The organism is Streptosporangium sp. G12 (assembly GCF_052983175.1).
Genome location: NZ_JBRIQO010000016.1, coordinates 1 through 115,343, shown reverse-complemented (window position 1 = coordinate 115,343; position 115,343 = coordinate 1). Strand labels below are relative to the sequence as shown.

Here is a 115,343-nt window from a genome sequence, read left to right as displayed (position 1 = left end):
ACCACGATGGGGGCGATGAAGGCGCCGATGTTGATGCCGAGGTAGAAGATCGAGAAGCCCGCGTCCCTGCGCGCGTCGTCGTTCTGAGGGTAGAGCTTGCCGACCATCGTGGAGATGTTGGGCTTCAGCAGCCCGGTCCCGATGATGATGAGGAACAGGCCGAGCGCGACGAAGGCGCCGGTCCTGACGGGGATGGCCATGCTGATGTGGCCGCACATGATGACGAAGCCGCCGCACAGCACCGCCCTGCGGGCGCCGAGTATCCGGTCGGCGATCCAGCCGCCGGGCAGGGCGACGAGATAGATGAGGGCGCCGTAGATGCCGATGATCGCCTGGGCGGTCTGCTCGGTCAGCCCGAGGCCGCCCGTGGCGGGGGAGGCGGCCATGAAGGTGGCGAGGATGGCCCGCAGGCCGTACCAGCTGAAGCGCTCCCACATCTCGGTGCCGAACAGCGTGGCGAGGCCGCGCGGGTGCCCGAAGAAGGTCTTCTCGCGAGCTCGTCTTCCCGATGGCATGCGTCCCCCCGAACGTCATCGCGTGATCAGAGGCTAACTCTATGTACGCCTTCCGGCGGGACGGGAAAGCCGGTTACGCGATGTGGTGTTTCTTCTCCCTTTCAGGGTCTTGTCCAAGGGGAACGGCGTGTGGTGCGATGCATGCCACTCGTGCAAGTGAGCACTTTCTGGAGGCGCGTCATGGCCGGTGTCCTTGAGGAGCGGGCGGCGATCGAGAGGGAGATCGCGGGCCGTACGGTCTGTGGTCAGCTGAAGGAGGCGGCGGAGAGCAATCCCGACGCGCCGGCGTACTCCGACCCGGTCGAGGGGGGCTGGTCCACCCTCACCTACTCCCAGGCCAGGCAGCGGGTCCTGGAGATCGCCGCCGGTTTCGCCGCCCTCGGGCTGGAGCCCGGCGAGGCGGTGGCGCTCATGATGGTCAACCGCAGCGAGCACGTGCTGGCGGATCTGGGCGCGGTGCACGCCGGCGCCGTGTCCTGCTCGGTCTACTCGACCTTCGCCCCCGAGCAGGTGGCGTTCGTGGCCGGTGACGTCGCGGCGAGGATCGCGGTGCTCGGCGGACCGGCCGACCTGGCCAGGTGGGAGCCGGTCCTGGACGACCTCCCCGAGCTTCGCAAGGTCATCGTGCTGGAGGGCGCCCCGGCCGGCGACCGGTTCGTCTCCTGGGACGACTTCCTGGCCCTCGGCCGCGAAAGACTCGCCGCCGACCCCGCCGCCGTCGACGCCCGCTGGCAGGCGGTGACCGCCGACGACGTCCTCACCGTCCTGTACACCTCCGGCACCACCGGCAACCCCAAGGGCGTGCCGCTGACCCACTCCAACGTGTTCTTCGAGGTCGTGGCCACCAACCGGATGGCCGACCTGCCCGGCAACGGCACCCAGATCTCCTACCTCACCTACGCGCACATCGCCGAGCGGGTGCTCAGCCTCTACCTGCCGCTCTTCAAGTTCTCCCACACCCATTTCTGCACCGACCTCGCCCAGCTCGGCGCCACCCTCGGCCAGGTCAAGCCGGTGCTGTTCTTCGGGGTGCCGCGCGTGTGGGAGAAGATGATGGCCCGCCTGCAGGCGCTGCTCGCCACCCAGCCGGAGGAGCAGCAGGAGAGCGTGCGCCAGGCGATGGCCGCCGGGCTCGCCTACATCGAGGCCAACCAGTACGGGCGCACCCCCTCGCCCGAGGTCCTGGCCGCCTACGAGCAGGCCGACGCCGCCCTGCTGTCGATCATCCGGTCGATGATCGGCTTCGACAACGCGGGCTGGCTCGCCACCGCCGCCGCGCCGATGCCGCTGGAGGTCCAGCGCTTCTTCGCCGGCCTCGGCCTGCGGGTCCTCGACGTGTACGGCATGACCGAGACGACCGGCGCGTTCACCGCCAACGCCCCCGACCGCTACAAGCTCGGCACGGTCGGCCAGGCGGGTCCGGGCGTCGAGGTCAGGATCGCCGACGACGGCGAGATCATCACCCGCAGCCCGGCCAACACCCGCGGCTACCTCGGACGGCCCGAGGCCACCGCCGAGCTGCTCGACGAGGACGGCTGGCTGCACACCGGGGACGTGGGCTCCATCGACGAGGACGGCTTCGTCAGCATCGTCGACCGCAAGAAGGAGATCATCATCACCTCCGGGGGCGAGAACATCTCCCCGGCCAACATCGAGAGCCATCTCAAGGAGCACCCGCTCATCGGCCAGGCCCTCGCCTACGGCGACGGCAGGCCGTACCCGGTGGCGATCCTCACCCTCGACGGCGAGGTGGCCCCCGGCTGGGCGCAGGCCAACGGCGTCTCGTTCACCACCCTGGCCGACCTCGCCGAGCACCCCGACGTCCTGAAGGCCGTCGAGGGCGCGATCGCCGTCGCCAACGAGAAGCTGGCCCGCGTCCAGCAGATCAAGCGCTGGCGGCTGCTGCCGGTGGAGTGGACGGCCGAGAGCACGGAGCTCACCCCGAGCCTGAAGCTCAAGCGCCGCGTCATCCACGCCAAGTACGCGGAGATCATCGACGGCATGTACGAGGGCTGATCACACGGCACGAACGAGAGCCGACCACGAGGAGGCCGCGAGCCGCCCACGAGCCGCCCGGCGCCCGCCGTCGCCGGGCGCCGGGTTCCCCTTTTCCCCTTTCCGGCGTTCCCCGGCTTCCCGTTGCCCCGGGTTCCCCGGCGTGCGTCGCCCGGGAGGCCGCTCACGAAAGGCGGCCCGCCGACCCTCCCGGTCCGGCGCCGGGCCGCGATGAGCGGGCCGCAGGACCGGCACGGGCGAGGGGCACCGTCCCGGCACGGGCGAGGAACGCTGTTCCGGCACCGTGAGCCGAAACCTTTCGCCGCCGGATGACAGGGACGCTGGCTGCACATCGGCTCCGAAACATTTCGAGTAAATAAGTGCGCCGAGTTCGCACGACGTTGAGCTGCGAGTGAGAACGAGGAAGACCTTCCTCGTCATAAGTCTGTTGACACCTCCCTTGACTCACCTCTACCAGCCGCTTATATTTCCGCAATATTAATAAACCGCATTGAAAGTTTCAGCCTCACAACTCCGATTGATTCACGGCCGACGGCCTCGGGTGACGCCGTCGCCGGTCGAAGGGATGGCATGAGCGAACAGGCGGTCCACCGGCGACGCCCGCGGCCGCCGGCACGCGTTCACCGGCCGGCACCGGAGACGCGGGGATGAGCGCGACCGGGACGGTCGAGGTGTCATCCGGCACTCCTGATCCGGGTGAGGTGACGTCCGATCCCGTCCGGGGGAGGCGCGCTCCGGGTCGTACCTGGCGTCAGGCGCTGCGCCGCGACTGGCAGCTGTACTCGCTGGCGGTTCTCCCGCTGCTGTTCTTCGCGATATTCCGGTACCTGCCGATGATCGGCAACGTGATCGCCTTCCGGAAGTTCGAGCCCGGCGGCAGCGTGCTGGGCGAGGAGTGGGCGGGCCTGCGCTACGTGCGGATGTTTTTGAACGACCCGACGTTCTGGCAGGTGTTCACCAACACGCTGGTGCTGGGGGCGCTGACCCTGCTGTTCTGCTTTCCCATGCCGATCGTGCTCGCACTGCTGATCAACGAGGTGCGGCAGCGGCGCCTCAGGCGGTTCGTCCAGTCGATCTCCTACCTGCCGCACTTCCTGTCGATCGTGGTCGTGGCCGGCCTGGTCATCGAGTTGTTGTCGGTGGACGGGCCGGTGAACCAGATCCTGCGCGTGGCGGGTGACGACCCCATCTCGTTCCTGCAGCAGCCGGAGTGGTTTCGGACGATCTACGTCTCCTCGGAGATGTGGCAGACCGTCGGGTGGGGGACGATCCTCTATCTCGCCGCGCTGACCACCATCGACGACCAGCTGTACGAGGCGGCCAGGATCGACGGCGCGGGCCGGTGGCGGCAGACCTGGCACGTGACGCTGCCCGGCATCCGGCCGACCGCGGTCACCCTGCTGATCCTGAACATCGGGGCGTTCATGGCGGTCGGGTTCGAGAAGGTCTTGTTGCTGTACAACCCGCTGACGTACCCGACCGCGGACGTGATCTCCACGTACCTGTACCGGATGGGCGTGGTGTCCAACAACTTCAGCTACGCCACGGCGATCGGCCTGTTCGAGGCGTTGATCGGGCTGATCCTGGTGTTGTCGGCGAACCTGATCTCCCGGCGCACGGTGGGGACGAGCCTGTGGTGAGCGTGGACGTGAGCAGGGGCCATCGGGTGTTCCAGGCGGTCAACGCCGTCGTTCTGGCCGGCGTCGTGATCGTGACCCTGTACCCCTTCGTCAACGTGGTCGCCCGCTCGCTGAGCGACGAGACCGCCATCCGCTCGGGTCAGGTCAACCTCATACCCCGCGGCTTCACCCTGTCGACGTACGAGTACGTGATCTCTGACCCGACGTTCTGGACGAACTACCGCAACACCGTGGTGTACACGGTCGTGGCCACGGCGATCGCGATGTTCATGACCACCTGCTACGCCTACGTGTTGTCCAAGAGGCATCTCAAGGGCCGCAGGCTCCTGATCGGGATCGCCGTCTTCACCATGTTCTTCTCCGGCGGCATCATCCCCAACTACGTGCTGATCACCAGCCTCGGGATGAAGGACAGCATCTGGGCCATCGTGTTGCCGAACGCCATCAGCGTCTTCAACCTCCTGATCATGAAGGCGTTCTTCGAGGGGCTGCCGGTCGAGCTGGAGGAGGCCGCCGCGATCGACGGCATGAACACCTACGGCATCCTGCTGCGGATCGTGCTGCCGCTGTCGAAGGCGGTGATCGCCACGATGGTGCTCTTCTACGCCGTCGCGTTCTGGAACTCGTGGTTCGCCGCGTTCCTCTACATGAGCCAGTCCGATCTCTTCCCGGTGACCGTCTTCCTGCGCAACCTGATCGCCGGCGCCACCGGCGCGTCGTCGGTGGGCGCCGACGCGATGAACATGACGGTGGCCGCCAACATCAAGGCGGTGACGACGGTGCTCACCATCTTGCCCATCCTGGGGATCTACCCCTTCGTCCAGCGCTACTTCGTCACCGGGGTCACGCTCGGCGCGGTCAAGGGATAGCCGTACTCCCGCCGGCCTCTGTCACCCCGGTCGCCCTCCCACCCGTTTCCGAGAAATCCGAGAAAAAGGACTTCCATGTACCAGATGAACCGGCGTCAGGCGATGGTCGCGATGGGTACCTTCGCCGTCCTGGCCGGCTGCGGCAGTGACGACACCAAGAAGCAGGCCGACAACCTGGCGGCGAACCGGGAGGGCGCGATGCCCGGCTACGGGGCCGGCGCCCAGTTCAAGGCCGCCGCGCCGCTGTCGTTCACCGTGCTGTACAACAACCACCCGTTCTACCCGATCAAGAACGACTGGCTGTTCTGGTCCGAGCTCGGCAAGCGGACCAACGTGACCCTCCAGCCGAGCGTGGTGCCGCTCAGCGACTACGAGAACAAACGCAGCCTGGTGATCGGCGCGGGTGACGCCCCGCTCATCATCCCCAAGACCTATCCCGCCCAGGAGACCCCTTTCGTCGCCTCCGGCGCCATCCTGCCGGTCAGCGACTACCTGGACCTGATGCCGAACTTCAAGGAGAAGGTCGCCAAGTGGAACCTCCAGGCCGACCTGGACACGCTCCGGCAGGAGGACGGCCGCTTCTACCTCCTGCCCGGCCTCCACCAGGACCACTGGGTGGATTACTCCCTGGCGGTTCGCGCGGACATCCTGGAGAAGCACGGGCTCGAGATCCCGGAGACCTGGGAGGAGTTACGCACCATGCTGAAGGCGCTGAAGGCGGAGTATCCCGACTCCTACCCGTTCTCCGACCGCTGGGGAACCCTCACGCCTGGTGCCAACCTGCTGAACATCGTCGGCGTCTCCTACGGCGCCCCCGGCGGCTGGGGCTACGGGGAAGGGGTGGTGTGGGACCCCAACATCCAGAAGTTCGCCTTCACCGGCGCCACGGAGCAGTACCGGCAGATGCTGGAGTATCTCCACACGCTGGTGAAGGAGAAGCTGCTCGACCCGGAGAGCTTCACCCAGACCGACGACCTGGCGATCCAGAAGCTGGTGTCCGGCAAGTCCTTCGTGATCGGCACGAACGCCCAGACGCTGGTCAACGAGTACCGGCCGCCGCTGGAGAAGGCGAACCCGGAGGCCAGGCTCGTCAAGATCCCGCTGCCCGTCGGCCCGCTCGGACCCATCAAGTACGGCGCGGGCAACACCCGCCTGGAGAACGGCGTCATGATCTCCAAGAAGGCCCGTGACAGCAAGAACTTCGTCGCCATGATGCAGTTCGTCGACTGGCTCTGGTACTCCGACGCGGGCCAGGCGTTCGCCAAGTGGGGGGTCGAGGGGGTCACCCACACCAAGGACGCGTCCGGGAAGTACAAGCTCGCCTCCGACGTCGACTTCGTCGGGCTCAACCCCAAGGCGCCCAAGCACCTGCAGAAGGACTTCGGGTTCTCCAACGGCGTCTTCGCCTACGGCGGGCCCACCGAGCTGCTGCAGTCGACCTTCTCCGAGGAGGAGATCGCGTTCCAGAAGGAGATGAACTCCCGCAAGCCGCTGCCGGTGCCGCCCCCGCACCCGCTCACCGACGAGGAGCGCGAGCAGGTGACGCTGTGGCAGACACCGCTGAAGGACCACGTCACCCAGAACACGCTCAAGTTCATCCTCGGCAAACGCGACTTCGGCGAGTGGGGCGCCTACGTCAAGGAACTCGAGGCCAACAACATGACCTCCTTCGTCAACATGATGAACGGCGCCTACGAGCGGTTCAAGCAGAAGCACGGTTGACCCCCTGCGGGCCGGTGGCGCTCGTACCACCGACGGGCGCCCCGGCCTCCCCTGCACGACCGACCCGTCCAACGGCACGTCCGACCCGTCCGACCCGTCCGAGCGACCCATCCGACGGCACGACCGACGCGGAGTTCCCCTGATGACCGACACGACGGCCGGGCACCGGTTCGGCGAAGGGCCCCTCGCCCGCGCCTCCGCGCTCGTCTACACCCTGCTGGTGGTCGAGCTGCTGTTCCTGCTCACCACCGTGCCCGGCCTGATCGGGCTCGTCCTGCTCGGCCGTGACGCCACCAACATCCCGCTGGCCGCGCTCTGCCTGATCCCGGCCGGCCCGGCGCTCTCGGCCGCGCTTTACGCGCTGCACCACCGCCGCCTGGACCTCACCGACCTCCATCCCGGGGCGGCATTCTGGCGCGGCTACCGGGCCAACCTGCGCGGGGTCGTGAAGCTCTGGATCCCGTGGCTGCTGTGGCTGGCCGTCATCGGGTCGAACCTCGCCACCGCCGGCGTCCAGGGATGGTGGGCCGTGCCGTCGGTCCTCATCGCCGTGGCGGCGACCCTCTGGATCGCCAACGTGCTGGTGATCACCTCCCTGTTCGCGTTCCGCGCTCGGGACGTCGCCCGCCTGGCCGTGTACTTCCTCACCCGTTCCCCCCGGGCCTCGCTGGGCAACGCCTGCCTGCTGGTCCTGGCGGCGGGTCTCACGCTGATCGCCTCCGAGGCGCTGCCTGTGCTGCTGGCCTCGGTGTTCGCGTCGATGCTCCTGCTGAACAGCCGCACGGTGATCACCGAGGTGCGGGAGAGGTTCACGGCCTGAGACCCGCGGACGCCCGTCGCCGGAGACCCACCTGTTCGGATCGGTCACCCCGATGGCCCCGCACGCCGGCCGGAGGAGCCCTACGACCGGGCTCGAACCGGCCGGCGCGGCGGCGTCGGCACGGGGGCGCTCACCGGCGTCCGGCCGGCGACGGCGATCCCACCGGCGTGCCGGTCTCGCGGCCGGGGAGCGGCCGGGCCTCGGGGGCCCCGGGGGCTTTCCCCGGCGGGCGGCTCTCGCTTTGCCCAACGGGGCGTGTGTCCTCTACCTGCTTGTTACCGGTGGCCTCATAGCGTCTTGATCATGACGATGAGAGTTCTTCTCGCATCCCTGGCGGCCGGGGCAGTGACCCTGCCGGCACCGGCCGGAGCCCCGGCCGCCGCCGCTGTCGAGGACCTGACGATCCGCTCGGTGACCCTGCACCCCACGACCCCCGTGGTCGGGCCCGCCGACTCCGTACGCATGGTGATAGAGGTGGTGGCCCGGGGCGTCACCGGCCCCGAGGGGGTGAGGATCAAGGTCGAGCCCGGCGCGCCTCCCGCCTCGGCGGGCACGTCCTTCCCCGTCACCGCGCCCCGCCGCGGGACGCCCGCCCGGCCGGGACCCGGACGGGGGCCCGCCCTCGCGCCCGGCCTGGCGCCCGGCCCGGTCGTGGCCGCCCGCCTCGCTCCCGGCTCGGCCGTGGCGACGGCGGGGAAGATCGTCTCCAGGCCGGGGGAGGGCTGGGTGACCTGGCGGTTCGCCCCGGAGAAGAGCCTGAGCCGCTGGTACCCCGCAGGACCCTGGACGGTCTCCGTGACCGCCAGGGGCGCGGACGGCGCCGAGGTCACCGGGCACACGGGCTTCCTGCTGAAGCGCCTGACCAGGTTCGGCGGGGTGGAGGCGGTCCGGGGGAACTCGGGTGTGCGGGTGACGGGGGTGCTGAACCGGGTCGACCCGCAGGGAGCCCTCGACTACGCGCCCTTCCCCGGCCAGCCCGTCGAGATCCTGCACCGGCCGGGGGAGAAGGCCGGATGGACGAGGGTGGCCGGCGCCACGACCGACTCCCGGGGACGTTTCGCCCGGACCGTGGGCGATCGCACGGGCGGTGAGTGGCGGATCCGCTTCCAGGGCACGAACCATTACGCCCCCAGGCTGGGCATCGTTCACAAGGTCTCGCGCTAGGCCGGCCGGGTCGAGACGGAGGGCCGGGCGGCCGGCGAGATCGGGCCGGGCCGGGCCAGAGACGTGCCGGGCCATGCCATGCCGGGCCATGCCATGCCGGGCCATGCCAGGGCGTTCCAGGTCAGGCCAGGGCGTGCACCGCCGCGCCGAACAGGGAGGGCATCCGCCGGGCGGCCGGGACGATCAGCCGCCCCGCCGTCCGGTACCGGCGGGTGCCCACCAGCGCCCCGGTGAGCAGCCGGTGCCGCCGGGACAGCCGAAGCCAGGCGGCCTCGTACGACCCGGGGGCACCGGCCCGCAGGCAGTCCACCAGCAACCGCGCGGACGTCAGCGCGAGCGACACCCCCTCCCCGGTGAGCGCGTCGACGTAGCCGGCCGCGTCACCGACCAGCAGCACCCGCCCGGCCACCCGGGCGCGTACCCGCTGGCGCAGCGGTCCCGCCCCGCGCACCGGGGTCGCCGCCGGTCCCTCCAGCCGCTCCAGGAGCGCGGGAAAGTCCGCCAGGTGCTCCGGGTAGCCGCGCCGCCGCGAGCTCAGCACGGCGACGCCCACCAGGTTCTCGCCCACCGGCGTCACGTACGCCTCGCCGTCCGCCGCCCAGTGGACCTCGACGAAGTCCGTCCACGGCGCGACCGGGTAGTGCCGCCGCAGCCCGTACCTGCGCGGCCCGCGCCCCGGCAGCTCCAGCCCGAGCAGGGCGCGCAGCGGGGAGTGCAGGCCGTCAGCGGCCACCAGCCAGCGGGCACGCAGCCCCGCCGCCTCGACCCCGCCGCCGTCCTGCCGCACGCCGTCCACCTTGCCGGGCACGACCTTCACGCCCAGTTCCCGCGCCCGCCGGGCCAGCGCGGCGTGCAGCGCGGTCCGCCGCACGCCCAGGCCCGGCCCGTCGCGGAACGCCGCCTCCACCGCGTACCGGCGGTCCAGGTAGCGGATGCCGCGCAGCGGCCTGCCCTCGACCCGCACCCCCAGCGACCCCAGGGCAGCGGTGCCGCTGGGCATCAGCCCCTCGCCGCACGCCTTGTCCACCGGTACGGCCCTGGGCTCGACGACGACCGCCTCCATCCCGGCCAGCGCGGCGTGGATGGCGGTGGCCAGACCCGCCGGCCCACCGCCCGCGATCAGGACGTCGATCACGCCGGGGCCCTGCCGGAGGACGGCGGCACGTCGGAGGGCGGCAGGTCCTCCGGCGGCGCGGTGGAGGGTGGCACGTCCTGCGGCGGCGCGGCTCCCGCCGCCCCGGTGGCGGGAGCCGTGGCGAGCGAGGCCAGGGCGTCCTCCTCGCAGCGGATCCGCACCACCATCAGCGCGGCGTTGAGCACGGTGAACACCAGCGCGGTGACCCACGCGGTGTGCACCAGGGGCAGCGCCGCCCCCTCGACGGCCACCGCGACGTAGTTGGGGTGGCGCAGCCACCGCAGCCGGTAGGGGCCGCGCTCCACCAGCGGCAGACCGGGCACCACGATGACCTGGGTGTTCCACTGCGGGCCCAGCGCGGTGATGCACCACCAGCGCAGGCCCTGCGCGGCGACCACCAGGACGAGCATCGGCCAGCCGAGCGCGGGCACGAAGGGCCGGTCGGCCAGGCCCGCCTCGAACAGGCATCCGGCGAGCAGGCCGGTGTGCAGGGCGACCATCCACGGGTAGTGGCCCTGCCCGGACAGCACCCCGCCGCGCGCCATGCTCCAGCGCGCGTTGCGGCGCGCGACGACCAGCTCGGCGACGCGCTCCAAGCCGACGAGCAGCACGAGCAGCAGGTACCAGGACGACAGATGCCAGGACATCGGGCTCCTACCAGCGCAGCAGTACGAGTTCGGAGCAGAAGCCCGGCCCCATCGCGAGGAGGAGTCCCGGCGTGCCCGGCGGTGGTGGCCGCAGGGCGAGCGTATCCCGCAGGACGTGCAGGACTGAGGACGAGGACAGGTTCCCGATCGCGGCGAGCGAGCGCCAGGTGAGGTCCAGCGCGCCCTCGGGAAGCCGCAGCGTCTCCGCCACCGCCTCCAGGACCTTCGGGCCGCCCGGGTGGCAGACCCACGCCGTCACGTCCTCGACCCTCAGGCCGTGGTCACCGAGGAAGCCGTGCACGTCGTCCGCCAGATAGGTGCGCACCACCTCGGGGACGCTCGCGTCGAGCACCACGCGGAAGCCGGTGTCGCCGACGTGCCAGCCCATCACGTGCTCGGACTCCGGATACAGGTGGCTGCGCGAGGCCACCACCGTCGGCCCGGTCATCGTGACCGGCGGCTCCGGGAGCTCGTACGTTCCCGCCGGTTCGGAGGGCGGCCGGTGCGTCACGGGCGCGCCGGTCGCGGGGGAGGACCTCGCGAACCCCGAGGGCGCCGGGGACGAGGAGGACGCGGAGGCTCCGGAGAGGGGGAACCGGTGATGCGCGGCGGGCGCGCTGTTCGGCGGGGAGGAGCCCGCGGGTCCCGCGGGCCGCGTGGTCGCGGACGCGCCGTTCGCCCCGGCGGCGGCACGGGAGGTCGCGGAGGATCCGGTACGCCGTGGCCGCCACTCGTCGCCGCAGGCCACCACGGCCGTCGCCCCGTCGCCGAACAGGGCGCTCGCGACCATGTTGGCGATGGAGGCGTCACCGCGCTGCAGGGTGAGGGAGCACAGCTCGACCGAGAGCAGCACCGCGAGATGGTCCGGCCAGCCGCGCAGGTAGTCGTGGAGGCGGGCGATCCCGGCCGCCCCCGCGACACAGCCCAGGCCGAAGACCGGTACCCGCTTGACGTCCGGGCGCAGCCCGAGCCGCCCGGCCAGCCTGGCGTCCACCGAGGGCGCCGCGACACCGGTCACCGAGGTGAAGAGGATCATGTCCACGTCCTCGGGGAGGACCCCCGCGTCCCGCAGCGCACCGCCCACCGCCTCGGCGCCCAGCTCCACGGCCGTCTCCACGAAGGCGTCGTTGGCCGCGCCGAAGCCGTCCAGCTTGGCGTACCGTTCGAGCGGCAGTGTCAGGTGCCGTGACTCCACCCGCGCGGAGGCGTGCAGCCTGTCGAGCAACAGGCGGCTGGCACCCTTGGGAAGGCACGCTCGTGCGAACGCGTCGGTGATCTCTGCCTGGGAGTGGCGGTTCGGCGGGAGTGCGCCGCGGACAGCGACGATTCGCGTCATCTGGTAACTCCCGGCTCGCGAACAGCGGACAACTCCCTTTTGCCCACCTGCGCGTGTGGCATGCGTCACGAAGCCCTCCGCGCCCGCCTTCCGCGGGGTTCCGGTCCGCGGGGGAGCCGCGCTCCGCCTTCGGCTCTCGCCCCGGCCCCGCCCGTCTCCGGCCCGCCCGTCTCCGGCCCCGGCTCCGCGAGGTGGCGGGCCGGGACGTGAGGGCGGGAACGGCCCGAGAGGGTGCCCGCGCTTTGTGAGGTTCCCGCCTACGATCGACCCGTGACGAGGAGTCGGCCATCGCGCCTGGGCCCCGGGCCGTCGCTCCGGGCCGTACGGGGATTACTGCTGGCCTGTCACCCGGGACCGACCGTGGCGGTCACCGCCCTGGTGACCGCGCTGGCCGTCGCGAGCGGGCGCGACGCGGCCGGGTGCGCCCTGGTGGCCGCGGCCGTGCTGGCGGGACAGCTCTCGATCGGCTGGTGCAACGACGCGGTGGACGCCGCGCGGGACGCCGCCGCGGGCCGCACCGGCAAGCCCGTCGCCTCCGGAGCGGTGGGCGTCCGCACGGTGTGGGTCGCCGCTCTCGCGGCCCTGGCGCTGTGCGTGCCGCTCTCGCTGGCCTCCGGTCCCGCCGCCGGTGCCGTCCACCTGGCCGGCGTCGCCGCGGCGTGGGCCTACGACCTCGGGCTCAAGGCGACCGCGCTGTCCTGGCTGCCGTACGCGGTGGGGTTCGGCTCGCTGCCGGGGTTCGTGACCCTGGGCCTGCCGGGACACCCGTGGCCCGCCTGGTGGGCCGTGACGGCCGCGGCGCTGCTCGGCTGCGGGGCGCACCTGGCCAACGTGCTTCCCGACATCCCCGCGGACCTCGCGGGCGGGGTCCGCGGCTGGCCGCAGCGGCTCGGCACCGCCCGCGTCCGCCTCCTGATCCCGCTGCCCCTGCTGGCCGCGACGGCCCTGCTCGTCCTCGGGCCCCCGGAGCCGCCGGGCGCGGGAAGCTGGGCCGCCCTGGCGGCGGCGGGGGCCTTCACCGCCGGAGGACTGGCACTGGGCCGGGGCTCGTCGCGCGTCCCCTTCGCCGCGGCGATCGCCGTCGCCGCGGTCGACGTCGTCCTGCTCCTCGCCCGCGGCACCGCCATCACCGCGCCCTGACCGGCCGCCCGCGTCTCAGCGGGACGCCGCGGGTACCGGGTCGTCCCAGGAGATCCGGTGGTCGTGTATCCAGGCCAGCGCGTTCCTCCTGTCCACCTGCCGCATGATGGCGGGGAGCGTGAGGTCGCGCAGGAAGGCGCGGACGGCTCCGGGGGCCTTGCCGCTCCCGCTGCGCCTGCCGTGCGCCACGATCCGCTCCACCCGGTCTCGCCGCAGCCTCTCGAAGGCGGCGAACGCGTCGGGGGTGCCGGGGACGTCACGCAGGCACTTGGCCAGCACCACCGCGTCCTCGATCGCCATGGACGCCCCCTGGCCCGACGAGGGCGAGGTCGCGTGCGCGGCGTCGCCCAGGATCACCATGCGCTCGTCGAACCACTTCGGCACGGTCGGGAGGTCGTAGGTGTTCCATCCGGCCGGGATGTGGTCGGTCGCGCCGATGATGTCGAGCATCGGCCCGGTGTCGTCCCTGAACAGCTCCGTCAGCGTGGCGCGCCACCCCTCCGGGGTGACCGCCGCGAGCTCCTGCGGAGCCGGCTCCCTCGGACTCGGCGGGTTGGCGAACCACCACACCTGCCCGTCCGGATGGACCAGGTAGCCGAAGAAGGCCCTCTTGCCGAAGATGAAGTGGTACGTCCCCGGCTCGCCGGGAACCTCCACACCGTCCGCGAAACCGCCCGTGTTCAGCAGCCCGACATGCCGGGCACGGGGAGCGCCGGGGTCGATGATCGTGCGCGTGCGCGAGTGGAGCCCGTCGGCGCCGACCAGCAGGTCGCCCTCGGCCGTACCGCCGTCGGCGAAGACCGCCCGCACCCCGTCCGCGGTGGCCGAGGCGTCGGTGAGGCGCTTGCCGTAGTGGATCCGCACCCCGCGCCGTACGGCCTCGTCGCGCAGCGCCAGGTAGAGGTCGGCGCGCTTCAGGGTCCGGCTGGGCTGCCGGGTGGTGGCGAGCGGCCTGCCCCGGCCGTTGAGCATGAGCATCCGCGGGGAGTCCATGCCCAGGTCGCTGACGAGATCGTGCAGGTCGAGGAGGCGCAGGGCCTCGATCCCGTTGACCGCGAGCGTGAGGAAGACGCCCACGCCCTCCGAACCGCGGTCGTACGCCTCGAAGACCTCGCAGTCCACGCCCGCGCGCCGCAGGGCCATGGCCGTCACCGGACCGGCGATGCCTCCGCCGACGATCAATGCTTTTTTAGTCATAAAATGACTATACATAAAATGACCATTACGCGGCGAGCCCTACGATGTTCGCCATGTCGACGAGGCGATCTCCACTGGCCATGGCGTTGCTCTCGCTGGTCGCCGAGGCGCCGATGCACGCGTACCGGATGCAGCGGCTGATCAGGGAGCGGCACAAGGACGACGTGGTCAACGTCGCGCAGCGCAACAGCGTGTACCAGACCATCGACCGGCTGCTGCGCGACGGGCTCATCGCGGTCCGCGAGACCTCGCGCGAGGAGAACCGCCCGGAGCGGACCGTCTACGAGCCCACCGAGGCGGGCCGCGACACGCTGCGGCAGTGGATGCGGACGATGCTCTCCACGCGGGCCCGCGAGTTCCCCGAGTTCCCCGCCGCGCTCGCCTTCATGGTCGTGCTGCCGCCCGAGGAGGTCCGTGCCGCGCTCGAGGAGCGACTGACCTCGCTGGAGACGCGGCTGTCGGAGCTGGACACCGACCTGACCGAGGGCGGGAGATTCCTGTCCCGGGTCTTCCTGGTGGAGTCCGAGTACCAGCGGGCCGTGCTCAAGGCCGAGCTCGACTACGTCCGCGGCCTCGCCGGCGACCTGCGCGCGGGCATGCTCGGCTGGGATTACCGCCTCTGACGTCCACCGGCGTCCACGAGGCCGGGCCGCCGCGGGCGCGACCCGGCATCGTGACACTCACCGGACGGTCCGCCGGAGTCTGACCCGCCGCCCCCGCGGCACTCTTGGCCCCGTCCGTGAGACGTGAGCGTGGCCGGGTGACTCCGCCCGGATCTCGCGGACGCCCCTGTCCTGGCCACAAAAGGCCATCCCGTTGCCGCCGGGGAAACGCGGTGGAAGTGTCATGGTTCCTCCGGAAAAGTAATTGGGAGATCACCATGAGTCAGTCCACGCACGCGACCCCGAAGCAGGCACGGATGGCGGCCGTTCAGGCGGCGATCGCCAAGACGAAGATGACCACGGCCAAGCTGTGGAACCCCTGGCCGCAGTTGCTGGACGACGACGTCGTCATCAAGAAGCTGCAAATCGCGGCCGGTGGTGGGAACGTTCCAGAAATCATTCCCGACGGGCAGCAGTTCTCCGACCTCAAGCCCGTGCGCCTGCCGGCGATCGGCAAGGAGGCGGGGCTCGGCGGGCCGGTGACCCAGTCCACGTTCGCCGAGGCCCGCGAGAAGCTCAGGAGCGGGTACGTCGCGACCGGGCGGGCCAACTACCGCGGGCTCGCCAGCGCCAACTGCACGCTCTTCGCCTGTTGCGTCATCGGGATGCTGGCCGACCAGCCCAAGCTACTCGGTTCGGGCGTCAAGGTGGAGTTGGTCAACTTCCGCGACACCACCGGGGGCGCCGGGCACGCCTACGTCGTCGTGGGACGCGCCGAGGGCGATGTGGGCGACATCAGGACCTACGGTCCCGACTGCTTCTTCGTCGACCAGTGGTACGCCCGCCACAAGAGCGGCACGCCCGGCGTCCAGGGGGTCAAGGACGCCGTTCCGGGTGAGCCTCCCAACCCCTTCTGGGACCTCGATTTCTACGCCTTCATGAGCGACGAGACCTCTCCCGTCGTGAAGCTCACCTTTACCGGCGACGAACTGTCCAAGCTCGGGCTCTGAGCCCTCCCGGCGCGCCCGCCGTCTCCCTCACCGGTCACCGACGGCGGGCGCACCGGCACCCTTGCTTAGTCCAACTTACTAAGTTTTACTGAATAGATGGGACGTCGAACACAGGACCTCGGGCGCTTCACCGACGTGGCACTGCTCGTGCTCATCAGCCTCGCCGAGGGCGACAAACACGGTTACCGGATGATCCAGGACATCGAGGGGTTCTCCGGGACGGCTCTGGAGCCCGGCACCCTCTACGGGGCGCTCATGCGCCTGGAGAAGCGCGACTGGATCGAGCAGGTCGCCTCCGGCGAGCGACGCAAGCCGTACCGGCTCACGGAGGGCGGCAGGAGCGCGCTCACCGAGCAGCTCGCGACGCTGCGCCGCATCGAGCAGACGGGCGCCAGGCGCGCGGGGGTCGCCTGGGGGTCGTCATGATGCGGGCGCTGGCCGTCGGAGTGCTGCGGCTCTATCCCAGGGCGTGGCGCAGGCGCTACGAGGAGGAGGTCCGCGAGCTGGTCGAGGCGCGCCCGGTGCGGCTTCGCACGGTGGCCGATCTCCTCGCGGGCGCGTTCGACGCCCGGATCAACCGTGACCTGATCCCAGGAGGCTCCGCCGTGCGAACTCCGCGCGCCGCCGTGCTGATCGTCGGCGGCATCACGCTCACCTACCTCTGGAACCCCGGCATCCGGCAGGTGGCCAGCCTGGAGGCCACGTGGTCGCACGCTCTGGAGCACGGGCCGGTCGCGGAGCCGCTGGCCGTCGTGAGCACCACGGTGTTCACGACGGCACCGGTGATCGCCGTGCTCGCGATGCTCCCGCTGCTGGCGAACGCGGTGAGGGTGATCAGACGCAGCGAGCGTTCCGCCCCCTTCGAGGTGATCGCCTTCGCGCCCCTGTGCCTGGTTCCAGCGGCGCTGTTCGGCTGGCTGTACGTGAGCATGGTGTTCCTGGGCTCCGGGTTTCCGATGGGAGCCTTCGGCAACGCCATGACCGGCGGCTTCTTCGTGCCGATGATGCTCGCCTTCCTCCTGGCGCTGCCTTCGAAGGCGGCCGGGGACCCCATGCTCGCCCCCGGCGTCCGTGCCGCCGGCCGGTTGCTCGCCGTCGCCGCCGGGGCCACCGCCCTGGCCTGGCTGCCGATCGCCGTCCTGATGCTCATGGGTGCCGAGGGGGTCACGGCCTCCTTCGCGGCAGCGGTGGCGGCGAGCGCGGCGGTCAGCGTGGCGATGTCGGCTTTCATCGCCGGGCGGGCCCTCGGCCACGGCCGCCAGGCGGTCCGGCACCTCGCCCACGCCTGACGGGGAGGCGCGTCCGGCCGTCCCGGTGTCCCGCGTGACGCCGTGACTCGACGGTCGTCGAGTCACGAGGCGGCCGGCGGTTCCGGCCCTGCCGATCGCGTTCGGGACGTGACCGGGAGCGATCGCCTGCCACCACGACGTCGCTCCGGGCGACAGGTTCGCGCCGGCCGCTTGGGCCGGCCTCTCGACACCGTGATCTCAGCCATCGGGCCTAAGCGCCCTCGCGGAGGTCGGGGCATCTCTCGGCGACGATGCGAGCCAGCTCGGCACGGGACGCGATGTCGAGTTTGCCGAACATCCGGCGAAGGTGGGTGGACACCGTGTGGGGGGAGAGGAACATGCGCTCGGCGGCCTGGCGGTTGGTCATGCCTCGGGCGATGAGGCCGGCCACCGCGCGTTCCGTGTCGGTGAGGCTGTCCCATCCGAAAGACGGCCGCTGGGATCGAGCCCAGTGGCGGCGCCGTACGCCGAGTGTCCGCAGCCGGGCTCGCACGCGGGCCGCGTCCCGGAGCGCGCCGATGTGCTCGTAGCCGTCGAGCGCCTCGTCCAGGCTGCCGACGGCCTTCGCGAAGGCGTCGGCGCCGGAAACGCCGGCCCACAAGAGGCCCAGGTCTTCTGCGGCCGAGGCGCATGCCCACGGTTCAGGCTGATCGGTGGCGGAGGCCAACGCGCCGGGGTCCTGGTAGAAAATGCCGCGGACATGGGCGAACGTGACGGCGAAGACGGGGAAATCCGGGTTGTTCCGGGCCAGGTACTCGGCCGTGTCAACGATGACCTGCGCATACGGACGATTCGCCGTGGCCAGCGCCAGCCGGGTCATCCAGGCGGCGGTGAGAGGCGTCGTGATCAGTGCCCAGCGCCGCTCCTCCTCATCGGTGTAGATGGTGCGGAGGATGTCGATCGCCCGCCCGGGGTCACCTTGAGCCTCGGCCACCGCCGCCATCACCCACCTTTCCCACACCGTCCCGAACAACATCTCGGGCGCGGCGTGGATGGACCGGAAGCGCTCGATGTGCCCGGCCGCGGCGTCGATGTCACCCCGCCACATGGCGATGAACGCGAGGACGGACAGCCCGACGCGGATGAACCCGTGCGTGCCCAGCCCCTCGGCGATCATTCTCCCGGCCTGGGCCTCGGCGGCGGCGTCATCGTATTGACAGGCGGTCAGCTTCAGAACGGAGCGAAACAGCGCGGGTTGCGCGGCGAGCACGGTCAGCCCGAGGTCGTTGATCTCCTCCTCGGCGGCCTGGATGGCGATGTCGGCCTCGTCGAACTGACGTACGGCCCTGTAGTGGAGGCTCAGTATCAGGCGCGTGTACGGGCGCTGGATGGCTTCGGCGGTGCCGCTGTCGGTGATGTGCAGGGCTTCGCGAAGATGCGCGGACGAGTCGGCGATCCGCCCATCGACCACGGCGAACCGGGCGAGCAGCAGGAGAGCTCCGACGACGGCGGCATCGGCGTGCCGTTCGCGGTCGGCCAGAACGGCTTCCGCCTGTCGCCGTCCTTCCCTGAAGTCGTTCAGGCAGAAGAGCCCCCAGAGCATCGCCCATTCGGCGATGCCGCGAAGGTCGTCCGGGAGGTCCTGCCGGGCGAGCAGGGTTTCGGCCTCGGGTACCGCATCCTCCGGCCGGCCGCTCAGGACCAGGATGTGCGCCAGCGCGCATCGGAGGCGAGGGGCCTGGAGGGGCGGGGCCCTGCGGAGTGCGGCACGGGCGAGATCGGCCGCCTCGGACAGCCGTCCGATGACCGTCAGGGCGTCGACCGCCGTGGTGGCGCGGTCGAACCAGTCAGGGTCGGTGGAGTCGCTGAGTTCGAGCGCCCGCATGGCGAGGTCGGCGGCGGTCTGAGGTGAGGACCGCAGCACCTCCCGCGCCGCCTGGTCCAGTCCGAGGAGTGCGGACGCATCGTCGCGACCGGCACTGCGGATGAGATGCGCGGCGGCGGGAACAGCCGATCCGCCTCGGTTGAGCAGCATCTCCGCCACATCGCGGTGCAGGGCCAGGCGTACGGGGGCGGGGATGGCTCCGACCACCGCCTGCCACAGCAGATCGTGCCGGAAGGTGAGCTCATCCCCGGCGGGTTCGACGATGCCGGCCGACATCGCCTCCTCCAGCACCGGCAGCAGGGCGCCGGTCGATTCGCCGAGCATCTCGGTCAGATCCCTCACCAGGAACGAACGGCCCAGGATTCCGGCGCACTGAAGCGCATGCCTGGTCCGTGCGGACAACTCCTCCAGGCGTTCCTGCGTGACCGCCTGAGCACACGGCAGCCGTGCCGAGACCATCCGTGCGTGACCGTCGGTGATCTGGAAGGCGCCCTCGCTTCTGAGTTTCTCCAGGCGATCGACGAGCAGGAAGGGGTTGCCGCCCACCATGTCGGCCAGGGCCAGCACGTCCGGCTCGGGCGCTGCCCCGAGGACATCGGTGACGACGTCCGCCACTGCTCGCCTGTCCAGTGCCTCCAACGTGATCCGGTTCGCGCCGTCATGTTCCAGCACGTCGAACAGACAGTTGAGGCGGGGATCGTCGCCGCTGCCGCTGGTGCGGGTCAGCATCCAGACGAGCGGGTAGGAGGCGAGATCTGTGATCATCGATCGCAGCGCCAGCAGGGTTATCGGGTCGGCCCACTGCACGTCGTCCAAGGTGAGGAGCATCGGTTTTTGAGCCACCCGCTGTTCCAGGGGGCCTTGTAGTCGCTCCACCAGCAGCAATCGCTGATCGGCCGGACCGGAGACGGTCATGTGATCGTCTACGGGAAGCGCACGGCCGGATTGCCCGAGCGCCGATGTCAGCGGGGCCAGCGGTATCAGCTGGGTCAGTTCGTCCGCCGCGCCCCGGGCGATCTCCAACCCCGCCCTCGCCGCCGCGGTGACGGCCATGTCGAGCAGACGGCTCTTTCCGGCGCCCGACCGGCCCTCGATCAGTATGATCCCGCCCCGGCCGATCTTGGCCGCCTGCAGCAATCCGACGACAAGCTTCCACTCCCGCGCGCGGCCACGCCAACCAGGCCACGACGACTCATGGAGATCGGGCTCATCAGCAGTTTCACGGTCACGGCGGGATGAATGCCCCATAGGCCCATGAACCACCCAGATGTCAGCCGTGTCAAGTACGGGGCCGGAAGGGAAGGCCCGCGATGTTCCCCGGCGTTCCCCGGCCTCTGTGATGTGACTTTCGCGAAGAAAGCCGTTGCCCGCTCAAGCGTGCAAGGCCTTCGCCCGGCTTCGTCCTTCCCGCGCTTTTCGTCGTGCGACATGGCCGCGAGGGCGAACACCTGACCTCGGACGTCCGTAAAACCGGGACCAGGTCCACCCCAATCGAGCCCCAAACCGGTGGTCGCACGCGTGGAGCGCAGAGGTGCAAACATGCACAAATATGCGATACGGCGGCCTTTGGTCGCAGGCCAAGCTCATACCGTTCACTCATTCCCGGTGAAGTGGCGCGAAAAAGGATCTCCTCGGCTGAGGCGCGTGAGGGAGCGACAGCGGTGGAGGCCCGCCGGTAGCGGCCCCGGTCCCCTCGGAACTCCGGCATCCCCCTTGAGTCTGTTTTCTAGAAGGATGGCAATGGCGGACCCGTACGACAACTGGATGATACTCATGTGGCCCCTGATCACCCTGATCACGTGGATGGTGATCGCCACGGCCCTTGTGCGTCTGCTGACCGACAGATCATGGGAGCGGCGGGCCGATTTCCCGTCCTCGGAGACGTCGCTCTTCGGGAAGCCCGCGTGCGGGGAGATCGGTGATGACGGCTGCCGGTGTCACGGGGCGAAGGATCCGCCTCACCGTCTGTCGAAGCCCTGCCGTTCGCCTCGTGCGCTTCCTGCGATCGACCCCGCCGACCGGCCCCGCACCCGTTCCCCGCGAGTGGGTGACGGCCCTGTCCAGGGACGGTCGTCCGGTTCGACGGGTCGCACGAGTATCCGCAGGCGTCACCTGCGCCTGACGCGGACAGGCCGGAGGCGGGAGCCGGCCCTGACGAGGTCGCCGAGGCGGGCCGTCCGATGCAGGCCGGGATCCGTCCGGGGACAGATCACCCTGCTGACCACCGCCGTGGCCCTCCTCACCCTCCTCACCCTCCTCGTCGCGGGGGCGGGGATGTACTCGATGGACCACGCGCGCGCCGCCCGGCGGCAGGAAGCCCCGCGGCGGGTCGTGCCCGCCGCCCCCGAGATGCACTCCGGAACGGCACCCGGCCGGTTGCGATCGCGTGACGCCGACCTCGGCCGGACCCGGACCGCGGCGCGGGGCCACCATCCGGCCGCCACCACGGGATCGCTCCCCGGCCGGGCGAGCCGGCGGTCTCCGTGCCACCGCGAGCGGTACACGCGGACCTGTGAGCCGCGGTTGTCGGCGTCCGGATCCAGCGGCTCGGCTGCCTCGCCGGTTCGCGCCGCGGGGCCGCGGGCCGCGGGTTTCCCGTCGTCGGGCTCCCGTCACCTGATCCTGGTGATCGAGGCTGTCGCGCTGATCTCCCTGGCCACGTACGCCATCTGGAAGGTGACCGGCCGGGTGTTGCGCCCTGTGGACGTGGTGCGCTCCGAACTGGCAGTGATCGGCTTCGGCGACCTGCACACGCGCATCTCCGAACCGGCCAACGTGCGAGAGGTGGCCCGTCTGTGCCGGACGATCAACAATGCGCTGCAGCGCCTGGACGAGGGCAAGGAAGAGCTCCAGGGGTTGGAACGCTCCCATCGGCGGTTCGCCTCGGACGTCTCCCACGAACTGCGTACTCCCATAGCCGGACTGCGCGCGCAACTGGAGGAGGCGCAACAGGATCTCGGCGGGGTGCGGCTGCCTGACCTGGTCGAAACGATGCTGGGCCAGGTGGAGCGGCTCCAGGCGATCACCGACGACCTGCTGTTCCTGGCCCGCATGGGGACCGGCGCGGCCGCCGAACAACAGCGGCTGGATCTCGCGGCACTCGTCCGGACCGAGGTTTCCCGACGGTCGGATCAGCGTCCGGTACAGCTCCACCTCGCGCCCGGCAGCATCGTCAGCGCGGTGCCCACCCGGCTCAGCCGGCTGCTCGCCAACCTGCTGGACAACGCCCAAAGGCACTGCACGCACCGGGTATGCGTCGATGTGCACGCCGTTCACGCCGTGGTCGAGCTCGCGGTCAGCGACGACGGGCCGGGAATCGCGCTCGACGACAGGGAGCGTGTGTTCCACCGTCTCACCCGGCTGGACGACGCCCGCCGGCTCGACCACAACGGCACCGGTCTCGGCCTCGCCATCGCCCGTGCCATCGCCCACGCGCATCACGGAACCCTGAACGTCGAGGAGAGCACCATCGGCGGTGCGTGCTTCGTCCTCCGGCTGCCCCGGGTCCCATTTGTGGACGGGGGGCGTCATGAGGCGTGAACGCCGCACGATCAGAGGCCGCCTGGCGCTGTTCACCGGAGTGGCGGTGGGTTTGCTGTGCATCGTGTTCTCCACCGTCCTGTTGTTCGTCATCAACAGGACGGCCACCGGCGAACTCACCAAGGAGGTGACCGCTGTGGGGGAGCTGACCGCCTACTACGTCGACCGTGGAAAACTCGTCGATCCACTTCCGCCCATCCCGCAGAACCTGATCCGCCCCATCCAGGTGGTCGACCCCCAAGGAAGGGTGGTCGCGGCGACCAGAGATCTGCGGAACCAACCGGCCATGGCGCATTTCACCCCGAAGTCCCCTCACCGGGTGGCCAGTGCCGTCATCTGCCACTCCGTCTTCGCGTCAGGCCGTTGCCACATCGTCGTCGCGCAGCAGGTGTTCCGCAACGGGGACTGGACCATTTACAGTGCCGCGCCGACGCCGCCGTTCGCCGTCTATCCGGGTGTGACGGCCCTGTTGGCCGCGGGGACGGTCATCTTCACGATCGCGATGGCCTGCGGGGCGCGGCACACCGTCACCCGCTCGCTGAAACCCGTGGACGCCATCCGGGCCCAGCTCGACCACATCCAGAGCACCGACCTCGGCCGCCGGGTCCCGGTCCCCATGGCCAAGGACGAGATCTACCGGCTGGCCCGCAGCGTCAACCAGGCACTTGACCGGCTGGAGGGCGTGCTGGAGCAGCAACGACGGTTCTGCTCCGACGCCTCCCACGAGCTGCGCAGCCCGATCACCGCCATCCGCGCCCAAATGGAGGTCTCCCTCATGGCGCCGCAGGACGTCGACCCGGCCGAGTTGTGCAACGCCGTGCTCCCGAGCGTGGAACGGCTCCATTCGATCGCCGCCGACCTGCTGACGCTCACCCGCCTGGACGCGGGCGTACCGTATGAGCGGCGAATCGTGGATCTTGCCGAGCTCGTCACCACGGAACTGAAGGGCCGCAAGACGAGCAGGAAGATCGTCCAGCACCTGGCGGCGGGCGTGACGGTCAGCGGTGACCGGTTGCGGCTGGGCCAGTTGATCGGCAATCTGGTCCAGAACGCCCAGCGACACGCCTCCTCCACGGTCACGATCACTGTACGACGCGTGGACGGTGACCCACGATTCCCGGAGAAAGCCGCGGAACTGGAGGTGCTCGACGACGGCGCAGGAGTCGCCGCCGACCAGCGAGAGACGGTATTCCAGCGGTTCACCCGGCTGGACACCGCCCGCAGCAGGGACGCGGGAGGCGTCGGACTCGGTCTCCCCATCGCCCGGCAGATCGCCGAGAGCCACGGCGGCACGCTCACCATCCAGGACAGCGCCCAGGGCGCGCGCTTCGTCGTCCGCCTCCCGTTGTCCCCGTGACGCTCGTCCAGAGCCGTCGACGGCTCTGGACGAGCGTGGACACCGAGGCGGCTTCGGGGCACGGGGGGCGCGGGCTCAGCCCTTGTAGTTGAACACCTGGCGCAGCGTGTGCTGGATCGCGACCAGGTCCTTCTGGTCCGCCATCACCTGGTCGATCGGCTTGTAGGCCTGCGGGTGCTCGTCCACCAGGGCGGCGGCGCGGTCCGCGTTCCAGGTGCGGCCGCGCATCGCCTCGGTGAGGGACGTGGCGGTGAGCTCCCGCTTCGCCCGGGTGCGCGACATCCTGCGGCCGGCTCCGTGGGAGCAGGAGTTGTACGACATCGGGTTGCCGAGCCCGCGCACGATGTACGAGCGCGTGCCCATCGAGCCCGGGATCACGCCCTCGTCGCCCGTGTCGGCCTTGATGGCTCCCTTGCGAGTGATCCACAGCTCCTTGCCGTCGTGCGTCTCCCGCTGGGTGAAGTTGTGGTGGCAGTTGATCGTCCGGAGCCGCCGCCCCTTGCCGACGACCCGGAACAGGGCGTTGCTCAGCACCTTGTCCATCCGGGCGCGCGAGGCCATGGCATAGGCCTGCGACCACAGCATGTCCTCGATGTAGGCGGTGAACTCCGGAGTGTTCTGCACCAGGTAGGCCAGGTCCGGGTCCTCCAGGCCGATCGCCTGCCTCTTCATCATCTTCTTGGCGTCGACGATGTGCTTGGTGGCGAGCAGGTTGCCGATGCCGCGCGAGCCCGAGTGCAGCACCGTCCAGACCCGGTCACGCTCGTCGAGGCAGACCTCGACGAAGTGGTTGCCGGATCCGAGGGTGCCGAACTGCAGCGACACCTTCTTCTCCTGGTGAGGGGTGAGGTCGGTGTGCGGGCGGCCGAGGTCGCTGAGCGCGCGATCCATGGACGGGTCGTCGTGGCCCTTGCCGACGCCGGCCGGAATCCGCCTCTCCACCAGCGGCATCAGGGCCTCCAGGGTGTCCGGGAGGTCGGCGGCGGTGAGCGTGGTCTCGGTCGCGACCATGCCGCAGCCGATGTCGACTCCGACGGCGGCCGGGATGATGGCCCCTTCGGTCGGGATCACCGATCCGACCGTCGCGCCGATGCCGATGTGCGCGTCGGGCATGAGAGCGACGTGTCCGGAGACGAACGGCAGGCGGGCGGCGCGCGCGGCCTGCATGATCGTACTCTCGTCGATCTCGCTGGCCCACGACACCAGGTTCGGTGCGGGCTGGTTCGGCATCATGATCTCCTTGGTTGCGAGATCCAGTTTGCCCACGTTCCACGTGAGATCCCACTCATTTTATCGGGCGCCGTAGGTCGTGACCGCCCGGCGTATCTCGCGGGTACGAGGACATCCGGCCGGTCGTGGCGACGCGGGCCGGCCTGGCCGAGGCCGTCGCCATCTGCGGCAACCGATCTGTGTCGAGGGGCGGGCCGATCGGGCCGGGGCATACGAGGCCATCTCATCAGGAATCAACCATCTCGTGGTGATGTTGAAACGTTAAGGGCCTGCTTTAGGGCCGGGCGGGGGGCTGGCCGTAGGCTGGTCCCCTGTCCCAACAGGTGATCGACTGGGAGGTGGCGTCCCGTGTTGCAGGACTCGTTCGGTCGCGTTGCGACTGATCTGCGGGTGTCCCTCACCGATCGCTGCAACCTGCGCTGCTCCTACTGCATGCCACCCGAGGGCCTCGAATGGTTGCCGAAGCCCGAGCTGCTGACCGCCGACGAGATCGTCCGGCTGGTCACCATCGGGGTGGAGCGGCTCGGCATCACCGAGGTCCGCTACACCGGCGGCGAGCCCCTGCTCCGCCGCGAGCTCATCGACATCGTGACCCGCACCACCGCGCTCGACCCCGTCCCGCAGGTCTCGCTGACCACCAACGGGATCGGGCTGAGCCGGATGGCGGACGCCCTGGCCGCCGCCGGTCTGCACCGGGTCAACGTCTCCCTCGACACCCTCGATCGCGAGACCTTCAAGAGGCTCGCCCACCGCGACCGCCTGGCCGACGTCCTGGCCGGGCTGGAGGCGGCCGACGCCGCCGGGCTGCGCCCGGTCAAGGTCAACACGGTGCTGATGCGCGGGATCAACGACCACGAGGCCGTGCCGCTGCTCCGCTACTGCCTGGAGCGGGGCTACGAGCTCCGGTTCATCGAGCAGATGCCACTGGACGCCCAGCACGGCTGGCGCCGGGAGAACATGATCACGGCTGACGAGATCCTCGCCATGCTCAAGGCCGACTTCGACCTGGTCGACGCCGACTCGGCGGAGCGCGGCAGCGCCCCGGCGGAGCTGTTCCTCGTCGAGGGCGGCCCGGCCAGGGTGGGGGTCATCGGCTCGGTCACCCGGCCGTTCTGCGGCGCGTGCGACCGGGTACGGCTCACCGCCGACGGTCAGATCCGCAACTGCCTGTTCGCCACCGACGAGTCCGACCTGAGGGCCGCGATGCGCGCGGGCGCCGGGGACGACGAGATCGCCGAGCGCTGGCGATCCGCGGTCCGGATCAAGAAGGCCGGTCACGGCATCGACGACCCGACCTTCCTGCAGCCGTCCCGCCCGATGTCCGCCATCGGCGGCTGACGTCCCCGCCCGGAGACCCGGAGGTGTCCGATGACCGCCCGCCACGACGCCTGCATCCTGGCTGGCGGTCTCGCGCGAAGGCTCGGCGGGCGGGACAAGCCCGGCCTGCACGTCTCCGGCCGCCCGCTGGTCGAGTCGGTGGCCGCCGCCGTGCCCGGCGCGGCACGGCTGATCGTCGTCGGGCCGCCCCGCCCCGGGCTGCCGCGCGCGATCTTCCGGCGTGAGGACCCGCCGGGAGGCGGCCCCGTCCCGGCGCTTCGGGCGGGCCTGGCCGAGGTGACCGCGCCGTGGGTGGCGCTGCTCGCCGCCGATCTCCCGTTCCTGACCGCCGAGCACGTGAACGCGCTGCTGGACGCCGCCGGGGCGGGGGACGGGCAGGACACGGCGCCGTACGCGGGAACGGGGCCCTCTCCGGGCGGGGCCGGGACGCGCGCCGGAGAGGCGGGCGGGCCCCGGGCAGGGGCGGTGCTCCTCGACGACGGCGGGCGCGAGCAGTGGCTCGCCGGAGTGTGGCACGCGCGGAGCCTGGCGCGGGCGCTCGCCCGCTACGAGGGGCGGTCGCTGCACGGGCTGCTCGCCCCGCTCGCCCCGGTCACGCTTCGTCTCACCGGGCAGCCGTGGTTCGATTGCGACACCATGGACGATCTACAACGGGCCCGGACGGTGGAGCCGGGCTCCGACGGCGGAGGCGTGGGTTCCGGCGAGGGCCGCGAGAGCGGTGACGGCGCGGGACGGGCGCGACCGCGGACAAGGAGCGAGATGTGAACGTGCTGACGGAGTGGACCGCGCTGGTCTGCCGGGAGCTGGGCATCGATCCCGCGGTGATGGACCGCGACGAGGTGCTGGACCTGACCAAGGAGGTCGCGCACGGGGTGGCCAGGCCGGCCGCGCCGCTGACGGCCTATCTGCTCGGCCTGGCACAGGGGGCGGGCACGGCGCCGCCGGACGCCGTGGAAAGGCTGACCACGCTGGCGCGCAACTGGGAACAGGCGACGACCGAGACGCTGGGCGACAAATAATGCCAAAAGCCGAGGCGCTTTAATGTAAAAGTCTGAGAAAAGGGCGACGCCGGGTGGTTACGGGGGCAAACCACCCGGCGTCGCTTCATCGGCGTTCCGACGGGGGCCCGGAACGCCGGCAACAGTGCCCCGACGGGGGACCAGGGCACTTGGCTAAAGCGTACACCTACTACCCTTGGGGTGCGTCAAGACTTAGTCACGACCCGATCTCGCGTCGGTGGCGTGGAATCTCGCTTTGTCCGGAATCTTCCATGTCAGGGACATGCGGAACCCCGCGCGGTGGCGCGTTGGCCCCGATCACGGCAACGTATGGCAAAAAGATCGCTCCGGCGAAGAGTAGCAGCCGCACGGGCATCGGAGCGGGCACCGTGAAGGCGAGGACCAGGCAGATCAGCCGGATCCCCATCTTGATGAAGTAGCTCTTCTCGCGCTTGCCGATGTCGGCGCTCAGGGAGGGCTGGGCATCCGTCACCTGATGAACCACCGGGCGCCTGCGCCATCCCTTCACGATTCCCAATCTAGGCCTCATATCGGCTGGGTGCGAACGGTCATGTAATCGTGGCTTTCCGGGAAGAAGCAGGGGATGACAGATCGAACGTATCGGGTGACCGAGATAGTCGGCACTTCGGGGGAGAGCGTCGAGGCCGCCGTCCGCAACGGGGTCCGCCGCGCCTCCCAGACCCTGCGCCATCTCGACTGGTTCGAGGTGACCGAGATCAGAGGGCACATCGAGGAGGGGGAGATCGGCCACTTCCAGGTCGGCATGAAGATCGGATTCCGCCTGGAGGACGACTGAGCCTGTACGACGGGTGTCCGGTGCCGCAGACTACGGGGATGAAGGAGACCCGGGGTCCGAGGGCGGGAAGGCCGCCCGGCGCGGCGGCGGGGGCGGTGGCACGGGCCGCGCTGGCCGCGGCGGTGATCCTCCCGGCCGGCTGCGCCACCCCCGCGGGCGGCGCGCCCCCGGTGCCCGCCACAGTGCCCGCCGCCACCGGGGCCGTTTCGCGAACCACGCCCACCACCGTTCCCACGGCCGCCGCGCCGCGGGCCACGCCCGCCACGCCCGCCACGCCCGCCACCACCGCCACCGACACCGCCGACGCCGGGTCGCGAGCCGGAACGCGGGAGGAACCGCTGCTGCGCCAGAGCGCCGCCGACGTCGCGCGGACGACAGGCAGTCTCCGCAAGATCGACGACCTGCCGCTGTACGAGATGACCTACCACGGGTCGTACGACCTCGAGGCGCCCCTGGGGGAGGAGGAACTGGCGGGGCGCGCCGACGGCTGGGCCTGCTCCCTGTTCGCCCTCGGCGGCGACCGGCCGCTGTTCGGCCGCAACTTCGACTGGGATCCCAACCCGGCGCTGATCGTGCACGCCGACCCGCCCGACGGCTACGCCTCGGTCTCCGTCGTCGACCTGTTCCACCTGATCGGAGGCTCCGCGCCGCCGGACCTGTCCGCCGCGCCCGACCGCCGCAGGATGGCCCACGCGGTGCTCGCCCCCTACGACGGGGTCAACGAGAAGGGCCTGGCGATCGGCATGGCCACGTCGCCCGAGGGCGGGCTGCCCGCCCGCTCTCCCGACCGCCCCGACATCACCAGCGTGCGCGTCATCCGGATGATGCTCGACAAGGCGGCGACCGTGGACGAGGCGTTGGCGATCATGCGCCGCTACGACGTCGACTTCACGATCGGGCCGCAGATCCACTACCTCATCGCCGACGCGGCGGGCGGGTCGGCCGTCGTGGAGTACGCCGGGGGCAGGCTCAACGTCATCGACGACCGCATGCTCACCAACTTCGGCATGACCGGCACGTCCGCCGCCCAGCGCCGGGCCGACCACCGCTACCGCACGCTCGCCGAGGGGCTGCCCGCCACCCGGGACTGGCGCGACGCGATGGGCCTGCTCCGGCGGGTCGCCCAGCCGCACACCCGCTGGTCGGTCGTCTACGACCTCACCGACGCCACCGCCCGCGTGGTGGCGGGCCAGCGCTGGGAGACGGTGCACACCATCCCGCTCGTCCAGCGCTGAACGGCCCGTATCGGCGAGGGCCTAGCTGGCCTGGCTCACCGTCGACATGTTGAAGTCGGGCACCCGGATCGGGGGCATGATCGCGCGGTTGAAGTAGTCGCTCCACTCGCGCGGCAGGGTCTGCTCGGAGGCGCCGATCTCGGTGAGGCGGCGCAACAGGTCCACCGGGCTCTCGTTGAAGCGGAAGTTGTTCACCTCGCCCACGACCTCGCCGTTCTCCACCAGGTAGACGCCGTCGCGGGTCAGCCCGGTCAGCAGCAGCGTCTGCGGGTCGACCTCGCGGATGTACCACAGGCAGGTGAGCAGCAGGCCGCGCTCGGTGGAGGCGATCATCTCCTCCAGCGACCGCCCGCCCTCGGGCCCCCGCATGATCAGGTTGTCGACGGCCGGGGTCACCGGCAGGCCGGTCAGCTCGGCCGAGTGCCGGGTCTGCAGCAGGTTGGCCAGCCTGCCGCCGGAGATCCAGTCGGTGGGCTCCAGCGGCAGCCCGTTGTCGAACACCGAGTTCTCCCGGCCGGAGGCGTGCGCCACCACGAACGGCGGGCACTCGACGCCCGGCGCCGAGGGGTCGCCGTACAGGCGGACCGGCAGCTCGGACAGGACGTCGCCGACGCGGGTGCCGCCACCGGGCCTGGAGAAGACCGTGCGCCCCTCCAGGGCGTCGCGCGCTCCGGCCGTCCAGTACAGGTACGTCATCAGGTCGGCCACGGCCGTCGGCGGCAGCAGCGTCTCGTACCGGCCCGCGGGCAGCTCGACGCGGTTCCTCGCCCACTCCAGGCGCCGGGCCAGCGAGGCGTCCAGGGCCGCCACGTCGACGTCGGAGAAGTCGCGGGTGGACACGCCGGTCCACGCCGAGCGCCTCATGTCGGGCGACTTGGCGTTCAGCTCCAGGCGGCCGGTGGGCTGGGTGTGCCGCAGCCGGGTGCCGGTCGAGGTGCCCACGAAGGTCGTCGTGACGATGTGCTCGGCGAACCCGTACAGCCTGCGCCCGCCGGCCTCGGCCGTGGCGAAGGTCTCGCCCAGGGCGGGGGCGAAGGCGCCGAACACCCCGATCGAGGTCGTCTCCGCGGGGGCGTCCCAGTCGTCCGAGCGGCTGCCCTCCAGCAGCGGCCGGGCGTCCTCGGACGGTCGCGCGTCCTCGGCGGCGTGGTCGGCGGCGGCCACGACGTCGTCGAGCTGGCCGGGGCGGACCGCCGCCCGCGACACCACGCCCACACCGCGGCCCACGATGGAGATCACGGTCAGCTGCGCGGAACGGGACACGCCGTTGGTGGTGAGGGTGTTGCCCGCGAAGCGCAGGTTGGCGCTCGAGGTCTCGTCCACGATCACGACGTTGTCGTCGGCCGTGGAGAGTTCGAGAACCCTCTCGATCATTTCCTGGGGGGTCATCCCGTTCCTCTCCCGCCGGACCTCCTGGCCGGCGCCTTCTCCCACCCGTTCGCCGTGCGTGCTCAACTGCCACTCTCCTGGACGGTGTTGAGGATGCGCACGCCGTGGAAGAGCGCCGACGGGCAGCCGTGGCTGACCGGCGCGACCTGGCCCGGCTGCCCCTTGCCGCAGTTGAACGCCCCGCCCAGCACGTACGTCTGCGGCCCGCCGACCGCCGCCATCGACCGCCAGAAGTCGGTCGTCGTGGCCTGGTAGGCGACGTCGCGCAGCTGCTCGGTGAGCCTGCCGTTCTCGATCAGATAGAACCGCTCACCGGTGAACTGGAAGTTGTACCTCTGCATGTCGATGGACCAGCTCTTGTCGCCGACCACGTAGATGCCCCGGTCGACGCCGGAGATCAGCTCCTCGGTGGTGGGGCCGTCGGGCGCCGGGCGCAGCGACACGTTGGCCATCCGCTGGATCGGGGTGTGGCCGGGGGAGTCGGCGAAGGCGCAGCCGTTGGAGGCGCCCAGGCCCTTCAGCAGCGCCATCCGCCGGTCGAGCTGGTAGCCGACCAGGACGCCGTCGGAGACGATGTCGAACTCCCTGGTCGCCACCCCCTCGTCGTCGTAGCCGATCGTGGACAGGCCGTGCTCGACGGTGCGGTCACCGGTCACGTTCATCGCCTGCGAGCCGTACACCAGCTTGCCCAGCTGGTCGAAGGTGGCGAAACTCGTCCCGGCGTACGCCGCCTCGTAGCCGAGGGCACGGTCGAGCTCGGTGGCGTGCCCGATCGACTCGTGGATCGTCAGCCACAGGTTCGACGGGTCGACCACCAGGTCGTACAGCCCCGCCTCGACGGAGGGGGCCCGGAGCTTCTCCTCCAGCAGCTCGGGGATGCGCGCCAGCTCCTTGGGGAAGTCCCAGCCGGTGCCGGTGAGGTATTCGTACCCCCGGCCGACGGGCGGGGCGAGCGTCCGCATCGAGTCGAAGCGGCCGTCCAGCACCCTCGTCGCGTTCAGCCGGGGATGGACGCGCACCCGCTGCTGCGTGGTGGTGGTCCCGGCCGTGTCGGCGTAGAACTTCTGCTCCTTGACCTGCATCAGCGACGCCTGGACGTGGTCCACCCCGGGATCCCTCAGCAGGTCGCCCGACCAGTCGGCGAGCAGCGCCGCCTTGTCGCGCATCGGCACCTCGAACGGGTCGACCTCGTAGGAGGAGATCCAGGTGACGTCGGAGTGCACCGCCTCGGGGGCCAGCTCGACGGGCTCGCGGTTGACCGCCGCGGAGACGACCGCCACCTCCACCGCCTGCTCGGCGACCCTGACGGCCGCCTCGGGGGTGAGCTCGATGCCCGCGGCGAAGCCCCAGGTGCCGTCCTTGACGACCCGTACGGCGTAACCGAGGGTGTCGGCGTCGATGGAACCTTCCAGCGCGGCGTCGGAGAGGCGCAGGGTCTCCCCGCGGATGCGCTCCAGCCGGAAGTCGGCGTGCTCGGCGCCCAGGTCCCGGGCGCGCTGCAGGGCCGCGTCCGCCAGCCGGCGCAGAGGCAGGGCGAGGAAGTCGGAGTCGATCTGGCGCATGTCAACGATCCTAGCCCTGTGATCTTGTCCCTCCCGGACAAGGTGGTTACCCCCCGGTAGCCGATACCGTCTGACCATGGCTCGATCTGTTCTCGTAACCGGCGGCAATCGCGGCATCGGCCTCGCGATCGCCCGCGAACTCGCTCAGGCAGGCGACGACGTCGCCGTCACCTACCGTTCCGGCCAGCCCCCAGAGGGCCTGTTCGGCGTGCGCTGCGACGTCACCAGCACGGCCGACGTGGACGCCGCCTTCGCGAAGGTCGAGGCCGAGTTCGGCCCGGTCGAGGTGCTCGTCGCCAACGCCGGCATCACCAGGGACACGCTGCTGCCGATGATGAAGGAGGAGACCTTCACCGACGTCATCGACGCCAACCTGACCGGCGCCTACCGGGTCGCCAAGCGCGCCACCCGCGGCATGCTGCGCCTCAAGCGCGGGCGCATCGTGCTGATCTCCTCGGTGGTCGCCATGCTCGGCTCGGCCGGGCAGAGCAACTACGCCGCCTCCAAGGCCGGGATGATCGGCTTCGCCCGGTCGGCCGCCAGGGAGCTGGGCTCGCGCAACATCACCGTCAACGTGGTCGCCCCCGGCTTCGTGGAGACCGACATGACGGCCGAGCTGGACGAGGTCTACCAGGAGCAGATCCGGAAGAGCATCCCGCTGGGCCGGTACGCCGCCCCGGAGGAGATCGCGCGCGTGGTCAGGTTCCTGGCCGGCGAGGACGCCGCCTACATCACGGGGGCCGTCATCCCCGTCGACGGCGGCCTGGGAATGGGGCACTGACATGGGAATTCTCGAAGGCAAGCGGCTCCTCGTCACCGGGGTGCTCACCGACGCCTCCATCGCCTTCTCGGTGGCCAAGCTGGCCCAGGAGGAGGGCGCGCAGATCGTGCTCACCGGATTCGGCCGGCTCAGCCTGGTCGAGCGCATCGCCAAGCGCCTGCCGGAGCCGCCCCCCGTGCTGGAGCTCGACGTCACCAACACCGAGCACCTCGACTCCCTGGCCGACCGGGTCGGCGAGCACCTCGGCGGCCTGGACGGGGTGGTGCACGCCATCGGCTTCGCGCCGCAGACCGCCCTGGGCGGCAACTTCCTGAACACCTCCTGGGAGGACGTGGCGACCGCCGTCCAGGTCTCCACGTACTCGTTCAAGTCGCTCGCGGTGGCCGCGCTCCCGCTCATGAAGGAGGGCGGCGCGATCGTCGGCCTCGACTTCGACGCCACGAAGGCCTGGCCGGTGTACGACTGGATGGGCGTGGCCAAGGCCGGCCTGGAGTCCTGCTCCCGCTACCTGGCCCGCGATCTCGGCAAGCAGGGCATCCGGGTCAACCTCGTCGCCGCGGGCCCGATCAGGACCATGGCCGCCAGGAGCATCCCCGGCTTCGTCGAGTTCGAGGAGAGCTGGCCCGCCAAGGCCCCGATCGGCTGGGACATCAACGACCCGATCCCGGCGGCCAAGGCGTGTGTCGCCCTGCTGTCCGACTGGTTCCCCGCCACGACCGGCGAGATCGTCCACGTCGACGGCGGCGTCCACGCCATCGGAGCCTGAGCCGTTCCCGGCCCGGCGGGCGGTGATCGGCCGGGCCGGTGTCGTGCCGAGGCGGCGAGGCCGCGGCGGCCGTGAAGAGGCCGGACCGGGGACCGCGGGCCGGGGCGGTGCGGTCAGGCCACCCGGTGGTGTCCCGGCGGAGCCGGCTCGAACGGTATCGACTCTCTGACCCTCCGCCTGCTGTACAGCAGGCGGACCGCGAGGATGGCCGAGACGAGCACCGTCGTGGTGAGCACGGTGCTCGCCGTGTCGGACGACCGGCTGGGGGTCACCGGGTGCCCGTCCGGCATCTGCCGCTGGAGCTTCTCCATCAGCGGGGCGGGCCACAGCAACTCCACCCGGGGCGCCTCGGCGTCGACCACGGGCGACGGCCTGGGGGCCGCCGGCTCGCCCACCTCGGTCGTGAGCGTCCTGGTGTCCGGGAGCGGCGTCCGGGGGAACGGCGGCCGGTCGGTCGGCACCGGAACCGGACTCTTTCTGGCCGGGGCGGCGTCCTGGTCCCGCGAGGGGCTCGCCGAGGGGGTCGCCGACGGGCTGGGGCTCGGGGACGCCCTGGCCCAGGGCGTCTCGGAGGTCCCGGGCTCCTGTGACTCCTCGAGGAGGGGGGCCACCGGCGAGTCGGCGCACTTGGCGGAGGCCGCGGCCCCGCAGGCGTCGGCGGGGGCCTGGGTCCGGGGCGCCTGCGTGCCACCGGAGGACCTCTCCTCCTCCTTCACGGTGGACGGCCGCCTGCCCGACGAGGTCCTGGTGGGCGAGGGGGCCGGTGCCGGGCTCTCCGTCTCGGCGGGCGTCTCGGCGTTGTTCTCCCTGCCGTTCTCGGGGTTGTTCTCGGCGTTGCCGCGGGTGGCGTCACCGCCGGAGGGCGCCGATGAGGGGGCGGGCGGGGAGATGCCCTCCGTGAGGCCGTCCACGACGCCGTCCACGGCCTGGCAGACCCGGCCCGTCACCGTGCCCAGCAGCCCTTCGTGATCGCAGTCGTCCAGCCACGCGACGGCACTCGCCCGGGCGGCGCTCACGGGCACGACGGCGACCGCCGGGATCCCACCCCCCAGCGCCAGCGCCAGAACGCCTGCCGCCATCGCAGTTCGCACTCGTCTCCTTCGCCCCGGCCGGACGCCGGCCATGAATCTCGCCGACGTCCAGGTGTCCCCCTGCCACCTGTTTGACAGTTTTGTAGGGAGGCCCGTTTTTTCCACGGAAAGTCGTCATTCGGTATCGACTAGTGATACGCGAGACGAATTCTCGTTCGGTTTCTCGTTCGTTCTCCTGTGACACCGTCCCTTTTCCCGGGAGGCCGTCCTTCCCGGGAGGCCGTCCGCACCGGAGCCTCTCCGGTGCCGCGCCTCAGTCCGCGGACACGTCGTCGAGCGCCTCCCTGATCTCCACGGGCAGCGCCAGGTCCTCGGCCTGGAGCACCCCGGACAGCTGCGCGTGGGTGCGGGCGCCGACGATGGCGGAGGCCACCCCCGGCTGGTCGCGTACCCATGACAGGGCCACCGACAGCGGTGAGACGCCCAGCCCCTCGGCGGCGGTCGTCACCGACTCCACGACCCGGCGGCACCGCTCGTCGAGGTAGGGGGTGACGAAGTCGGCGAAGTGCGGGGTCGCGGCCCGGGAGTCCGCGGGGATGCCCGTCCGGTACTTCCCGGTGAGGACCCCGCGCCCGAGCGGCGACCAGGCGAGCACTCCCGCGCCGACGTGCTCGGCGGCCGGGATCAACTCGCGCTCGGCCTCCCTGGCCAGGAGCGAGTACTCGACCTGGGCCGCGACGATCGGCACCCTGCCGGGGACCGCCCGCTGCCCCACGGCCGCGGTCGCCAGCTGCCAGCCCGCGTAGTCGCACACCCCGGCGTACGCGGCCCGCCCCGAGGACACGATGGCGTCCACGGCGGCCAGGGTCTCCTCCAGCGGGACGTCGGGGTCGAAGGCGTGCAACTGCCACAGGTCGACCTCGTTGACGCCCAGGCGGGTCAGGGAGGCGTCGATCGCGGCGACCAGGTGTTTCCTGGAGGCGTCGCGGGGCCTGCGCCCGGCAGGGGTGAGCACGGCCTTGGTGGACAGCACCAGCTCCGAACGCGGTACGGAGTCGCGCAGCAGCCGCCCGAGCAGCCGTTCGGCGTCGCCGCCGGTGTAGACGTCGGCGGTGTCGATGAGCGTGCCGCCGGCCTCGGCGAACGTGCGGAGCTGCGCCGCGGCCTCCTCGGCGCCGGTGTCACGTCCCCATGTCATCGTCCCCAGTCCCAGGCGGGACACCGACAAGCCGCTCCGGCCCACATAGCGCTGCTCCATGATCCGGCCAGGTTACCGCCCGGCCACTTAAAAGTAGTGGAGTGAAGGCTGCAAGACTTGCCCGCGTGACGACCTTGTTGCTGGCCAGACACGGCCTTACCCACCTCACCGGTCCGGTCCTCGCCGGCTGGACCCCGGATGTGCACCTCAGTGACGCGGGACGGGCCCAGGCGGAGGCGCTCGCCGCGCGGCTGACCACCCTGGAGCTCGACGCGATCGTCTCCAGCCCGCTGGAACGCTGCCAGGAGACCGCGCAGGCGGTCGCCGCTGGGCGGCGGGAGGCGGAGGTGCTGACCGACGAGCGCTTCGGCGAGTGCCGCTACGGCGACTGGACGGGCCGCCCGATCGCCGAGCTCGCCAAGGACCCTCTCTGGCCGGTCGTGCAGGCCCACCCGAGCGCGGTGACGTTCCCCGGGGGAGAATCCCTGTCCGCCGTGCAGCACCGCGCCGTGACGGCCGTCAGGGAGTGGAACGAGCGCCTGGGCCCGAAGGCGGTCTATCTCGTCTGCAGCCACGGAGATGTGATCAAGGCCATCGTGGCCGACGCCATGGGACTCCACCTGGACCAGTTCCAGCGGATAACGGCTGATCCGGCGTCGCTCACCGCCATTCGCTACACCCCCTTGCGTCCCTTCGTGCTCAGGCTCAACGACCTGGGCGGAGATGTGGCCGGATTGCGCCTCGGGGAGGGTTCGGAGGGCGAGGACGGGGGAGAAAATCCCACCGGGAGCGATGCCGCAGTCGGCGGCGGATCCGGAACCACGTAAGGTCGGGCTATGCCGGTCTTCGACTACGATCCACCCGAGAGGTTCGTGGCCGGTGCCGTGGGGCAACCGGGATCACGAACCTTCTTCCTGCAGGCGCGGGGCCAGGGCAGGCTGACCACCGTGGCCCTGGAGAAGTTCCAGGTCGCGGCGCTGGCCGACCGCCTCGACGAGCTGCTCGACGAGGTGTTGCGACGCGGTGAGGGCAACGTTCCCGTGCCCGCCGTCGCCCCGGCCGCGCTGGCGGACAACGCCCCCCTCGACATGCCGATCAGCGAGGACTTCCGCGTCGGCGTCATGGCCCTGGCCTGGGACCCCGAGGCCGCGCAGGTGGTCATCGAGGCCAAGGAGGCCGTCGCCGAGGACGAGGAGTTCGAGCCGTCCCCGCTCGTCGAGCCCACGGTGCTGCGGGTGCACATCAGTGCCGGCGCCGCGAGGGCCTTCACCAAGCGGGCCATGGCGCTCGTCGCGGCCGGCCGCCCGCCCTGCCCGCTCTGCGCCCAGCCTCTCGATCCCGAGGGGCATATTTGTGTGCGGCTCAACGGTTACCGGGGTAATAGCGCTTCATCTGCTGGAGGAGGCGAATGAGTGCTGAGAGCGAGCCGACGCTGAGTGCGGCGCCGGCCGCGGGGCTGGACGACGAGACCGCGACGCGTCTGCTCCGTGACGGCCAACTGGACGTGGCGGGCCGCCTGGTCGAGGCGACCAACATGACGCTCTACTGCTCGGTCCGGCTCGGCGGGCTCGCGGCGGCCTGCGTGTACAAGCCGGTACGGGGCGAACGCCCCCTCTGGGACTTCCCCGACGGCACCCTGGCGGCCCGCGAGGTCGCCGCCTACGAGGTCTCCGCGGCGACCGGCTGGCGGATCGTGCCGCCCACCGTCTACCGCGACGGCCCCTTCGGCCCGGGAATGTGCCAGCTGTGGATCGACACCGACCCCGAGACCGACCTGATGGTGCTGATCCGCAGCCGCCAGCCCTCGCTGCGGCGGATGGCCGTCTTCGACGCCATCGTCAACAACGCCGACCGCAAGGGCGGTCATCTGCTGCCGCTCGCCGACGGCCACGTCTACGGCGTCGACCACGGGGTCTCCTTCTCGGCCGAGGACAAGCTCCGCACCGTGCTGTGGCAGTGGCGCGGCAAGCCACTGTCCCGCGAGGCCATGAACGTCCTGACCCGCCTCGAGACCGACCTGGAGCAGGGCCGCCTCGGCCGCCGCCTCCGCGAGCTCCTCACCCTCCACGAGGTCGAGGCCACCTGGTCGCGGGTCCGCAGGCTGCTCGACACCGGCCTGCACCCCCTTCCCTCCAAGGACTGGCCCGCCATCCCCTGGCCGCCGATCTGAGGCCCTCGCGCGGTGGTCTCCCGCCCCGGGCGCCGGGCGTCCCGCGGGGAGCGGGACCGGCGAGCCGGGGGCGTCCTCGCCGTGGCTTCCGTGGCTTCCGTGACTTCGGCTGACCTCGTTCGACCTCGGTCTTCCTCCCGATGGAGGGCCCCGGTCCGCGCACGCCCCTCGCGGGGGCGTAGCCTCCGGGCATGTGCACGGTTGTCGTCAGCATCGATCCGAGCGCCGAGATCCCCCTGATCGTGGTCGGGGTGCGCGACGAGTTCACCGACCGCCCCTGGGTTCCCCCGGCCCGGCACTGGCCGGAGAGCCGGCCCGGCCTGATCGGCGGGCGTGACCTCCGGGGAGGCGGCACCTGGCTGGCCGTCGACCCCGAGGCCAGGCGGGTCGGAGCCCTCCTCAACGGCCTCGGCGTGCTCGCCCCCGAGGAGGCCCGCCGCTCGCGGGGCGGCCTGCCGCTCCTGGCGGCGGCCGGAGGCGGGCCCGTGGAGGGCGACCTCGGGCACTACGACCCCTTCCACCTGCTGCGGGCCGATCCCGCCGGGGCCCGCCTGTGGCACTGGGACGGGATCACCCTGGAGCGGGACGACCTTCCCCCGGGAACCCACATGATCGTCAACAGCGGCTGGGAGCGCGGTGCGGAGAACGAGCGGGTGGCGTTCTTCCGCCCCCTGTTCGCCAAGGCGGGCCGCCCCTCGGAGCTGGAGGGCCCCTGGGAGGAGTGGCGGGAGCTCGCCACCGGGGCGGGGATTCCCTCCGAGGACCCCCGCACGATGATCGTCCGTCACGAGCTGCCCGACGGGCGGACCTTCGGCTCCGGCTCCGTCACCCTGCTGGCCCTGGCGCCCGGCGGCGTCCGCTACGACTTCACCGCCGACCCTCGCGATCCGGGCGCCTTCCGCGAGGTCCGCCCGGAATGATCCGGCCGGCCACCGGAGTTGAGGTGAGTGCCCGTACATCCACCACCCCGAGCCGATCGGGGTGGTCTAACCGCTGGATAGGCTTCATTTTATGAGATCGTGGTCTGAGCCGAAGGTTCCTCGGCTTCCCGGTGCCGGTGTCCCGCTGCGGCTGTTCGACACCGCCGCGCGAGAGGTCGGCCCCACCAGGCCGGGCCGCACGGCGCGGATGTACGTCTGCGGCATCACACCCTACGACGCCACCCATCTGGGCCACGCCAACACCTATCTCGCCTTCGACCTGGTCAACCGGGCCTGGCGCGACGCCGGTCACGAGGTGCACTTCACCCAGAACGCCACGGACGTCGACGACCCCCTGCTGGAACGTGCCGGGCAGACCGGCGTCGACTGGCGCGACCTGGCCGAGCGTGAGATCGAGCTGTTCCGGACCGACATGGAGGCGCTGCGCATCCTGCCGCCGCGCGACTACGTCGCCGTGACCGAGGCGATCGACCAGGTCGCCGACCTGATCGTGTCGCTGCGCGACAAGGGCGCCACCTACGTCCTCGACGGCGACGTCTACTTCGACGTGGCCGCGGCCCCCAAGTTCGGGGCCGTCTCCGGTTACTCGGAGGAGCGCATGCTCGCCCTGTTCGGCGAGCGCGGGGGAGATCCGGACCGGCCGGGCAAGAAGCACCCGCTCGACTGGCTGCTCTGGCGCGCGGAGCGCCCGGGGGAGCCGTCCTGGCCCTCGCCGTTCGGCCAGGGCCGGCCCGGCTGGCACATCGAGTGCACCGCGATCGCCCTGGCGAGCCTGTCCAGCGGTTTCGACGTCGCCGGCGGGGGCTCTGACCTGATCTTCCCCCACCACGAGTGCGGCGCCCACGAGGGCCACGTGGCGTGCGGGGAGTGGCCCTTCGCGAAGGCCTACGTGCACGCGGGCATGGTCGCCCTGGACGGCGAGAAGATGTCCAAGTCGAAGGGCAACCTGGTCTTCGTCTCCCGCCTGCGCAAGGAGACCGACCCGATGGCCATCCGGCTCGCCCTGCTGGCGCACCACTACCGCTCCGACTGGGAGTGGACCTCCGGGCAGCTGGGCTCGGCGGAGGTACGGCTGGCGCGCTGGCGTTCGGCGGCGGGGCTGCAGACCGGCCCCGACGCCGGTGTCGTGCTCGAAAGGGTGCGCGCCCGGATGGCCGACGACCTGGACGCCCCGGGCGCCCTCGCGGTCGTCGACGACTGGGCCGAGCGAGCCCTGTCCGAGGGGGGCAGCGACCCGGACGCGCCGGTCCTCGTCAGGGAGACCGTGGACGCGCTGCTCGGGGTCGCGCTCTAGGGTCCCGGGTTCCGGGCGGTGCCGCCCCCGGGGGCGCGGCGGCGCCCGGAACCCGGGGGCACGGCGGCGTTCCCGGGGGCACGGCGGCGTTCCCGGGGGCACGGCGGCGCGGGAAACGGCCCTGAGAGACGACTGAGCCCGCACCGCTTGCGCGGTGCGGGCTCAGCCTGAAGCCTTTGAGGTCAAACCAGGTCAGATGACCTGAACCTGGTCGGCCTGCGGGCCCTTCTGGCCCTGCGTGGTGACGAAGCTGACACGCTGGTTCTCCTCCAGGCTGCGGTAGCCGCCGGAGTTGATAGCCGAGTAGTGCACGAAGACATCGGCGGTGCCGTCATCCGGTGCGATGAATCCGAAGCCCTTTTCGGCGTTGAACCACTTAACGGTGCCCTCAGACAAAACTACTTCTCCTCATTGGGAGCCTCACCGAACCACCAGGTCGGCGGCACGGGGCTGCGTTGCGGACCCTACCATGCACCCGCGGAAACCATCCGGAGAAACTGTGTAACGTCCGCTGTCGGCGGACTTCTCATAAGCACTTGAGATGATAAGGCTAAGCTGAGAACTACGACTGCAACCAGACGATGGTATCCGATGCCTCCGCGATGCGCAAGTCACGAGATCGAGGCGAGGAATCGCTCGCGCTCCTCCTCGGGGAGGTGGTCGACGAAGAGGGTGCCGTCGAGGTGGTCGGCCTCGTGTTGCAGGACGCGGGCGAGCACGCCCAGGGCGCGGACGGTGGCGGGCTTGCCGAACATGTCGCGACCACGGGCGGTGACCATGTAGGAGCGTTCCAGCGGCCACCAGCGGCCGGGCGCGGACAGGCATGCCTCGTCGGCCACGATCTTCCGTTCGGACAGCTCCAGGCGCGGGTTGACCAGGTGACCGGACTTGCCGTCCAGCTCGTAGACGACGACCCTCAGGGGGACGCCGATCTGCGGCGCGGCCAGTCCCGCGCGGCCCCTCCCGGCCCGCATCGTGGCCTGGAGCGATTTGACCAGGACGCGCAGCGCGCGGTCGAAGGTGGTCACCGGCTCGGACACCGTGCGAAGCACGGGATCGGTGAACGGTCGGATCGGCTGGACGGCCACGCGCACTCCCCGAAGCGAACGAATGGGCACCGGAGACGATTCCCATTGTCGCGCTGACTCAACCGTTACCCCCTCACCCCTCGTGTTTCCGGAATGTTGCCGCTGTGCGACGTGTGCATTGCGTATTTCCATGGTTAGTCACACGTAACCGGCGCACCATCACAGATAGTAAATGTGCGTAATGCCGCCCTCTTAGATTTCGGGATCGAAGCCCGCCCGAAACCGCAGGAGGAAAGATGGCCAAGCCCTGGATCAGCGACTGGCGGCCCGACGACCCCGACTTCTGGCAGGGACACGGCAGGAAGGTGGCCCGCAGGAACCTGATCTTCTCCATCTTCGCCGAGCACCTCGGATTCACGCTGTGGACCGTGTGGAGCATCGTGACCGTGCAGCTCGGCTCCTACGATTTCTCCACCGACCAGCTCTTCTGGATCGTCGCCCTGCCCAACCTGATCGGCTCGGCGCTGCGCATCCCGTACACCTTCGCCCCGGCCAGATTCGGCGGCCGGAACTTCACCGTGGTCAGCGCCCTGCTCCTGCTCGTGCCCGCGGTGCTGCTGGCCATCGCGGTCGGCAACCCGGCCACCCCCTACTGGGTCTTCCTGGTCATCGCGGCCACGGCGGGCCTGGGCGGCGGCAACTTCGCCTCCAGCATGGCCAACATCACCTACTTCTACCCCCAGGACAGGCAGGGGTCGGCGCTCGGGCTCAACGCGGCGGGCGGCAACATCGGGGTCAGCTCCGTACAGCTCGTCATGCCCCTGGTGATCGGGGCGTTCGGCCTGGCCGCCGCCGGGCTGTTCTGGATCCCGTTCATCCTGGCCGCCGCGATCGGCGCCTACTTCTTCATGGACAACCTGACCTCCGCCAAGGCCAGTCCCGCCGACCAGCTGAAGGTCGCCGGCCGGGCCCAGACCTGGATCATGTCCGTCCTGTACATCGGCACCTTCGGCTCCTTCATCGGCTACTCCACCGCGTTCCCGCTGCTCATCAAGAGCCAGTTCCCCGAGCAGGCCTCCCTGGTGGCGCTGGCCTTCATCGGCCCGCTGCTCGGCTCGCTGATCCGCCCGGTCGGGGGCTGGCTGTCGGACCGGCTCGGCGGGGCGCGGGTGACGCTCGTCAACTTCGCCGCGATGGCGGGCGCGGCGGCGCTGGTCTGGCAGGGCCTGTCCCAGCACGCCTTCGCGCTGTTCTTCTGCGCCTACATGCTCCTGGTCGCCACCACCGGCATCGGCAACGGCTCCACCTACCGGATGATTCCGGCGATCTTCCGGGCGAAGGCCGTGGCGGGCGTCGCCCCCGGTACGGACGCCCACGAGGCCGCCGTGGCCGTCGGGAAGCGGGACGCCTCCGCCGCGATCGGGATCATCTCCGCGATCGGCGCCTTCGGCGGGTTCTTCATCAACCGTGGATTCGGTAGCTCCATCGCCGCGACCGGGGGAGCGGGCGCAGCGCTGGCCTCCTTCGCCGCCTTCTACCTGGTGTGCGCGGCCATCACCTGGGCCTGCTACCTGCGGACCGCGGGATCCGTGCCGAGCCTGGCGGCGGCGCGCGTGTGATCCCGGCGTATCGGGCGCCCGTTCGGCTCACATCCGGCACCGTCCCGGCCGACGGACAACTCACATCCGCCTCATCGTGAATGTGAACGCGGTTAGCGGCTTGTAGCACATCGGTAACAGGGGAGACCTCAGGGTGAAACCGCCTGAAAGCACCATCGGATCCATGCCGGTCTCACTTCCCCCCCAGACACCTGTGAAGGCTGGGGCGGAGCGGACGAGAGGGGAAAAGCGACCCATGTCACGGCTCGTCGTGGTAGGACACGGACCGACATCGCATCGGCTGGTCGAGGCGCTGGTCGCCAAGGGCTTCGCGGGAAGGATCACGGTGCTGGGGGAGGAGCCCCGGCCGGCGTACGACCGGGTGGCGCTCACCTCCTACCTGGCGGGCAGGAGCGTCGAGGACCTCACCTATCCGACGCCGGACGGGGTCGTGCTGCGGCTGTCGTCCAGGGTCGTGGAGATCGACAGGCGGGCGCGCGAGGTCGTCACCGCCGACGGCCACCGCGAGCCGTACGACGTGCTGGTGCTGGCCACCGGCTCCAGCCCGTTCGTGCCGCCGGTGCCGGGCAGGGAGCTGGACGGCTGCTTCGTCTACCGCACGATCGACGACCTCGACGCGATCAGGGCGGCCGCCTCGGACGCCACGAGCGGCGTCGTGATCGGCGGCGGGCTGCTGGGGCTGGAGGCCGCCGACGCGCTGCGAGGCCTGGGGCTGGCGACCCACGTCGTGGAGATGGGCGGCTGGCTCATGCCCCGGCAGGTCGACGAGGGCGGCGGCGCCGTCCTGCGCGGCCACGTGGAGGCGCTCGGCCTGAACGTGCACACCGAGGCGGGGGCCAAGGAGATCGTCGCGGGCCCGGACGGGCGGGTGGCGGGCCTGGTCAAGCCGGACGGCGAGACCGTCGAGGCACAGATCGTGGTCTTCTCCGCGGGCGTCAGGCCCCGCGACGAGCTGGCCAGGCAGGCCGGTCTCGAGGTCGGCGGGCGCGGCGGGATCGCCGTGGACGACGGGATGCGCACCAGCGACCCGGCGATCTACGCGATCGGCGAGTGCGCCCTGCACGAGGGCATGGTCTACGGGCTGGTGGGGCCGTGCTTCACGATGGCCGAGGTCGCCGCCGACCGCATCCTCGGCGGCGAGGCGGTCTTCACCCGCGCCGACCTGTCGACCAAGCTCAAGCTGCTCGGCGTGGAGGTCGCCCAGTTCGGCGCGATGGAGGGCGCGCTGGACGTGACCTTCATGGACCCGGTGGGCGGGGTCTACCAGAAGCTGTTCGTCAGTGACGACGCCCGCACCCTGCTCGGCGGGATCTGCGTCGGCGACGCCACCCCGTACAACACCCTCAAGCCCTTCGTCGGCCGCGACCTGCCGGGTTCGCCGAGCGAGCTGTTGTTCACCGGCGGGCCGGCGAGCACGGACCTCCCCGACGACGCGCAGGTCTGCTCCTGCAACAACGTCACCAAGGGCCAGGTGTGCGCGGCCATCGCCGAGCACGGCCTCACCGACGTCCCCGGCATCAAGGCGTGCACCCGCGCGGGCACCACCTGCGGCAGCTGCGTCCCGACGCTCAAGCAGATCCTCGTCTCCTCGGGCGTCGAGGTCTCCAAGGCCCTGTGCGAGCACTTCGCGCAGAGCAGGGCGGAGCTGTTCGACATCGTCCGGGTGCGCGGCCTCACCACGTTCTCGCAGATCATCGCCGAGCACGGCACCGGGCGCGGCTGCGACGTGTGCAAGCCCGTCGTCGCCTCGATCCTCGCCTCGCTCGGCAACGGCCACATCCTCGACGGCGAGCAGGCCGCCCTGCAGGACACCAACGACCACTTCCTGGCCAACATCCAGCGCAACGGCACCTACTCGGTGGTGCCGCGCATCCCCGGCGGGGAGATCACTCCGGACAAGCTCATCGTGATCGGAGAGGTGGCCCGCGACTTCGGCCTCTACACCAAGATCACCGGCGGGCAGCGGATCGACCTGTTCGGGGCCCGGGTGGAGCAGCTCCCGCTGATCTGGAAGCGGCTGGTGGACGCGGGCTTCGAGTCCGGGCAGGCGTACGGCAAGGCGTTGCGCACGGTGAAGTCCTGCGTGGGCTCGACCTGGTGCCGGTACGGGGTGCAGGACGCCGTCGGCCTGGCCATCGCGCTGGAGCTGCGCTACCGGGGCCTGCGCTCGCCGCACAAGCTGAAGTCGGCCGTCTCCGGCTGCGCCCGCGAGTGCGCCGAGGCCCGCGGCAAGGACTTCGGCGTCATCGCCACCGAGCAGGGCTGGAACCTCTACGTGGGAGGCAACGGCGGCTTCACCCCGCGCCACGCCGACCTGTTCGCCTCCGACCTGAGCACCGAGGAGCTGGTCCGCGTCATCGACCGGTTCCTGATGTTCTACGTCCGTACCGCCGACCGCCTGCAGCGCACCTCCGCCTGGCTGGAGGCCCAGGGCCTGGCCTACGTCAAGGAGGTCGTGCTGGACGACTCCCTGGGGATCTGCGCCGACCTGGAGGCCCAGATGGAGCGGCACGTGGCCGGTTACACCGACGAGTGGCGGGCCGCGATCGAGGACCCGGAGAAGCTGCGGCGCTTCGTCTCCTTCGTCAACGCCCCAGGGACCCCGGACCCGTCGATCGCCTTCGAGCCCGAGCGCGACCAGGTGAAACCGGTCCTGATCCCGCTGGAGGTGGTCCGTTCCTGATCCGGCCCGATCCGTGTCCCGCGCCGGCCGTGCCGGAGCGCCACCGTCGTACCCCGAGGACCTGAGAACCCGAAGAGAGGAGGCCTTCACCGATGACCGCGCTGAGAGAAGACCTGGAGCTGAGAGAAGACCTGGAGACGATCGCCTGGACAGCGGTCTGTTCCTACGCCGATCTGCTGCCCGAGCGCGGAGCGTGCGCGCTCGTCGACGGCAGGCAGATCGCGCTGTTCCGCGCCTTCGACGGTTCCCTGTTCGCGATCGGCAACCGCGATCCGTTCAGCGGCGCCCACGTCATGTCCCGGGGGATCGTGGGAACCAGGGCGGGCGAGCCCGTGGTGGCCTCCCCGATGCACAAGCAGGTGTTCTCCCTCGCGACGGGGGTGTGCCTGGACGATCCCGCGGTGGCCGTGCCGACCTACCCGATCCGCCTCACCGGCGGAACGGTGGAGGTGGGCCCCGGGTGAGCACGGGTGGGCACGGGGTGGGGCCGCGGGCGGCCGGACACCCCGGATACCGAGGAAACATCGAGCGAGGAGTGGTGAACGACAGATGAGCATCGCCGTTCTGGACGGGCCCACCGGCTCTCCCGAGACCGCGCCCGACGCGCTGGCCGGGTTCACGATCGGGGTAACCGCCACCCGGCGGCGCGAGGAGTTCTGCGCGCTGCTGGAACGCAGGGGCGCCAGGGTGGTGAGCGCCCCGGCGATCCGGCTGGTGCCCCTGACGGAGGACGCCGACCTGCTGGCCGCGACCCGCGCCAGCCTGGCCGCCCCGATCGACGACGTGGTGGTCACCACCGGCGTCGGTTTTCGCGGCTGGATGGCGGCGGCCGAGGGCTGGGGACTCTCCGGCGACCTCGCCGAGCACCTGACCGCCGCCCGGCTGCTGACCCGCGGGCCCAAGGCGCGCGGCGCGGTCAGGGCGGCGGGCCTGACCGACCACTGGACCCCGCCCACGGAGTCGTGCGAGGAGGTCAAGCAGCACCTGCTCGCCCAGGACCTGCGCGGGCGCCGCATCGCCGTGCAGCTGCACGGGGAGCCGCTGACCGGTTTCGTGGCCGCGCTGCGCGAGGCGGGCGCGGAGGTCATCGAGGTGCCGGTCTACCGGTGGCTGCCCTACCGCGACGTGTCGCCGCTGCGGCGCCTGGTCAGCCAGGCGATCTCCGGCGGCGTGGACGCGGTCGCCTTCACCAGCGCCCCGGCCGTGCTGGCCATGCTCAACTCCGCCCGCGCGGAAGGTCTGGAGGACGCGCTGGTCTCGGCCTTCGCCGGGCCGGTCGTCGCCGCCTGCGTGGGACCGGTCACCGCCGCACCGCTGGAGGCGCGCGGGGTGCCCACCGTGCAGCCCGAGCGCTCCCGCCTGGGCACGCTGGCCCGTACCCTCGCCAGGCACCTGCCCGAGCACAGCGTCACCCGCCTGGTCGCGGGCGGCCACCGGCTGGAGATCCGCGGCCACGCCGTCGCGGTGGACGGCGAGCTGAAGCCGCTGCCACCGGCGCCGATGGCGGTCCTCAAGCGCCTGGCCGACAAGCCGGGACACGTGGTGGCCCGCTCCGACCTGCGGACCGTGCTCCCCGGCGGCCCGTCGCGCGACTCGGCCGAGCACGCGGTCGAGATGGCCATCACCCGCCTGCGCCGTGCCCTCGGTCCCGCGGGGATCGTCGAGACGGTCGTCAAGCGCGGCTACCGCCTGGCCTGCGACCGGGGCGAAGGCCTGTGACGACCCTGGTCCTGGCCGGGCACGGGACGCGCAGCGCGAGGGGCGAGGAGACCCTGGCCGGACTGCGGGACCTGGTGCGCGGGGGCCGCCGGGGGACGCGGGTGGAGCAGGCGTTCCTGGAGATCAGCTCGCCGCTGCTGGCCGACGTGCTGCCCGGCCTGCCCGGCCCCGTCGTGGTGGTCCCGCTGCTGCTGGCGGGCGGCTACCACGTCCACATCGACCTGCCCTCCGTGATCGCCGCGGCCAGGCCGGACGCCGTGCTGGCGGCCCCGCTGGGACCGCACCCGCTGCTCACCGCCGTCCTGGCCAGGCGGCTTTCCGCCGCGGGGCTGAGGGGCGCCGACTCGGTGGTCCTGGGAGCGGCGGGCTCGTCCGATCCGGCCGCGCTGGCCGACGTGCGGGCGGCGGCCCGGCTGCTGTCGGTCAGGCTCTCCCGCCCGGTCACCGCGGCCTTCGCCGCGACGGGCACCCCGTCGGTCGCCGAGGCTCTGGAGCGGCTGCGCTCGGGACCCGCGCCGCGGATCGCACTGGCCTCCTATCTCCTGGCCCCCGGTTTCTTCCAGGACCGTCTGGAGACGTCCGGCGCCGACCTGGTCGCAGCCCCCCTGGGGGTGGACGCCGACCTGGCCGCGCTGGTGTGGGCCCGGTTCGACCAGGCGCGCCTGGCGTCGACGGCCACGGCCGGCGGCCAGGCCCGTCCGGGACCGGTGGCGGCCGGACTCGACCGGGGCGTCCGGCCTCCGAGCGTCCGGACCCCGGCGTGGCCCGCCCGGCACCGTTGATCGCGGGGGGCGATCAGGCCGGCCGGGGCTCCAGCCTCAGCTCCCGGACGATCTCCTCGGCGACCTCGTCCCGCGACGGCAGGAAGTCGTCGGCGCCGAGAAGCGTCTCGTAGTAGGCGTGGCGGAAGCACCCGGCGAGCAGCAGCCGGGCGCTGGCGACCGGGACGACCCCGGGAGAGACGCGCCCCGCCCGCTGCTCGGCCGCCAGGTACGCGGTGAGCGGCACGATCTCCGACATCGGCCCGATGTCGCTGTCGCGCATCGCCTCGCGGAAGCGGACGGTGACCGAGGGGGAGGTGAAGGCGGGCAGCGCCGCCGCCTGGACCTCGCAGTAGTAGTCGATGCCCGCTCGCGCGATGGGCAGCAGGTTCTCGCTCACCCGGCCCTTGCCGACCAGGTACATCAGGTCGTCGAGGATGCGCCGCCAGACCGGGAGCCGGTCCTGCAGCAGGGCCAGGAACATGTCGACGGCGTGTCCGGACGCGGTGCCCCGCGAACGCGGGTGCGCGGCGTCGTCGGCCTCCTCGCGCTTCATGAACGCGGCCAGCTCGAGGACGCGGCGCCGCGCCTCCTGCGCGTTCCGGTGCGGGTCGACGGTCTGCTGATACGAATCGATCTGGTACGGGTCGATCTGGTACGGGTCGATATAGGGAGTCGCCATGGTCGCCCTAACGTGCGCAGTCACATGGACAGATGGTCGTAACGGTGATGCGTCGTTCACCGGCGTCCACGGGGCCGTGTGCTTCCTGGGTTCTTCCTGGCCGTGGAGTCGCCGACGTCCGGTTTTCCGCTCGGCGCGCCCCCGGAGAGGCGGGGCGTGCCCGATCAGTGCCTGTCGACCCGGGCCCGACCCCAGGCTCAACCTGGTTTCAACCTAGGCGAAAAAGAGCGTCCGGTGGTAACCGCACGCCGTGAGTTCAGCCGTCGGAGTCACGGTCGCGCCGGCGCAGATAGCGCTCGAACTCGGCGGCGATGGCGTCGCCGCTCGCCTCGGGCAGCTCCGCGGCGTCCTTGCGCTCCTCGAGCTCCTTGACGTACTCGGCGACCTCGCTGTCCTGGGAGGCCAGCTCGTCGACGCCGTGCTCCCAGGCCCGGGACTCCTCGGCCAGCTCGCCCAGCGGCATCGGGATGTCGAGCAGGTCCTCCATCCGGCTGAGCAGCGCCATGGTGGCCTTCGGGTTGGGCGGCTGGGCCACGTAGTGCGGCACCGAGGCCCACAGCGACACGGCGTGCAGCCCGGCGGCGCCCAGGGAGTGCTGCAGGACGCCGACGATGCCGGTCGGCCCCTCGTAGCGGCTCAGCTCCAGGTTGATCGCCCTGGCCAGGCCCTCGTCGGTCGCCGACCCCACGATCGGCACCGGGCGGGTGTGCGGCGAGTCGTTGAGCAGCGCGCCGAGCAGGACCGCCAGCTCGACGCCCAGCTCGCGGCAGACCAGCACGATCTCCTCGCAGAACGCGCGCCAGCGCATGTTTGGCTCGATGCCGCGCAGCAGCACCACGTCGCGGTCGACGCCCGGGGGCCTGGCCACCGACAGCTTGGTGGTCGGCCAGGTGATGGACCGCGTCAGCCCCTCGCCCATCTCGACGATCGGGCGGGTCACCTGGAAGTCGTAGTATTCCTCCGGGTCCAGGGAGACCAGCGGGGTCGCCTTCCACTCGTCCTCGAGGTGCGCGATCACTCCGCTCGAGGCCTCACCCGCGTCGTTCCACCCCTCGAACGCGGCGATCATCACCGGGTCGACGAGCTCGGGCAGGCCTTCGATCTCGATCACGCGCCCCCTCCTTCTCACCTCTCGTCCTATCCGGCTAAGCCTATGCGGTGAGGGGGCCTTCACGTCACCTTCCCGACATGGTGCGAGCGATCAGGACGTCGCGACCTCCGCGCCGCCACACGCCGGGCGGCACCGCGTCTCGCGACCGCCCGCGGGGCCGGTGGGCTCCCGGCCCGGCGGCCACGGGAGGCCGCCCTCGCGCCCGCCGGTGGACCGGGGGATCGGGGGATCGCCGGTACCGGTGAGGACGGCGCGACCGGCCACCGGCGGTGTTCCGGCGTGTTCCGGCGCGGCGGCGGGGGGCGGCGACAGGGGTGATCGCCGGGCCGAGCGGGCGAAAGATCCGATCGCCGCCGAGTACGGGGGCGCCCGGACGGCTCCCAGTACTCTTGTCCCATGACAAGCACTCCGTCTTTCCGCGAAGTCCTGGCCGAGCGCGTGATGGTCGCCGACGGGGCAATGGGGACGATGCTTCAGGCCCACGACGTCACCATGGATGACTTCCAGGACCATGAGGGCTGCAACGAAGTGCTCAACGTCACCCGTCCGGACATCGTCCGCGCCGTGCACGAGGCCTATTTCGAGGTCGGGGTCGACTGCGTCGAGACCAACACCTTCGGGGCCAACCTTTCAGCTCTCGGCGAATACGACATCCCCGAGCGCGTCTTCGAGTACTCCGAGGCCGGTGCCCGCGTCGCCCGCGAGGCCGCCGACGCCTGGTCCACCCCCGACCGCCCGCGCTTCGTGCTCGGCTCCATCGGCCCCGGCACCAAGCTCCCCACCCTCGGGCACAAGCCGTACGCCGAGCTGCGCGACGCCTACTACGACAACGCCGCGGGCCTGATCGGCGGCGGCGCCGACGCGCTGATCATCGAGACCTCCCAGGACCTGCTCCAGGTCAAGGCGGCGGTGATCGGCGCCCGCCGGGCCATCGCCGACTCCGGCCGCGACGTGCCGGTGATCGCCCAGGTGACCATCGAGACCAACGGCGCGATGCTGCTGGGCTCGGAGATCGGCGCGGCCCTGACCGCGATCGAGCCGCTCGGCGTCGACGTGATCGGCCTCAACTGCGCGACCGGCCCCGCCGAGATGAGCGAGCACCTGCGCTACCTGGCCCGCCACGCCCGGGTCCGCCTGTCGTGCATGCCCAACGCCGGGCTGCCCGTGCTGACCTCCGACGGCGCCTACTACCCGCTGAGCCCCGAGGAGCTGGCCTCGGCGCACGAGAACTTCACCCGCGACTACGGGCTCTCCCTGGTCGGCGGCTGCTGCGGCACCACCCCCGAGCACCTGCGCCAGGTCGTCGAGCGGGTCCGTGGGCGGGAGACGGCCCCGCGCCGCCCCCGCCCCGAGGCCGGCGCCTCCTCCCTCTACCAGAGCGTCCCCTTCCGCCAGGACATCTCGTACCTGGCCATCGGCGAGCGCACCAACGCCGTCGGCTCCAAGGTCTTCCGCGAGGCGATGCTCGCCCAGGACTGGGAGGAGTGCGTGGAGATCGCGCGGGGGCAGGCCCGCGACGGCGCGCACATGCTCGACCTCTGCGTCGACTACGTGGGCCGCGACGGCGTGGCCGACATGAGGGAGCTGGCGTTCCGCTTCGCCACCGCCTCCACGCTGCCGGTCGTCCTCGACTCCACCGAGCCCGCCGTCCTCGAGGCCGGGCTGCAGATGCTCGGCGGGCGCGCGGTCGTCAACTCGGTCAACTACGAGGAGGGCGACGGCCCCGAGACGCGCTTCCACCGGAACATGACCCTGGTCCGCGAGTACGGCGCCGCCGTGGTCGCCCTCACCATCGACGAGCAGGGCCAGGCCCGCACCGCCGACTTGAAGGTTCAGATCGCGGTCCGCCTCATCGAGGACCTTACGGGCAACTGGGGCATGAACATCGAGGACATCCTCATCGACATGCTCACCTTCCCCATCGCCACCGGCCAGGAGGAGACCCGGCGCGACGCGCTGGAGACGATCGAGGCGATCAAGGAGATCAAGCGGCTCCACCCCGGCGTGCAGACGGTCCTGGGCCTGTCGAACGTGTCGTTCGGCCTCAACCCGGCCGCCCGCGTCGTGCTCAACTCGGTCTTCCTCAACGAGTGCGTCAACGCCGGCCTGGACGCGGCGATCGTGCACGCCTCCAAGATCCTGCCGATGGCGCGCATCCCCGAGGAGCAGCGCGAGGTCGCCCTGGACATGATCTACGACCGGCGCAGGGAGGGCTACGATCCGCTGCAGCGGTTCATGGAGCTGTTCGAGGGCGTCGACACCGCCGCCCTCAAGGAGAGCAAGGCCGAGGAGCTCGCCGCGCTGCCGCTGTGGGAGCGGCTCAAGCGCCGCATCGTCGACGGCGAGCGCAAGGGCCTGGAGGCCGACCTCGACGAGGGCCTCGCCCGGCGCCCCGCCCTGGAGATCGTCAACGACGTGCTGCTGGACGGCATGAAGACCGTCGGCGAGCTGTTCGGCTCCGGCCAGATGCAGCTGCCGTTCGTGCTCCAGTCGGCCGAGGTGATGAAGACCTCGGTCGCCTACCTGGAGCCGCACATGGAGCGGGTCGAGGGCGAGATCAAGGGCCGCATCGTGCTCGCCACCGTCAAGGGCGACGTGCACGACATCGGCAAGAACCTGGTCGACATCATCCTCTCCAACAACGGCTACGAGGTCGTCAACCTCGGCATCAAGCAGCCGGTGTCGGTCATCCTGGAGGCCGCCGAGGAGAAGAAGGCCGACGTCATCGGCATGTCCGGGCTGCTGGTGAAGTCCACGGTCATCATGAAGGAGAACCTGGAGGAGATGAACTCCCGGGGCATCTCCGAGAAGTTCCCCGTGCTGCTCGGCGGGGCGGCGCTGACCCGCGCCTACGTCGAGCAGGACCTCGCGGAGCTCTTCCAGGGCCAGGTCCGCTACGCCCGCGACGCCTTCGAGGGACTGCGCCTGATGGACGCCTTCATGGCGGTCAAGCGCGGGGAGAAGGGCGCGAGCCTGCCGCCGCTGCGCGAGCGCCGGGTCAAGGGCGGCGCCACGCTGGTCAGGACCCCGGTGGAGGAGCTGCCCGCCCGCTCCGACGTGGCCACCGGCAACCCGGTGCCGACGGCGCCCTTCCTCGGCGAGCGCGTCATCAAGGGCGTGCCGCTCGCCGAGTACGCCGCGTTCCTGGACGAGCGGGCGACGTTCATGGGCCAGTGGGGCCTCAAGGCCGCGCGCGGCGGCGACGGGCCCTCGTACGAGGAGCTGGTCGAGACCGAGGGCCGCCCGCGCCTGCGGATGTGGCTGGAGCGGATGCAGACCGACGGGCTGCTGGAGGCGGCGGTCGTCTACGGCTACTTCCCGTGCGTCAGCGACGGCGACTCGCTGATCATCCTGGACGAGGGGGGCAACGAGCGCACCCGCTTCACCTTCCCGCGCCAGCGGCGCGACCGGCACCTGTGCCTGTCCGACTTCTTCCGCTCCAAGGACTCCGGCGAGGTCGACGTCGTCGCCCTCCAGGTCGCGACGATGGGCAACCGGGTCTCCGAGGCCGCGGCCGAGCTGTTCGCCAAGGACGCCTACCGCGACTACCTGGAGCTGCACGGCCTGTCGGTGCAGCTGACCGAGGCCCTGGCCGAGTACTGGCACGCGCGGGTGCGCTCGGAGCTCGGCATCGGCGGCGACGAGTCCCTGGAGGACATGCTCAAGGTCAACGTCGCCGGCTGCCGCTACTCCTTCGGGTACCCGGCCTGCCCCAACCTGGAGGACCAGGTGCAACTGATGGAGCTGCTCGATCCGGCCAGGATCGGCGTCGAGCTGTCGGAGGAGTTCCAGCTCCACCCCGAGCAGTCGACGTCCGCACTGATCGTCCATCACCCCGAGGCCAACTACTTCAACGTATGACCGGCGTGTGATCGGCAGGGGGTTCACCGGGAATGGAAGCGGTTCTCTTCGACATGGACGGTCTTCTCGTCGACAGCGAGAAGATCTGGTTTCAGGTCGAGACCGAGGTGATGGAACGGCTCGGCGGCGAGTGGGGGGAGGCCCACCAGGAGAATCTGGTGGGCGGCTCCATGCCGGCCACCGTGGCCTACATGCTCAGGATCTCCGGCGGGGGCGCCACCCCCGCCGAGGTGGAGACCTGGATGCTGGAGGGCATGACCGCCAGGCTCGCGGGCGGGGTGGAGATGATGCCCGGCGCCGCCGAGCTGCTGGCGGAGGTGCGCGGGCACGGCCTGGCCACCTCCCTGGTCACCTCGTCGGTCCGGCCGATCGCCGAGGCGTGCCTGCGGAGCATCGGCGACCACAACTTCGACCACGTGGTCACCGGTGACCACGTCACCAGGACCAAGCCCCATCCCGAGCCCTACCTGACGGCCGCCCGGCTGCTGGGGGTCGATCCGGCCCGCTGCGTCGCCCTGGAGGACTCCCCGAATGGGGTGACGTCGGCCACCGCCGCGGGCTGCCGGGTGGTGGCGGTGCCGAGCGTGCTGCCGATTCCCGCCGCGCCCGGCCGCCTCGTCGTCGACTCGCTGCTGGAGGTCGACGTGGCGATCCTGCGTTCGCTGTCCTCCGGCGAGCCGTTCGAAGTCGGGGATCGCCCCTGATCTTTCCCGCGAACCGCCCCGTATCCCCTAAGGGGTGATCCCTCCTCAGGAAGGAGGGCCCGTCCCGGTTCCACGTGCCAGGATGGAGATCGGGTAAGCCGATACGAGGGGCGGTCCGCTATGTCGTTCGAACAGATCGCGTGGTTGCCGCTCTGCGCCGGGGTCACCGGCGTGGGGCTGGTGCTGAGTTTCCTGCTGATGCGGCGCCGGGGGGCCGCGGCGGGGTTGCGCGCCGCGGCCTGGTCGCTGCTGCCCGTGGCCGCCTACCTGACCGGCGCGCTGCCGACCCTGTGGCAGATCGGCACGGCGATCGGCGGGTTCGTCACCGGCCTGGCGTTCAATCCCGTGGTGTGGGCCGGGGTGGGGGTGGCAGGGCTCTCCGCGCTGCTCTTCCTGGTCTCCGGCTTCCTGCGCGGACGCCGCCTCAGGGCCGCCGCGTCCTCGGGGTCCTCGGGGTCCGGGGCCTCCCCGGCGCCCGTCGCGAGCGCCCCGGCCGCCTCGGGGCGGCGCGGGGCCGTGACACCGGGGGCACCGGCGGCACCGGGCGCGACGGCCGTCACGCAGCCGCTGCCCAAGCGCACGCCCGCGCCCTCGCCCGTTTCCAAGGCCGCCGGGTCCAGGCCCGCGGCGAAGCCGGCGGCCGACGACGACTTCTCCGATATCGAGGACATCCTGAAGCGCCGGGGGATCGGGTGACGCTACGTCATCGCCTCGTTTCCATGTCACGAATCCGAGACAGAAGCGGAACGGCTTCCGGACATTACCTTCAAGATCAAAACGAATGAATTTCACGTGAATCACAGTTGAGCCACATAGCGCCTCAGGGGACTGGTCAGCGCAGTTCAGCCCATAGATTCTGCGCACGGGACCACTAATAGCGGCCCGTAGACTTACGGCGCGCTACCCCGACCCGGGGGACGCGTTGACGGACGACGTCGTCTGGGATCCAGGGGGCCAACTGTATGACCGCACCGCTCGACGCCCCCGGTAAGACCACCGAGGTCTCGCCGGAGGCAGTGCTCGCGGGAGCGGGCGTGAAAGCCATCCAAGGCCGATCGCTCGGGCAGATCGCGTGGATGCATCTGAAGCGCGACAAGGTCGCGCTCATCGGTGCCGGCGTGGTCGTCCTGCTGATCCTCACGGCGGTCTTCGCTCCGCTGATCGTGGACGTGTTCGGTCATCCGCCGAACGAGTTCCACCAGGAGATGATCGATCCCTCCACCATGGCGCCCCAGGGCGGCACGGGCATCAGCGGGGACTTCCTGTTCGGGGTGGAGCCGCTCAACGGCCGTGACCTTTTCAGCAGGGTGGTCTACGGAGCACGGATCTCGCTGCTGATCGCGGTCCTCGCCACCGTGCTCTCGGTGGTCCTCGGCACCGTCATGGGAGTGATGGCCGGTTACTTCGGTGGCTGGGTCGACACCCTGATCAGCCGCACGATGGACGTCTTCCTCGCCTTCCCCCTCCTCGTCTTCGCCATGGCCCTGGTCGGTGTCCTCGGCCAGTTCGAGCAGAGCCTCGGGGTGCAGGGCGACACGCTGCGCATCGGTCTGCTGATCTTCGTGATCGGCTTCTTCAACTGGCCCTACATCGGCAGGATCATCAGGGGCCAGACGCTGTCACTACGGGAACGCGAGTTCGTCGACGCCGCCCGTAGCCTGGGCGCCCGCGGACCGTACATCCTGTTCCGGGAGATCCTGCCGAACCTGATCGCGCCGATCCTCATCTACGCGACGCTGCTCATCCCCACGAATGTCCTGTTCGAAGCCGCGCTCTCGTTCCTGGGAGTCGGTATCCAGGCGCCCACGGCGACCTGGGGAGGCATGCTCTCGCAGGCGGTGAAGTACTACAACGTGCCGCATTTCATGTTCTTCCCCGGTATGGCGATCTTCATTACGGTGCTGGCTTTCAACCTCTTCGGTGACGGGCTGCGCGACGCCCTCGACCCGAAGGCGTCCCGTTGACCCTCAACCTCCCGTTCTCCCGGATTAACAAGGGGTGCAAGTAAATGAACAAGAGATCCGCGCTGGCCTTCGCGGCCGCGGGTGCCGCTCTCTCCCTGGGGCTCTCGGCCTGTGGCGGTGGCGGCGGTGAGACGAAACCGGCCGATGGTTCGTCGGCCGCGCCGGCGGCCGCGGACGCGTTCAACGCGGGCCTCGACAAGGTGTTCAACCCTTCTGACAAGAAGGGTGGCGTCCTGAAGATGGCCATCTCCGAGGACTGGGACTCGGTGGACCCCGGTGACACCTACTACGCGCTCTCCTGGAACCTGGTCCGTATCTACGGCCGTTCGCTGGTGACCTACACCCCGGCCCCCGGCGCCGAGGGCCGCAAGCTCTCCCCCGACCTGGCCGAGAGCCTGGGCGAGTCGAGCGACGACGGCAAGACCTGGACCTACAAGCTTCGCGCCGGCGTGAAGTTCGAGGACGGCACGCCGATCACGTCCAAGGACGTCAAGTACGCGGTCCTGCGGTCCATGGACAAGGAGACCTTCGTCAACGGCCCGACGTACTTCAACGACTGGCTGGACCTGCCGAAGGACTTCAAGACCGTCTACAAGACCCCGGACGTCAACACCGACTCCGCGATCGAGACGCCGGACGACCAGACGATCGTCTTCCACCTGAAGAAGGCCTACGCGGGCTTCGACAACTTCGCGGCGCTGCCCGGCACGATCCCGGTCCCCCAGGCCAAGGACACCGGCGTCAAGTACCGCGAGCACGTGATCGCCTCCGGCCCCTACAAGTTCGACAAGGTCGAGCCCGGCAAGCAGTACACCCTGGTCCGCAACGAGAACTGGGACCCGGCGACCGACCCGATCCGCAAGGCGCTGCCCGACAGCTACGAGATCTCCCTCGGCGTCAACGCCGACGACCTGGACAACCGGATCATCTCCGGCGACCTGCACATCGACCTCGCCGGCTCGGGCGTCCAGCCCGCCGCGCTCGGCCGCGTGCTGGGCGACCCGGCGCTGAAGGCCCGGGCCGACAACCCCACCGGCGCCCGCACCTGGTACACCTCGATCATCCCCGACGTGGCCCCGCTGGACAACGTGGAGTGCCGCAAGGCGATCATCTACGGCGCCGACCGGGTGGGCCTGCAGAACGCCTACGGCGGCGAGTTCGCCGGCGGTGAGATCGCGACCGGCCTGATGCCGCCGTCGATCGGGGGCTGGAAGAAGCTCGACCTCTACCCGACCGGCACCGGCGACGTGGAGAAGGCCAAGGCCGCGCTGGCCGCGTGTGGCAAGCCCGAGGGTTTCGAGACCATCATGGCCTACCGCGCCGACCGTCCCAAGGAGAAGGCGACCGCCGAGTCGCTCCAGCAGGCGCTGGCCAAGGTCGGCATCAAGCTGACCCTCAAGGGTTACCCCACCGGTGACTACTTCTCGCTCTACGCCGGCAAGCCGGACTTCGTGAAGAAGAACGGCATCGGCCTGGCCACCAACGGCTGGGGCGCCGACTGGAACGACGGCTTCGGCTTCATGTCGCAGATCGTCGACAGCCGCACCATCCGTGAGTCGGGCGGTAACTACAACCTCAGCGTCAAGGACAAGGAAATCGACGCGAAGATCGACCAGGTCTTCACCGAGGCCGACGTCGCCAAGCGTGACGCGCTCTGGGGCGAGATCGACCAGCGGGTCATGGAGCAGGCCTACGTGCTTCCCGCGGTCTGGTCCAAGGGCGTCATGGTCCGTCCCATCGGCGCGACGAACATCTTCGTCACCGGTGCGTTCGACATGTACGACTACCTGAACATCGGTGTCCAGTAACCGTCGGAAATCCTGTTCAGTTAGTCGAGTTCGGTTAGTCGAGGCTTGAAGGGGCCGGCCCGCGCGGTCGGCCCCTGGAGCCGGGGGGACTGTGGTCACTTACATCATCCGCCGTTTGATCGGCGCGGCGCTCATGCTCGTCATCGTGAGCATGGTCACGTTCTCGATCTTCTTTGTGATTCCCCGTGTCGCGGGGGCCACAGCCGAGGACTTCGCCAGCCGTTACATGGGCAGAGCCGCCAACACGGAGATGATCGCGGTCACGGCGGAGAAACTCGGGTTCAACGACCCGGTTCCCGTGCAGTACGGCCGCTGGATCTCGGGTGTCTTCGTCGGCTCGACGTACGACACCGGCGCCTCCATCGAGGAGTGCCCCGCCCCCTGTTTCGGCTACTCCTTCATCAGGAGGCAGCCGGTCTGGCCCGACCTGGTGGAACGCATCCCGGTGACCCTCTCGCTCGCCCTGGGCGCGTCGGTCATCTGGTTGCTCGGCGGCGTCGCGACGGGCGTGCTGTCCGCGCTGCGAAAAGGCACGATCTTCGATCGGGCGGCGATGAGCATCGCGCTCGCCGGGGTCTCTCTGCCGATCTTCTTCACCGGCATCGTCTCCCTCGTCGTCTTCAGCTACGGGCTGGGTATCACCGCGCCGGGCGGCAGTTTCACGCCGTTCCTGGAGAATCCAGCGCAATGGGCCTACAACCTCCTCCTGCCATGGATCACCCTCGCATTCCTCTATGCCGCGTCCTACGCGCGCCTGACCAGGGCGGGAATGCTGGAGACCATGGGTGAGGACTACATTCGCACGGCCAGGGCCAAGGGCATGCACGAGTCCAGAGTGGTCGTCAAGCACGGGCTGCGCGCCGCGCTGACCCCCATCCTGACGATCTTCGGTCTGGACCTCGGCCTGCTGCTCGGCGGCGCGGTGCTCACCGAGAGCACGTTCTCGCTGAAGGGCATCGGCGACTATGCCGTCCAGGCCATCGTGACGAACGACCTTCCGAAGATCATGGGTGTCACCATGGTCGCGGCGCTCTTCGTCGTGCTGGCCAGTCTGATCGTCGACCTGCTGTACGCGGTGGTCGACCCGAGGGTGAGGCTGGGATGAGCGCTCCGTCGAGCTTTCTCGAACTGAGGGATCTGCGGATCCACTTCCCGACGGACGACGGCCTGGTCAAGTCCGTCGACGGGCTCTCCTTCCAGCTGGAGCGCGGCAAGACGCTCGGTATCGTGGGAGAGTCCGGATCCGGCAAGAGCGTCACCTCGCTGGGCATCCTCGGACTGCACAAGGGTGGCCGGGCGAGGATCTCCGGTGAGATCTGGCTGGACGGCGAGGAACTCGTCGCCGCCTCGGCCGACCACGTCCGGACGTTGCGCGGCAAGAAGATGGCGATGATCTTCCAGGATCCGCTCTCGGCGATGCACCCCTTCTACACGGTGGGCGCGCAGATCGTGGAGGCGTACCGGATCCACAACCAGGTCAGCAAGAAGGTCGCGCGCAAGCACGCCATCGACATGCTGGGCCGGGTGGGCATCCCACAGCCGGACAGGCGCGTCGACAGCTACCCGCACGAGTTCTCCGGCGGTATGCGCCAGCGCGCGATGATCGCCATGGCGCTCTCCTGCGACCCGGAGCTGCTGATCGCGGACGAGCCGACCACGGCTCTCGACGTCACGGTACAGGCGCAGATCCTGGACCTGATGCGCGACCTGCAGCGTGACTTCAACGCCGCGCTGATCGTCATCACCCACGACCTGGGTGTCGTCGCGGAGCTGGCGGACGACATCCTGGTGATGTACGGCGGGAAGGGCATCGAGTACGGCACGGCGGAAAGCATCTTCGACCGGCCGGAGCATCCCTACACCTGGGGTTTGCTGGGATCGATGCCACGCCTGGACCGGGAGCGGACCGAACGGCTGCTGCCGATCAAGGGCAGTCCTCCCTCCCTGATCAACGTGCCCGCCGGGTGCGCCTTCAACCCGCGCTGCGACTACGCCGACCGTACCGGCGGAAGGGCGAACACCGAGGTGCCCGAGCTGCTCGAGAGCGACGGCGGTCATCTGGTCCGGTGTCACCTGCCCCGTGAGGTCAGGCGGGACATCTGGGAGAACGAGATCAAAGCGAACCTGGGGTCCTCGTGAGCGAGCGAGCCGACAAGCCCGTTGCCCCGGCCGCGCGTTCGACGAACGGAAAGTCTGTGACCGAGCCAATTCTGTCAGTGCAAGGGCTGAAGAAGCACTTCCCGGTAACCAAGGGTCTGTTCAAACGCCAGGTCGGTGCGGTCAAAGCGGTCGACGGGATCAGCTTCGACGTCCGCAAGGGTGAGACCCTCGGCCTGGTGGGCGAGTCCGGCTGTGGCAAGACCACGACCGGTCGCATGATCACCAGGCTCATCGAGCCGACCGGCGGGAAGATCATCTTCGAGGGACACGACATCACTCACATGTCGCAGTCCAAGATCCGGCCCCTCCGGCGCGACGTGCAGATCATCTTCCAGGATCCCTACTCCTCGCTCAACCCCCGCCACACGGTCGGCGCCATCGTCGGCGCCCCGTACCGCATCCAGGGGATCCAGACCGAGCAGGGCACCAAGAAGGCGGTCCAGGAGATCCTGGAGCTGGTCGGGCTCAACCCCGAGCACTACAACCGCTACCCGCACGAGTTCTCCGGCGGCCAGCGCCAGCGCATCGGCATCGCCCGCACGCTCGCCCTCAAGCCCAAGCTCATCATCGCCGACGAGCCGGTCTCCGCGCTGGACGTGTCGATCCAGGCCCAGGTGGTCAACCTCCTGGAGGACCTCCAGGACGAGCTCGACCTGACCTATGTGGTCATCGCGCACGACCTGTCGGTGGTCCGGCACATCAGCGACCGGGTCGCGGTCATGTATCTCGGCAAGATCGTCGAGTTGGCCGACCGCAAGGACCTGTACGAGTCGCCCATGCACCCGTACACCACCGCGCTGATGTCCGCGGTGCCCGTTCCCGACCCGGCCCGGCGCAAGGACCGCGAGCGCATCCGCCTCCAGGGCGACGTGCCCAGCCCGCTCAACCCGCCGCCCGCCTGCCGGTTCCACACCCGGTGCTGGAAGGCCCAGGAGATCTGCAAGACGGTGGAGCCGCCGCTGGCGACGCTGGCCCCGGGGCATCAGGTCGCCTGTCACTTCCCGGAGAACGCCCCCACCGAGCAGGCGCCCCCGCAGCTCGTCTCCGGCTGACCACTCGCCGCACCCCGCCCGCACGGAGTCCCCGTGCGGGCGGATCGCGTTCGGGGGTCAGGGCAGCGCGCCCGGCGTGATCAGGCCGGTCTCGTACGCGAGGACGACGGCCTGGACGCGGTCGCGCAGGCCCAGCTTGGTGAGCACGTTGCCGACGTGGGTCTTGACCGTCGTCTCGCTCACCACCAGCTGGGCGGCGATCTCCGCGTTGGACATGCCCTTGGCGATCAGCCGGAGCACCTCCAGCTCGCGCTCGGTCAGCCGATCCAGGCGCGCGGGGGTCGACTGCTGGTGCGCCGAGGGCAGGTGCGCGCCGAACTTGTCCAGCAGCCGCCTGGTGACGCTCGGCGCGACGATGGCGTCGCCCGCCGCCACCACCCGGATGGCCTGCACCAGTTCCTCGGGCGGCACGTCCTTCAGCAGGAACCCGCTCGCCCCGGCGCGCAGCGCCTCCACGATGTACTCGTCGAGGTCGAAGGTCGTCAGCACCAGCACCCGCGGCACGTGCGCGCCCACGGTGGCCTCCCGCACGATCCTGCGGGTCGCCTCGATGCCGTCCACACCCGGCATCCGGATGTCCATCAGCACCACGTCGGGCAGCAGCGCCCGCGACTGGTCCTGCGCGGCCTTGCCGTCCCCCGCCTCGCCGACCACCGTGAGATCGGGCTCGGCCTCCAGGATCAGGCGGAAGCCCGTGCGCAGCAGCGGCTGGTCGTCCACCAGCAGCACTCTGATCGTCATCACGTGTCCTTGAGGGGGAACCGGGCATTGACCTCGAACCCGCCCCCGTCGCGCGGGCCGATCCTCAGAAGTCCACCATAGAGGGCGACACGTTCCCGGATGCCCGCCAATCCGTGCCCGGTCACCTCCTCGTCCGCGTCGCGCGCCGCCGGGCCGAGGCCGTCGTCCTCGACCTGGACGGCCAGCTCGCCCGGCTCGTGCCGTACCGTCACCCAGGCCCGCGCCTGCGGCCCCGCGTGCCGCAGGCTGTTGGTCAGGGCCTCCTGGACCAGTCTGTACGCGGCCAGGTCGACACCGGGGGGCAGTTTTCTCCTCGTTCCCCGCGTTCCCCGCGTTCCCCGCGTTCCCTCCGTTCCCTCCGTCCCCTCCGTCCCCTCCGTCCCTGACGTTCCTGTCGCGCCTGGGGTGTCCCGCTCGCCGTCGATCCACAGCTGCGTCCGCAACCCCGCCTCGCGCATCTGGTCGACCAGGGCCGGGATCTCGCGCACCCCCGGCTGCGGGTTGCGCTCGGCGGGTGTCCCGTCGGTCCTGAGCACGCCCACCATGCTGCGCATCTCCGACATCGCGGTCCGGCCGAGCTTCTCGATCGCCGACAGGGCCTCTCTCGCCCCGTCGGGGTTGCTGGCCAGCACCCGTCGCGCCGCCGCGGCCTGCACGGTCATCACGCTCACGTGGTGGGCGACCACGTCGTGCAGCTCACGGGCGATGCGGGAACGCTCCTCGGCCCTGGCCGCCCGGGTGTCGGCCTCCCGGGCGCGTTCCATGCGCCGTGCCCGGTCGCGCAGCTCCGCCTGGTAGGCGCGGCGCAACCGCACGCTCCGGCCGGCGATCCACAGGGAGGCGGTGAACACGGCCATCAGCAGGTGACCGCTCCACCCGCCGAGCCCGGCGAACCCGCCGCCCGCCGCCGACGACAGGAGGTGACCGGTGAGGGCCAGCGCCGGGGCGCACAGGCTGAGCGCCAGACCGCGCCCGGCGGCGATCGTGTAGACCAGCACCAGGGTGACGAGCCAGAGCAGGGAGGGGCTACGTCCCGTGGAGGCCAGCGTGACCTCGGCCACGCAGACCAGGAAGAGCACCAGGAACGGCCGGTGACGGCGCAGCGCCACCGACAGGCAGCCCGCCACGATCAGGCCGAGGCCCATCGCGTCGGGCGTCCTGAGGCGGTCGGGGTCGCCGAGGACGTGGGCCGCGTGGGCGAAGGGAACCGAGGCGGCGGCCAGCGCTCCACCGAAGATCGCGTCGGGAATCAGCGGGTGCCCGCGGAACCACGTCCGAAGGCTGCCGATGGTGTTGCGCACACAATCAATTTAGGCGCCCTTCCTCCGGCGCCACCCTGCCAGAGGCGGATATCGCCCTCATCCCCGCGAAGGATCCCCCCCGCGGAACACCTGACGGCCGCGCCGCGGACGGGTTCGTGGAGCACCTGACGGCCGCGCCGGGGACCGGCTCGTGGAACGCCGTGAGGCCGCGCCGGGGATCGGGCCGGAGAGAGCGCCGTGAGGCCGCGCGGGGAGTCCGGGCCGAGGAGCACGTCACAGCTCGTCGGTGGCCGCCCTCGAGGTCCTGGCGGGGCGCCGGTTGCTGCGGACGGTGTCGCCGGGCTGCCGCTCGGGAACGGGCGGGGGAGTGCCGCCGAACTCCGGGCACAGGTCCTGGTAGCTGCACCAGCCGCACAGCCTGCTGGGCCTGGAGCGCCACTCGCCCGTCTCCAGGGCCCGCTCGATGGCCTGCCACAGGGCCTGGACCTTGCGCTCGGTGGCCAGCAGGTCGGCCTCGTCGGGGACGTAGCGCAGGACCTCGCCGCCGCCGCCGAGATACATCAGCTGGAGCATGCGGGGCACCGAGCCGCGCAACCGCCACAGGACCAGCGCGTAGAACTTCATCTGGAACAGCGCCTTGGCCTCGAAGGCGGGCCCCGGGGCGCTGCCGGTCTTGTAGTCGACGACGCGGACCTCGCCGGTGGGCGCCACGTCCAGCCGGTCGATGTAGCCCCGCAGCATCAGGCCGCTGCCGAGCACCGCCTCGACGTAGAGCTCCCGCTCGGCGGGCTCCAGGCAGGTGGGGTCCTCGAGGGTGAAGTAACGCTCCAGCATGGCACGGGCCTGGGCCAGCCACTCGGCGCGGTCGTCGTCGCCGGTGAACATGCCGGCGTACGACGGATCCTCCTCCTGGAGCCTGCGCCACTGCGGCTCCAGCAGGTCCTGGGCCGCGGAGACCGTGCGCTCCTGGGCGGGCAGGTCGTACAGGCGCTCCAGCACCGAGTGGACCATGGTGCCGCGCACCGCGGCGGGCGACGGCGGCTCGGGAAGCCGGTCGATCACCCGGAAGCGGTAGAGCAGCGGGCACGTCATGAAGTCACCCGCGCGCGACGGCGAGAGGGCTCCGACGATCGTGGGCTCGGTCAGCGACATGACCGCACTGTAGGTCACGGTGACGACAGTTTGTGCCCGAGGCGGCCTCGTGGCGTCTGCCGGGGGCCCGATGGCGCGTACCATCGAGGCCTGAGGGTGGAGGGGACGAGGAATGGTGAGCCAGCGGTGAGCAGCGACAGCCCACGCCAGGACAATCCAGGGCTGCGGATGGGCCGCCCGTTCGGCATTCCGATCTACGTCTCGCCGACCTGGTTCATCGTGGCGGCCTTCATCACCTACTCGTTCCAGAGCGTGGTGGCCTACCGGCTGCCCGACCTGAGCACCCCGCTCACGTACGTCGTCGCGTTCGTCTTCGCGGTGCTGCTGTACGTCTCGGTGCTTTTGCACGAGCTGGCGCACTGCGTGGTGGCCAGGATGTACGGCCTGCCGGTACGGCGCATCACGCTCTACCTGCTCGGCGGCGTCTCGGAGATCGAACGCGAGCCGGAGACCCCCGGCAGGGAGTTCATGGTCGCCTTCGCCGGGCCGCTGCTCTCGCTCGGGCTGGCCGCGCTCGGCTTCGCCGCCTCCTACGTCATCGACCCCGGCACGATCGTCGGCGTCCTGGTCTTCCAGCTCTGGCTCGCCAACCTGATGGTCGGGGTCTTCAACCTGCTGCCGGGACTGCCGCTCGACGGCGGGCGCATGCTGCGGGCGGGCGTCTGGAAGATCACTCGCAAGCCGGTCTCCGGCACGATCGCGGCGGCCTGGGCGGGCCGGGTGCTGGCCGTCGCCCTGGTCGTGCTGCCCGTCGGGCTGACGCTGGTGGCCGGGCAGGAGCCGGAGACGACCATGCTCATCTGGTCGATGCTGCTGGCCGCCTTCATCTGGTTCGGCGCCACCCAGGCGCTGCGCGGCGCCCGCGTGCGGGCCCGCATCCCCGAGGTCAACGCCCGCGCCCTGGCCAGGCGGGCCATCGCGGTGACCGGCGACGTGCCGCTGGCCGAGGCCCTGCGCCGGGCCGCGGAGGCACGGGCGGGGGCGATGGTGGTGGTCGACCACGAGGGCCATCCCACGGGCATCGTCAACGAGGTCGCGGTGGAGGCCACCCCGGAGAGCCGCCGCCCCTGGGTGACGGCGGGTTCGCTGGCGCGCAGCCTGGAGCCGTCGCTGGTGCTCGCCGCCGACCTGGAGGGGGAGCCGCTGATCGACGCGATGCGCGAGTCCCCGGCGGGGGAGTATCTCCTGGTGGAGCGCGGCGGCGAGATCTTCGGCGTGCTCGCGACCTCGGACGTGAACCGCGTATTCAGCGGGGTTTAAGCGAACCACATGTGGTTCACAGGCGTCTCACTGGATACTCGCCGATGACGGGGACGGCAGGAGAGGATCACGTGTTCGTCCCCTCGTTTTCGGCACATACCAGGATCAGGGTTTTGGTCGGCGAACGGGCCGGCCAAGTAGCTTAAGGGACGTCAATTGGCACCCCCCCGAACACCGGCTCCGGCCGGCGATCTGACGCCGGATCTCCTCGGCGCCCCCGAATGGACCGACCAGATGGTCGCGGCCGCGGGCATCCCCATGTACGACATCCCGTTCCTCACGGTCGGCGGCGGCATGGGGTCCTTCGTGACGCTCGACTACCTGAGGATCTACGGCGTTCCCACCTCGCAGATGCGGGTGGTGTCCAACATCGACCATCCGTGGCAGACCTACGAGTTCCTCACCAGGTGCTCGCAGATCCCCCGGGGGGAGCGGATCCGCTCCGACTCCTCCTCCCGCCCGGACAACCTGTGGGGATTCCCCTCCTACGCCCTGGAAGAGGCGTGGAAGGAGAAGAGGCCGTCGTACCTGTGGCAGATCCTCACCGAGCCGCTCCTGAACGACTACTGGACCCCGCGCGCCGGCACCGTCTTCGAGAACCTCGAACGCGAGGCCAGGCGCATCGGCTACTGGGACATGCTGGTCAAGGGCCAGGTGCGGATGATCCGCCGCAGGGCGGGCGGCGGCTACTTCACCGTGGTCACCCCGCCCGACGGCGCGGCGCCGACCAAGCGCATCATCTTCCGCTCGCGCTTCGTGCACGTCGCGATCGGCTACCCGGGCCTGAAGTTCCTGCCCGACCTGCAGGAGTTCCGCACCAAGCACGGTGACTACCAGCACGTCGTCAACGCCTACGAGCCGCACGAGCAGGTGTACGAGTTCCTGAAGACCCGGCCGGGCACCGTGGTCATCCGCGGCGGCGGCATCGTCGCCTCCCGGGTGCTCCAGCGGCTGTTCGACGACCGGGAGAAGTACAACCTGCAGACCCAGATCATCCACATCTTCCGCACGTTCGTCAGCGGCTCGCACGGCCCGCACGTCTGGTCGCGCCGCAAGGGCGGGGACGGCTGGGCCTACCAGGGCTTCAACTATCCAAAGTCGGTGTGGGGCGGCCAGCTCAAGGCGCAGATGCGCAAGCTGGAGGGCCCCGAGCGGGCGAAGAAGTACAAGGAGATGGGCGGCACCAACACCCCCTTCAGGCGGCGCTGGCAGGAGCAGATGCGGGCGGGCCGCAGCGGCGGCTACTACCACGCCGTGCAGGGCACCGTCGACCGTGTGGAGCAGAGCCGCGACGGGCGGCTCGTCAGCTACGTGCGCAGCGGCGACGGCATCGTCAGGGAGCCGGTGTCCGACTACATCATCGACTGCACGGGCCTCGAGGCCGACATCGCCGAGCACCGGATCTTCGCGGACCTGCTCCAGTACGGCGGGGCGGGCCGCAACCCGGTGGGCAGGCTGGACGTGGAGCGCCACTTCGAGGTGAAGGGGACGGCCAGCGGCGACGGCGCCCTCTACGCCTCGGGGTCGGCCACGCTCGGCGGCTACTTCCCCGGCGTCGACACCTTCCTCGGCCTGCAGATCGCGGCCCAGGAGATAGCCGACGACCTGGCGAGGCGGGGATTCGTCAAGAAGATGGGACCGCTGCGGTCGACCTCGCAGTGGTTCAAATGGGCCCGCAACTCGTCGGTATAAGGAGCGATTCCCGTGGTTCCGACCCTGCTGGGCCGTATTCAGACGCGCCTGTTCATGCTCGCCACCGTCGGTGTGGTCATCACCCTGCTGATCGTTCCGCTGCTTCCCGGTTCCGGGCCGCTCTCCGGCCGCTACGTCAACGGCCTCCTCGTCATCGCGGCGGTGGCCGTGCTGGGGGTCGTCTGGGAGCTGATATACCACTTCCTGATGCAGTTCAGATGGGAGAAGGACTGGCCGACCCTCTTCGGCCTGCTGACACTCGTGCCCGAAGGTCTTGTGCTGTACTTTTTGCTACGGTCCGGTGCAGTTGATTTCATCGATCCGGTCCCGCCTGCCGCCTTCTGGACGCACTTCACCGTCGTCTGGGTATGCATCTGGTTGGTGACGAACGGCCCCATGAGGGTGCCGTTCATCCGGTGGCGTTTCCGGGGAGGGAGAGTTCTGTGACCGACCAGGGCTTCGGGGTGGTGCGTCCGCTTCCGGGCAACGGGCTGGTGGCCCACGAGGGCGGCCTGCTGCTGGTGTGCGACGCGGCCGAGGCCGTCGTCGAGGATCTGCTGGGGGCGCTGCGGGAGACCGCGGCCTCCGGCGGCGACGGCCGGGCACTGGCCCGCCGGGTCGCCCAGATCCTCGCCGTCATGATGGGCGAGCCGGTGGCGTGCGCCGTCGCCGGTCCCGTCAGCGGGGGAGTGGCCGTCCTGGTCAGCGGCCCGGCGTTCGCGTCGGTGACCGGCGCGAACGGTGAGATCCAGCTCGCCGGCCGTGACGCGCTCACCTGGTCCGACCGGTTGGTCCCCGGCCCGGTAACCCGGGTGGAGCTGCGCCTGCCCGACGCCGGGGACGCGCACCCGCTGTCCCGGCTGGACGCCGGGGTGATCGTCGCGGGCGGGGTCCGGTGTGACCCGACCGAGGCGGGTGCCGCCCTGCGGGCCGTGCCGCGGGCCGTGCCGCGGACGGAGTCCGCCGCGCCCCAGGGGCAGCACGCCCAGCAGAACGTCCAGCACGCCGCGCCCCGGATGGAGCCCGCGACCCCCGCGCCCACCCCGATGCCCGCGCCGCCCGAGCGGTCGGCGCCCCCCGAGTGGTCGGCGCCCCCGGAGGCCGCCCCGCCCGCGCCCTACCCGATGGGCCCGGCCGAGCCCTACCCCCCGGTCGCCCCGCCCGTGGAGCCGCGGCGCGAGCCGCAGCCGCAGGGGTGGCACTCCGAGCCGATGCCCGCACAGGGCCCGCTCTCCTCTCCCGGCCAGCCGGGTGGCCATTCCGGCGGTCCCTCCACCGGGCCCGCCCCCGCGGTCGTCCACCACGAGGACATCGACACCGCCATGGCGAGCGGGATGGGCGGGGACCCCATCGACGTGCGCGACCAGCCGTTCGAGTACGAGCTGCTGACGCCCGGGGGGCCGCAGCAGGGGAACGAGCCCTCCGGTCCCGCGGCCGAGCCCGAGTCGCGGCCGCTGGTCTACGGGGTCGACTGCAAGAACGACCACTTCAACGACCCTCGCGTGCCCTACTGCGCGGTCTGCGGCATCGCGCTGGTCCAGCGCACCCTCGTCCCCTACAAGGGGCCGCGCCCGCCGCTGGGGGTGCTGCTCCTGGACGACGGCCTGACGCTGCGGCTCGACACCGACTACCTGGTGGGCCGCGACCCCGAGCGGGCTCCCGAGGTGGCCGACGGCTCGGTGCGCCCGGCCAAGGTCACCAGTCCCGACGGCTCGGTCTCCCGCCGTCACCTGCGGGTGGCGCTGGACGGCTGGGACGTCAACCTGGTCGACCTGGGGTCGGTCAACGGCACCCAGATCCAGCCGCCCGGCGACCCCAACTTCTACGACATCCCGCCGAACGAGCCGGTCGCGATCCTGCCCGGCACCACCGTGCGGATCGGCGTCTCGCGCACCATGCGCTACGAGTCGCACCGCAACCGCTGAGGACGCCTGCCGCTGGGAACGCCTACGGCTGGGAACGTCTCGCGCCTTCCGGGCGGCACGGCCACGGCCGTGCCGCCCGGCGTGTTCTCCGGGGTCCTCCAAGGGAGCCGCCGTTCCCGAGGCGCCGTTTCCCGGGCTTCCCGGTCTCCTCGGGCTTTTCCGGTGTCCCCGGGGCAGGGGGGCGGGACGGGCGGGCGGTCAGGGCCGCACGACCGGTGCGACCGGTACGACCGACGCGCGCAGGGCGGAGACGGCCTCGGCCCAGTCGACCGGGTCGGCGTCCTGCTCGGCGCGGACCAGCAGGTGGGCGCCTCCCGGGGCGTTCGCGGTGTCGGCGGCCACGACCAGCGCGCCTTCCGGCACCGGGCCCGAGGTGGCCTCCACCCCGAGCCTGACCAGCCGCTGGGCCAGTGCCGAGGCCCGGTTGCCCCCGACGAGGACCAGGGGACATCCCCGCAGCGCCGCGAGGGTGAGCGCCACGTGGGCGGCCGCGTCGCCTCCCGGGCCGTGGTGCACCGCCACCGGCCCCGGCACGGAGCCGGGCCCGGCCTGCCCGAGCGGGGACGGGGACGACGGGGACGACGGGAACGGCTCGGACGGTGAGCCGGTACCGGCCACGGTCACCACGCGGCAGGTGGCGCCGTCGCGCACACCGGCGTGGCCGGGGGCAACGGCGGGCAGCACCAGCAGGTCGGGACGGGCGCCGGAGGCCAGCCCCGGCAGCTCGCCCGCCACGTCCGCGCTGAACCGGCTCACCACCCTGCTGTCCGAGCCGCGCTCGCGGGCCGTGGCGGCCAGCGTCTCCAGCTCCTGAAGGGTCTCGGCCAGCTCGGCCAGTTCCGAGGAGAGGCCGCTGCCGACCTCCAGACGGCCCGCGGGGTAGGGGCGCAGGTGGCCAAGGACCACCTCGGACGGGGTTTTCGCCAGAGCCAGGGTGGTGGCCAGGCCGACCAGCGGTGCCTGCTCGGCGGGAGGTTCCGGCACGATCACCAGCACCCGGTGGGCGGCGGTCACCCCGAGGGCGGCGCGCTCGGCGTCGGCGACGTCGCGGGCCACCCGCCGGTCGGGGTAGAGCCGGCGCACCAGCGGGCCGGTCATCGCGGTCGTGACCAGGGCCATGACCACCATCAGCGAGTACAGCTCGTCGTCGAGCACGCCCTTCTGCAGGCCGACGGTGAGGATGACGATCTCGGTGAGCCCCCGCGTGTTGAGCAGGGCGGCCAGCGTCCAGGACTGCCGGGCGGGCAGCCGCTGCGTCCGGGCGGCGGCGTAGGAGCCGAGCACCTTGCCGCCGATCGCGACGGCGAGGATCGCGGCGAGGGTGCCGAGGCTGGACAGGTCGAGCTCGCGCAGGTTGACGTTGAGGCCCGCCACCACGAAGAACATCGGCAACAGCAGCAGCACGGCGAGCTGCTCCAGCCGCTCCAGGATCTCGTGGTTGAGCCGCTCGGCCCCCTCGCGGGGCATCACCGTGCCGAACACGAACGCCCCGAAGATGAAGTGGACGTGCATCCACTCGGTGGCCCAGGCCGACCCGATCAGGCCGATGAGCACCAGCGAGAGCAGTCCGGGCGTGAGCCGCCCCGCCCTCTCGTACGCGGGCACCAGGCGGGCCAGCAGCGGCTTGACCACCAGGAACATCACCAGCGCGTACGGCAGGGCGAGCAGGACCTTCCACTGTCCCTCGGCCTCTCCCGCCCCTGCGATGCCCACCACCACCGCCAGGACGGTCCAGGCGAGCACGTCGATGACGGCGGCCGAGGCCAGGGCGAGGCCGCCGAGGGTGATGCGCTGCATTCCCCGGTCGGTGAGGATCCTGGCCAGCACCGGGAACGCGGTGGCGGCCATCGCCGCGCCCATGAACAGCACGAACGGCAGGGTCCTGTCGCCGCCCACGTGCTCACCCGCGATGGCCAGCGCGAGCACGCACCCCAGGACGAACGGCACCACCGTCGAGCCGAGCGCCACGGTCACCGCGATCCGGCCCTTGCCCCTGACCAGCTTCTGGTCCAGCTCCAGGCCGACGACGAACATGAACAGCACGAGGCCGACGTTGGCCAGAGCCTGCAGCGGGGGCCGCATCTCGGGGCCGAACAGCTCGTCGCCGATCAGGGGCCCCAGCAGGGTGGGGCCGAGCAGGATGCCCGCCACGATCTCGCCGATGACCGGCGGCTGGCCGAGTCGCCTGGCCAGCGCTCCGAACAGCCGGGCCGCCGCGAGGACGATGACGAGGTCGAGCAGGAGCAGGTCCATATGGAGCACGTGACGGCACGCTTTCCGTAAGCAAAGAAAAGCCCCGAGAATGTCGAGGGCGACGTTACCGTGTGGGGAATGTCGCCGCGAACATCGCGCGGGCATGGAGGGAGACCGTTGGTGGAAGGCATCGCCGACTACGAGTTCGTCCGGTCACTGGGGGCGGGCAACCACGGCGAGTTCTACGTGGCGAAGCGGCCGGAACGGTTGCCCGTCGAGGCGGACCTGGTCGCGGTGAAGGTGGTGGGCGGCACCGGGAACGACGCGTTCCGGCGCGCCACGAGGGAGTTGAAGGCGTTCGCCGCGGTGCGCTCGCCCTATCTGGTGCGGCTCTACGACGCCGGGCAGCAGGGCGGGGTGTTCTACTACTCGATGGAGTACCTGCCGGGCGGCTCGCTGGCCCGTCCCGCGGAGCGCCCCTCGCGCGAGCGGGTGTTGCGCTCGATCGCCTGCGTCTCCCACGCGGCGCAGGCGCTGCACGAGGAGGGGATCGTCCACCGCGACATCCGTCCCGGCAACGTGCTGCTCACCGACGACGGCGGCAAGCTCTCGGACCTGGGCCTGTCGCAGGTGCTGACGCCGGGCGCGACGGTGACCGGGATGGGCGACATCGGGTCGGCGGAGTTCACCGATCCCCTGCTGCTGCAGGGGGAGACCCCCAGCCCCGCGGGAGACGTGTGGTCGCTGGGCGCGACGCTGCACTGGGCGGTGAGCGGCAACGGGCTCTACGGGGAGCTGCCCACCCACGACCCGCTGCTGACCCTGCGCAGGCTGAACAGCACGCCGCCGTCGATCGACCCGGGCCTGGAGCCCGAGCTGTCGGACCTGGTGCAGGCCTGCCTCGGCGACGCGGCCAAGCGGCCCACCGCCAGGGGGGTGGCCGACCGGCTCTACGCGCTGCTGTCCTGAGGGCCCTGCCCGGGCCCTACCCGCCGGTGGGGCGCAGGCGGTCCAGCTCGGCGTCGAGCATCCGTTCCAGGCGCGCGGCGCCGAGCCTGTCCGGATAGAGCAGGTGGTGCGCGCTCAGCCCGTCGACGAGGGCGAGCAGCCGCTCGGTGACGTCGTCGAGGTTGTCGGAGGTGGCGATCTCCCCGCCGCCGGCCGCCGCGCCGAGCAGGCTGCGTACCAAATAGCGCAGCTCCTCTGCCTCGGCGCGCTGCGCCTCCAGCATCGCCGGGCTGGTCATGCTGCGGCTCCAGAAGCCGATCTCCAGCCCGCTCTCCCCGGCGCGCTCGTCGTCCAGCGGAAGGTTGTCGAGGAGGAGCTCGCGCAGCGCGGCCAGCCCGGTGAGACCGGCCAGCTTGCCGCGCAGGCGTTCCACGATGCGCCGGTGCGAGGACCGCAGCGCCGACAGCATGATGTCGTCCTTGTCGGCGAAGTAGTGGGTCAGCACACCGTTGGAGTAGCCGGCCTCCCTGGCGATGGCCCTGGTCGTGGCGGCCTCGATCCCCTCGCGCAGGATGATGCGCCGTGCGGCCTCGACGACCTCCTCGCGGCGCTCGCGGTGATTGACGATCTTCGGCACCTTGCCCCTTTCGAATGGATTCGTTGACATTTTAGTCGGGCGCCCGTCTATTATCCGCTGAAGACACGAGGAGGACTCACTATGACCGTCGTCTCCCTCGGCGTGCACATCGTGGACGTGCTCGCCAGACCGGTGGAGTCGATCCCCGCCGGGCAGGACACCCACCTGCTGGAGCAGATCCGCGTCACCGCCGCGGGCGCCGCCGCCGCGACCGCCGTCGACCTGGCCGCGCTCGGCGTCCCGGTGGCCTCGGTGGGGGCGATCGGCGACGACGAGCTCGGAGACCTGCTCGTCATGATGATGAAGCGGCGCGGGGTGGACGTGACCGGGATCGTCCGCAGGCCGGGGGAGCAGACCGCGGCCTCGATCCTGCCGATCCGTCCCGACGGCGGCCGACCGTCCTTCCACGTCCCCGGCGCCAACCTGGGCCTGTCCACCGCCGACGTCGGCCGCGAGGCCGTCCTCGGCGCGCGGGTCGTGCACCTGGGCGGCATGGACGTCACCTGGGGCCTGTACGACCCCGCGTTCTACGCGCTGCTGGACGAGGCCCGGGCGGCGGGCACGATCGTGACCATGGACCTGCTGTCCAACATGCCCGATCTCATGCAGGGGGTGCGCAGCTTCCTGCCGCACGTCGACTACCTCCTGCCCAACGAGGAGCAGGCGCTGCTGATGAGCGGCGCGGGCGAGGGGGCCGACGTGGAGGAGGCCGCGCTGTCCCTGCTGTCCCTGCTGCCGGAGGGCCCCTCGGCCGTCCTGGTCACGCTCGGCGCGGACGGGAGCCTGATCGCCGACGCGCAGGGCCTCACCCGCGTGCCCGCCCTCGACGTGCCGGTGGTCGACACCACCGGGTGCGGCGACGCCTACTGCGCGGGGTTCATCGCCGGTCTGGTCGACGGCCGCGACGTGGCCGGCGCCGCCCGGCTCGGTACCGCGCTGGCCGCCCGCGTCGCCGGGGGCCTCGGCTCGGACGCGGGCCTGGACGGGGCGCGGGAGCTCCGAGACGAGAAGTGACCCCGCCCGCGACCTCCGGGCCGGAAAAGGGCGGCGGGGGCGGTGTCGAACCGCCCGAACGCATCCAGACGTGAACCCAGACGTGAAAGGACGACGCATGTCCATCGACGCCAAACTCAGGGAGCGGGCCGCCAAGGTCGTCCCCGGCGGCATGTACGGCCATCTCAACGCGGCCCTGCACGGTCCCGCCTACCCGCAGTTCTTCGTCGGGGGCGAGGGGTGCCGCCAGCGTGACGCCGACGGGCGCGAGTACGTCGATCTCATGTGTTCCTGGGGGCCCGTGGTGCTCGGCCACCGCCATCCCGCCGTCGAGAGCGCCGTCGCGGCCCAGCTCGCCGCGGGCGACTGTCTCAACGGCCCCGGTCCCGTCTACGTGGAGCTCGCCGAGCTGCTGGTGGAGACCGTCCCGCAGGCCGACTGGGTGATGTTCTCCAAGAACGGCACCGACGCCACCACCCAGGCGCTGATGGTCGCCCGCGCCGCCACCGGCAGGACCAAGGTCCTCATGGCGCACGGCGCCTACCACGGGGCCGACCCGTGGTGCACGCCCAGCACGGCGGGGACCACCCCCAACGAGCGCGCGGACCTGGTCGAGTTCACCTACAACGACCTCGCCGGCGTCGAAGCCGCCGCGGCTCAGGTGGAGGGCGACGTCGCCGCGATCATCGTGACGCCGTTCAAGCACGACTCGTTCGAGGACCAGGAGCTCGTCGCCGCGGAGTTCGCCCGGGGGGTGCGGGCCCTGGCCGACCGGATCGGCGCCGCGCTGGTGATCGACGACGTGCGCGGGGGCTGGCGGATCGACCTGGGCGGCTCCTGGGAGCCGCTGGGCGTGCGCCCCGACCTGTACGCCTTCAGCAAGGCGATGGCCAACGGCCACCCGATCGCCGCCGTCACCGGGGTGGACTCCCTGCGCGGGCCGGCCCAGACGCTCTACTCCACCGGCTCCTTCTGGTTCAACGCCGCCCCGATGGCCGCGGCCAAGGCCACGATCGAGACGCTGCGCGCCGTCGACGGCATCGCGCTGATGGAGCGCGCGGGCACCCGCCTGCGGGAGGGGCTCGCCGCCCAGGCCGCCTCCCACGGTTTCACGGTCAACCAGACGGGGCCGGTCCAGATCCCGTGGCTCTCCTTCGAGGGCGACGCGACGCTGGACAAGGGCATGTTCTGGGCCGCGGCCTGCCTGGAGGAGGGGGTCTACCTCCACCCCTGGCACAACTGGTTCCTGTCGGCCGCCCACACCGACGCCGACATCGACCGGGCACTGCAGGGCACCGACGCCGCCTACGCCAAGCTCAGGGCCCGCTTCGGCGCCGACTGAGTCCCGGCCCGGCGTCGTGGGACGCCGGGCCGGGACGGCGGTGTACGGCTAGCGCCGGGCGTCGCTCCGCAGGCGGCACCACTGCAGGTCGTCCAGGCGCGTGCCGTCGGGGCCGGGCAGCAGCCCGCGCAGCAGGGCCTCCCGGGTGAAGCCCGCCCGCTCCAGCACGCGCTGCGAGGCGATGTTGCCGGGCGAGGTGCCCGCGATGATCCGGGCCAGGGGAGTGTGCTCGAAGACCCAGCCGGCCAGCAGGTCCACCGCCCTGGCGGCGAAGCCCCTGCCGCGGAACTCCGGCAGCATGCTGTAGCCCACCATGGCCTGCCCCAGTGGAGGGGTCACCCCGCTGAGCTGGATCTCCCCGGCGAACGCGCCGGTCGCGGCGTCCAGGATCGCGATCTCGGCCCCCGTACCGGCCAGCCAGTTCGCGCCCGCGGTGCGGCACCGCTCCTCGGCCTCCTCGAAGGTGGAGGGCTCGGGCGGGACGCAGTACCTCGTGACGTCGGGCAGGTTCCGCAGCGCCAGGTAGTCGGCGGTGTCGGCGAGGGTGAGCCGCCTGAGCCGGACGACCCCGTCGGTCAGCGAGCCACCGGGAAACTCCGGCAGGAGGGGCGTCACGCGCTCGCCGGAGTCGCCGGGCAGGCGCGCGAAGGCCACCAGGTCGTGGCGGGTGCCGTCCCGCTGCTCCTCGGCCCCGCGCCGTACGCCCTCGCGCCGGAAACCGGCGGCCAGGGCGACCCGCTGGCTGGCCAGGTTCTCCACGTTGGCGAGCAGTTCGACGCGCTTCGCGCCGTGCTCGAGCCCCCAGCGGGTCAGCGCGGCGGTGGCGTCCGTGGCCACCCCGCGGCCCCGCGCCCACGGCGCGACCAGGTAGCCGATCTCGGTGGTACCACGGGGACGGGCCATGAGGCCGATGTTGCCCAGCCACTCGTCCGTCCCCGCGTCCGCGATCGCGAACGGGGCCCCTCCGGCCTGCCACTCCTGCCGGGTCTGTTCCAGGTACCGGAGCGCGTCGTCCCGGGTGTACGGCACGGGGATGGGAGGGATGAACCGGATGATCTCCGGGTCGGCGCAGGCGCGGACGATCGCCTCGGCGTCGGAGGGGGCGAGCGGCCTCAGGACGACGGGGCCGGCCGGAATCACGTCATGGGAGAACACACCACAACAGCTACCAGGTGCCGTCCTGGGAGGGCGAATCGTTTTGCAGCATTTTGTGGCGATTTGTGAATCACCTCCGCTCGGCCCCCGCTCCCGGCCCCCTCCGCCGTCCCGTCCCCGTCCGGCGGGATTCCGCTCCCGCTTCCCCCGTTTTCCCCGCGCGACCGGGTCAGGAGCGTCCCCGGCCGTCCGAGGGCACCGCCGCGCGCCGATAACCTTGCGGTCATGGGTTTTCGCAGGCATGGGCCGTTTCAGGCCGGGGATCAGGTGCAGCTCACCGACCCCAAGAACAAGCGCCACACGGTGACGCTGAAGGAAGACGGCGTGTTCCACACGCACAAGGGCGGAATCCCGCACAGTGAGCTGATCGGCCAGCCCGAGGGCTCGGTGGTGCGCTCGTCCGGCGGCACCCAGTATCTGGCGTTCAGGCACCTCCTCCAGGACTACACGCTGTCCATGCCGCGCGGCGCGGCGGTGATCTATCCCAAGGACTCGGCCCAGATCGTGGCCATGGCCGACATCTTCCCCGGCGCCCGGGTGGTGGAGGCGGGCGTCGGCTCCGGCGCGCTCACCTGCTTCCTGCTGCGCGCCATCGGCTCCGAGGGCACCCTCACCTCGTACGAGCGGCGCCAGGACTTCGCCGAGATCGCCACCAAGAACGTGGAGAAGTTCTACGGCGGCCCGATGAAGCAGTGGCGCCTGGTGGTCGGCGACTTCGTCGACGATCTCGACGAGAGCGACGTCGACCGGATCATCCTGGACATGCTCGCCCCCTGGGAATGTGTGGACGCCGCGGCCCGCGCTCTCACCCCCGGCGGTGTGATCTGCTGTTATGTGGCGACCACAACCCAGCTCTCGCGTACGGTCGAAACTCTGCGGGAGCACGGGAGTTTCACCGAGCCCCATGCGTGGGAGACCCTGGTTCGTGACTGGCATGTCGAGGGACTCGCCGTACGGCCCGACCACAGGATGGTCGGCCACACCGGGTTCCTGGTCACGGCCCGTCGCATGGCTGACGGGGTGACGCCACCACCTCGACGTAGACGTCCGGCGAAGGGGGCCAATGGCGAGGAGTCCGCGACTTCCACGTCTTCCGCCACATGATGACGATTCGGCCACGACGGTCCGTGAGAGCGTGACACGGAAGCAGACCTTCGTGTTCTTATACTTCTAGGACTAAAAGCGCCAAAAAGGATTAATCATCACGCACTTAATGTAGTCATATGAACACTGCTCAGCCAGGTAAGGGACAGCCCTTAGATGGGTAGGGTTTTGAGTAGTCGGTCTCGACTGGGAAGGAGGTGACGCCGTGGCAGCTCGCGACGACGCTGAGGCTCGTGCCGCGCAGCGCGAACGGGAGGTCGCCGACCTCACAACACAGGTCTCCTTCCTGCAGGAGGAGATCACCGCGTTGCGTCGGAAGCTGACGGAGTCTCCCCGGCAGGCCAGGATTCTCGAAGAGCGTCTCCATGACGTGCAGGCGAACCTCGCGGCCGTAACCGGCCAGAACGAGCGTCTGGTGGCCACCCTCAAGGAGGCCAGGGACCAGATCGTCGCCTTGAAGGAGGAGGTAGACCGGCTGGCGCAACCGCCGTCCGGGTTCGGTGTGTTCCTCGAAACCAGGGAAGACGGCACGGTGGAGGTCTTCACCGGCGGCCGCAAACTCAGGGTGAACGTGAGTCCCGCGGTGGACGTCGAGTCGTTGAAGCGTGGCCAGGAGGTCATGCTCAACGAGGCGCTCAACGTGGTCGAGGCCCTCGGCTTCGAGGACCTGGGCGAGATCGTGATGCTCAAGGAGCTCCTCGAGGACGGTCAGCGCGCGCTGGTGATCTCGCACGCGGACGAGGAGCGGGTGGTGAAACTCGCCGAGTCGCTGATGGACCAGCCGATCCGGGCGGGCGACTCCCTGCTGCTCGAACCCCGCTCGGGCTACGTCTACGAGCGCATCCCCAAGTCCGAGGTCGAGGAGCTCGTCCTGGAGGAGGTGCCCGACATCTCCTACGAGGAGATCGGCGGGCTCATGCGGCAGATCGAGCAGATCCGGGACGCCATCGAGCTCCCGTACCTGCACGCCGACCTCTTCCGCGAGCACAAGCTCCGCCCGCCCAAGGGCGTCCTGCTCTACGGGCCGCCCGGCTGCGGCAAGACGCTCATCGCCAAGGCCGTCGCCAACTCCCTGGCCAAGCAGGTCGCGGAGAAGACCGGCCAGTCCGGCAAGAGCTTCTTCCTCAACATCAAGGGTCCCGAGCTTCTCAACAAGTACGTCGGCGAGACCGAGCGGCACATCCGCCTGGTCTTCCAGCGGGCTCGTGAGAAGGCCTCCGAGGGCACCCCGGTGATCGTGTTCTTCGACGAGATGGACTCGATCTTCCGGACCCGAGGCTCGGGCGTCTCCTCCGACGTCGAGAACACCATCGTTCCCCAGCTCCTGTCGGAGATCGACGGCGTCGAGGGCCTGGAGAACGTCATCGTGATCGGCGCCTCCAACCGCGAGGACATGATCGACCCGGCGATCCTGCGGCCCGGCCGCCTGGACGTCAAGATCAAGATCGAGCGGCCGGACGCCGAGGCGGCCAAGGACATCTTCTCCAAGTACCTCATCCCCGAGCTCCCGCTGCACGACGAGGACCTCTCCGAGCACGGCGCCAACCGCCAGGAGACCATCTCCGGCATGATCCAGCGGGTCGTCGAGCGGATGTACACCGAGAGCGAGGAGAACCGCTTCCTCGAGGTGACCTACGCCAACGGCGACAAGGAGGTCCTGTACTTCAAGGACTTCAACTCCGGCGCGATGATCCAGAACATCGTCGACCGCGGCAAGAAGATGGCGATCAAGCAGTTCCTGGAGACCGGGCAGAAGGGCCTGCGGATCCAGCACCTTCTGGCGGCCTGCGTGGACGAGTTCTCCGAGAACGAGGACCTGCCCAACACCACCAACCCCGACGACTGGGCCCGCATCTCCGGCAAGAAGGGCGAGCGGATCGTCTACATCCGCACCCTCGTGACGGGCAAGCAGGGCACCGAGGCCGGGCGCTCCATCGACACGGTGGCCAACACCGGTCAGTACCTGTAACCACGTGTGACCGGCGGCGCGGCCCCCTCCCGGGGGCCGCGCCGCCGGCGTCTTCCCGAAAACCCTCGTCGATGGCGCGGGCGTTCGGCAGTTGATAAACTTTGTCCGGTTTTATCCATTTTCGTCCTTGCGAGTCCGTATCTCCTTTCACACCCGTCCCTGAAGGGAACGGAAATAGACGGCCGTCACGGGGAACCCGAATGATCGAGACGCCGTCCAAGTGGCGTGCGTGAACATTCCGGCCCGGCCGCCCGGTGAACGGCGCGGGCCCCCGCGAGGCGCCTCGGGGAGGCGGCCGCCTCGCCGAGCTCGACCTCCTGCGCTTCCTCGCCGCCATGGCGGTGCTCGCCTTCCACTACTTCATCGCCTTCGCCTCGGTGTGGGGCGACCGCCCGGCCGAGCTGTTCCCGGCGATCTCCACCATCTCCGGGCTCGGCATCCTCGGCGTCGAGCTGTTCTTCATGATCAGCGGCTTCGTGATCCTGATGAGCATCTGGGGGCGGGGCCTGGGGGCGTTCGCCCTCTCCCGGCTGGTGCGGCTCTTTCCCGCCTACTGGGTCAGCGTGGCCGTCACCGCCGCGGTCTACGGGCTGACCGCCGCCACGGCCCTGGACCCCAAGCTCAGCCTCGGCGAGTACGGGATCAACCTCACGATGCTCCAGCGGGCCCTCGGCGTCTACGACGCCAACGGCGTCTACTGGTCGTTGTGGGTGGAGCTCCGCTTCTACGTGCTGATCTCGATCCTGGTGATCGCCGGGGTGACGCTCAACCGCTGCCTGGCCTTCATGGGCGTCTGGCTGCTGGCGGCCGGGTTCTTCGCCGGGAGCGAGGAGGCCTGGGTGGACCTGGTGGTCATGCCCAAGTACGCGGCGTACTTCGTCGGCGGCATGGCGTTCTTCCTGATGACGAAGTTCGGCCCCAGGCTCGTCCTGTGGTGCCTCGCCGGGATCAGCGGCGGCCTGGCGGTGAACGCGGCGATCGACCGGGTGGCCGGGCGGATCGAGAACGTCGGCTACGCCGCGATGCCCGTGCCCGAGTGGGCCGTGGTCGCCACCGTGATCGGCTTCTACGTGCTCATGGCGATGGTGGCGCTCGGCTGGCTGGGGTGGCTGCGCTGGCGCGGCCTGGTCGTCCTGGGCGCGCTCACCTACCCGCTCTACCTGTTCCACACCCCGGCCGCGGTCCTGATCGTCCCCGCCCTGCGGGACGTGCTGCCGCCCCCGCTGACCGCGCTGGTCACCGTGCTGGCCGCGATGGCGTTCTCCTACCTGGTGTACCGGTTGGCCGAGCGCCCGCTTCAGGAGTTCGTCAAGTCCAGGAGGCGGAGAAGGGCCGCATCCCCGTCCCCGTCACAGCTCCCCGCGCTCTCCTCGATCCCCCTCGCAACGGGCGAAAAGGCTTCGGTGCCATAACTGTCCGACCACCGGGCATAGTGAAGGGTCTAGGGTCGGGAATAGATACCACGGAGAGAATCAGTCCCTGACGAACAGAGGGTGCGCATGACGGTACGGCGGGTGATGGGCATCGAGACCGAGTACGGCATCTCCGTGCCCGGACAGCCGGGGGCCAACGCGATGGTGACCTCCTCTCAGGTCGTGAACGCCTATCTGGCGGCCTCGGCCGCGAGGGCTCGGCGCGCGCGATGGGACTTCGAGGAGGAGAACCCGCTGCGGGACGCACGGGGGTTCGACCTCGCGCGGGAGGTGGCCGACCAGAGCCAGCTGACCGACGAGGACCTCGGCCTGGCGAACGTGATCCTCACCAACGGGGCCCGGCTGTACGTCGACCACGCCCACCCCGAATACTCCACGCCCGAGTGCACCAATCCCAGGGCGGCGGTGATCTGGGACAAGGCGGGCGAGCGGGTGATGCACGACGCGGCGGTCCGCGCCTCGGCGATGCCGGCCAACGCCCCGATCCAGCTCTACAAGAACAACACCGACAACAAGGGCGCCTCCTACGGCTGCCATGAGAACTACCTCATGCGCCGGGCCACCTCGTTCGCCGACATCGTCAGGCACCTGACGCCGTTCTTCGTCTCCCGGCAGGTCGTCACCGGCGCGGGCAAGGTCGGCATCGGCCAGGACTCCCGGGGCGAGGGCTTCCAGATCAGCCAGCGGGCCGACTTCTTCGAGGTCGAGGTGGGCCTGGAGACGACGCTCAAGAGGCCGATCATCAACACCCGGGACGAGCCCCACGCCGACCCGGAGAAATACCGCCGCCTGCACGTCATCATCGGCGACGCCAACATGTCGGAGATCTCGACCTACCTGAAGCTGGGGTCGACCGCGCTCGTCCTGGCCATGATCGAGGACAACTACTTCACCCGCGACCTGGCCGTGGACAACCCCGTCCAGGCCCTGCGCGCGGTCTCGCACGACCCCACGCTCAAGTACGAGATCTCCATGCGCGACGGCCGCAAGCTGACCGCGGTGCAGTTGCAGATGGAATACCTGGAGCTCGCCCGCAAGTACGCCGAGGAGCGCAGCGCCAACGGCCTGGACGAGCCCACCAAGGACATCCTGGAGCGCTGGGAGTCGGTCCTCACCCGCCTGGCCGAGGACCCGATGCAGCTGTCCAGGGAGCTCGACTGGGTGGCCAAGCTGGAGCTCCTGGAGGGCTACCGCACCCGTGACGGCCTTCCCTGGTCGCACCCGCGCCTACAGCTCGTCGACCTCCAGTACTCCGACATCCGCCCCGACCGGGGGCTCTACAACCGGCTGGTCGCCCGGGGCCGCATGCAGCGCCTGGTCACCGAGGAAGAGGTCCAGCGGGCCATCGAGGTGCCGCCCAACGACACCCGGGCCTACTTCCGCGGCCGCTGCCTGAGCCAGTACAGCGAGTCGGTGGCCGCGGCCTCCTGGGACTCGGTCATCTTCGACATCCCCGGCCGTGAGTCGCTGCAGCGCGTCCCCACCCTTGAGCCGCTGCGCGGCACCAAGGCCCACGTGGGCGAGCTGTTCGACCGCTGCCGTACCGCCGCGGAGCTGGTGACGGCGCTGACCGGCGAGCAGTGACTCCCGCGAGGGGGGAGGTGGCCAGGCCTGGCCACCTCCCCCCTCGTCATGCCCGGACCCCGTGACGGCCCGAGCCCGTCAAACCGGACACCCGGATTGACGGGGGACGGAGAACCGGGATACGTTCCGGGTGTTTTGTGGCGGTGCGAGGGAAATCCGGTGAAACTCCGGTGCGGTCGCGCCACTGTAACCGGCTCTCAGAAGCCGGAAGCCAGGTCACACTCGGCCGCCACCGACCTACGAAAAGGGACGCGTCAATCCCGGAGGAGGTGGCCGTGAGCCAGATCTCGGCACCGCACACCCAGCCCATCCCATGGCCCTCGCTCACCCGCTGGCTGCTCGCCGTACCGGTGCTGCTGCTCCTCGCCTACCTGGTCACCTTCGACCAGGGAGCGATCTCACAGGCGGGGAACTACCTGCACGAACTCATGCACGACGGGCGTCACCTGCTCGGCGTGCCGTGCCACTGAGCCACAGGTGATCACCAAACTCATCGTCCGGGGCCTCGTCGTCGGACTGCTCGCAGGGCTGCTCGCGGCCGTCTTCGCCTACACCGTCGGCGAACCGCGCATCGACCAGGCCATCGCGCTGGAGGAGGCGGCCGCGGCCGCCTCCCCGGCCGGATCACACGACGACACCGGGGCAGCGGCCCACTCCCACGACGAGGAGGCCCTGGTCAGCAGGGGCGGGCAGCGCTTCGGGCTCTTCCTCGCCCTCGGCCTGTACGGCCTGGCGGTCGGGGGCCTGTTCTCCCTCGTCTACGCGGCCGTACGCGGCCGGGCGGGACCCCGATCGGAGCCGGTGCTCGCGGTCACCCTCGCAGCCGCGGCGTTCATCGCCATCGTCCTCATCCCGTTCATGAAATATCCCGCCAACCCGCCGGCCGTCGGTGACCCGGAGACCATCGGCCGGCGCACCGTGCTCTACCTGGTCGCGGTGGTCATCGGGATCCTCGCGGTCGCCGCCGGCACCGCCGCCCACCGCTACGCCTCGCGGAGCGAACCGTGGGTGCGCTGGCTGTCGGCGGGTGCCACCTTCCTGGTCCCCGTCGTCGCGGCCTGGATCCTCATGCCGAAGATCTCGGAGGTGCCCCGGGGCTTCCCCGCCGACCTCCTGTGGGACTTCCGGGTCGCCTCCATGGGGACCCAGGTGGTCTTCTGGGCCGGCGTCGGCGCGCTGTTCGCCTTCGCCGCCCGCAGGCGCGGCCCGGTGTGACGACCCCCTCGGGGGTCACCCGCCTGCTCCTGGTCTGCCACGCCTCCACCTCGGCGACGGTACGGGCCGCGTTCCCGGGTGACGAACCACTCGACGAACGCGGCCTGCGCCGGGCCGAGGGGATGGCGCGGGACCTCGGCCCGGGTCCCGCGGCCTGCCCCGCCGAACTGCGCTGCGTCCAGACGGCGGCGGCGCTCGGCCTGCGGGCCGAGCACGACCCGCTGCTGGCCGACTGCGACTACGGCCGCTGGAGCGGGATGACGCTCGGCGAGGTCGAGGCCGCGGAACCCGAGGCGCTCGCCTCCTGGCTCGGCGACCCCGGCGCGGCGCCGCACGGCGGGGAGCCGGTCACCGCGCTCCTGGCCAGGGTGTCCGGCTGGCTCGCCGTCCGCGCCCCCGGCAGGGCCGTCGCGGTCACCCACCCGGCGGTCATCCGCGCCGCGGTCGTCCACGCCCTCGGCGCCCCCGCCCAGGCCTTCTGGCGCGTCGACGTCGCGCCGCTGGCCCGCGTGACGCTCACCGGGCGCGGCGGGCGCTGGCGGCTCAGCTACCTCCCATGACGGTCAGAGCGCCCGGCGACCCTTTGATTCGACGAGACGGACAGGAGAACCCGAAGGTGCGTGACTCCCGCTATCCCTTCACCGCGATCGTGGGGCTGGAGGACCTGAAACTCGCGCTGATCCTCAACGCGGTCTCCCCCCGCGTCGGGGGAGTGCTGGTCAGGGGGGAGAAGGGCACCGCCAAGTCCACGGTCGTGCGGGCGCTGGCCGCGCTCCTGCCGCCCGTCGAGGTGGTGACCGGCTGCCGCTTCTCCTGCGACCCCGCCGCCCCCGACCCCGGCTGCCCGGACGGGCCGCACGATGGCCGTACCGAACCGGGCGACCGGCCCACCCCGCCCGCCACCGTTCAGCCCGGCGGAACCCGGTCCGGCACCGTGCGGCCCGGTGGAGCGCGGCCCGCCCGCCTCGTCGAACTGCCCGTCGGCGCCTCCGAGGACCGCCTCGTCGGCTCCCTCGACATCGAGCGAGCCCTCACCGAGGGCGTGAAAACCTTCGAACCCGGCCTCCTGGCGAGCGCCCACCGGGGCGTCCTGTACGTCGACGAGGTCAACCTCCTGCACGACCACCTGGTGGACCTGCTGCTCGACGCCGCCGCCCTCGGCACCTGCTACGTCGAGCGCGAGGGGGTGTCGGTACGGCACGCCGCCCGGTTCCTGCTGGTCGGGACGATGAACCCCGAGGAGGGGGAACTGCGCCCGCAGCTGCTCGACCGCTTCGGGCTGACCGTGGAGGTCCGGGCCTCGCGGGAACCGTCCCAGCGGGTGGACGTGGTCCGGCGCCGCCTGGCCTTCGAGGCCGATCCCGACGCCTTCGCCGCCGCCTGGGCGGGCGAGGAGCGGGCACTGGCCGCGCGCATCGCCGAGGCTCGTGCCAGGGTTCCCCAGGTCGTCCTGTCGGACGCGGCACTGCTCAGGATCGCCACCGTCTGCGCGGGGTTCGAGGTGGACGGGCTCCGGGCCGACCTGGTCACCGCCGGTGCGGCGATCGCGCACGCCGCCTGGCAGGGCCGCACCTCCGTCACCGCCGACGACGTACGGGAGGCGGCCAGGCTCGCGCTCCCGCACCGCCGCCGCCGCGACCCCTTCGACGCGCCGGGCCTGGACGAGTCCAGGCTCCAGGATCTCCTGGACCAGATCCCCGACGACCCCGGCGACCCCGGCGACCCCGAGGGCCCGGACGACTCCGGCGGCCCCGGGGGCACCGATCCGGACGGGCCCGCGCCCGACGGCGGCCCCGAGGCCGGGGACGCCACCCCGGACGAGGTGGGCGACTCGGGTGACCCGGGCGTTCCCGGCGGCCGCGACGACAGGGAGGCCTCCCGGCCCGCGGTCCCGGACGTCCCGGGCGGTCCCGGCCCCGGGACGCGGGAGCCCGCCCCCGCCGCGGATCCCGGTGAACCGCCGGAGACCGCCGGGGGAGCACCGGCCCGCGAGCGGACCTTCGACGCCGAGCCCGGGGGCAGGACCAGGTTGTTCACCGTCCCCGGGGTCGGCTCCGGAGCCCCGGGGCGCCGGTCGCGCGCCAGGACACCCCTGGGCCGTACCACGGGGGCCCGGGTCCCCGAGGGCCACACCGGCTCCCTCCACCTGCGGGCCACCGTCGGCGCCGCCGCCCCGCACCAGGTCGCGCGGGGCAGGAGCGGGCCGGGCCTGCTGCTGCGGCGCGGCGACCTCAGGGAGGCGGTCCGCGAGGGCCGTGAGGGCAACCTGGTGCTGTTCGTGGTGGACGCGAGCGGTTCCATGGCCGCCAGGCAGCGCATGCGGGCGGTCAAGACAGCGGTGCTCGGCCTGCTCCTCGACGCCTACCAGCGCCGCGACAAGGTGGGGCTCGTCACCTTCCGCGGCGCCCGCGCCGACCTGGTCCTGCCGCCGACCTCCTCCGTCGAGGCCGGCGCGGCCCGGCTGCGCGAGCTCCCCACCGGGGGGCGGACCCCGCTGGCCGCCGGTCTGCTGCGGGCCGCCGAGGTGCTGCGGGTCGAGCGTCTGCGCGACCCGTCCAGGCGCCCGCTGGTGGTCCTGGTCACCGACGGGCGGGCCACCTCGGGCACCGTCGAGGAGTCCCACCGCGCGGCGGGACTGCTGGCCGGGGTGGCGGGGGTGGTGGTCGACTGCGAAAGCGGCCACGTGCGCCTCGGCCTCGCCGCCTCGCTGGCGGCGCGGATGGGCGCGGAGACCGTACGCCTCGACGACCTCACCGACCTGGCAGGGATGGTCCGCGAGCGGCGCGGCGCCGCGTGACCGCGAGGAGCCGGCGAGGACGGTGAGGGCACCGCGCCGCGTGAGGGTGAACGGCCGGCGAGGACGCCGCGCCGCATGACAGTGAGCCGCATGACAGTGAAAAGGAGGGCGACGATGCCGCAGGGCAAACCCGTCAGCGTGCCCGAGGACGGCCTGACCACCAGGCAGCGCCGCACCCGGCCGCTGCTGATCGTCCACACGGGACCGGGCAAGGGCAAGTCCACCGCCGCCTTCGGCCTGGCCCTGCGCGCCTGGAACCAGGGCTGGCCGATCGGGGTCTTCCAGTTCGTGAAGTCCGCCAAGTGGCGCATCGGCGAGGAGCGGGCGCTGCGGGTGCTCGGCGACTCCGGTGAGGGCGGGCCGGTCTCCTGGCACAAGATGGGCGAGGGCTGGTCCTGGATCCAGCGCCCCGGCAGCGAGGAGGACCACGCCGCCGACGCCCGCGAGGGCTGGGAGCAGATCAAGCGCGACCTCGCCGCCGAGACGTTCCGGCTGTACGTGCTCGACGAGTTCACGTACCCGATGAAGTGGGGCTGGATCGACGTCGACGAGGTGGTCGACACCCTGCGCGGTCGCCCCGGAGGCCAGCACGTCGTCGTCACCGGCCGTGACGCCGATCCCCGGCTGCTCGACACCGCCGATCTCGTCACCGAGATGGGCAAGATCAAGCACCCCATGGACGCCGGGCAGAAGGGCCAGAAGGGCATCGAATGGTAGCCCGGCTGGTCATCGCGGCTCCCGCCTCCGGAGCGGGCAAGACGACCGTGGCGACCGGTCTGATGGCCGCCCTCGCCCGCCGGGGCATGGCGGTCTCCCCGCACAAGGTCGGGCCCGACTACATCGACCCCAGTTACCACGCCATGGCCACCGGCCGCCCCGGGCGCAACCTCGACCCCTGGCTGGTGGGGGAGGAACTCGTCGCCCCGCTGTTCCTGCACGGCGCGGCCGGGGCGGACATCGCGGTCGTGGAGGGGGTGATGGGCCTGTACGACGGCGCGGGCTCCACCGAGTTCGCCTCCACCGCGCACGTCGCCAGGCTGCTCGGCGCCCCGGTGGTCCTGGTCGTGGACGCAGCCAGGCAGAGCCGCTCCGTGGCGGCGCTGGTGCACGGGTTCGCCTCCTACGACACCCGGATCAGGCTCGGCGGGGTGATCCTCAACCGGATCGGCTCCGAGCGGCACGAGGCCGTCTGCCGCGAGGCGCTCGCCGAGAGCGGTGTCCCGGTGCTCGGCGCGATCCGCCGCAGCGACGCCGTCGCCACCCCCTCCAGGCACCTGGGCCTGGTGCCCGCGGCCGAGCGCCGCACCCAGGCCGTCAGGGCGATGGACGCCGTCGCGGATCTGGTCGCCGCCTCCTGCGACCTGGAGGAACTCCTGCGCCTGGCCCGTACCGCGCCGCCGCTGACCGCCGTCCCGTGGAGCCCGGGGCCGCCCGCCGCTCCCGTGACGAGGATCGCGGTCGCCGGGGGGCAGGCCTTCACCTTCGGCTACACCGAGCAGGCGGAGCTGCTGGCGGCGGCGGGCGCCGAGATCGTCCCCTTCGACCCGCTCGTCGACGAGACCCTCCCCGAGGGGGCTCGCGGGATCGTCATCGGAGGCGGCTTCCCCGAGGTCTACGCGGCCGAGCTGTCGGCCAACGAGCCGCTGCGCGAGCGGGTCGCCGCGTTCGACGGGCCGATCTCGGCCGAGTGCGCGGGCCTGCTGTATCTCGCCAGGAGGCTGGACGGCAGGCCGATGTGCGGGGTCCTCGACGTCGAGGCCAGGATGACCGGCACCCTCACCCTCGGCTACCGGGACGCGGTGGCCGTCCGCGACTCGCCGCTCACCAGGGACGGGGAGCGCTACCGAGGTCACGAGTTCCACCGCACCGCGGTCGAGCCCGCCCCCGACCGGCCGCTGTTCCGCTGGCGTGGCGGCGCCGACGGGTTCACCGACGGCCGGATCACCGCCTCCTACCTGCACCTGCACTGGGCCGGCAGTCCCCGGCTGGCCTCCAGGTTCGTCGAGGCCAGCCGCCGCGTCCCGGTCGTCTGAGCTCTCCCGGCCCCGACCGCCAGAACCGGCCCGGCCCGAGCCGGTCCGAAGTAGCCGGAAACGGCCCGAGGCTGGTTCGGGCTAATTTGTGATGATTGGCGAGGATTTGGGATGTGTTGAAAGCCGGGGATGTCGGCGCCTGGCCTTTTCGCGGTTTTTCGAACTCCGTTCTGATCAATTCTGCCCGGCCGGAAAACGCGTCCGGCCTGGCCGTCGCGGGACATCCCGCTCGTGCGGGAGGCGGGCCCACGTGGCGGGAGAAAGGAGGAAGACGGCCGTTCCCGTCCCGAATGCCCGTCTAAAGGCCGCGCGCGGTCCCGCCAGGTCTTAGAGGGCCAGGTCTTAGGGGAAGGCGTCCGGCGGCAGCCGGGCCGCGGGCAGCCGTGGCGGGGCCAGGGCCACCCCCTCCGTATGGAGGATCGCCGACAGCATGCGACCCGCCTGCCCCATGCTGATGCGGGCCGCCGGGTCGCGCCGGAGCAGCCCCTCCAGGACGGGCCACAGCACCCCCGCCCGCGCCACCGGCCCCTGGTGCCCGGCGCCCCCCGGTTCGCGCGGCGCCGGCGTACGGGACAGGGGACGCGGCGGCCGGCCCTCCACCGCGAAGTACAGGCTCGCCCCGAACGACCACAGATCGCCCGCAGGGGTCGGTGGCCCGCCCCGCAGCCGCTCCGGCGCGACGAAGGTGGGAACGTGGACGAGCGGCACGGTCGTGGAAGTGTCCGGGTCGCCGTGCAGCGCCGCGATGCCGAAGTCGGCCAGCACCACCCGATCACCGGTCAGCAGGATGTTGCGCGGGTTGATGTCCCGGTGCAGGACGCCCGCCCCGTGCGCGTGGCGCAGCCCGCCCAGCAGCTGGAAGCCGATCCACGCCACCCAGTGGATCGGCAGGTGGCCCAGGTGCCGTACGGTCTCCTTGAGCGTGAGGGCCTCCAGCAGCTCCATGACGATCCAGAGCCGCCCGTCCTCCTCGATCAGGTCGTGCACGGAGATCACCGCCGGGTGGTTCAGCCTCCCGGCCGAGCGCGCCTCGCGCAGCGCCCGTCGTCGCGCCTCGCGCATGTCCGCCCCGTCCTCGCCGAACCGGGGCTGGATCTCCTTGATCGCCACGTTCCGCCCGAGCAGGGAATCGTGGGCCCGCCACACCGTGCCCAGGCCGTCCTGCCCGATCGGCGAGGCCAAGTGATAACGATCACCTAGTAAGCGTGCCTTTCCTGCATCTGTTCCCATGAATCACCTGCTGCACATAGAAGCCGGGGCCCTCAGCTGATTCATATTTTCACCTGGAACAGTGCACTATGTGATTACCTACGGTGATTCTCGGTAACGATTCAGACGCATGGGTATGACGGACTTTTGTTCCATGTCCGTAAATCCTGATCGGGGGATCAGAAAAATGGCCCGGAGGTCGGCGAAGGCGTTTCGGAAACGCTCGTGAACGTTCTCAGGCCGCGCTGAAGCAGCGCACGTCCTCCAGCATCTTCGACGTCCGCTCGGCACTCAGCCGCGCCCGCGGATCCTTGCGCAGCAACCCCCGCAGCACCGGCTCCAGGGCGCCCGCCCGCTTCGGCGCGCGTGGCGGCTCGCGCAGCGCCTCCACCAGCGCCGCCATCGAGTTCACCGTACGGAACGGGGTCCTGCCCTCCACCGCCATGTACAGCGTCGCGCCGAACGACCACATGTCCGCCTCGCGGGTGCCGCCCCTGCCCTGCAGCGCCTCCGGCGCGATGAACGCCGGAGTGCCCCGCGTCGAGGTCGTCGCCGCGCCCTCCGGCGCGGCGAAGCCGAAGTCGGCCAGCACCACCCGGTCGCCGGTCAACATGATGTTGGCGGGCTTGATGTCGCGGTGGATCACCCCGCCGTCGTGCGCGTGCCGCAACGCCTCCAGCAGGCGGCATCCCATCGCCGCCACCAGGTCCACCGGGAGCGGGCCCGCCTGCACGAGCGTGTCGTGCAGCGTCAGCGCCTCCAGGAACTCCATGACGATCCAGAGGCGCTCGGCCTCCTCGGTGAGGTTGTGCACCGTCACGATGCCCCGGTGGCTCAGCCGCGCCGCCATGCGCGCCTCCCTGACCACCCGCCGCCGCTGCTCGGCCGCGGCGGCCCCCGGTGGCAGGAGTATCTCCTTGAGGGCCACCTCTCGCTCCAGAAGCAGGTCGTAAGCGCGCCAGACGACGCCGGTCGCCCCCTGGCCGACGCGTGAGACGAGCTTGTACCTGCGCGCGATGATGGTGCTCACCACCCAATGATCGCAGTTTCCAGCCCCGAAGGCCTACCTGGAACGTTCCTTATCTCTCCAGGAGTGTCGGACCTGCCCGGATCCCCGGGTGACGATGCTCACACGGGGGCGTACGGGCTCGCGGGGCACGTGCGAGACCGCACAGGTCATGCGGAGGCTCACACGAGGCCGATGCCGAGCAGCAGCGTGCCGGCGCCCAGTGACACCCCTCCCGCCGGGACCAGCCAGATCAACCTGTTCGGCTTCGTGTCGGAGGGGCGCACCACGGACAGGAAGAAGCCCAGCGGCATCAGGATGGGCGCCGCCACGATCAGGACCCGGGACAGGTCCTTCAGGCCGCCGGACAGGTCGGCCTGATCGATGTAGAGCAGCGCGACGAGCGCGAAGAGCACGAGGACGCCCGCGTGCGCGTGCCCGGCCCGCCACAGGCCGCGCCGCACCGGATTGTCCAGGTACCCGGGGACTCCGCGCATGATCTGCGAGAGCAGGGAGACCCCGCCGAAGGCCACGGCGGGCACGGTGATGAGGAGTATTCCCGCTGTGTTCAGCGACGACGGCGACATGGGGGGACCTCTCGTTGGATAGTGAAGCTAGCCAATTATTGGATAGGAGTGCTATCCAGTCAAGGGCGGGCGCATTCGCTTCGACGTCCCGGAGGGCTCCCTGTCCGGCGGGCCCGGCCGGTTCGGCCGGTCGCCGAGGGGGGTCAGGCGGCGTCGATGAGGACGGCGCTGGCGCGGGCGAAGGTGTGCCGGAACTCCTTGAGCGGCCTGTACTCGGCGGAGTTGTAGAAGTCCAGCACGCTCTGCTTGTCGGGGAACTCCAGGATGACCGCGATCGCGGGCTCGTGGTCGCTCTCCAGGGCGATCGGGGCGGTGTCGCGCCTGATCGGCCGGCCGCCGAAGCGCGCCACGACGGACAGGGTCTCCCTCTCGTATCGGGCCATCTTCTCCTCGTCGTCCGGCGTGACGGTTATGACCATGTAGGTGCTCATGTCGTTCCCTCTCCAAACTGTTTGCTAGTACGTGAACTATGAAACAGTCCGGCGGGGGAGAAGGCAAGCCGATCGGTTGTGAGGCTGCTCACAACGCTTCGTCACTTTGCGCAGACGCGTACAATCGAGATATGAAGGCGTTCGTTCACCCCGCCCGCGAAGACCTGCGCCTGGACGCCGTCCTGGAGGCTCTCGCCCACCCCCTGCGCCTGCGGATCGTCGGGCGCCTCGCCGACGGGGAGGAGCTGACCTGCTCCACCACCCTGCCCGACGTCAACGCCTCGACGGCCAGTCGTCACTGGCGGGTGCTGAGGGAGGGCGGCATCCTGTGGGCGCGGCGCGAAGGGCGCATCATCACCCACACCCTGCGGCGCGAGGACCTCGACGCCCGCTTCCCCGGTCTGATCGACACCGTCATCGCCGCCGTCGACGACGGTGAGATGGGAGCGCATCCATCGGATGGAGCCGCTGTCGGATGAAAGGCGCCCGGATTCGCCTCGATGCCTCGGGGAAGGTTTCCTGGCGGGCAGGACCTCGGCACGGCCCGTTCGGGCTCCCGTAAAGATCGCGGGACGATCCGCGCGCAATGTCGCCCGGTTCGGGGAAGATATGAATCAGATCCGTCCCCCAGGTGGAGGTGCCACACATGGCAAGCAAGGACACCGGCGGCCAGAAGCAGACCGGCCGTACCGACAAGGAGGTCGAGGAGACCGCCGCGGCGGAAACCTCCGACGTCCAGGAGCGTCACGAGAAGCTCTCCGATGACGTCGACGCGATCCTCGACGAGATCGACGAGGTCCTTGAGGAGAACGCCGAGGAGTTTGTGAGGAGTTACGTGCAGAAGGGCGGACAGTAGGTCCGTCCGGCCGAACCCAGGTCAGGGGTGAGGGCGGATCCGGCGAGGAGCCGGCAGACCCGTCCTGACCGCGGGCCCGGCCCGGCGCCCGCCGGGCCCGGCAGGCGGGTGACGTGCGGCCGTCCCCCGCCGGGAGCGCCTTTCCAGGTGCTCCGCCCGCGAACGCCGCGAACACGTTGAGCCGACAGGGGGGACCCCTCCGGGAATGGTTCCCGGAGGGAACGAGAACCGTCCGGGGTACGAAGCGGGAAGGCGCGGGCCGAATCCGGTCGCGATCGTTCCCGGCCCGGCGGGCCGGCCCTTTCCCGCCGGCCCCGCCACCTCCGTGGCGAGAGCCCGCGCGGCGAAGGGCCGCGAGCACCGGCACCCCGCGAAGTCCTTCCGCGAGCACCGCCCCGCCGCCCTCCGTGAGTGCCGTCCTGCCTTCCGTGAGCGCCGCCCCGCCGCCTTTCGTGGGGACGCCCCCGTTCCTTCCGCGAGGAAGGCCCTCGCGCCTTTCGCGGGCGCTGTCACGCGTCTTCCGCGAAGGAACTCCGCCTGCGCCCCCTCGGGCCGCTCAGGCCTCCCTCGGGCGCTCGCCCGCGCTTCCCCTCGGGAGCCGCCCCTGTCCTCCGGCAGGACCGGTCCCCGCCTCCTCCGCGGTCCGGGCGAGACGCCGCCTCCTCCGCCTCCGCCGCCCCTCGTCCTCGCCGCGTCCGGCGGGATCCGCGACGGTTCCGGCGACCGGGACCGATCACCCGTAAAGATTCAAAAGCCTGCTGCGGGGGGTTCGCGCTGAGCTGATCCAGGGAAGTGCAAGCAGCACGGCAAGATGAGTAAGGTCAGGCCTTAAAGGACTGCACCTTTGGAGGGAGTCGCGTGGGATCTCACAGGGACCTGCCCGCCGGCATGGTGAATCACATCTTTACCGACACCGGGAGCTCCTCGTTCACCGAGTTCGTCAGGTCCCATTCGCCGGACTTGCTGCCTGGCCGTAACGAGACCCTGGCAACCCCGGTGGGCGATCAGATCCCGCATGCCACCACGATCGTGGCGGCCATGTGCGCCGGTGGCGTGGTGATCGCGGGAGACCGCCGGGCGACCTCCGGCAACATCATCTCCCAGCGTGACATGGAAAAGGTGTTCCGCACCGACGACCACTCGGGCATGGGCATCGCCGGGGCGGCGAGCACCGGCATCGAGATGGCCCGCCTCTATCGGGTGGAGCTCGAACACTACGAGAAGCGCGAGGGCCGCACGCTCTCGGTGGCGGGCAAGGCCAACCGGCTCGCCACGATGATCCGCGGCAACCTGCCGATGGCGATGCAGGGGCTCGTGGTCGTCCCGCTCTTCGCCGCCTACGACCCCGACGTCGACGGCGGCCGCATCTTCAGCTACGACGTGGGCGGCGGTCCCTACGAGCAGCGTCACCACCACGCGATCGGATCCGGGTCGATCTTCGCGCGGGGCTCTCTGAAGAAGCTCTACCGCGAGGGCGCCTCACCCGAGGACACCGTGCTGACGCTGATCCAGGCCCTCTACGACGCGGCCGACGACGACTCGGCGACCGGCGGCCCGGACGTGATCCGCAAGATCTGGCCCGTCGTCGCGGTGATCACCGCCGACGGGTACCACCGGCTTCCCGACGAGGAGGTCGGAGAGCTCGTCCGGGTCGTGGTCGAATCCCGGGCGGAACGCCCCGACGGCCCCGCCGCCCCGCTGCGCTAACACGAGAGGATCACCCCAGGTGTCCATGCCTTTTGGATATGTCTCGCCCGAGCAGCAGATGCGGGACAAGGCGGACTACGCGCGCAAGGGGATCGCGCGGGGCCGTAGCGTCGTCGTCCTGCAGTACGAGGACGGCATCCTGTTCGTCGCGCCCAACCCGTCCCGTGCCCTGCACAAGATCAGCGAGATCTACGACAAGATCGGGTTCGCCGCGGTCGGCCGCTACAACGAGTTCGAGGCCCTGCGCCTCGGCGGCATCCGATACGCCGACATCAACGGCTACACCTACGCCCGCGACGACGTCACCGCCCGTGGTCTGGCCAACCTCTACGCGCAGAACCTCGGCCAGATCTTCACCGAGTCGCTGAAGCCGTTCGAGGTGGAGATCGTGGTCGCCGAGGTCGGCGACTCCTCCGACGAGGACCACATCTACCGGCTGACCTTCGACGGCTCGGTCTTCGACGAGGCGGGCCTGGTGGCCATGGGCGGCCAGGCCGAGACGGTCGCGGGCCGCCTCAAGGAGCGCTACCGCGACGGCCTGTCGCTGGCCGAGGCGCTGGAGGCGGCGCTGTTCGCGCTGACCGAGCCGGGAGGCGAGCGCTTCCCGGCGGGCCAGCTGGAGGTGGCGGTGCTCGACCGCAACCGGCCGCACCGCAAGTTCCTGCGGCTCAACGGCCCCAGGCTGGAGCGGCTGCTGGCCGACGGAGCCCCCGCCGCAGAGTCGGCCGCCCAGGCGGCCAGGGACGAGAGCCCCCTCTCCGCGCCCGAGACGCCCGGCGCCCCGCCGACCGCGCCCGACGGCGACATCGACACCGGATCCAGCGGCTGACCGCGTCCACCGGTGACACCGAGCGCCGCCCCCGCCAGGGGGGCGGCGCTCCGTTGTGTCCTGGATCACATCGCCTTCGGACAACCGATCCCGTCCCGCGGTGGTCACAGTCCGCGTGAAGAACAGTACATCCCGGGCCTGGGCCGGGCTCGTTCCCGTTTTGACCGCTCCCGCCGTCCCGCGACGACGCGGTGCGGCGCTCGCCCTGCTCGCGGCGGTGGCGCTGGCGCCCGGCTGCGCCGCCGAAACCGCCCCCGCCCCGTCCCCCGCCGCGGCCTCCTCCGCGTCCGTCCCCTCCGCGTCCGCTTCGACGGGCACGCAGGACCCCGCGGCGGAGCCCACCCCGGTCTCCACGCCCGCGGCCACCCCCGAGCTCTTCGGTACCGAGTTCCAGGCCGCTCCCGAGCACGACTGGAGCAGGGGGCGGCCGCCGCCCTTCGAGGGCGTCCTGCGGGGCTGGCTCACCGACGTGGACGACAACGGGGTGGCCGAGTACCGGCCCATCCGCTTCGTCCAGCGCGACGGCGAGGACGGCCACTTCGACGGTCCCGAGGAAGGCGACGTGGTCCGCTACCTGGCGCCCATCGCCGAGGACGTGCGGTTCCTCGCGGACAGCGGCTGCGACGGCGCGTCGCAGACCTACGACAAGGCCACCGGCCTCGGCACCGAGAGCTGCTCCCGCCAGACGCTGATCGACAACGTCAGGGAGGCCGCCTCCCTGACCGGGGTCGAGGGCCTCCACCGGCCGGCCCTGATCACCACCGAGAACGGCAGGATCACCAAGGTTGTCGAGATCTTCTGGCAGGGCGGAGGCTGACCGGGACCGCCGATCCCGGCGCCTCCGCGTCACCCGCGCCCGGCGGGAGCCGGGCGCGGGCCGTGTCCGCCCCTGTCCGCGCTTAGCCGCTCACAGCCCGGGGCATAAGCCGTACGACCGAAAACCCCATGATCCCTCCCGCGAGAGGGGTTCGGCGAATAGTGTGAGGCAATGGATCGTCGCATCTTCGGGCTTGAGAACGAGTACGGCGTCACCTGCACGTTCAGGGGGCAGCGGCGGCTGTCACCCGACGAGGTAGCGCGTTATCTATTCCGCCGTGTCGTCTCCTGGGGCCGATCGAGCAACGTCTTCCTGCGCAACGGGGCACGCCTGTATCTCGACGTGGGCAGCCACCCCGAGTACGCCACCCCCGAGTGTGACAACGTCGTGGAGCTCGTCACCCACGACAAGGCGGGCGAGCGCATCCTGGAGGGCCTCCTCGTCGACGCCGAGAAGCGTCTCCGCGAGGAGGGCATCGCCGGGGACATCTACCTGTTCAAGAACAACACCGACTCCGCGGGCAACTCCTACGGCTGCCACGAGAACTACCTGGTCGGCCGGCACGGCGAGTTCGGCCGCCTGGCCGACGTGCTGATCCCGTTCCTGGTCACCCGGCAGATCATCTGCGGGGCGGGCAAGGTGCTGCAGACCCCGCGGGGAGCGGTCTACTGCGTCTCCCAGCGGGCCGAGCACATCTGGGAGGGCGTCTCCAGCGCCACCACCCGGTCGCGCCCGATCATCAACACCCGCGACGAGCCGCACGCCGACGCCGAGCGGTTCCGCCGCCTGCACGTCATCGTCGGCGACTCCAACATGAGCGAGACGACCATGCTGCTCAAGGTCGGCGCGACCGACCTGGTGCTCCGCATGATCGAGGCGGGCACCGTGATGCGTGACCTGTCCCTGGAGAACCCGATAAGGGCCATCCGCGAGGTCTCCCACGACATGACCGGGCGGCGGCGGGTCCGGCTGGCCAACGGCCGCGAGGCGTCCTCGCTGGAGATCCAGGAGGAATACCTCTCCAAGGCCCGCGACTTCGTCGACCGCCGCGGTGGCGACGAGATCAGCCACCGGGTGCTGGAGCTGTGGGAGCGCACCCTCAACGCGGTCGAGACGGGCAACCTCGACAAGGTCGCCCGCGAGATCGACTGGGTGACCAAATACCAGCTGATCGAGCGCTACCGCAAGAAGTACGACCTGCCGCTGTCGAGCCCCAGGGTCGCCCAGCTCGACCTCGCCTACCACGACGTGCACCGCCGCCGTGGCCTGTTCTACCTGCTGCAGAAGCGCGGCGCGGTCGAGCGGGTGGCCTCCGATCTGAAGATCTTCGAGGCCAAGTCGGTGCCGCCGCAGACCACCCGGGCCCGGCTGCGCGGTGAGTTCATCCGCAAGGCGCAGGAGAAGCGGCGCGACTTCACCGTCGACTGGGTGCACCTGAAGCTCAACGACCAGGCGCAGCGCACCGTGCTGTGCAAGGACCCCTTCCGCAGCGTCGACGAGAGGGTGGACAAGCTCATCGCCGGAATGTGACGGTCATACTTCGGCAAGCTCGTCCCGGCCTTACCTCCTCCGTACGCCGGGACGGGTAGTGTGGCGCGAACCTGACGTCTGCTTGAGGGATACCTATGCGCCGCCGCAGCATGGCCGTACTGGCCGCAGTTCCCCTGATGTTCGCCGCAGCATGTGGCTCCGGCGGAGGCGTGGCCACCGGCGCCTCCAGTCCCGCCAGCAGCAGCGGGGTCACCGAGCTGCAGGTAACCGGGCAGGCCGGAGCCAAGCCGACCGTCGCCTTCCCGACCAAGGTCGTCGAGACCTCCTCCTACAAGGTGCTCACCCCCGGCACCACCGGCGAGGCCGCCAAGCTCGGCACCAGCGTGATCGCCAACTTCACCGTCTTCACCTGGGACGGCAAGGAGAACAAGATCGCCGGTTCGACCTACGACGAGGGCGGGCCGCAGGTCATCACGCTCAACGAGCAGGTCCCGGAGATCCTCCGCAAGGGCTTCGCCGAGACCAAGGGCGGCGGCAGGTTCATGTCGGTCGTCGCCAAGGACGCGCTGCCCGCCGAGCAGCAGGCGCAGGCCCCTCCGGGCCAGTCGCAGGTCTTCGTGGTCGACGTGGTGGGCGTCCCCCAGGCCAAGGCCGCCCAGGGCACCGCGACCGACCCCGGCGTCGACGGGATCAAGGTGGAGAACCCCGGTGGCGACGCCGCGCCGAAGCTCACCACCAAGACCAAGAAGAAGGCTCCCAAGGAGCTCGTCGCCAAGACCGTGATCAAGGGCACCGGCCCCGAGGTCAAGACCGGCCAGTCGATCCTGGTGCAGTACGCCGGGAAGATCTGGGGATCGGACGTCGAGTTCGACAGCAGCTGGTCCCGCGGCGCCCAGCCGATCATGTTCCCGATCGGCTCCGGCAAGGTCATCAAGGGCTGGGACCAGGGCCTGGTCGGCGTCCCGGTCGGCAGCCGGGTGCTGCTGAGCGTCCCGCCGGACCTCGGTTACGGCAAGGCGGGCAGCGGAGAGAAGATCAAGGGCACCGACACCCTCGTCTTCCTGGTCGACGTGCTGGGCGCCTACTGATCCCGCCAACCCGCTGATCCGGCGTTCCGTCTCCGGCGAGGCCCACCGGGCCGTCGCCGGGGCGACCCGCCCCATCCGGAGCCCGGCCGTGCGCGCACGGCCGGGCTCCGTGCTTTCCCCGTGCTTTCCCGGTGCTTTCCCGGCCGGGTGCCCGGTCCGCGCGATCGTGCCGCCCGGGTCCGCGCACGAGCCGGGCGGCCCGCCGGGCGAGGGCCGGCCTCCGGGGGCCGCGGCCTACAATCCGGGCTGTGAGCGGCGACGACCTTGACACGGTGGCGGTACTTCACGACCCGGTGCGCCGGGCCGTCTACGACTATGTGGCCTCCCGGGGCCAGGACGTGGGGCGCAACGAGGCGGCCGAGGCGGTGGGGGTCCAGCGGACCCTGGCCGCCTTCCACCTCGACCGGCTCGTCGAGGCGGGCCTGCTCGAGGCGGGGTTCCGGCGGCTGACGGAGCGGACGGGACCCGGCAGCGGCAGGCCGGCGAAGGTCTACCGCAGGGCGCCGGGGGAGTGGCAGGTCAGCGTGCCGGCCAGGGACTACCGCACCCTCGCCCTGGTGCTGGCCGAGGCGGTCGAGCTGCTCGGCGGGGACGAGCGGGCCGAGCAGGCCGCCCGGCGCGCGGGGGCCCGGTCCGCAGGGGAGGGCGAGGATCTCGCCGGGGTGCTGCGGCGGCGCGGATACGAGCCGTACGAGGAGGACGGCCGGATGCGGCTGCGCAACTGCCCGTTCCACGTGCCGGCCGAGGAGCATCCGCTGCTGGTCTGCTCGATGAACCTGGAGCTGTGCCGCGGGCTGCTCGACGCGCTCGGGCGGGACGCCTCGGCGGCCAGCATGGACCCGCGCCCCGGGGAGTGCTGCGTCACCTTTTCTAAAAACAATGAAGATTGACATAGAAGGATCGGGGATGATCTGCTGTGTCCATGCATCTGGCCCAGCTGAACGTCGCCCACCCGCGCGCGCCCAAGGACTCCCCGGAACTGGCCTCCTTCATCGCGGGCCTCGACCCCATGAACCGGCTGGCCGAGGCCGATCCCGGCTTCGTGTGGCGGCTCAAGGGGGGTGACGGACCCGAAGACCTGATCGAGCACGAGTACGGCGACCACCTGATGATCACCTTCTCCGTGTGGAGGTCGCGCGACGCGCTGTGGAACTACGTCTACCGCAGCGGCCACCTGGCGTTCCTGCAGCGGCGCAGGGAGTGGTTCCTGCGCATCGCGGAGCCGTACTCGGTGATGTGGTGGATCCCCGAGGGGCACGAGCCGACGCTCGCCGAGGGGATGGAACGCCTGGAGAGGCTGAAGGCCGAGGGCCCCACGCCGGAGGCCTTCACCTTCAAGGAGTTCTACGACAGCAGCGAGGCCGCGTGGCGCCCGGCGGCGGCCGAGGCCAGGAAGTAGGCCAGGTCCTCCTCCAGCCCCCGGCCCATCGTCGACAGCCGCACCGGAGACCCCCGCAGCGCCTCGTGCAGCCCGTCCACCGGCACCTCGACCAGCTCGTGCCGCGCGGCGAGCGGGCGCGACTGCTCGGCCACCCGCCTGCCGAAGTCGCCGGGCAGCACGGGCACGGCGATCTGGGCCGGGGCGAGCGCCACCCGGCCGTAGGCGGTCAGCGAATGGTGCGACACGCCGATGTGGCGCTCGCGCAGATCGCCCTCGCTGACCCGCAGCGCCGCGACCGGGCGGCCTCCCAGGACGGCGGCGGCGTTGACCGCCTCGCCGGCCGAGACGCCGGAGAAACCCCAGCGGGTGCCGCTGCCCAGGTTGCCCGGCCCCTGCGTGACGATCGCGACGTCGGCCTCCAGGACGTGCCTGGCCGCCAGCAGGCCGGTGTGCGGGGTCACCACCTCCACGTCGCCGCCGAAGGCCTGGCCCGCCGTGACGACCCCGCACAGCCAGCCGGTCTCCCGCAGCCGCGCGCACGACATGGAGAACCAGGCGGGCAGCGCGCCCCCGTCGAGCATCACGTAGGCGACCCTGACGGGCTTTCCGCGCTCCCGGCCGCCGGATCCGCCCGCGGTCTCCCCGGCCTCGGACGGGTTCCGGCCGCCGGATCCGCCCGCGGATTTCCCGGACCCGGGCGGGGTGGTGCCGTACAGGCCGCAGAGGATCGCGGGCAGGGCCGAGTGCAGGTCAGCGACGATCACCGGCATGCCGTCCACGGAGTCGGCGTCGCGCAGGACCTCGTGGAAGGGCGAATCCTGCTCGTCCGCGCCGAGGACGGTGGCCTGCAACGGGGTGTAGCGTGCCTTCACCAGGTGTCCGGGGCCTTGAGGATCTTGTGGCAAACGGTCGGGAACAGCCACCACCATGGCGTAGCCTCCCGTACCGAGACCCATCGCGAGCGCGGTCGTGTTGAGCAGCACCACGTCACCGGGCTCCGGGCGTCCCACCAGGGCCGGGTAGGCGAGCGCGCGCGCCTCACCGTCCTCGGTGGTCACGTCGAGTTCCACCGCCCCCGGCCACTCGCGCCGGACCCGTACGACCTCGCCCCTGCGCCATCTGATCACGGGGGAAGGGTAGCGTCACTCGAACAGGGAGGAGGCCGGATGTCGCGCCGGAAGACCGAGCGGCTGCTCAATCTCGTGATCTGCCTGCTGGCCACGCGGCGGCCGCTCAGTGCCGAGCACATCCGCCAGGCGGTGCCGGGCTACGACGCCGACAACGACGAGGCCTTCCAGCGGATGTTCGAGCGGGACAAGAACGAGCTGCGGGAGATCGGCATCCCGATCGAGGTCCACAAGGACCCGTGGGAGGAGGATCCGGGCTACCGGATCGTCCGGTCGGCGTACGAGCTGCCGGAGATCACCCTGGAGCCCGACGAGGCCGCCGTGGTGGGCCTGGCGGCCCAGGTGTGGCAGCGGGCCAGCCTGGCCGAGGCGGCCAGCGGGGCGCTGCTGAAGCTGCGCGCCGGGGGCGTGCAGACCGACGAGGCCCACGGGGTGCTCGGCGGGGCGCTGGAGCTGCGCGTCGACACCCAGGACCCGTCCTTCCCCGCCCTGTGGGAGGCCGTGCGCGACCGGCGCGCGGTCCGGTTCGCCTACCGGGCGGCGGCCAGCCAGAACGTGCTGACCCGCACGGTGGAGCCGTGGGGCGTCGTCAGCCGCCGGGGCCGCTGGTACATGGTCGGCCACGACCGCGACCGGGACGCGCCGAGGGTCTTCCGGCTCAGCCGGATCAGCGGCACGGTCACCACCGTCGGCCGCCCCGGCGCCGTGGTGGTGCCCGAGGGCGTCGACATCAAGTCCATGGTCGGCTTCAGTGACGCCGCCGTCCGCGAGCGTACCGCCCTCATCCGGGTCAGGCGGGACACCTGCCAGGGGCTGCGCCAGGTGGCGAAGGCGGTGCGGCCCGCCGGCGACGGCTGGGACGAGCTGGACGTCGACTTCACCGACGCCGGCCGGCTGGCCGGGTGGATCGTGGGCTTCGCCGCGGACGCCGAGGTGGTCGGCCCGCCGGACGCCCGCGACGCGGTCATCTGCCGCCTGAAGGGAGCACTCGCGTGAGCACGGCCGATCGCCTGCCCAGGCTGCTGGCACTGGTCCCCTACCTGATGTCGCACCCCGGGGCCCAGGTGCCCGAGGTCGCGAAGATCTTCGGGCTGAGCGAGAAGCAGCTCATCGACGACCTGCAGCTGGTGTGGATGTGCGGGCTGCCCGGCCACACCCCCGGCGACCTGATCGACGTGTCGTGGGACGGCGGGGAGATCGTCATCGACAACGCCGAGACCATCGCCCGCCCGCTGCGGCTGGGCGTTGACGAGGCCAGCGCCCTGCTGGTCGCGCTGCGCCTGCTCGCCGAGATGCCGGAGTTCGGGGAGCGCGACGCGCTGGCCCGGGTCATCGCCAAGTTCGAGCAGGCCTCGGGCGAGGGCGCCGCGGCGGTCAGCAGCCAGGTCGCGGTGGAGGTCGACGCCGCGCCCGACGCGCTGCCCGTCGTCAACGAGGCGCTGCGGAGCCGCAGGCGGCTGTCGCTGCGCTACTACGTGCCGGGACGCGACGAGATCACCCCGCGCGAGGTCGATCCGATGCGCCTGGTCGTCGTGGACGGCCGCCCCTACCTGTCGGGCTGGTGCTACCGGGCCGAGGCGGTCCGGCTGTTCCGGCTGGACCGGATGCTCTCCGTCGACGTGCTCGACGTGCCCGCCGACCCGCCGGAGGACGCCGTGGCCGACGAGGTGACGCCCGGGGTGTTCCGGCCCTCGCCGACCGACGAGCTGGTGGAGCTGGAGCTGACCGCCGCGGGCCGCTGGGTCGCCGAGTACTACCCGTGCGAGCGGGTCGAGGAGCTCGGCGAGGGCCGCGTGCGGGTGGCCCTGCGGGCCAGGGACCAGGGCTGGCTGGTACGCCTGGCGCTGCGCCTCGGCGACACCGGCAGGGTGGTCTCGCCCGCCTCGCTGGACGCGAGCGTCCGGGCCGCGGCCACCGCCGCGCTGAATCGTTACGAGTCGGTTTCCTGACGTGTCTCCTGACGCACGGAGCTGGAGTCTCCCGACATGAGCTGGATCATCGCCGCGATCACGCTGACCCTCGCCGGGCTCGCCGTCCTGGCCTTCCTCGCCGTCCGCGTGCTGCGCGCGGCCGCCGAGCTGGGCCGCGAGGTAGACCGCACGCAGGGGAGGCTGGAACCCGTTCGCGTTCTGTTCGGCGAGCGTACGGCGATCGTACGGAGGCAAAGGGATGAGTCTGTCTCCAAGGGAGCGTACGATCGGGACCAAGAGACTGCACGTCGCCCGGCGTAAGGATGTGTAATGCCCAACCTCGGACCCACTGAGCTGATCATCATCGGCCTGATCCTGGTGCTGCTCTTCGGCGCCAAGAAGCTGCCGGAAGCCGCCCGCGGGCTCGGCCGGTCGCTGCGCATCTTCAAGTCGGAGACCGCCAAGCTCCGCGACGAGGACGAGCCGCAGACCACGACCGCCACGGTCGTCCAGGCGCAGCCCCAGCCCCCGGCCCCGGCTCCGCAGCCGATCCCGGCCGCGACCCAGGCACCGGCGCCGAGCGCCGAGGAGGAGGCCCGCCGCCTCGAGGAGCAGGCCGCCCGGCTGCGCGCCCAGGCCGGAGCGCCCAAGTCGCAGTGATCGGCGGTAGCCTGAAGATCTACCCTGATCATCCGACTCGTCACCCCAGGATTCGCGAATGGCGCTGCTGAAGTGGCCCAAACCGGGCCGGAACGGGGCGGCACCACCGCCCGCCGAGGCGGGCGACGGCCGCATGCCGCTCATGGAGCACCTGCGCGAGCTGCGTAACCGGCTGGTCATCGCCCTGCTCGGTCTGGTCGCCGGCATCATCGTCGGTTTCATCTTCTTCGACCCGATCTGGTCTTTCGTGTCGGCCCCCTACTGCGGGCTTCCCCAGGCGCAGGAGCTGCGGCCGGGTCAGTGCACGATGCTGATCCTCGGCGTCTTCGACTCCTTCTTCGTGAACCTCAAGGTCGCGGCGATGTTCGGCCTCGTGGTCTCGTCGCCGGTCTGGCTGTGGCAGATCTGGGGCTTCGTCACCCCGGGCCTGTACCGCAACGAGAAGCGCTACTCGATCCTGTTCATCATGCTGGCCGTGCCGCTGTTCCTCGCGGGCGCGGCGCTGGCCTACTTCGTGATGGACACGGGCCTGTCGATCCTGCTGGGCTTCGCCCCTCCGGGAACGCTGACCGGCATCACGATCGACGAGTATCTCGGCTATGCGCTGATCATGCTCATCGTGTTCGGCATCTCCTTCGAGCTGCCGCTGCTCATGGTGTTCCTGAACATCATCGGGGTGCTGCCGCACGCGCTGGTGGCCAAGCACCGCCGCATGGTCATCTTCATCATGTTCGTCTTCGGCGCGGTCGCCACCCCCGGTGGCGACCCGTTCACGATGATCGCGCTCGCCCTGCCGATGGTGGTGCTGTTCGCCCTGGCCGAGGGGTTCATGTACCTCAGGGAGAGAAGGCAGTCCAAGGGTGAGGACTTCTCCCACCTGTCCGACGACGAGGCCTCCTCGCTCGACGACGACCTCTCGCCCCTGGGCGACGTGGCCCCCGTCGGCGACCCGGCTCCTATCGATTCGAGAACGACCGACACCGATCCCGGCAGATAGGGGATAAGTTCCGGTCTGTGCCCGCAGAGATCGCAGTCCTCGTCAACCCCGCCGCCCGCGGCGGCCGTTCACGGGGACTGCTCTCCCCGGTGCTCGACCGCCTGAGGCAGGGCGGGCGCGAGGTCTCGGTGATCCTCGGAGACTCCGCCTCCGACGCCCTGGAACGCGCCTGCACGGCCGTGGCCGAGCAGCCGGAGGCGCTGGTGGCCTTCGGCGGCGACGGCCTGGTCCACCTGGCTCTCCAAGCGGTCGCGGGCAGCGGCGTGCCGCTGGGCGTCATCCCGGTGGGCACCGGCAACGACATCGCCGCCGCGCTCGGCATCCCCCTGAAGGCGCCGCTGGCCGCCGCCGACACCGTGCTGCGCGGGCGGGTGCGCACGGTCGATGCCGCGAAGGTGGGCGAGGACGAGTGGTTCGCCGGGGTGCTGGCCTGCGGTTTCGACTCCCGGGTCAACGAGCGGGCCAACACGATGACCTGGCCGCCCGGCATGGCCAGGTACCTGGTGGCCCTCGCCGAGGAGCTGCGCTCCTTCCGGCCCATCCCGTTCAGGATCGACCTGGACGGCGAGATCGTCGAGCGTGAGGCGATGCTGGTCGCGGTCGGCAACACCTCCTCCTACGGCGCCGGCATGCGCGTGTGCCCCGGTGCCGTCCCCGACGACGGCCTGCTGGACGTGACGATCCTCGGCGCCATCCCCAAGGGGGAGTTCCTGCGCGTCTTCCCCCGCGTCTACCGGGGCTCCCACGGCGCCCACCCCGCCGTCACCATGCGCCGCGCCCGCCGGGTGACCCTGGAGGCGCCGGGAGTGATCGCCTACGCCGACGGCGAGCGGGTCGGTCCCACCCCGCTGACGTGTGAGGTCGTCCCCGGCGCGCTGTCGGTCCTCGTCTAGGGGCCGCCCGGCGTCCGCCGGCGCCGTCCGAGCCCGTCCAGGACGGCGGAGCCCGGCAGAAAAGGGGGGACGGACCGGAATCCCGATATCGGTAGGCTGGACACATGACGACCCCAGCGGAACGATACGCTGCCTTCCGTCAGAGCCAGGCCGAGAGCGGGCCGGCGCTGACCTCGTTCCGCGGTCTGTACGACTTCGAGCTGGACGACTTCCAGCTCGACGCCTGCCGGGCGCTGGAGGCGGGAGACGGGGTCCTCGTGGCGGCCCCCACCGGTTCGGGCAAGACCGTCGTGGGTGAGTTCGCGGTGCACGTGGCCCTGGAGGAGGGCCGCAAGTGCTTCTACACCACCCCGATCAAGGCGCTGTCCAACCAGAAGTACAACGACCTGGTCAAGCGGTACGGCACGGACAAGGTGGGCCTGCTCACCGGTGACAACAGCGTCAACGGGGAGGCCCCGATCGTCGTCATGACGACCGAGGTGCTGCGCAACATGCTCTACGCCGGATCCTCCACCCTGGCGGGGCTCGGCTTCGTCGTCATGGACGAGGTCCACTACCTCGCCGACCGGTTTCGCGGCGCGGTCTGGGAAGAAGTGATCATCCACCTGCCCGAGTCGGTGCGCCTGGTCGCCCTGTCGGCCACGGTCAGCAATGCCGAGGAGTTCGGCGAGTGGATGGGCGAGGTCCGCGGCGACACCAGCGTCATCGTCGACGAGCACCGCCCGGTCCCGCTCTGGCAGCACATGCTCGTCGGCAGCCGCATCTACGACCTGTTCGTCACCGGCGACGAGGACCGGCGCCCCCAGATCAACCCGAACCTCCTGCGCATCGCCAGGGACGAGGAGCGGCAGGCGTACGGCAGGGGGCGGCGCGGCTACTCGCGGCCCCGCAGGAACGGCCCGCCGGACCGGGCCGCGGCCATCGAGCGCCTGGACGCCGACGCCCTGCTGCCCGCGATCACCTTCATCTTCTCCAGGGCCGGCTGCGACGCCGCCGTCATGCAGTGCCTGCACGACGGCATCCGGCTCACCACCGACGCCGAGCGCCACGAGATCCGGCAGATCGTCGACGAGCGCACCGCGCACCTGCCCGACGAGGACCTGGGCGTGCTCGGCTACCTGGAGTGGCGCGACGCCCTGGAGCGCGGCCTGGCCGCCCACCACGCGGGCATGCTCCCGGCCTTCAAGGAGGTCGTCGAGGAGCTGTTCACCCGGGGCCTGGTCAAGGCCGTGTTCGCCACCGAGACCCTCGCGCTGGGCATCAACATGCCCGCCCGCTCCGTGGTGATCGAGAAACTCGACAAGTGGAACGGCGAGACCCACGCCGACCTCACGCCCGGCGAGTACACCCAGCTCACCGGACGGGCCGGGCGCCGCGGCATCGACGTGGAGGGCCACGCGGTCGTCCACTGGCAGCCGGGCACCGACCCGCTCCAGGTCGCCGGCCTGGCCAGCACCCGCACCTACCCGCTGCGCTCCAGCTTCCGACCCTCGTACAACATGGCGGTCAACCTGGTCGGCCAGGTGGGCAGGGAGCGGGCCAGGACCCTCCTGGAGTCCTCGTTCGCGCAGTTCCAGGCCGACCGGGCCGTGGTCGGCATCGCCAAGCAGGTGCGCCGCGCCGAGGAGGCCCTGGAGGGCTACCGCCAGGCGATGACCTGCCACCTGGGCGACTTCGAGGAGTACGCCGCGATGCGCAGGGCCCTGTCCGACCGGGAGGCCGAGCTGTCGCGCCAGCGCGGCGCGGCCCGCAGGACGCAGGCGCTGCGCTCGCTGGAGGCCCTCAAACCCGGCGACATCATCAGGGTCCCCGGCGGGCGCCGCGCGGGTCTCGCCGTCGTCCTCGACCCCGGCCTCAACTCCAGGGGCGAGGGCCCGTCCCCGCTGGTGCTGACCATCGGCAAGCAGGTCAAGAAGCTGTCGCCGGCCGACTTTCCCGTCCCGGTGGAGCCGGTCGAGCACCTGCGCATCCCGAAGAACTTCAACGCCCGCTCGCCCAAGGAGCGGGCCAACCTGGTCTCCTCCGTGCACGCCAAGATCGGCGACCGCGACTTCGGCAAGCCCGTCAGGGCGCGCGACCACGCCGCGGAGGACGACGAGATCACCCGCCTGCGCCGGGAGATCCGCCGGCACCCCTGCCACGGGTGCGACGAGCGCGAGGACCACGCCCGCTGGGCCGAGCGCTACTACAAGCTGCTCCGCGAGACCGAGGGGCTGCGCCGCCGGGTCGAGGGCCGCTCCCACGTCATCGCCCGCACCTTCGACAAGGTCTGCGGGGTGCTCGACCAGCTCGGCTACCTCGACGGCGAGAGCGTCACCGCCGAGGGCCGCCGCCTGGCCCAGCTCTACACCGAGCTGGACCTGCTGACCGCCGAGTGCCTGCGCGCGGGGCTTTGGAACGACCTGGACCCGGCCGAGCTGGCCGCGTGCGTGTCGTCACTGGTCTTCGAGTCGCGGCAGGCCGACGACGCCCGCCAGCCCAGGATCCCCGCGGGAGCGGCCCAGAAGACGCTGGCGGACATGGTCCGCCTCTGGGGCGAGCTGGAGTCGATCGAAGGCGACCACGGCCTGTCGTTCATCAGGGAGCCCGACTTCGGCTTCGCCTGGGCGGCCTTCCGCTGGGCCAAGGGCCACACCCTGGACGCCGTGCTCCGCGACGGCGTCGCCGGCTCGGAGCTGGCCGCCGGAGACTTCGTCCGCTGGACCAAGCAGCTGCTCGACCTCCTCGGCCAGATCTCCGACGCGGCCCCGGCGGGGAGCAAGGTCAAGCAGACCGCGGGCAAGGCGATGGACTCCCTGCGGCGCGGGGTGGTGGCCTACTCGTCCCTCACCTGATCCCGGTCCCCGGCCTGGGCCGTCTTCGGTCCCGGCCGGGCGGTTCGCCAGGCCCCGCCGGGTGCGGCGGGGCCGGACGGAGCCGGACAGGACTCCGCGAGGGGGCTCAGGCCAGGCTGAAGCGGACCTCGCGGGAGGTCGGGTTGGCGCGCGTCAGCCGCACGCGTACGGTCTCTCCCAGCGGGAGCCCCTCGCCGTCGCAGCGGGCCACCACCGCCGGGTCGGTGACCTGCACCTGGCCCCACGGCCGGTCCTCGGCCACGTCGATCACCACGGCCTCGAACGTCTGGCCCACCCGTTCGCGCAGCACGAAGGCCTCCACCAGGTCCACGCACGCCCGCTCGACGCCGCCCGCGCGGCGCCCGGTGGCGTGCATGATCTCCGGCAGCTCGCCCATGGCCCGCTGGACGTCCTGCGGCACCGGCTCGCCCGCCGCGACGGCCAGGCAGATCTCCGTGGCGTAGCGGTCGATGAGGCGGCGCAGCGGGGCGGTCACGTGCGCGTACGGCGCGCCCACGGCGGCGTGCTCCGCCTGCGCGGGCGGCTCGCCGTTGAAGGCGACGTATCCGGCGCCGCGCAGCAGCACCGTCGACTCCTGCAGGAACGCGGCCTGCTCGGGGATCTTCGGGTCGAGGGAGTGCACGACGTCGCCGTACCCCGCGCCCTCGGGCCAGGGCACGCCGAGAGCGGCGGCCACCCGGCGCACCTGGGCGATCCTCTCCGCCGGGGCGGGCGGCAGCACCCGCAGCAGGCCGATCTCGGCGTCCAGCATCATGGCGGCGGCGGCCATGCCCGTCAGCAGCGAGATCTGCGCGTTCCACGCCTCGGCGTCCAGCGGGGCGCGCAGCTCCACCCGGTAGCCGTCACCGTCGGGGACGACCTCCTGGTCGGGGGTGGGCAGCGTCACGCCGCCCCTGGCCCGCTCCTGGGCCAGCCTGAGCCGGCCGATCTCGGCCAGCAGCCGCAGCGTGCCGTCGGCGGTGCCGGTGTCGATGGCGGCCTGCGCGTAGTCGTAGTCGAGCCGCTCGCGGCTGCGTACCAGCGCCCTGGTCACGTCCGCGCCCACGATCAGGCCTTCGGCGTCCAGGTCGACGCACCACAACGCGGCGGGCCGCGTCACGCCGGGCAGCAGGCTCGCGGCGCCCTCGGACAGGACGGGCGGATGCAGCGGCACGCGCCCGTCGGGCATGTAGACCGTCTCGCCGCGGGCGCGGGCCTCGGCGTCGATCGCGCCGCCGGGCCTGACGAACGCCCCGACGTCGGCGATGGCGTACCAGACGCGGTAGCCGCCGGGCTGCTCCTCCAGGTGCACGGCCTGGTCGAGGTCCATCGCTCCCGGGGGGTCGATGGTGATCAGCGGCAGATCGGTCCGGTCGAGCCGGGGCAGGGCGGGCACCTCGGCGACCCACTCGGCCTCGTCGATCACCGCCCGGGGGAAGCCCTCGGGCAGTTTCATCTCACGACGGATCCGTTCGAAACCGTCGTCGAGCCGCGGATGGGACGCTCCGGGCACCCGGATGCTCTTGTGAGGCACAGGGAGCAACCTACCGGCTCCCGGCGGGCCACCCCACCGGCCGGCCGGGGCGATGCCGGCCGGCGCGGCCGGGGGCCAGGTCAGAGCGCGGAGGTCAGGCGCTCCAGGGGCCCGGAGAGGCCGTAGCGCTCGCTCAGCGCCGCCAGGGCCTCCGGGTCCCGCGGCTTGGCGGGAAGCGCGATGTCGACCTCGGGGAGGGGGGCGTCGCGGGCGACCTGGACCACGCCGGGGGCCGCCCGCAGGTACTCGCGGGCCGCCGAAAGCTTGGCGCGCTGTCCGGCGGTCAGGTCACCGGCTCCCTCGCCCCCGTCGGCGGCGCGCAGCAGGGCCTCCAGCGAGCCGAACCGGGTGATCAGGGCCGCCGCGGTCTTGTCGCCCACCCCCGGCACGCCCGGCAGCCCGTCGCTGGGGTCGCCGCGCAGGGTGGCGAAGTCGGCGTAGGAGCGGCCGGGGATGCCGTACTTCTCGGCGACGGCGGCCTCGTCGACCGCCTGGAGGTTCTTGACCCCCCTGGCGGTGTAGAGGATCCGGACCGGACGGGAGTCGTCGACCAGCTGGAACAGGTCGCGGTCGCCGGTGACGACGTCGACCTGGCCGCTCGCGCGCGCGGTGAACGTGCCCATCACGTCGTCGGCCTCGTAGCCGGGCACGCCGACGCGGGCGATGCCCACCGCGTCGAGCACCCGCTCGATCACCGGCACCTGCGGGGCGAGCGTGTCGGGGGTCTCCTCGGCGCCGCCCTCGGCGACCCGGTGGGTCTTGTACGTCGGGATGGCCGCCACCCGGAAGGCCGGGCGCCAGTCGGCGTCCATGCAGGCGACGAGCTCGGCGGGGGAGTGCCGCCGGATCAGCATGGCGATCATGTCGATGACTCCGCGCACCGCGTTGACGGGCATCCCGTCGGGCGCGGTCATCGACTCGGGGATGCCGTAGAAGGCACGGTAGTAAAGGGAGGGGGTGTCGAGAAGCATCAGGCCGGGCATGGCGACCATTTAACCAATCAGCCGAGTACCCCGATCGCCAGAACGCAGGTGTCGTCCTCGGGGTTGGGTCCGCCGATCACCTCGATGAGCCGGTCGAGCCCGTCGTCCAGATCGCCCCTCAGCAGGGCCGCGGCCTCCATGGTCAGCGCCAGGCCCTCGTCGATGTCGCGGGTGCGCCGCTCCACCAGCCCGTCGGTGAACAGCAGCAGGAGATCGCCCTCCCGCAGCTCGACCCCGGCCAGCTCGTACGGCTCGTCGGGGGTGGCGCCCAGCAGCACCCCGGCGGGCGGGTCGAGCTGGGTGGCCGTGCCCTCGCGGACCAGGATCGGCGCCGGATGCCCCGCCTGCCCCCAGGTGAACGTCCTCGTGGCCGGGTCGAGGTGGCCGACGACCGCGGTCGCCGTCGTCTCGGGCATCCGGTGCAGCACGAGGTCGTTGAGCCAGGCCAGCAGCCTGTCGGGGGAGTGGCCGGTCATCGCGAGGCCGATCAGGGCGTGGCGCAGCTGGGCCATCTGGGAGATCGCGGCCATCCCGTGCCCGGACACGTCGCCGATGGCGAGCAGCACCCTGCCGTCGGACAGGGGAACGGCGTCGTACCAGTCGCCGCCCAGGCCGGGCTTGACCCCCGCCGCCACGTAGCGGACCGCGATGCGCGCGTGCGGCAGGTCGATGGTGTCGCCCAGCCCCGGCATGATCGCCTCGCGCAGTGCCACGCTCATGTCGTGCTCCTCCGCGGCCTGCTCGCGGACCCGCAGCAGCTTGCTGCGCGACTCCGACATGATCCGCTCGGCGCGGCGACGGCAGGTGATGTCCTGCACGACGCCGTGCACGGCGGGATGCCCGCCGTGCACGACGAGGTCGAACGCGGCGCGCAGGTGCCGGAGCTCCCCGTGGCGGCGGATGCGGAACTCGGCCTCCCCGGCCTCGGCCCGGTGCACGACGGACCACAGCAGCCGGTCGAGGTCGGGCCGGTCGGCCGTCTCGACGTGACCGGGCAGGTCGCGCAGGTGGATCGGGCCGTCACCGGGGGCGCGGCCGAATATGGTGTACGCCTGGGCGGACCAGGTGGACTCTCCGGTCTGGAGATTCCACTCGGCCCAGCCCATCTCGCCCAGGCGCTCCGCGTGTGCCAGGCGTGCGGTGAGGAGTTGTCGCTCCACGGCCATGTGCTCGTCCGGCTCGCCGCGCAACCGCTGCACCATCTCAGCGGCGGTCGACGGGGCCTGACCGGTCACATGGTCGTTTCGTGGGTGGAGGGGTGGCTGGTGGCCGCCCACTACGCCGACCATGTAGCTCGCTCTCGAAATGTGTGGCTTTACGGATATTTTGCCAACAAAATGTGATCGTACTTCAACAGATTGTAGTGGCGGAGTCGCCTTCGTGCCTTCCTTTCCCGGACTTTCGGTTTCCGGGGCCGGCCCGGATGCATGGTCGTTCCGCCCGGGATTAGATTGGTCGTCGTGACGACGGAGCCCTCTGACCTCTATCCCGTGACCCGCCTGGCCGCCGCCCGCGAGGCGGCCGCCGCCGCCGGGCTCGACGCGCTGCTGCTCACCCCCGGTCCCGACCTTCGCTACGTGACCGGTTACGAGGCCCTGCCGCTGGAGCGGCTCACCTGCCTGGTGCTTCCGGCCGAAGGCGAGGCGTTCCTGATGGTGCCCCGCCTGGAGCTGCCCGCGGCCGAGCACTCCCCGGCGTCGCGGCTCGGCGTCGAGTTCGTCCCCTGGGACGAGACCGACGACCCGTACGCGGTCGTCGGCAAACGTCTGGGCGCGGTCCGCAGGGTCGGCCTCGCCGACCGGATGTGGGCGATGCAGTCGCTGCGCCTGCGCGACGCGATCCCCGGCGCGGAGCAGGTGCTCGCCGGGACCGTCCTGCGCGGGCTGCGGATGCGCAAGAGCCCGGCCGAGGTGGCGGCGCTGCGCGCGGCGGGCGCCGCGATCGACGCCGTCCACGCCCAGGTGCCCGACTTCCTGCGGGCCGGCAGGACCGAGCGGGAGATCGGCAGGGACATCGCCGAGGCGATCATCGCGGCGGGCCACTCCACCGTCGACTTCGTCATCGTCGGCTCCGGGCCCAACGGCGCCAGCCCGCACCACGAGCTGTCGGACCGCGTCGTCCGGGAGCGCGAGCCGATCGTGGTCGACATCGGGGGCCAGATGCCCGACGGCTACTGCTCCGACTCCACGCGCGTCTACGCCGTCGGCGAGCCCCCGGCCGGCTTCCTGAAGTACTACGAGGTGCTCAGGCGGGCCCAGCAGGCGGCCTGCGACGCCGTGGCCCCCGGGGTGACGTGCGAGGCGGTCGACGCCGCCGCGCGCGACGTGATCGCCGCCGAGGGCTACGGCGACTACTTCATCCACCGCACCGGCCACGGCATCGGCCTGGAGACCCACGAGGAGCCCTACATCGTCGCGGGCAACACCGAGCCGCTGGCGCCCGGCTTCGCCTTCTCCGTCGAGCCGGGAATCTACCTGCCGGGGGCCCACGGCGCCCGCATCGAGGACATCCTCGTCTGCACCGACGAGGGCGGCGAGCGGGTCAACCACCGCCCTCGCGAGCTGGTGGTCGTCTAGGCGGTCTCGTTCGGATCGGCCGGTCGTCGGTCCGCCCGATGATCCCCGCAAAATCGATCAGCCCCAGGTGAGCGGGTCGAGATGGAGGTAAAAGCGCAGACGGTCGTGGTCCAGGGCGATGCCGTACCTCTCGGCGAACGCCGCGTCCGCGGCCCGCCCCCGCTCCTCGTCCTCCCATGTCTCCCGCGCGTTGGCGAGCAGCAACGCCAGGTCGGCGTGGCGGTCGGCCTGTCCGAGGCGGCCCAGGTCGACGAAGCCCGACACGTCCAGGGTCCGCGGGTCGAGGATGATGTTGGGCAGGCACAGGTCCCCGTGGCAGACGACCGTGTCGGCGGCCTCCTGCTCCCGTCGCCGTGGCACCTGCCGGGTGAGGCGGTCCAGCAGTTCCCCGGGGGGCGTGTGCCGCTGCTCGACGGGGAGAAACCCCGGGTTGACGGCGTCACGGGCCACGACGCCGCGCGCCACGGCGACCATGGCGTCCAGGTCCCGGCGGAACGGGCACTGCGGCACCGGCACCTCGTGCAGTCGGCGGACCGCGTCCGCGATGCGTTCCCAGGCGGCCCGTAGGTTCTCGGCGGGCACCTGATCAGCAGATATGCCGGGAACGGCGCTGGTCATCAGGCAGGCGCCCACGTCGCCGGAGTGCCAGTCGAGCACTCGGGGACCAGGTACACCCTGATCGTTCAGCCATGCGATCCGGTCACGCTCGGCCTTCAGGTCGGCCGCATCAGCGGCAGGCACGCATTTGGCATACCGGGTGGCGTCCGCGTCGCGAAAGACGGCGGCTCCGGACTCGCCCGCGGTGACAGGCGACCAGTCGCCACCCACGCCGAGCAGCGCCGGCGGCATGGCCCGAGGTCCGGAATGATCACTCATGGCGGCCACTTTAGCCAGCTCGGCACATCGGCCCGGGACCGCGGGACCTCTGCCGCCACCACGTACCCGGCGTACGGCAAGGCGTGATCCGCACGAAACGGCCTGGAAGGCCACTGAAGATCTTGTTCCTGTGGCGGTGCTCCCGGTCGGCCGTGGTTCGCGCGGCGGGCGGCCGACGCACCGGCCGGTGGAGAACGCCCCGCGCCGCGGGTTTCGCCGCGGTGACACCACCGACGGAACGTGGTGCCCGGCCGGGCGGGTCACGGTGCTGTCGGCGGTGTCACCACGGTGATCCCGCTCCCCCGGCACCGAGCACATGGCACGAGATCGGCACCGGGGGCGTGAGGGCTGCGCCGCGGATCCGCGGATCCGCGGTCACGTCGAGACGAC

At 71.2% G+C, this 115,343-nt stretch carries 103 protein-coding genes and 1 riboswitch (1 of these 104 running past the window's edge); of the genes, 72 read left to right on the top strand and 31 right to left on the bottom strand.

From position 1 onward, the window contains the following. Positions 1-515, bottom strand: partial view of an oligopeptide:H+ symporter gene (locus ACVCAG_RS24425; protein ID WP_440084952.1) — the 5' end (the start) only. The gene continues 985 nt to the left of window position 1, outside the view; only the first 515 of its 1,500 coding nucleotides appear in the window; its start codon is at positions 513-515; its stop codon lies beyond the left edge, outside the window. Between the two features lie 180 nt (positions 516-695). On the opposite strand from ACVCAG_RS24425, the gene ACVCAG_RS24420 reads away from it, so the two are divergent. From ACVCAG_RS24420 to ACVCAG_RS24395, 6 genes are all read left to right on the top strand, one after another. Further along, the gene (locus ACVCAG_RS24420; protein WP_440084951.1) at positions 696-2,531 is read left to right on the top strand and encodes an AMP-binding protein; all 1,836 of its coding nucleotides are present in this window, start codon (positions 696-698) and stop codon (positions 2,529-2,531) included. Between the two features lie 647 nt (positions 2,532-3,178). Next, entirely contained in the window at positions 3,179-4,171 is a 993-nt protein-coding gene (locus tag ACVCAG_RS24415) for an ABC transporter permease subunit (protein WP_440084950.1), read from the top strand. Further along, positions 4,168-5,040, top strand: coding sequence for a carbohydrate ABC transporter permease (locus tag ACVCAG_RS24410; RefSeq protein WP_440084949.1), 873 nt, complete (start codon positions 4,168-4,170; stop codon positions 5,038-5,040). The genes ACVCAG_RS24415 and ACVCAG_RS24410 overlap by 4 nt, the downstream gene beginning before the upstream one ends. Positions 5,041-5,124: 84 nt before the next feature. Further along, complete coding sequence (locus ACVCAG_RS24405) at positions 5,125-6,762, top strand: extracellular solute-binding protein (protein ID WP_440084948.1); 1,638 nt, start codon at positions 5,125-5,127, stop codon at positions 6,760-6,762. Positions 6,763-6,904: 142 nt separating this feature from the next. Then, on the top strand, positions 6,905-7,582 hold the full coding sequence (locus ACVCAG_RS24400) for a DUF624 domain-containing protein (protein ID WP_440084947.1): 678 nt from the start codon (positions 6,905-6,907) through the stop codon (positions 7,580-7,582). Between the two features lie 303 nt (positions 7,583-7,885). After that, positions 7,886-8,746, top strand: coding sequence for a hypothetical protein (locus tag ACVCAG_RS24395; RefSeq protein ID WP_447190336.1), 861 nt, complete (start codon positions 7,886-7,888; stop codon positions 8,744-8,746). 121 nt (positions 8,747-8,867) lie between these two features. On the opposite strand, the gene ACVCAG_RS24390 is transcribed toward ACVCAG_RS24395, so the two are convergent. From ACVCAG_RS24390 to ACVCAG_RS24380, 3 genes are read right to left on the bottom strand one after another with little or no spacing between them, the layout of a single operon-like run. Beyond that, positions 8,868-9,881 carry an FAD-dependent monooxygenase gene (locus ACVCAG_RS24390; RefSeq protein ID WP_440084945.1) on the bottom strand — a complete coding sequence of 338 codons (1,014 nt, stop codon included), beginning with the start codon at positions 9,879-9,881 and terminating at the stop codon, positions 8,868-8,870. Continuing rightward, a complete protein-coding gene (locus ACVCAG_RS24385; RefSeq protein WP_447190335.1) occupies positions 9,878-10,528 on the bottom strand; it encodes an isoprenylcysteine carboxyl methyltransferase family protein in 651 nt (216 codons plus the stop codon). The genes ACVCAG_RS24390 and ACVCAG_RS24385 overlap by 4 nt, the downstream gene beginning before the upstream one ends. A gap of 7 nt (positions 10,529-10,535) precedes the next feature. Next, a complete protein-coding gene (locus tag ACVCAG_RS24380) occupies positions 10,536-11,864 on the bottom strand; it encodes a 3-oxoacyl-[acyl-carrier-protein] synthase III C-terminal domain-containing protein (RefSeq protein WP_440084943.1) in 1,329 nt (442 codons plus the stop codon). Between the two features lie 270 nt (positions 11,865-12,134). Here ACVCAG_RS24380 and ACVCAG_RS24375 point away from each other — a divergent pair, with 270 nt between their 5' ends. After that, positions 12,135-13,004 carry a UbiA family prenyltransferase gene (locus ACVCAG_RS24375; protein ID WP_440084942.1) on the top strand — a complete coding sequence of 290 codons (870 nt, stop codon included), beginning with the start codon at positions 12,135-12,137 and terminating at the stop codon, positions 13,002-13,004. Between the two features lie 15 nt (positions 13,005-13,019). Here the strand turns inward: ACVCAG_RS24375 and ACVCAG_RS24370 are convergent, their stop codons facing one another. Next, on the bottom strand, positions 13,020-14,201 hold the full coding sequence (locus ACVCAG_RS24370; protein ID WP_440084941.1) for an FAD-dependent monooxygenase: 1,182 nt from the start codon (positions 14,199-14,201) through the stop codon (positions 13,020-13,022). A 53-nt stretch (positions 14,202-14,254) separates the two neighbouring features. On the opposite strand from ACVCAG_RS24370, the gene ACVCAG_RS24365 reads away from it, so the two are divergent. The 4 genes from ACVCAG_RS24365 to ACVCAG_RS24350 all read left to right on the top strand — a co-directional run bounded on the left by ACVCAG_RS24365 (position 14,255) and on the right by ACVCAG_RS24350 (position 17,102). Beyond that, entirely contained in the window at positions 14,255-14,824 is a 570-nt protein-coding gene (locus tag ACVCAG_RS24365) for a helix-turn-helix transcriptional regulator (RefSeq protein ID WP_440084940.1), read from the top strand. A gap of 257 nt (positions 14,825-15,081) precedes the next feature. Continuing rightward, positions 15,082-15,813 carry a hypothetical protein gene (locus ACVCAG_RS24360; RefSeq protein WP_440084939.1) on the top strand — a complete coding sequence of 244 codons (732 nt, stop codon included), beginning with the start codon at positions 15,082-15,084 and terminating at the stop codon, positions 15,811-15,813. Between the two features lie 96 nt (positions 15,814-15,909). Continuing rightward, entirely contained in the window at positions 15,910-16,239 is a 330-nt protein-coding gene (locus ACVCAG_RS24355; protein WP_440084938.1) for a helix-turn-helix transcriptional regulator, read from the top strand. Then, positions 16,236-17,102: a hypothetical protein gene (locus ACVCAG_RS24350; RefSeq protein WP_447190334.1), complete on the top strand. Its 867-nt coding sequence runs from the start codon at positions 16,236-16,238 to the stop codon at positions 17,100-17,102. The genes ACVCAG_RS24355 and ACVCAG_RS24350 overlap by 4 nt, the downstream gene beginning before the upstream one ends. Positions 17,103-17,313: 211 nt before the next feature. On the opposite strand, the gene ACVCAG_RS24345 is transcribed toward ACVCAG_RS24350, so the two are convergent. After that, a complete protein-coding gene (locus ACVCAG_RS24345; protein ID WP_447190333.1) occupies positions 17,314-20,175 on the bottom strand; it encodes a helix-turn-helix transcriptional regulator in 2,862 nt (953 codons plus the stop codon). A gap of 1,377 nt (positions 20,176-21,552) precedes the next feature. On the opposite strand from ACVCAG_RS24345, the gene ACVCAG_RS24340 reads away from it, so the two are divergent. Beyond that, complete coding sequence (locus ACVCAG_RS24340; RefSeq protein WP_447190332.1) at positions 21,553-22,467, top strand: sensor histidine kinase; 915 nt, start codon at positions 21,553-21,555, stop codon at positions 22,465-22,467. Continuing rightward, complete coding sequence (locus ACVCAG_RS24335; protein ID WP_447190331.1) at positions 22,457-23,824, top strand: sensor histidine kinase; 1,368 nt, start codon at positions 22,457-22,459, stop codon at positions 23,822-23,824. The genes ACVCAG_RS24340 and ACVCAG_RS24335 overlap by 11 nt, the downstream gene beginning before the upstream one ends. A gap of 75 nt (positions 23,825-23,899) precedes the next feature. Here the strand turns inward: ACVCAG_RS24335 and ACVCAG_RS24330 are convergent, their stop codons facing one another. After that, the gene (locus tag ACVCAG_RS24330) at positions 23,900-25,090 is read right to left on the bottom strand and encodes an RtcB family protein (RefSeq protein ID WP_440084933.1); all 1,191 of its coding nucleotides are present in this window, start codon (positions 25,088-25,090) and stop codon (positions 23,900-23,902) included. A 312-nt stretch (positions 25,091-25,402) separates the two neighbouring features. Between ACVCAG_RS24330 and moaA the strand changes: the two genes are divergently transcribed. Genes moaA through ACVCAG_RS24315 form a run of 3 tightly spaced genes read left to right on the top strand, consistent with a single transcriptional unit; the run spans position 25,403 to position 27,411 of the window. Continuing rightward, the gene (gene moaA, locus ACVCAG_RS24325) at positions 25,403-26,392 is read left to right on the top strand and encodes a GTP 3',8-cyclase MoaA (protein WP_440084932.1); all 990 of its coding nucleotides are present in this window, start codon (positions 25,403-25,405) and stop codon (positions 26,390-26,392) included. Between the two features lie 30 nt (positions 26,393-26,422). Then, positions 26,423-27,157, top strand: a complete 735-nt coding sequence (locus ACVCAG_RS24320) for an NTP transferase domain-containing protein (RefSeq protein ID WP_440084931.1) — start codon at positions 26,423-26,425, stop codon at positions 27,155-27,157. Next, positions 27,154-27,411 carry a DUF6457 domain-containing protein gene (locus ACVCAG_RS24315; RefSeq protein WP_440084930.1) on the top strand — a complete coding sequence of 86 codons (258 nt, stop codon included), beginning with the start codon at positions 27,154-27,156 and terminating at the stop codon, positions 27,409-27,411. The genes ACVCAG_RS24320 and ACVCAG_RS24315 overlap by 4 nt, the downstream gene beginning before the upstream one ends. A gap of 196 nt (positions 27,412-27,607) precedes the next feature. Here ACVCAG_RS24315 and ACVCAG_RS24310 read toward each other — a convergent pair whose 3' ends face one another. Further along, positions 27,608-27,919, bottom strand: a complete 312-nt coding sequence (locus ACVCAG_RS24310; protein WP_440084929.1) for a DUF3099 domain-containing protein — start codon at positions 27,917-27,919, stop codon at positions 27,608-27,610. A gap of 75 nt (positions 27,920-27,994) precedes the next feature. Between ACVCAG_RS24310 and ACVCAG_RS24305 the strand changes: the two genes are divergently transcribed. Beyond that, positions 27,995-28,207 (top strand): dodecin, encoded by a 213-nt coding sequence (locus ACVCAG_RS24305; protein WP_440066106.1) that lies wholly within the window; start codon positions 27,995-27,997, stop codon positions 28,205-28,207. 38 nt (positions 28,208-28,245) lie between these two features. After that, a complete protein-coding gene (locus ACVCAG_RS24300) occupies positions 28,246-29,442 on the top strand; it encodes a carcinine hydrolase/isopenicillin-N N-acyltransferase family protein (RefSeq protein ID WP_447190330.1) in 1,197 nt (398 codons plus the stop codon). 21 nt (positions 29,443-29,463) lie between these two features. Here ACVCAG_RS24300 and ACVCAG_RS24295 read toward each other — a convergent pair whose 3' ends face one another. Beyond that, entirely contained in the window at positions 29,464-30,831 is a 1,368-nt protein-coding gene (locus ACVCAG_RS24295; RefSeq protein WP_440084927.1) for a metallopeptidase TldD-related protein, read from the bottom strand. A gap of 62 nt (positions 30,832-30,893) precedes the next feature. Continuing rightward, entirely contained in the window at positions 30,894-32,393 is a 1,500-nt protein-coding gene (locus ACVCAG_RS24290) for a TldD/PmbA family protein (RefSeq protein WP_447190329.1), read from the bottom strand. Between the two features lie 76 nt (positions 32,394-32,469). Between ACVCAG_RS24290 and ACVCAG_RS24285 the strand changes: the two genes are divergently transcribed. Continuing rightward, the gene (locus ACVCAG_RS24285) at positions 32,470-33,174 is read left to right on the top strand and encodes a beta-ketoacyl-ACP reductase (protein WP_440084925.1); all 705 of its coding nucleotides are present in this window, start codon (positions 32,470-32,472) and stop codon (positions 33,172-33,174) included. Between the two features lies 1 nt (position 33,175). Then, entirely contained in the window at positions 33,176-33,940 is a 765-nt protein-coding gene (gene fabI, locus ACVCAG_RS24280; RefSeq protein ID WP_440084924.1) for an enoyl-ACP reductase FabI, read from the top strand. A 113-nt stretch (positions 33,941-34,053) separates the two neighbouring features. On the opposite strand, the gene ACVCAG_RS24275 is transcribed toward fabI, so the two are convergent. After that, entirely contained in the window at positions 34,054-35,031 is a 978-nt protein-coding gene (locus tag ACVCAG_RS24275; protein WP_440084923.1) for a hypothetical protein, read from the bottom strand. 253 nt (positions 35,032-35,284) lie between these two features. Next, on the bottom strand, positions 35,285-36,229 hold the full coding sequence (locus tag ACVCAG_RS24270; protein WP_440066112.1) for an aldo/keto reductase: 945 nt from the start codon (positions 36,227-36,229) through the stop codon (positions 35,285-35,287). A 65-nt stretch (positions 36,230-36,294) separates the two neighbouring features. Between ACVCAG_RS24270 and ACVCAG_RS24265 the strand changes: the two genes are divergently transcribed. From ACVCAG_RS24265 to mshC, 5 genes are all read left to right on the top strand, one after another. Next, the gene (locus tag ACVCAG_RS24265) at positions 36,295-36,996 is read left to right on the top strand and encodes a histidine phosphatase family protein (protein WP_440084922.1); all 702 of its coding nucleotides are present in this window, start codon (positions 36,295-36,297) and stop codon (positions 36,994-36,996) included. A gap of 9 nt (positions 36,997-37,005) precedes the next feature. Continuing rightward, positions 37,006-37,581: a DUF3090 domain-containing protein gene (locus ACVCAG_RS24260; protein ID WP_440084921.1), complete on the top strand. Its 576-nt coding sequence runs from the start codon at positions 37,006-37,008 to the stop codon at positions 37,579-37,581. Continuing rightward, positions 37,578-38,339, top strand: a complete 762-nt coding sequence (locus ACVCAG_RS24255; protein ID WP_440084920.1) for an SCO1664 family protein — start codon at positions 37,578-37,580, stop codon at positions 38,337-38,339. Before ACVCAG_RS24260 ends, ACVCAG_RS24255 begins: the two co-directional genes overlap by 4 nt. Positions 38,340-38,530: 191 nt before the next feature. Then, positions 38,531-39,259: an NRDE family protein gene (locus ACVCAG_RS24250; protein ID WP_447190328.1), complete on the top strand. Its 729-nt coding sequence runs from the start codon at positions 38,531-38,533 to the stop codon at positions 39,257-39,259. Between the two features lie 91 nt (positions 39,260-39,350). Continuing rightward, complete coding sequence (gene mshC, locus ACVCAG_RS24245; RefSeq protein ID WP_440084918.1) at positions 39,351-40,574, top strand: cysteine--1-D-myo-inosityl 2-amino-2-deoxy-alpha-D-glucopyranoside ligase; 1,224 nt, start codon at positions 39,351-39,353, stop codon at positions 40,572-40,574. A gap of 192 nt (positions 40,575-40,766) precedes the next feature. On the opposite strand, the gene ACVCAG_RS24240 is transcribed toward mshC, so the two are convergent. Further along, a complete protein-coding gene (locus tag ACVCAG_RS24240) occupies positions 40,767-40,970 on the bottom strand; it encodes a cold-shock protein (protein ID WP_344903117.1) in 204 nt (67 codons plus the stop codon). Positions 40,971-41,185: 215 nt separating this feature from the next. Then, complete coding sequence (gene def / locus ACVCAG_RS24235; protein ID WP_447190327.1) at positions 41,186-41,662, bottom strand: peptide deformylase; 477 nt, start codon at positions 41,660-41,662, stop codon at positions 41,186-41,188. Positions 41,663-41,898: 236 nt separating this feature from the next. On the opposite strand from def, the gene ACVCAG_RS24230 reads away from it, so the two are divergent. From ACVCAG_RS24230 to ACVCAG_RS24210, 5 genes are all read left to right on the top strand, one after another. After that, positions 41,899-43,221: an MFS transporter gene (locus ACVCAG_RS24230; RefSeq protein WP_440084916.1), complete on the top strand. Its 1,323-nt coding sequence runs from the start codon at positions 41,899-41,901 to the stop codon at positions 43,219-43,221. A gap of 235 nt (positions 43,222-43,456) precedes the next feature. Continuing rightward, positions 43,457-45,904 (top strand): nitrite reductase large subunit NirB, encoded by a 2,448-nt coding sequence (nirB, locus tag ACVCAG_RS24225; RefSeq protein WP_440084915.1) that lies wholly within the window; start codon positions 43,457-43,459, stop codon positions 45,902-45,904. Positions 45,905-45,996: 92 nt separating this feature from the next. Beyond that, entirely contained in the window at positions 45,997-46,368 is a 372-nt protein-coding gene (gene nirD, locus ACVCAG_RS24220; protein WP_440084914.1) for a nitrite reductase small subunit NirD, read from the top strand. 85 nt (positions 46,369-46,453) lie between these two features. Then, positions 46,454-47,623, top strand: a complete 1,170-nt coding sequence (locus ACVCAG_RS24215) for a uroporphyrinogen-III synthase (protein ID WP_440084913.1) — start codon at positions 46,454-46,456, stop codon at positions 47,621-47,623. After that, positions 47,620-48,405 carry a CbiX/SirB N-terminal domain-containing protein gene (locus ACVCAG_RS24210; RefSeq protein ID WP_440084912.1) on the top strand — a complete coding sequence of 262 codons (786 nt, stop codon included), beginning with the start codon at positions 47,620-47,622 and terminating at the stop codon, positions 48,403-48,405. The genes ACVCAG_RS24215 and ACVCAG_RS24210 overlap by 4 nt, the downstream gene beginning before the upstream one ends. Positions 48,406-48,418: 13 nt before the next feature. Here ACVCAG_RS24210 and ACVCAG_RS24205 read toward each other — a convergent pair whose 3' ends face one another. Both ACVCAG_RS24205 and ACVCAG_RS24200 read right to left on the bottom strand, forming a co-directional pair. Continuing rightward, complete coding sequence (locus ACVCAG_RS24205) at positions 48,419-49,066, bottom strand: hypothetical protein (protein ID WP_440084911.1); 648 nt, start codon at positions 49,064-49,066, stop codon at positions 48,419-48,421. A gap of 256 nt (positions 49,067-49,322) precedes the next feature. Beyond that, a complete protein-coding gene (locus tag ACVCAG_RS24200; protein ID WP_329079264.1) occupies positions 49,323-50,177 on the bottom strand; it encodes a PAC2 family protein in 855 nt (284 codons plus the stop codon). Positions 50,178-50,573: 396 nt separating this feature from the next. Between ACVCAG_RS24200 and metH the strand changes: the two genes are divergently transcribed. From metH to ACVCAG_RS24160, 8 genes are all read left to right on the top strand, one after another. After that, on the top strand, positions 50,574-54,038 hold the full coding sequence (metH, locus tag ACVCAG_RS24195) for a methionine synthase (protein WP_440084910.1): 3,465 nt from the start codon (positions 50,574-50,576) through the stop codon (positions 54,036-54,038). A gap of 32 nt (positions 54,039-54,070) precedes the next feature. After that, positions 54,071-54,742, top strand: a complete 672-nt coding sequence (locus ACVCAG_RS24190) for an HAD-IA family hydrolase (RefSeq protein ID WP_440084909.1) — start codon at positions 54,071-54,073, stop codon at positions 54,740-54,742. Positions 54,743-54,862: 120 nt separating this feature from the next. Continuing rightward, a complete protein-coding gene (locus ACVCAG_RS24185) occupies positions 54,863-55,438 on the top strand; it encodes a cellulose synthase (protein ID WP_440084908.1) in 576 nt (191 codons plus the stop codon). 266 nt (positions 55,439-55,704) lie between these two features. Next, positions 55,705-56,706: an ABC transporter permease subunit gene (locus tag ACVCAG_RS24180; protein WP_440084907.1), complete on the top strand. Its 1,002-nt coding sequence runs from the start codon at positions 55,705-55,707 to the stop codon at positions 56,704-56,706. Between the two features lie 44 nt (positions 56,707-56,750). Beyond that, positions 56,751-58,514 (top strand): ABC transporter substrate-binding protein, encoded by a 1,764-nt coding sequence (locus ACVCAG_RS24175; RefSeq protein WP_440084906.1) that lies wholly within the window; start codon positions 56,751-56,753, stop codon positions 58,512-58,514. 91 nt (positions 58,515-58,605) lie between these two features. Continuing rightward, positions 58,606-59,619, top strand: a complete 1,014-nt coding sequence (locus ACVCAG_RS24170; RefSeq protein ID WP_440084905.1) for an ABC transporter permease subunit — start codon at positions 58,606-58,608, stop codon at positions 59,617-59,619. After that, complete coding sequence (locus tag ACVCAG_RS24165; RefSeq protein ID WP_440066131.1) at positions 59,616-60,653, top strand: oligopeptide/dipeptide ABC transporter ATP-binding protein; 1,038 nt, start codon at positions 59,616-59,618, stop codon at positions 60,651-60,653. Before ACVCAG_RS24170 ends, ACVCAG_RS24165 begins: the two co-directional genes overlap by 4 nt. A gap of 56 nt (positions 60,654-60,709) precedes the next feature. Then, positions 60,710-61,726 carry an ABC transporter ATP-binding protein gene (locus ACVCAG_RS24160; protein ID WP_447190326.1) on the top strand — a complete coding sequence of 339 codons (1,017 nt, stop codon included), beginning with the start codon at positions 60,710-60,712 and terminating at the stop codon, positions 61,724-61,726. Between the two features lie 57 nt (positions 61,727-61,783). Here the strand turns inward: ACVCAG_RS24160 and ACVCAG_RS24155 are convergent, their stop codons facing one another. From ACVCAG_RS24155 to ACVCAG_RS24145, 3 genes are all read right to left on the bottom strand, one after another. Further along, positions 61,784-62,467, bottom strand: coding sequence for a response regulator (locus ACVCAG_RS24155; RefSeq protein WP_440084903.1), 684 nt, complete (start codon positions 62,465-62,467; stop codon positions 61,784-61,786). Beyond that, positions 62,467-63,768 carry a sensor histidine kinase gene (locus ACVCAG_RS24150; RefSeq protein ID WP_447190325.1) on the bottom strand — a complete coding sequence of 434 codons (1,302 nt, stop codon included), beginning with the start codon at positions 63,766-63,768 and terminating at the stop codon, positions 62,467-62,469. Before ACVCAG_RS24150 ends, ACVCAG_RS24155 begins: the two co-directional genes overlap by 1 nt. 234 nt (positions 63,769-64,002) lie before the next feature. Continuing rightward, complete coding sequence (locus ACVCAG_RS24145; protein ID WP_440084901.1) at positions 64,003-64,881, bottom strand: PD-(D/E)XK nuclease family protein; 879 nt, start codon at positions 64,879-64,881, stop codon at positions 64,003-64,005. 168 nt (positions 64,882-65,049) lie between these two features. On the opposite strand from ACVCAG_RS24145, the gene ACVCAG_RS24140 reads away from it, so the two are divergent. The 4 genes from ACVCAG_RS24140 (at position 65,050) to ACVCAG_RS24125 (ending at position 69,758) form a co-directional block, all read left to right on the top strand. Then, positions 65,050-66,141, top strand: coding sequence for a site-2 protease family protein (locus ACVCAG_RS24140; RefSeq protein WP_440085038.1), 1,092 nt, complete (start codon positions 65,050-65,052; stop codon positions 66,139-66,141). A 156-nt stretch (positions 66,142-66,297) separates the two neighbouring features. Continuing rightward, the gene (locus tag ACVCAG_RS24135; protein ID WP_440084900.1) at positions 66,298-67,833 is read left to right on the top strand and encodes a hypothetical protein; all 1,536 of its coding nucleotides are present in this window, start codon (positions 66,298-66,300) and stop codon (positions 67,831-67,833) included. Between the two features lie 12 nt (positions 67,834-67,845). Further along, the gene (locus ACVCAG_RS24130; RefSeq protein WP_440084899.1) at positions 67,846-68,280 is read left to right on the top strand and encodes a hypothetical protein; all 435 of its coding nucleotides are present in this window, start codon (positions 67,846-67,848) and stop codon (positions 68,278-68,280) included. Further along, a complete protein-coding gene (locus ACVCAG_RS24125; RefSeq protein ID WP_447190324.1) occupies positions 68,277-69,758 on the top strand; it encodes an FHA domain-containing protein in 1,482 nt (493 codons plus the stop codon). Before ACVCAG_RS24130 ends, ACVCAG_RS24125 begins: the two co-directional genes overlap by 4 nt. 198 nt (positions 69,759-69,956) lie before the next feature. Here the strand turns inward: ACVCAG_RS24125 and ACVCAG_RS24120 are convergent, their stop codons facing one another. After that, positions 69,957-72,011, bottom strand: coding sequence for a cation:proton antiporter (locus ACVCAG_RS24120; protein ID WP_447190323.1), 2,055 nt, complete (start codon positions 72,009-72,011; stop codon positions 69,957-69,959). A 120-nt stretch (positions 72,012-72,131) separates the two neighbouring features. On the opposite strand from ACVCAG_RS24120, the gene ACVCAG_RS24115 reads away from it, so the two are divergent. Then, positions 72,132-72,920, top strand: a complete 789-nt coding sequence (locus ACVCAG_RS24115) for a serine/threonine-protein kinase (protein WP_447190322.1) — start codon at positions 72,132-72,134, stop codon at positions 72,918-72,920. A 16-nt stretch (positions 72,921-72,936) separates the two neighbouring features. Here the strand turns inward: ACVCAG_RS24115 and ACVCAG_RS24110 are convergent, their stop codons facing one another. Beyond that, on the bottom strand, positions 72,937-73,536 hold the full coding sequence (locus ACVCAG_RS24110) for a TetR/AcrR family transcriptional regulator (protein ID WP_447190321.1): 600 nt from the start codon (positions 73,534-73,536) through the stop codon (positions 72,937-72,939). Between the two features lie 81 nt (positions 73,537-73,617). Between ACVCAG_RS24110 and ACVCAG_RS24105 the strand changes: the two genes are divergently transcribed. Both ACVCAG_RS24105 and ACVCAG_RS24100 read left to right on the top strand, forming a co-directional pair. After that, positions 73,618-74,550, top strand: a complete 933-nt coding sequence (locus tag ACVCAG_RS24105; protein WP_440084894.1) for a PfkB family carbohydrate kinase — start codon at positions 73,618-73,620, stop codon at positions 74,548-74,550. A 97-nt stretch (positions 74,551-74,647) separates the two neighbouring features. Further along, positions 74,648-75,871: an aminotransferase class III-fold pyridoxal phosphate-dependent enzyme gene (locus ACVCAG_RS24100; RefSeq protein ID WP_440084893.1), complete on the top strand. Its 1,224-nt coding sequence runs from the start codon at positions 74,648-74,650 to the stop codon at positions 75,869-75,871. Positions 75,872-75,919: 48 nt separating this feature from the next. Here the strand turns inward: ACVCAG_RS24100 and ACVCAG_RS24095 are convergent, their stop codons facing one another. Further along, complete coding sequence (locus ACVCAG_RS24095; protein WP_440084892.1) at positions 75,920-77,026, bottom strand: GNAT family N-acetyltransferase; 1,107 nt, start codon at positions 77,024-77,026, stop codon at positions 75,920-75,922. Positions 77,027-77,251: 225 nt separating this feature from the next. Here ACVCAG_RS24095 and ACVCAG_RS24090 point away from each other — a divergent pair, with 225 nt between their 5' ends. From ACVCAG_RS24090 to ACVCAG_RS24045, 10 genes are all read left to right on the top strand, one after another. Beyond that, complete coding sequence (locus tag ACVCAG_RS24090) at positions 77,252-78,130, top strand: class I SAM-dependent methyltransferase (RefSeq protein WP_440084891.1); 879 nt, start codon at positions 77,252-77,254, stop codon at positions 78,128-78,130. A gap of 205 nt (positions 78,131-78,335) precedes the next feature. After that, positions 78,336-80,099: a proteasome ATPase gene (gene arc, locus ACVCAG_RS24085; RefSeq protein WP_440066145.1), complete on the top strand. Its 1,764-nt coding sequence runs from the start codon at positions 78,336-78,338 to the stop codon at positions 80,097-80,099. A gap of 254 nt (positions 80,100-80,353) precedes the next feature. Beyond that, positions 80,354-81,511: an acyltransferase family protein gene (locus tag ACVCAG_RS24080; protein ID WP_440084890.1), complete on the top strand. Its 1,158-nt coding sequence runs from the start codon at positions 80,354-80,356 to the stop codon at positions 81,509-81,511. Positions 81,512-81,598: 87 nt separating this feature from the next. Further along, positions 81,599-83,116, top strand: coding sequence for a depupylase/deamidase Dop (dop, locus tag ACVCAG_RS24075; RefSeq protein ID WP_436759783.1), 1,518 nt, complete (start codon positions 81,599-81,601; stop codon positions 83,114-83,116). A gap of 124 nt (positions 83,117-83,240) precedes the next feature. Beyond that, a riboswitch (adenosylcobalamin (AdoCbl) riboswitch) is annotated at positions 83,241-83,374 on the top strand. A gap of 17 nt (positions 83,375-83,391) precedes the next feature. After that, on the top strand, positions 83,392-83,586 hold the full coding sequence (locus tag ACVCAG_RS24070; protein WP_362686101.1) for a CbtB domain-containing protein: 195 nt from the start codon (positions 83,392-83,394) through the stop codon (positions 83,584-83,586). 7 nt (positions 83,587-83,593) lie between these two features. Next, complete coding sequence (locus ACVCAG_RS24065; protein WP_440084889.1) at positions 83,594-84,331, top strand: CbtA family protein; 738 nt, start codon at positions 83,594-83,596, stop codon at positions 84,329-84,331. Next, positions 84,328-84,891, top strand: coding sequence for a histidine phosphatase family protein (locus tag ACVCAG_RS24060; protein WP_440084888.1), 564 nt, complete (start codon positions 84,328-84,330; stop codon positions 84,889-84,891). Before ACVCAG_RS24065 ends, ACVCAG_RS24060 begins: the two co-directional genes overlap by 4 nt. Continuing rightward, positions 84,888-87,128, top strand: a complete 2,241-nt coding sequence (locus ACVCAG_RS24055) for a magnesium chelatase subunit D family protein (RefSeq protein WP_447190320.1) — start codon at positions 84,888-84,890, stop codon at positions 87,126-87,128. Before ACVCAG_RS24060 ends, ACVCAG_RS24055 begins: the two co-directional genes overlap by 4 nt. 114 nt (positions 87,129-87,242) lie before the next feature. Then, positions 87,243-87,845, top strand: a complete 603-nt coding sequence (gene cobO / locus ACVCAG_RS24050; RefSeq protein ID WP_440085037.1) for a cob(I)yrinic acid a,c-diamide adenosyltransferase — start codon at positions 87,243-87,245, stop codon at positions 87,843-87,845. Next, positions 87,839-89,161, top strand: coding sequence for a cobyrinate a,c-diamide synthase (locus ACVCAG_RS24045; protein ID WP_447190319.1), 1,323 nt, complete (start codon positions 87,839-87,841; stop codon positions 89,159-89,161). The genes cobO and ACVCAG_RS24045 overlap by 7 nt, the downstream gene beginning before the upstream one ends. Positions 89,162-89,503: 342 nt before the next feature. Here the strand turns inward: ACVCAG_RS24045 and ACVCAG_RS24040 are convergent, their stop codons facing one another. The 4 genes from ACVCAG_RS24040 to ACVCAG_RS24025 form a co-directional block, all read right to left on the bottom strand. Continuing rightward, positions 89,504-90,343, bottom strand: a complete 840-nt coding sequence (locus tag ACVCAG_RS24040; RefSeq protein WP_440084885.1) for a protein kinase domain-containing protein — start codon at positions 90,341-90,343, stop codon at positions 89,504-89,506. A 262-nt stretch (positions 90,344-90,605) separates the two neighbouring features. Beyond that, on the bottom strand, positions 90,606-91,400 hold the full coding sequence (locus tag ACVCAG_RS24035; protein WP_440066159.1) for a protein kinase domain-containing protein: 795 nt from the start codon (positions 91,398-91,400) through the stop codon (positions 90,606-90,608). Positions 91,401-91,558: 158 nt separating this feature from the next. After that, positions 91,559-91,963 (bottom strand): hypothetical protein, encoded by a 405-nt coding sequence (locus tag ACVCAG_RS24030; RefSeq protein WP_440084884.1) that lies wholly within the window; start codon positions 91,961-91,963, stop codon positions 91,559-91,561. A gap of 143 nt (positions 91,964-92,106) precedes the next feature. After that, positions 92,107-92,394 carry a DUF1330 domain-containing protein gene (locus ACVCAG_RS24025; RefSeq protein ID WP_440084883.1) on the bottom strand — a complete coding sequence of 96 codons (288 nt, stop codon included), beginning with the start codon at positions 92,392-92,394 and terminating at the stop codon, positions 92,107-92,109. A 131-nt stretch (positions 92,395-92,525) separates the two neighbouring features. Here ACVCAG_RS24025 and ACVCAG_RS24020 point away from each other — a divergent pair, with 131 nt between their 5' ends. The 9 genes from ACVCAG_RS24020 (at position 92,526) to ACVCAG_RS23980 (ending at position 100,581) form a co-directional block, all read left to right on the top strand. Continuing rightward, entirely contained in the window at positions 92,526-92,873 is a 348-nt protein-coding gene (locus tag ACVCAG_RS24020) for a helix-turn-helix domain-containing protein (RefSeq protein ID WP_440084882.1), read from the top strand. A 167-nt stretch (positions 92,874-93,040) separates the two neighbouring features. Then, positions 93,041-93,250 carry a ubiquitin-like protein Pup gene (locus ACVCAG_RS24015; RefSeq protein ID WP_435288038.1) on the top strand — a complete coding sequence of 70 codons (210 nt, stop codon included), beginning with the start codon at positions 93,041-93,043 and terminating at the stop codon, positions 93,248-93,250. Between the two features lie 888 nt (positions 93,251-94,138). After that, positions 94,139-94,957, top strand: a complete 819-nt coding sequence (gene prcB / locus ACVCAG_RS24010) for a proteasome subunit beta (protein ID WP_440066545.1) — start codon at positions 94,139-94,141, stop codon at positions 94,955-94,957. Between the two features lie 25 nt (positions 94,958-94,982). Next, positions 94,983-95,786, top strand: coding sequence for a proteasome subunit alpha (gene prcA, locus ACVCAG_RS24005; protein ID WP_440084881.1), 804 nt, complete (start codon positions 94,983-94,985; stop codon positions 95,784-95,786). 160 nt (positions 95,787-95,946) lie between these two features. After that, positions 95,947-96,603: a hypothetical protein gene (locus ACVCAG_RS24000; protein ID WP_447190318.1), complete on the top strand. Its 657-nt coding sequence runs from the start codon at positions 95,947-95,949 to the stop codon at positions 96,601-96,603. A gap of 171 nt (positions 96,604-96,774) precedes the next feature. Next, positions 96,775-98,133, top strand: a complete 1,359-nt coding sequence (gene pafA / locus ACVCAG_RS23995) for a Pup--protein ligase (protein WP_030904553.1) — start codon at positions 96,775-96,777, stop codon at positions 98,131-98,133. Positions 98,134-98,228: 95 nt separating this feature from the next. Next, complete coding sequence (locus ACVCAG_RS23990; protein ID WP_440084879.1) at positions 98,229-99,182, top strand: FKBP-type peptidyl-prolyl cis-trans isomerase; 954 nt, start codon at positions 98,229-98,231, stop codon at positions 99,180-99,182. A 248-nt stretch (positions 99,183-99,430) separates the two neighbouring features. Then, entirely contained in the window at positions 99,431-100,072 is a 642-nt protein-coding gene (locus ACVCAG_RS23985) for a helix-turn-helix transcriptional regulator (protein WP_440084878.1), read from the top strand. 32 nt (positions 100,073-100,104) lie between these two features. Beyond that, a complete protein-coding gene (locus tag ACVCAG_RS23980) occupies positions 100,105-100,581 on the top strand; it encodes a DUF3291 domain-containing protein (RefSeq protein ID WP_440085036.1) in 477 nt (158 codons plus the stop codon). Here ACVCAG_RS23980 and ACVCAG_RS23975 read toward each other — a convergent pair. After that, positions 100,527-101,690 carry a DUF3866 family protein gene (locus ACVCAG_RS23975; protein ID WP_440084877.1) on the bottom strand — a complete coding sequence of 388 codons (1,164 nt, stop codon included), beginning with the start codon at positions 101,688-101,690 and terminating at the stop codon, positions 100,527-100,529. The two genes, ACVCAG_RS23980 and ACVCAG_RS23975, sit on opposite strands and share 55 nt — an antisense overlap. 39 nt (positions 101,691-101,729) lie before the next feature. On the opposite strand from ACVCAG_RS23975, the gene ACVCAG_RS23970 reads away from it, so the two are divergent. From ACVCAG_RS23970 to ACVCAG_RS23940, 7 genes are all read left to right on the top strand, one after another. Continuing rightward, positions 101,730-102,686: a WYL domain-containing protein gene (locus tag ACVCAG_RS23970; RefSeq protein WP_440084876.1), complete on the top strand. Its 957-nt coding sequence runs from the start codon at positions 101,730-101,732 to the stop codon at positions 102,684-102,686. After that, positions 102,683-103,639: a helix-turn-helix transcriptional regulator gene (locus ACVCAG_RS23965; RefSeq protein ID WP_362686156.1), complete on the top strand. Its 957-nt coding sequence runs from the start codon at positions 102,683-102,685 to the stop codon at positions 103,637-103,639. The genes ACVCAG_RS23970 and ACVCAG_RS23965 overlap by 4 nt, the downstream gene beginning before the upstream one ends. A 36-nt stretch (positions 103,640-103,675) precedes the next feature. Then, positions 103,676-103,921, top strand: a complete 246-nt coding sequence (locus ACVCAG_RS23960) for a hypothetical protein (protein ID WP_440084875.1) — start codon at positions 103,676-103,678, stop codon at positions 103,919-103,921. Positions 103,922-103,930: 9 nt separating this feature from the next. Further along, a complete protein-coding gene (gene tatA / locus ACVCAG_RS23955; protein WP_440084874.1) occupies positions 103,931-104,260 on the top strand; it encodes a Sec-independent protein translocase subunit TatA in 330 nt (109 codons plus the stop codon). A 58-nt stretch (positions 104,261-104,318) separates the two neighbouring features. Continuing rightward, positions 104,319-105,257, top strand: coding sequence for a twin-arginine translocase subunit TatC (gene tatC / locus ACVCAG_RS23950; protein ID WP_440084873.1), 939 nt, complete (start codon positions 104,319-104,321; stop codon positions 105,255-105,257). 17 nt (positions 105,258-105,274) lie between these two features. Continuing rightward, positions 105,275-106,150 (top strand): YegS/Rv2252/BmrU family lipid kinase, encoded by an 876-nt coding sequence (locus ACVCAG_RS23945; RefSeq protein WP_440084872.1) that lies wholly within the window; start codon positions 105,275-105,277, stop codon positions 106,148-106,150. Positions 106,151-106,254: 104 nt separating this feature from the next. Next, positions 106,255-108,984, top strand: a complete 2,730-nt coding sequence (locus tag ACVCAG_RS23940) for a DEAD/DEAH box helicase (RefSeq protein ID WP_440084871.1) — start codon at positions 106,255-106,257, stop codon at positions 108,982-108,984. Positions 108,985-109,090: 106 nt separating this feature from the next. Here ACVCAG_RS23940 and ACVCAG_RS23935 read toward each other — a convergent pair whose 3' ends face one another. The 3 genes from ACVCAG_RS23935 to ACVCAG_RS23925 form a co-directional block, all read right to left on the bottom strand. Beyond that, a complete protein-coding gene (locus tag ACVCAG_RS23935; RefSeq protein WP_447190317.1) occupies positions 109,091-110,518 on the bottom strand; it encodes an RNB domain-containing ribonuclease in 1,428 nt (475 codons plus the stop codon). An 80-nt stretch (positions 110,519-110,598) separates the two neighbouring features. Next, positions 110,599-111,501: a 5'-3' exonuclease H3TH domain-containing protein gene (locus tag ACVCAG_RS23930; protein WP_440084869.1), complete on the bottom strand. Its 903-nt coding sequence runs from the start codon at positions 111,499-111,501 to the stop codon at positions 110,599-110,601. Positions 111,502-111,518: 17 nt separating this feature from the next. Then, on the bottom strand, positions 111,519-112,703 hold the full coding sequence (locus ACVCAG_RS23925; RefSeq protein ID WP_440084868.1) for a SpoIIE family protein phosphatase: 1,185 nt from the start codon (positions 112,701-112,703) through the stop codon (positions 111,519-111,521). Positions 112,704-112,961: 258 nt separating this feature from the next. On the opposite strand from ACVCAG_RS23925, the gene ACVCAG_RS23920 reads away from it, so the two are divergent. Then, positions 112,962-114,077: a M24 family metallopeptidase gene (locus tag ACVCAG_RS23920; protein WP_440084867.1), complete on the top strand. Its 1,116-nt coding sequence runs from the start codon at positions 112,962-112,964 to the stop codon at positions 114,075-114,077. A gap of 57 nt (positions 114,078-114,134) precedes the next feature. Here the strand turns inward: ACVCAG_RS23920 and ACVCAG_RS23915 are convergent, their stop codons facing one another. Further along, positions 114,135-114,953: an APH(3'') family aminoglycoside O-phosphotransferase gene (locus ACVCAG_RS23915; protein WP_440084866.1), complete on the bottom strand. Its 819-nt coding sequence runs from the start codon at positions 114,951-114,953 to the stop codon at positions 114,135-114,137. Between the last annotated feature and the right edge of the window lie 390 nt (positions 114,954-115,343).

Bases quoted from the DNA above. Each gene is read 5' to 3' on its own strand.
- ACVCAG_RS24055 (WP_447190320.1), top strand. From the start codon at position 84,888: ATGACGGTCAGAGCGCCCGGCGACCCTTTGATTCGACGAGACGGACAG.
- ACVCAG_RS23930 (WP_440084869.1), bottom strand. From the start codon at position 111,501: ATGCCCGGCCTGATGCTTCTCGACACCCCCTCCCTTTACTACCGTGCC.
- ACVCAG_RS24350 (WP_447190334.1), top strand. From the start codon at position 16,236: ATGATGCGGGCGCTGGCCGTCGGAGTGCTGCGGCTCTATCCCAGGGCG.
- tatC (WP_440084873.1), top strand. From the start codon at position 104,319: ATGGCGCTGCTGAAGTGGCCCAAACCGGGCCGGAACGGGGCGGCACCA.
- ACVCAG_RS23915 (WP_440084866.1), bottom strand. From the start codon at position 114,953: ATGAGTGATCATTCCGGACCTCGGGCCATGCCGCCGGCGCTGCTCGGC.
- ACVCAG_RS23990 (WP_440084879.1), top strand. From the start codon at position 98,229: ATGCGCCGCCGCAGCATGGCCGTACTGGCCGCAGTTCCCCTGATGTTC.
- ACVCAG_RS24300 (WP_447190330.1), top strand. From the start codon at position 28,246: ATGAAGGAGACCCGGGGTCCGAGGGCGGGAAGGCCGCCCGGCGCGGCG.
- cobO (WP_440085037.1), top strand. From the start codon at position 87,243: ATGCCGCAGGGCAAACCCGTCAGCGTGCCCGAGGACGGCCTGACCACC.
- prcA (WP_440084881.1), top strand. From the start codon at position 94,983: ATGCCTTTTGGATATGTCTCGCCCGAGCAGCAGATGCGGGACAAGGCG.
- ACVCAG_RS24250 (WP_447190328.1), top strand. From the start codon at position 38,531: ATGTGCACGGTTGTCGTCAGCATCGATCCGAGCGCCGAGATCCCCCTG.
- ACVCAG_RS24145 (WP_440084901.1), bottom strand. From the start codon at position 64,881: ATGTCGCTGACCGAGCCCACGATCGTCGGAGCCCTCTCGCCGTCGCGC.
- ACVCAG_RS24045 (WP_447190319.1), top strand. From the start codon at position 87,839: ATGGTAGCCCGGCTGGTCATCGCGGCTCCCGCCTCCGGAGCGGGCAAG.
- mshC (WP_440084918.1), top strand. From the start codon at position 39,351: ATGAGATCGTGGTCTGAGCCGAAGGTTCCTCGGCTTCCCGGTGCCGGT.
- prcB (WP_440066545.1), top strand. From the start codon at position 94,139: ATGGTGAATCACATCTTTACCGACACCGGGAGCTCCTCGTTCACCGAG.
- ACVCAG_RS24185 (WP_440084908.1), top strand. From the start codon at position 54,863: ATGTCGTTCGAACAGATCGCGTGGTTGCCGCTCTGCGCCGGGGTCACC.
- ACVCAG_RS24295 (WP_440084927.1), bottom strand. From the start codon at position 30,831: ATGACCCCCCAGGAAATGATCGAGAGGGTTCTCGAACTCTCCACGGCC.
- ACVCAG_RS24270 (WP_440066112.1), bottom strand. From the start codon at position 36,229: ATGGAGCAGCGCTATGTGGGCCGGAGCGGCTTGTCGGTGTCCCGCCTG.
- ACVCAG_RS24120 (WP_447190323.1), bottom strand. From the start codon at position 72,011: ATGGACCTGCTCCTGCTCGACCTCGTCATCGTCCTCGCGGCGGCCCGG.
- ACVCAG_RS24190 (WP_440084909.1), top strand. From the start codon at position 54,071: ATGGAAGCGGTTCTCTTCGACATGGACGGTCTTCTCGTCGACAGCGAG.
- ACVCAG_RS24205 (WP_440084911.1), bottom strand. From the start codon at position 49,066: ATGGCGACTCCCTATATCGACCCGTACCAGATCGACCCGTACCAGATC.
- ACVCAG_RS24405 (WP_440084948.1), top strand. From the start codon at position 5,125: ATGAACCGGCGTCAGGCGATGGTCGCGATGGGTACCTTCGCCGTCCTG.
- ACVCAG_RS24360 (WP_440084939.1), top strand. From the start codon at position 15,082: ATGAGTCAGTCCACGCACGCGACCCCGAAGCAGGCACGGATGGCGGCC.
- ACVCAG_RS24215 (WP_440084913.1), top strand. From the start codon at position 46,454: ATGAGCATCGCCGTTCTGGACGGGCCCACCGGCTCTCCCGAGACCGCG.
- ACVCAG_RS24370 (WP_440084941.1), bottom strand. From the start codon at position 14,201: ATGACTAAAAAAGCATTGATCGTCGGCGGAGGCATCGCCGGTCCGGTG.
- ACVCAG_RS24255 (WP_440084920.1), top strand. From the start codon at position 37,578: ATGAGTGCTGAGAGCGAGCCGACGCTGAGTGCGGCGCCGGCCGCGGGG.
- ACVCAG_RS24345 (WP_447190333.1), bottom strand. From the start codon at position 20,175: ATGGGGCATTCATCCCGCCGTGACCGTGAAACTGCTGATGAGCCCGAT.
- ACVCAG_RS23980 (WP_440085036.1), top strand. From the start codon at position 100,105: ATGCATCTGGCCCAGCTGAACGTCGCCCACCCGCGCGCGCCCAAGGAC.
- dop (WP_436759783.1), top strand. From the start codon at position 81,599: ATGACGGTACGGCGGGTGATGGGCATCGAGACCGAGTACGGCATCTCC.
- ACVCAG_RS24260 (WP_440084921.1), top strand. From the start codon at position 37,006: ATGCCGGTCTTCGACTACGATCCACCCGAGAGGTTCGTGGCCGGTGCC.
- ACVCAG_RS24140 (WP_440085038.1), top strand. From the start codon at position 65,050: ATGGGCCGCCCGTTCGGCATTCCGATCTACGTCTCGCCGACCTGGTTC.
- ACVCAG_RS24165 (WP_440066131.1), top strand. From the start codon at position 59,616: ATGAGCGCTCCGTCGAGCTTTCTCGAACTGAGGGATCTGCGGATCCAC.
- ACVCAG_RS24400 (WP_440084947.1), top strand. From the start codon at position 6,905: ATGACCGACACGACGGCCGGGCACCGGTTCGGCGAAGGGCCCCTCGCC.
- ACVCAG_RS23970 (WP_440084876.1), top strand. From the start codon at position 101,730: ATGTCGCGCCGGAAGACCGAGCGGCTGCTCAATCTCGTGATCTGCCTG.
- ACVCAG_RS24230 (WP_440084916.1), top strand. From the start codon at position 41,899: ATGGCCAAGCCCTGGATCAGCGACTGGCGGCCCGACGACCCCGACTTC.
- ACVCAG_RS24305 (WP_440066106.1), top strand. From the start codon at position 27,995: ATGACAGATCGAACGTATCGGGTGACCGAGATAGTCGGCACTTCGGGG.
- tatA (WP_440084874.1), top strand. From the start codon at position 103,931: ATGCCCAACCTCGGACCCACTGAGCTGATCATCATCGGCCTGATCCTG.
- fabI (WP_440084924.1), top strand. From the start codon at position 33,176: ATGGGAATTCTCGAAGGCAAGCGGCTCCTCGTCACCGGGGTGCTCACC.
- ACVCAG_RS23925 (WP_440084868.1), bottom strand. From the start codon at position 112,703: ATGGTGCAGCGGTTGCGCGGCGAGCCGGACGAGCACATGGCCGTGGAG.
- ACVCAG_RS24320 (WP_440084931.1), top strand. From the start codon at position 26,423: ATGACCGCCCGCCACGACGCCTGCATCCTGGCTGGCGGTCTCGCGCGA.
- ACVCAG_RS24335 (WP_447190331.1), top strand. From the start codon at position 22,457: ATGAGGCGTGAACGCCGCACGATCAGAGGCCGCCTGGCGCTGTTCACC.
- ACVCAG_RS24020 (WP_440084882.1), top strand. From the start codon at position 92,526: ATGAAGGCGTTCGTTCACCCCGCCCGCGAAGACCTGCGCCTGGACGCC.
- ACVCAG_RS23940 (WP_440084871.1), top strand. From the start codon at position 106,255: ATGACGACCCCAGCGGAACGATACGCTGCCTTCCGTCAGAGCCAGGCC.
- ACVCAG_RS24380 (WP_440084943.1), bottom strand. From the start codon at position 11,864: ATGACGCGAATCGTCGCTGTCCGCGGCGCACTCCCGCCGAACCGCCAC.
- nirD (WP_440084914.1), top strand. From the start codon at position 45,997: ATGACCGCGCTGAGAGAAGACCTGGAGCTGAGAGAAGACCTGGAGACG.
- ACVCAG_RS24415 (WP_440084950.1), top strand. From the start codon at position 3,179: ATGAGCGCGACCGGGACGGTCGAGGTGTCATCCGGCACTCCTGATCCG.
- ACVCAG_RS24030 (WP_440084884.1), bottom strand. From the start codon at position 91,963: ATGTCGCCGTCGTCGCTGAACACAGCGGGAATACTCCTCATCACCGTG.
- metH (WP_440084910.1), top strand. From the start codon at position 50,574: ATGACAAGCACTCCGTCTTTCCGCGAAGTCCTGGCCGAGCGCGTGATG.
- ACVCAG_RS23960 (WP_440084875.1), top strand. From the start codon at position 103,676: ATGAGCTGGATCATCGCCGCGATCACGCTGACCCTCGCCGGGCTCGCC.
- ACVCAG_RS24385 (WP_447190335.1), bottom strand. From the start codon at position 10,528: ATGTCCTGGCATCTGTCGTCCTGGTACCTGCTGCTCGTGCTGCTCGTC.
- ACVCAG_RS24290 (WP_447190329.1), bottom strand. From the start codon at position 32,393: ATGCGCCAGATCGACTCCGACTTCCTCGCCCTGCCTCTGCGCCGGCTG.
- ACVCAG_RS24180 (WP_440084907.1), top strand. From the start codon at position 55,705: ATGACCGCACCGCTCGACGCCCCCGGTAAGACCACCGAGGTCTCGCCG.
- ACVCAG_RS24420 (WP_440084951.1), top strand. From the start codon at position 696: ATGGCCGGTGTCCTTGAGGAGCGGGCGGCGATCGAGAGGGAGATCGCG.
- ACVCAG_RS24395 (WP_447190336.1), top strand. From the start codon at position 7,886: ATGACGATGAGAGTTCTTCTCGCATCCCTGGCGGCCGGGGCAGTGACC.
- nirB (WP_440084915.1), top strand. From the start codon at position 43,457: ATGTCACGGCTCGTCGTGGTAGGACACGGACCGACATCGCATCGGCTG.
- ACVCAG_RS24100 (WP_440084893.1), top strand. From the start codon at position 74,648: ATGTCCATCGACGCCAAACTCAGGGAGCGGGCCGCCAAGGTCGTCCCC.
- ACVCAG_RS24105 (WP_440084894.1), top strand. From the start codon at position 73,618: ATGACCGTCGTCTCCCTCGGCGTGCACATCGTGGACGTGCTCGCCAGA.
- ACVCAG_RS24025 (WP_440084883.1), bottom strand. From the start codon at position 92,394: ATGAGCACCTACATGGTCATAACCGTCACGCCGGACGACGAGGAGAAG.
- ACVCAG_RS24090 (WP_440084891.1), top strand. From the start codon at position 77,252: ATGGGTTTTCGCAGGCATGGGCCGTTTCAGGCCGGGGATCAGGTGCAG.
- ACVCAG_RS24355 (WP_440084938.1), top strand. From the start codon at position 15,910: ATGGGACGTCGAACACAGGACCTCGGGCGCTTCACCGACGTGGCACTG.
- ACVCAG_RS24175 (WP_440084906.1), top strand. From the start codon at position 56,751: ATGAACAAGAGATCCGCGCTGGCCTTCGCGGCCGCGGGTGCCGCTCTC.
- pafA (WP_030904553.1), top strand. From the start codon at position 96,775: ATGGATCGTCGCATCTTCGGGCTTGAGAACGAGTACGGCGTCACCTGC.
- ACVCAG_RS24015 (WP_435288038.1), top strand. From the start codon at position 93,041: ATGGCAAGCAAGGACACCGGCGGCCAGAAGCAGACCGGCCGTACCGAC.
- ACVCAG_RS24155 (WP_440084903.1), bottom strand. From the start codon at position 62,467: ATGACGATCAGAGTGCTGCTGGTGGACGACCAGCCGCTGCTGCGCACG.
- ACVCAG_RS24285 (WP_440084925.1), top strand. From the start codon at position 32,470: ATGGCTCGATCTGTTCTCGTAACCGGCGGCAATCGCGGCATCGGCCTC.
- ACVCAG_RS24365 (WP_440084940.1), top strand. From the start codon at position 14,255: ATGTCGACGAGGCGATCTCCACTGGCCATGGCGTTGCTCTCGCTGGTC.